Origin of the sequence: Mesorhizobium sp. M1334, from assembly GCF_040317995.1 — a bacterium.
GTDB lineage: Bacteria > Pseudomonadota > Alphaproteobacteria > Rhizobiales > Rhizobiaceae > Mesorhizobium.
Map to the genome: position 1 here is coordinate 278977 of NZ_JAMYLM010000003.1, position 115343 is coordinate 394319.

General features: G+C 63.1%; 102 protein-coding genes, 2 other RNA genes and 2 pseudogenes (1 of these 106 running past the window's edge). 37 read left to right on the forward strand and 69 right to left on the reverse strand.

Annotated features, from left to right (window positions below):
- The 3 genes from modA to NKH17_RS08440 all read right to left on the reverse strand — a co-directional run.
- Positions 1–65, reverse strand: the 5' portion of a protein-coding gene (gene modA / locus NKH17_RS08430) for a molybdate ABC transporter substrate-binding protein (RefSeq protein ID WP_502895632.1). The gene continues 727 nt to the left of window position 1, outside the view; only the first 65 of its 792 coding nucleotides appear in the window; the start codon lies at positions 63–65; its stop codon lies off the left edge, out of view.
- Positions 66–346: 281 nt separating this feature from the next.
- Positions 347–1141 (reverse strand): thymidylate synthase, encoded by a 795-nt coding sequence (locus NKH17_RS08435; RefSeq protein WP_352898700.1) that lies wholly within the window; start codon positions 1139–1141, stop codon positions 347–349.
- 113 nt (positions 1142–1254) lie between these two features.
- Entirely contained in the window at positions 1255–1566 is a 312-nt protein-coding gene (locus tag NKH17_RS08440; RefSeq protein ID WP_254818940.1) for a DUF2853 family protein, read from the reverse strand.
- A gap of 161 nt (positions 1567–1727) precedes the next feature.
- Between NKH17_RS08440 and ssrA the strand changes: the two genes are divergently transcribed.
- Both ssrA and NKH17_RS08450 read left to right on the forward strand, forming a co-directional pair.
- Positions 1728–2083, forward strand: a transfer-messenger RNA (tmRNA) gene (gene ssrA / locus NKH17_RS08445).
- A gap of 309 nt (positions 2084–2392) precedes the next feature.
- Positions 2393–3133 carry an SDR family oxidoreductase gene (locus NKH17_RS08450; RefSeq protein ID WP_352808232.1) on the forward strand — a complete coding sequence of 247 codons (741 nt, stop codon included), beginning with the start codon at positions 2393–2395 and terminating at the stop codon, positions 3131–3133.
- 72 nt (positions 3134–3205) lie between these two features.
- Here NKH17_RS08450 and NKH17_RS08455 read toward each other — a convergent pair.
- A pseudogene (locus NKH17_RS08455) lies at positions 3206–4090 on the reverse strand (LysR family transcriptional regulator); the annotation flags it as partial.
- 31 nt (positions 4091–4121) lie between these two features.
- Positions 4122–5327, reverse strand: a complete 1206-nt coding sequence (locus tag NKH17_RS08460; protein ID WP_023676705.1) for a multidrug effflux MFS transporter — start codon at positions 5325–5327, stop codon at positions 4122–4124.
- 167 nt (positions 5328–5494) lie between these two features.
- On the opposite strand from NKH17_RS08460, the gene NKH17_RS08465 reads away from it, so the two are divergent.
- The 4 genes from NKH17_RS08465 to NKH17_RS08480 all read left to right on the forward strand — a co-directional run bounded on the left by NKH17_RS08465 (position 5495) and on the right by NKH17_RS08480 (position 7312).
- Entirely contained in the window at positions 5495–6178 is a 684-nt protein-coding gene (locus tag NKH17_RS08465; protein ID WP_352898698.1) for a TetR/AcrR family transcriptional regulator, read from the forward strand.
- A gap of 134 nt (positions 6179–6312) precedes the next feature.
- Positions 6313–6849, forward strand: a complete 537-nt coding sequence (locus NKH17_RS08470; protein WP_352875993.1) for an SspB family protein — start codon at positions 6313–6315, stop codon at positions 6847–6849.
- Positions 6850–6867: 18 nt separating this feature from the next.
- Positions 6868–7071 (forward strand): DUF4169 family protein, encoded by a 204-nt coding sequence (locus NKH17_RS08475; protein ID WP_352739953.1) that lies wholly within the window; start codon positions 6868–6870, stop codon positions 7069–7071.
- 19 nt (positions 7072–7090) lie between these two features.
- Positions 7091–7312, forward strand: a complete 222-nt coding sequence (locus tag NKH17_RS08480; protein ID WP_254818946.1) for a ribbon-helix-helix domain-containing protein — start codon at positions 7091–7093, stop codon at positions 7310–7312.
- 3 nt (positions 7313–7315) lie between these two features.
- On the opposite strand, the gene NKH17_RS08485 is transcribed toward NKH17_RS08480, so the two are convergent.
- Positions 7316–9109, reverse strand: coding sequence for a chloride channel protein (locus tag NKH17_RS08485; protein WP_352898695.1), 1794 nt, complete (start codon positions 9107–9109; stop codon positions 7316–7318).
- Positions 9110–9263: 154 nt separating this feature from the next.
- Between NKH17_RS08485 and NKH17_RS08490 the strand changes: the two genes are divergently transcribed.
- Positions 9264–9701, forward strand: a complete 438-nt coding sequence (locus tag NKH17_RS08490) for a MarR family winged helix-turn-helix transcriptional regulator (protein WP_352898692.1) — start codon at positions 9264–9266, stop codon at positions 9699–9701.
- A gap of 11 nt (positions 9702–9712) precedes the next feature.
- Here the strand turns inward: NKH17_RS08490 and NKH17_RS08495 are convergent, their stop codons facing one another.
- Entirely contained in the window at positions 9713–13759 is a 4047-nt protein-coding gene (locus NKH17_RS08495) for an AsmA family protein (RefSeq protein ID WP_352898689.1), read from the reverse strand.
- Positions 13760–13855: 96 nt separating this feature from the next.
- Positions 13856–15271: an FAD-binding oxidoreductase gene (locus NKH17_RS08500; protein ID WP_352898687.1), complete on the reverse strand. Its 1416-nt coding sequence runs from the start codon at positions 15269–15271 to the stop codon at positions 13856–13858.
- 119 nt (positions 15272–15390) lie between these two features.
- On the opposite strand from NKH17_RS08500, the gene NKH17_RS08505 reads away from it, so the two are divergent.
- Both NKH17_RS08505 and NKH17_RS08510 read left to right on the forward strand, forming a co-directional pair.
- Complete coding sequence (locus NKH17_RS08505) at positions 15391–15876, forward strand: thioesterase family protein (protein ID WP_352898685.1); 486 nt, start codon at positions 15391–15393, stop codon at positions 15874–15876.
- A gap of 164 nt (positions 15877–16040) precedes the next feature.
- Positions 16041–16238: a hypothetical protein gene (locus NKH17_RS08510; protein ID WP_352466944.1), complete on the forward strand. Its 198-nt coding sequence runs from the start codon at positions 16041–16043 to the stop codon at positions 16236–16238.
- 260 nt (positions 16239–16498) lie between these two features.
- Here NKH17_RS08510 and NKH17_RS08515 read toward each other — a convergent pair whose 3' ends face one another.
- Positions 16499–16978, reverse strand: a complete 480-nt coding sequence (locus NKH17_RS08515) for an Lrp/AsnC family transcriptional regulator (protein ID WP_352898756.1) — start codon at positions 16976–16978, stop codon at positions 16499–16501.
- Positions 16979–17068: 90 nt separating this feature from the next.
- Between NKH17_RS08515 and NKH17_RS08520 the strand changes: the two genes are divergently transcribed.
- Complete coding sequence (locus NKH17_RS08520) at positions 17069–17977, forward strand: EamA family transporter (RefSeq protein WP_352898682.1); 909 nt, start codon at positions 17069–17071, stop codon at positions 17975–17977.
- Here the strand turns inward: NKH17_RS08520 and NKH17_RS08525 are convergent, their stop codons facing one another.
- Entirely contained in the window at positions 17978–18877 is a 900-nt protein-coding gene (locus NKH17_RS08525; protein ID WP_352898680.1) for a dienelactone hydrolase family protein, read from the reverse strand.
- Between the two features lie 272 nt (positions 18878–19149).
- Here NKH17_RS08525 and NKH17_RS08530 point away from each other — a divergent pair, with 272 nt between their 5' ends.
- Positions 19150–19299: a hypothetical protein gene (locus NKH17_RS08530; protein WP_352898678.1), complete on the forward strand. Its 150-nt coding sequence runs from the start codon at positions 19150–19152 to the stop codon at positions 19297–19299.
- Positions 19300–19308: 9 nt separating this feature from the next.
- On the forward strand, positions 19309–19740 hold the full coding sequence (locus tag NKH17_RS08535) for a hypothetical protein (RefSeq protein WP_254818955.1): 432 nt from the start codon (positions 19309–19311) through the stop codon (positions 19738–19740).
- A gap of 10 nt (positions 19741–19750) precedes the next feature.
- On the opposite strand, the gene NKH17_RS08540 is transcribed toward NKH17_RS08535, so the two are convergent.
- Positions 19751–22063, reverse strand: a complete 2313-nt coding sequence (locus tag NKH17_RS08540; protein WP_352898675.1) for a glucose/quinate/shikimate family membrane-bound PQQ-dependent dehydrogenase — start codon at positions 22061–22063, stop codon at positions 19751–19753.
- A gap of 253 nt (positions 22064–22316) precedes the next feature.
- On the opposite strand from NKH17_RS08540, the gene NKH17_RS08545 reads away from it, so the two are divergent.
- The gene (locus tag NKH17_RS08545; RefSeq protein ID WP_352898673.1) at positions 22317–25019 is read left to right on the forward strand and encodes an ATP-dependent helicase; all 2703 of its coding nucleotides are present in this window, start codon (positions 22317–22319) and stop codon (positions 25017–25019) included.
- A gap of 9 nt (positions 25020–25028) precedes the next feature.
- On the opposite strand, the gene NKH17_RS08550 is transcribed toward NKH17_RS08545, so the two are convergent.
- From NKH17_RS08550 to NKH17_RS08570, 5 genes and pseudogenes are all read right to left on the reverse strand, one after another.
- Positions 25029–26078 (reverse strand): ABC transporter permease, encoded by a 1050-nt coding sequence (locus tag NKH17_RS08550; protein ID WP_352475345.1) that lies wholly within the window; start codon positions 26076–26078, stop codon positions 25029–25031.
- Complete coding sequence (locus tag NKH17_RS08555; RefSeq protein WP_352475346.1) at positions 26075–26872, reverse strand: ATP-binding cassette domain-containing protein; 798 nt, start codon at positions 26870–26872, stop codon at positions 26075–26077. The genes NKH17_RS08550 and NKH17_RS08555 overlap by 4 nt, the downstream gene beginning before the upstream one ends.
- An 86-nt stretch (positions 26873–26958) precedes the next feature.
- Positions 26959–27972, reverse strand: coding sequence for a substrate-binding domain-containing protein (locus tag NKH17_RS08560; protein ID WP_352475347.1), 1014 nt, complete (start codon positions 27970–27972; stop codon positions 26959–26961).
- Between the two features lie 105 nt (positions 27973–28077).
- A pseudogene (locus tag NKH17_RS08565) lies at positions 28078–28982 on the reverse strand (sugar phosphate isomerase/epimerase family protein).
- The gene (locus tag NKH17_RS08570) at positions 28982–30016 is read right to left on the reverse strand and encodes a Gfo/Idh/MocA family protein (protein WP_352475349.1); all 1035 of its coding nucleotides are present in this window, start codon (positions 30014–30016) and stop codon (positions 28982–28984) included. The pseudogene NKH17_RS08565 and the gene NKH17_RS08570 overlap by 1 nt, the downstream one beginning before the upstream one ends.
- A 194-nt stretch (positions 30017–30210) precedes the next feature.
- Here NKH17_RS08570 and NKH17_RS08575 point away from each other — a divergent pair, with 194 nt between their 5' ends.
- Both NKH17_RS08575 and NKH17_RS08580 read left to right on the forward strand, forming a co-directional pair.
- Complete coding sequence (locus tag NKH17_RS08575) at positions 30211–31236, forward strand: LacI family DNA-binding transcriptional regulator (protein WP_352475350.1); 1026 nt, start codon at positions 30211–30213, stop codon at positions 31234–31236.
- Positions 31237–31545: 309 nt separating this feature from the next.
- Positions 31546–33024 carry an esterase-like activity of phytase family protein gene (locus NKH17_RS08580; RefSeq protein ID WP_352898669.1) on the forward strand — a complete coding sequence of 493 codons (1479 nt, stop codon included), beginning with the start codon at positions 31546–31548 and terminating at the stop codon, positions 33022–33024.
- Positions 33025–33171: 147 nt separating this feature from the next.
- Here NKH17_RS08580 and NKH17_RS08585 read toward each other — a convergent pair whose 3' ends face one another.
- Positions 33172–33960 (reverse strand): L,D-transpeptidase, encoded by a 789-nt coding sequence (locus NKH17_RS08585; RefSeq protein WP_352481524.1) that lies wholly within the window; start codon positions 33958–33960, stop codon positions 33172–33174.
- A gap of 199 nt (positions 33961–34159) precedes the next feature.
- On the opposite strand from NKH17_RS08585, the gene NKH17_RS08590 reads away from it, so the two are divergent.
- Positions 34160–35632 carry an MATE family efflux transporter gene (locus NKH17_RS08590; protein ID WP_352740973.1) on the forward strand — a complete coding sequence of 491 codons (1473 nt, stop codon included), beginning with the start codon at positions 34160–34162 and terminating at the stop codon, positions 35630–35632.
- Positions 35633–35641: 9 nt separating this feature from the next.
- Here NKH17_RS08590 and NKH17_RS08595 read toward each other — a convergent pair whose 3' ends face one another.
- Complete coding sequence (locus tag NKH17_RS08595; protein WP_352970568.1) at positions 35642–36850, reverse strand: MFS transporter; 1209 nt, start codon at positions 36848–36850, stop codon at positions 35642–35644.
- 155 nt (positions 36851–37005) lie between these two features.
- Here NKH17_RS08595 and NKH17_RS08600 point away from each other — a divergent pair, with 155 nt between their 5' ends.
- On the forward strand, positions 37006–37581 hold the full coding sequence (locus tag NKH17_RS08600) for a TMEM175 family protein (protein ID WP_352475354.1): 576 nt from the start codon (positions 37006–37008) through the stop codon (positions 37579–37581).
- Between the two features lie 114 nt (positions 37582–37695).
- Here the strand turns inward: NKH17_RS08600 and NKH17_RS08605 are convergent, their stop codons facing one another.
- Positions 37696–37977 (reverse strand): hypothetical protein, encoded by a 282-nt coding sequence (locus NKH17_RS08605; protein WP_023721174.1) that lies wholly within the window; start codon positions 37975–37977, stop codon positions 37696–37698.
- 128 nt (positions 37978–38105) lie between these two features.
- On the opposite strand from NKH17_RS08605, the gene NKH17_RS08610 reads away from it, so the two are divergent.
- Positions 38106–38969 carry an SDR family NAD(P)-dependent oxidoreductase gene (locus NKH17_RS08610; RefSeq protein ID WP_352475355.1) on the forward strand — a complete coding sequence of 288 codons (864 nt, stop codon included), beginning with the start codon at positions 38106–38108 and terminating at the stop codon, positions 38967–38969.
- 41 nt (positions 38970–39010) lie between these two features.
- On the opposite strand, the gene NKH17_RS08615 is transcribed toward NKH17_RS08610, so the two are convergent.
- The 3 genes from NKH17_RS08615 to NKH17_RS08625 all read right to left on the reverse strand — a co-directional run bounded on the left by NKH17_RS08615 (position 39011) and on the right by NKH17_RS08625 (position 40755).
- A complete protein-coding gene (locus NKH17_RS08615; protein ID WP_254819100.1) occupies positions 39011–39442 on the reverse strand; it encodes a low affinity iron permease family protein in 432 nt (143 codons plus the stop codon).
- An 87-nt stretch (positions 39443–39529) separates the two neighbouring features.
- Positions 39530–40171, reverse strand: a complete 642-nt coding sequence (locus NKH17_RS08620) for a DapH/DapD/GlmU-related protein (RefSeq protein WP_352970571.1) — start codon at positions 40169–40171, stop codon at positions 39530–39532.
- A 95-nt stretch (positions 40172–40266) separates the two neighbouring features.
- Positions 40267–40755: a CreA family protein gene (locus NKH17_RS08625; RefSeq protein ID WP_254818969.1), complete on the reverse strand. Its 489-nt coding sequence runs from the start codon at positions 40753–40755 to the stop codon at positions 40267–40269.
- Between the two features lie 204 nt (positions 40756–40959).
- Between NKH17_RS08625 and NKH17_RS08630 the strand changes: the two genes are divergently transcribed.
- Both NKH17_RS08630 and NKH17_RS08635 read left to right on the forward strand, forming a co-directional pair.
- Complete coding sequence (locus NKH17_RS08630) at positions 40960–41538, forward strand: SCO family protein (RefSeq protein WP_352475357.1); 579 nt, start codon at positions 40960–40962, stop codon at positions 41536–41538.
- Between the two features lie 11 nt (positions 41539–41549).
- Positions 41550–42422: a 50S ribosomal protein L11 methyltransferase gene (locus NKH17_RS08635; protein ID WP_352475358.1), complete on the forward strand. Its 873-nt coding sequence runs from the start codon at positions 41550–41552 to the stop codon at positions 42420–42422.
- Positions 42423–42461: 39 nt separating this feature from the next.
- On the opposite strand, the gene NKH17_RS08640 is transcribed toward NKH17_RS08635, so the two are convergent.
- Entirely contained in the window at positions 42462–42806 is a 345-nt protein-coding gene (locus NKH17_RS08640; protein WP_352475359.1) for a hypothetical protein, read from the reverse strand.
- A gap of 36 nt (positions 42807–42842) precedes the next feature.
- On the opposite strand from NKH17_RS08640, the gene NKH17_RS08645 reads away from it, so the two are divergent.
- Positions 42843–44687, forward strand: coding sequence for an aminopeptidase P family protein (locus NKH17_RS08645; RefSeq protein ID WP_352898660.1), 1845 nt, complete (start codon positions 42843–42845; stop codon positions 44685–44687).
- A 138-nt stretch (positions 44688–44825) separates the two neighbouring features.
- Here NKH17_RS08645 and NKH17_RS08650 read toward each other — a convergent pair whose 3' ends face one another.
- The 3 genes from NKH17_RS08650 to NKH17_RS08660 all read right to left on the reverse strand — a co-directional run bounded on the left by NKH17_RS08650 (position 44826) and on the right by NKH17_RS08660 (position 46905).
- Positions 44826–45566, reverse strand: a complete 741-nt coding sequence (locus tag NKH17_RS08650; protein ID WP_352898657.1) for a LysR substrate-binding domain-containing protein — start codon at positions 45564–45566, stop codon at positions 44826–44828.
- 317 nt (positions 45567–45883) lie between these two features.
- Complete coding sequence (locus NKH17_RS08655; RefSeq protein WP_352898655.1) at positions 45884–46180, reverse strand: AzlD family protein; 297 nt, start codon at positions 46178–46180, stop codon at positions 45884–45886.
- Positions 46177–46905 (reverse strand): AzlC family ABC transporter permease, encoded by a 729-nt coding sequence (locus NKH17_RS08660; protein ID WP_352475362.1) that lies wholly within the window; start codon positions 46903–46905, stop codon positions 46177–46179. The genes NKH17_RS08655 and NKH17_RS08660 overlap by 4 nt, the downstream gene beginning before the upstream one ends.
- A gap of 232 nt (positions 46906–47137) precedes the next feature.
- Between NKH17_RS08660 and NKH17_RS08665 the strand changes: the two genes are divergently transcribed.
- Positions 47138–47935 carry a class I SAM-dependent methyltransferase gene (locus NKH17_RS08665; protein ID WP_254818977.1) on the forward strand — a complete coding sequence of 266 codons (798 nt, stop codon included), beginning with the start codon at positions 47138–47140 and terminating at the stop codon, positions 47933–47935.
- Between the two features lie 16 nt (positions 47936–47951).
- Here NKH17_RS08665 and NKH17_RS08670 read toward each other — a convergent pair whose 3' ends face one another.
- From NKH17_RS08670 to mraZ, 21 genes are all read right to left on the reverse strand, one after another.
- The gene (locus NKH17_RS08670; protein ID WP_352898651.1) at positions 47952–48644 is read right to left on the reverse strand and encodes a DUF2461 domain-containing protein; all 693 of its coding nucleotides are present in this window, start codon (positions 48642–48644) and stop codon (positions 47952–47954) included.
- Positions 48644–50851, reverse strand: a complete 2208-nt coding sequence (gene ligA / locus NKH17_RS08675; protein ID WP_352898648.1) for an NAD-dependent DNA ligase LigA — start codon at positions 50849–50851, stop codon at positions 48644–48646. Before ligA ends, NKH17_RS08670 begins: the two co-directional genes overlap by 1 nt.
- 255 nt (positions 50852–51106) lie before the next feature.
- Positions 51107–52780 (reverse strand): DNA repair protein RecN, encoded by a 1674-nt coding sequence (gene recN / locus NKH17_RS08680; protein WP_352703490.1) that lies wholly within the window; start codon positions 52778–52780, stop codon positions 51107–51109.
- Between the two features lie 13 nt (positions 52781–52793).
- Positions 52794–53663, reverse strand: a complete 870-nt coding sequence (locus NKH17_RS08685) for an outer membrane protein assembly factor BamD (protein ID WP_254818981.1) — start codon at positions 53661–53663, stop codon at positions 52794–52796.
- A gap of 204 nt (positions 53664–53867) precedes the next feature.
- Positions 53868–54815, reverse strand: coding sequence for a UDP-3-O-acyl-N-acetylglucosamine deacetylase (gene lpxC / locus NKH17_RS08690; RefSeq protein WP_352644706.1), 948 nt, complete (start codon positions 54813–54815; stop codon positions 53868–53870).
- 279 nt (positions 54816–55094) lie between these two features.
- Positions 55095–56765: a cell division protein FtsZ gene (gene ftsZ, locus NKH17_RS08695; RefSeq protein WP_254818983.1), complete on the reverse strand. Its 1671-nt coding sequence runs from the start codon at positions 56763–56765 to the stop codon at positions 55095–55097.
- 67 nt (positions 56766–56832) lie between these two features.
- Positions 56833–58140 (reverse strand): cell division protein FtsA, encoded by a 1308-nt coding sequence (gene ftsA / locus NKH17_RS08700; protein WP_254818984.1) that lies wholly within the window; start codon positions 58138–58140, stop codon positions 56833–56835.
- On the reverse strand, positions 58137–59078 hold the full coding sequence (locus tag NKH17_RS08705; RefSeq protein ID WP_352898643.1) for a cell division protein FtsQ/DivIB: 942 nt from the start codon (positions 59076–59078) through the stop codon (positions 58137–58139). Before NKH17_RS08705 ends, ftsA begins: the two co-directional genes overlap by 4 nt.
- Positions 59066–59992 (reverse strand): D-alanine--D-alanine ligase, encoded by a 927-nt coding sequence (locus NKH17_RS08710; RefSeq protein WP_254818986.1) that lies wholly within the window; start codon positions 59990–59992, stop codon positions 59066–59068. Before NKH17_RS08710 ends, NKH17_RS08705 begins: the two co-directional genes overlap by 13 nt.
- Positions 59993–60304: 312 nt before the next feature.
- On the reverse strand, positions 60305–61270 hold the full coding sequence (gene murB / locus NKH17_RS08715) for a UDP-N-acetylmuramate dehydrogenase (RefSeq protein ID WP_352505601.1): 966 nt from the start codon (positions 61268–61270) through the stop codon (positions 60305–60307).
- Complete coding sequence (murC, locus tag NKH17_RS08720; protein ID WP_352505600.1) at positions 61267–62673, reverse strand: UDP-N-acetylmuramate--L-alanine ligase; 1407 nt, start codon at positions 62671–62673, stop codon at positions 61267–61269. Before murC ends, murB begins: the two co-directional genes overlap by 4 nt.
- Positions 62670–63797, reverse strand: a complete 1128-nt coding sequence (gene murG, locus NKH17_RS08725) for an undecaprenyldiphospho-muramoylpentapeptide beta-N-acetylglucosaminyltransferase (protein ID WP_352898639.1) — start codon at positions 63795–63797, stop codon at positions 62670–62672. Before murG ends, murC begins: the two co-directional genes overlap by 4 nt.
- Before the next feature lies 1 nt (position 63798).
- Positions 63799–64950, reverse strand: coding sequence for a putative lipid II flippase FtsW (ftsW, locus tag NKH17_RS08730; RefSeq protein ID WP_023676765.1), 1152 nt, complete (start codon positions 64948–64950; stop codon positions 63799–63801).
- Complete coding sequence (gene murD / locus NKH17_RS08735) at positions 64950–66350, reverse strand: UDP-N-acetylmuramoyl-L-alanine--D-glutamate ligase (protein ID WP_352799506.1); 1401 nt, start codon at positions 66348–66350, stop codon at positions 64950–64952. The genes ftsW and murD overlap by 1 nt, the downstream gene beginning before the upstream one ends.
- Positions 66351–66358: 8 nt before the next feature.
- Positions 66359–67441, reverse strand: coding sequence for a phospho-N-acetylmuramoyl-pentapeptide-transferase (gene mraY, locus NKH17_RS08740; protein ID WP_254818991.1), 1083 nt, complete (start codon positions 67439–67441; stop codon positions 66359–66361).
- A 24-nt stretch (positions 67442–67465) separates the two neighbouring features.
- Positions 67466–68899 (reverse strand): UDP-N-acetylmuramoylalanyl-D-glutamyl-2,6-diaminopimelate--D-alanyl-D-alanine ligase, encoded by a 1434-nt coding sequence (locus tag NKH17_RS08745; protein ID WP_352897362.1) that lies wholly within the window; start codon positions 68897–68899, stop codon positions 67466–67468.
- Positions 68896–70350 carry a UDP-N-acetylmuramoyl-L-alanyl-D-glutamate--2,6-diaminopimelate ligase gene (locus NKH17_RS08750; protein WP_352898634.1) on the reverse strand — a complete coding sequence of 485 codons (1455 nt, stop codon included), beginning with the start codon at positions 70348–70350 and terminating at the stop codon, positions 68896–68898. Before NKH17_RS08750 ends, NKH17_RS08745 begins: the two co-directional genes overlap by 4 nt.
- Before the next feature lie 54 nt (positions 70351–70404).
- Positions 70405–72150 (reverse strand): peptidoglycan D,D-transpeptidase FtsI family protein, encoded by a 1746-nt coding sequence (locus tag NKH17_RS08755; RefSeq protein ID WP_254818994.1) that lies wholly within the window; start codon positions 72148–72150, stop codon positions 70405–70407.
- Positions 72147–72524 (reverse strand): cell division protein FtsL, encoded by a 378-nt coding sequence (gene ftsL / locus NKH17_RS08760; protein ID WP_254818995.1) that lies wholly within the window; start codon positions 72522–72524, stop codon positions 72147–72149. Before ftsL ends, NKH17_RS08755 begins: the two co-directional genes overlap by 4 nt.
- A gap of 4 nt (positions 72525–72528) precedes the next feature.
- Positions 72529–73560: a 16S rRNA (cytosine(1402)-N(4))-methyltransferase RsmH gene (gene rsmH, locus NKH17_RS08765; RefSeq protein WP_352898630.1), complete on the reverse strand. Its 1032-nt coding sequence runs from the start codon at positions 73558–73560 to the stop codon at positions 72529–72531.
- Complete coding sequence (gene mraZ, locus NKH17_RS08770; RefSeq protein WP_254818997.1) at positions 73557–74015, reverse strand: division/cell wall cluster transcriptional repressor MraZ; 459 nt, start codon at positions 74013–74015, stop codon at positions 73557–73559. Before mraZ ends, rsmH begins: the two co-directional genes overlap by 4 nt.
- Before the next feature lie 404 nt (positions 74016–74419).
- Here mraZ and NKH17_RS08775 point away from each other — a divergent pair, with 404 nt between their 5' ends.
- The gene (locus tag NKH17_RS08775) at positions 74420–75535 is read left to right on the forward strand and encodes a cystathionine gamma-lyase (RefSeq protein ID WP_352898627.1); all 1116 of its coding nucleotides are present in this window, start codon (positions 74420–74422) and stop codon (positions 75533–75535) included.
- Positions 75536–75767: 232 nt separating this feature from the next.
- Here the strand turns inward: NKH17_RS08775 and rnpB are convergent.
- The 5 genes from rnpB to NKH17_RS08800 form a co-directional block, all read right to left on the reverse strand.
- Positions 75768–76166: RNase P RNA component class A (gene rnpB / locus NKH17_RS08780), an RNA gene on the reverse strand.
- Positions 76167–76225: 59 nt separating this feature from the next.
- Positions 76226–76969 (reverse strand): lytic transglycosylase domain-containing protein, encoded by a 744-nt coding sequence (locus NKH17_RS08785; RefSeq protein WP_352898624.1) that lies wholly within the window; start codon positions 76967–76969, stop codon positions 76226–76228.
- Between the two features lie 185 nt (positions 76970–77154).
- Positions 77155–77922, reverse strand: a complete 768-nt coding sequence (locus NKH17_RS08790; RefSeq protein WP_352475381.1) for an N-acetylmuramoyl-L-alanine amidase — start codon at positions 77920–77922, stop codon at positions 77155–77157.
- Positions 77919–78638 (reverse strand): TerB family tellurite resistance protein, encoded by a 720-nt coding sequence (locus NKH17_RS08795; protein WP_352475382.1) that lies wholly within the window; start codon positions 78636–78638, stop codon positions 77919–77921. The genes NKH17_RS08790 and NKH17_RS08795 overlap by 4 nt, the downstream gene beginning before the upstream one ends.
- 237 nt (positions 78639–78875) lie before the next feature.
- On the reverse strand, positions 78876–79082 hold the full coding sequence (locus NKH17_RS08800; RefSeq protein WP_254819002.1) for a hypothetical protein: 207 nt from the start codon (positions 79080–79082) through the stop codon (positions 78876–78878).
- Between the two features lie 174 nt (positions 79083–79256).
- Here NKH17_RS08800 and NKH17_RS08805 point away from each other — a divergent pair, with 174 nt between their 5' ends.
- From NKH17_RS08805 to NKH17_RS08815, 3 genes are all read left to right on the forward strand, one after another.
- On the forward strand, positions 79257–83195 hold the full coding sequence (locus NKH17_RS08805) for a hydantoinase B/oxoprolinase family protein (protein WP_352475724.1): 3939 nt from the start codon (positions 79257–79259) through the stop codon (positions 83193–83195).
- 81 nt (positions 83196–83276) lie between these two features.
- The gene (locus NKH17_RS08810; RefSeq protein ID WP_352900018.1) at positions 83277–84524 is read left to right on the forward strand and encodes a BtaA family protein; all 1248 of its coding nucleotides are present in this window, start codon (positions 83277–83279) and stop codon (positions 84522–84524) included.
- Complete coding sequence (locus NKH17_RS08815) at positions 84521–85186, forward strand: class I SAM-dependent methyltransferase (protein ID WP_352900015.1); 666 nt, start codon at positions 84521–84523, stop codon at positions 85184–85186. The genes NKH17_RS08810 and NKH17_RS08815 overlap by 4 nt, the downstream gene beginning before the upstream one ends.
- 211 nt (positions 85187–85397) lie before the next feature.
- Here the strand turns inward: NKH17_RS08815 and NKH17_RS08820 are convergent, their stop codons facing one another.
- On the reverse strand, positions 85398–86777 hold the full coding sequence (locus NKH17_RS08820) for a serine hydrolase domain-containing protein (RefSeq protein ID WP_254819005.1): 1380 nt from the start codon (positions 86775–86777) through the stop codon (positions 85398–85400).
- Between the two features lie 406 nt (positions 86778–87183).
- On the opposite strand from NKH17_RS08820, the gene NKH17_RS08825 reads away from it, so the two are divergent.
- Entirely contained in the window at positions 87184–87975 is a 792-nt protein-coding gene (locus tag NKH17_RS08825) for a glycoside hydrolase family 25 protein (RefSeq protein ID WP_352475386.1), read from the forward strand.
- Positions 87976–88055: 80 nt separating this feature from the next.
- Positions 88056–89228: a lytic murein transglycosylase gene (locus tag NKH17_RS08830; RefSeq protein ID WP_352475387.1), complete on the forward strand. Its 1173-nt coding sequence runs from the start codon at positions 88056–88058 to the stop codon at positions 89226–89228.
- A 73-nt stretch (positions 89229–89301) separates the two neighbouring features.
- Here NKH17_RS08830 and NKH17_RS08835 read toward each other — a convergent pair whose 3' ends face one another.
- Positions 89302–90195: a LysR family transcriptional regulator gene (locus tag NKH17_RS08835; protein WP_352475388.1), complete on the reverse strand. Its 894-nt coding sequence runs from the start codon at positions 90193–90195 to the stop codon at positions 89302–89304.
- A 123-nt stretch (positions 90196–90318) separates the two neighbouring features.
- Here NKH17_RS08835 and NKH17_RS08840 point away from each other — a divergent pair, with 123 nt between their 5' ends.
- Entirely contained in the window at positions 90319–91050 is a 732-nt protein-coding gene (locus NKH17_RS08840) for an SDR family oxidoreductase (RefSeq protein ID WP_352475389.1), read from the forward strand.
- A 92-nt stretch (positions 91051–91142) separates the two neighbouring features.
- On the opposite strand, the gene NKH17_RS08845 is transcribed toward NKH17_RS08840, so the two are convergent.
- Positions 91143–92363, reverse strand: a complete 1221-nt coding sequence (locus tag NKH17_RS08845) for an alanine racemase (protein ID WP_254819010.1) — start codon at positions 92361–92363, stop codon at positions 91143–91145.
- A gap of 226 nt (positions 92364–92589) precedes the next feature.
- Here NKH17_RS08845 and NKH17_RS08850 point away from each other — a divergent pair, with 226 nt between their 5' ends.
- Positions 92590–93507 carry a DMT family transporter gene (locus tag NKH17_RS08850; protein WP_352900010.1) on the forward strand — a complete coding sequence of 306 codons (918 nt, stop codon included), beginning with the start codon at positions 92590–92592 and terminating at the stop codon, positions 93505–93507.
- 460 nt (positions 93508–93967) lie between these two features.
- On the opposite strand, the gene metF is transcribed toward NKH17_RS08850, so the two are convergent.
- A complete protein-coding gene (gene metF, locus NKH17_RS08855) occupies positions 93968–94885 on the reverse strand; it encodes a methylenetetrahydrofolate reductase [NAD(P)H] (RefSeq protein WP_254819012.1) in 918 nt (305 codons plus the stop codon).
- Positions 94885–95907, reverse strand: a complete 1023-nt coding sequence (locus NKH17_RS08860; protein ID WP_352475391.1) for an ArsR/SmtB family transcription factor — start codon at positions 95905–95907, stop codon at positions 94885–94887. Before NKH17_RS08860 ends, metF begins: the two co-directional genes overlap by 1 nt.
- A gap of 139 nt (positions 95908–96046) precedes the next feature.
- Between NKH17_RS08860 and tsaA the strand changes: the two genes are divergently transcribed.
- Together tsaA and NKH17_RS08870 are read left to right on the forward strand one after the other, a co-directional pair.
- Positions 96047–96571, forward strand: a complete 525-nt coding sequence (gene tsaA, locus NKH17_RS08865) for a tRNA (N6-threonylcarbamoyladenosine(37)-N6)-methyltransferase TrmO (RefSeq protein ID WP_352475392.1) — start codon at positions 96047–96049, stop codon at positions 96569–96571.
- The gene (locus NKH17_RS08870) at positions 96568–96879 is read left to right on the forward strand and encodes a DUF2293 domain-containing protein (RefSeq protein WP_352475393.1); all 312 of its coding nucleotides are present in this window, start codon (positions 96568–96570) and stop codon (positions 96877–96879) included. Before tsaA ends, NKH17_RS08870 begins: the two co-directional genes overlap by 4 nt.
- A 233-nt stretch (positions 96880–97112) precedes the next feature.
- Here NKH17_RS08870 and NKH17_RS08875 read toward each other — a convergent pair whose 3' ends face one another.
- The 3 genes from NKH17_RS08875 to tam form a co-directional block, all read right to left on the reverse strand.
- Positions 97113–97730, reverse strand: a complete 618-nt coding sequence (locus NKH17_RS08875; protein ID WP_352475394.1) for an MOSC domain-containing protein — start codon at positions 97728–97730, stop codon at positions 97113–97115.
- 139 nt (positions 97731–97869) lie between these two features.
- Positions 97870–98991, reverse strand: a complete 1122-nt coding sequence (locus NKH17_RS08880) for a beta-ketoacyl-ACP synthase III (RefSeq protein ID WP_352900005.1) — start codon at positions 98989–98991, stop codon at positions 97870–97872.
- A gap of 128 nt (positions 98992–99119) precedes the next feature.
- Positions 99120–99938, reverse strand: a complete 819-nt coding sequence (gene tam, locus NKH17_RS08885; protein ID WP_352900002.1) for a trans-aconitate 2-methyltransferase — start codon at positions 99936–99938, stop codon at positions 99120–99122.
- 58 nt (positions 99939–99996) lie between these two features.
- On the opposite strand from tam, the gene NKH17_RS08890 reads away from it, so the two are divergent.
- On the forward strand, positions 99997–100764 hold the full coding sequence (locus NKH17_RS08890; RefSeq protein ID WP_352808118.1) for a DpnI domain-containing protein: 768 nt from the start codon (positions 99997–99999) through the stop codon (positions 100762–100764).
- A 341-nt stretch (positions 100765–101105) separates the two neighbouring features.
- On the opposite strand, the gene ettA is transcribed toward NKH17_RS08890, so the two are convergent.
- Positions 101106–102755: an energy-dependent translational throttle protein EttA gene (gene ettA / locus NKH17_RS08895; protein ID WP_254819019.1), complete on the reverse strand. Its 1650-nt coding sequence runs from the start codon at positions 102753–102755 to the stop codon at positions 101106–101108.
- A gap of 241 nt (positions 102756–102996) precedes the next feature.
- Here ettA and NKH17_RS08900 point away from each other — a divergent pair, with 241 nt between their 5' ends.
- Positions 102997–104292 (forward strand): GGDEF domain-containing protein, encoded by a 1296-nt coding sequence (locus tag NKH17_RS08900; protein WP_352475397.1) that lies wholly within the window; start codon positions 102997–102999, stop codon positions 104290–104292.
- Positions 104293–104319: 27 nt separating this feature from the next.
- On the opposite strand, the gene NKH17_RS08905 is transcribed toward NKH17_RS08900, so the two are convergent.
- The 4 genes from NKH17_RS08905 to NKH17_RS08920 all read right to left on the reverse strand — a co-directional run bounded on the left by NKH17_RS08905 (position 104320) and on the right by NKH17_RS08920 (position 107373).
- Positions 104320–104934, reverse strand: coding sequence for a hypothetical protein (locus NKH17_RS08905; protein ID WP_352475746.1), 615 nt, complete (start codon positions 104932–104934; stop codon positions 104320–104322).
- Positions 104935–105008: 74 nt separating this feature from the next.
- A complete protein-coding gene (locus NKH17_RS08910; RefSeq protein WP_352799477.1) occupies positions 105009–106022 on the reverse strand; it encodes a ribonuclease T2 in 1014 nt (337 codons plus the stop codon).
- Positions 106023–106141: 119 nt separating this feature from the next.
- On the reverse strand, positions 106142–106591 hold the full coding sequence (locus tag NKH17_RS08915; RefSeq protein WP_352808117.1) for a MarR family winged helix-turn-helix transcriptional regulator: 450 nt from the start codon (positions 106589–106591) through the stop codon (positions 106142–106144).
- A complete protein-coding gene (locus tag NKH17_RS08920) occupies positions 106588–107373 on the reverse strand; it encodes an alpha/beta fold hydrolase (protein ID WP_352475398.1) in 786 nt (261 codons plus the stop codon). Before NKH17_RS08920 ends, NKH17_RS08915 begins: the two co-directional genes overlap by 4 nt.
- A 266-nt stretch (positions 107374–107639) precedes the next feature.
- Here NKH17_RS08920 and NKH17_RS08925 point away from each other — a divergent pair, with 266 nt between their 5' ends.
- The 3 genes from NKH17_RS08925 to NKH17_RS08935 all read left to right on the forward strand — a co-directional run bounded on the left by NKH17_RS08925 (position 107640) and on the right by NKH17_RS08935 (position 111475).
- Entirely contained in the window at positions 107640–108575 is a 936-nt protein-coding gene (locus NKH17_RS08925) for an alpha/beta fold hydrolase (RefSeq protein ID WP_352475399.1), read from the forward strand.
- A 78-nt stretch (positions 108576–108653) separates the two neighbouring features.
- Positions 108654–109829, forward strand: coding sequence for a CaiB/BaiF CoA transferase family protein (locus NKH17_RS08930; protein WP_352475400.1), 1176 nt, complete (start codon positions 108654–108656; stop codon positions 109827–109829).
- Positions 109826–111475 (forward strand): thiamine pyrophosphate-binding protein, encoded by a 1650-nt coding sequence (locus NKH17_RS08935; RefSeq protein WP_352475401.1) that lies wholly within the window; start codon positions 109826–109828, stop codon positions 111473–111475. Before NKH17_RS08930 ends, NKH17_RS08935 begins: the two co-directional genes overlap by 4 nt.
- A gap of 67 nt (positions 111476–111542) precedes the next feature.
- Here the strand turns inward: NKH17_RS08935 and NKH17_RS08940 are convergent, their stop codons facing one another.
- The 4 genes from NKH17_RS08940 to NKH17_RS08955 form a co-directional block, all read right to left on the reverse strand.
- Positions 111543–111995: a CHRD domain-containing protein gene (locus NKH17_RS08940; protein WP_352475402.1), complete on the reverse strand. Its 453-nt coding sequence runs from the start codon at positions 111993–111995 to the stop codon at positions 111543–111545.
- Between the two features lie 147 nt (positions 111996–112142).
- A complete protein-coding gene (locus NKH17_RS08945; protein ID WP_352899992.1) occupies positions 112143–113114 on the reverse strand; it encodes an ABC transporter substrate-binding protein in 972 nt (323 codons plus the stop codon).
- A gap of 40 nt (positions 113115–113154) precedes the next feature.
- A complete protein-coding gene (locus tag NKH17_RS08950) occupies positions 113155–114291 on the reverse strand; it encodes an ABC transporter permease (protein WP_352899989.1) in 1137 nt (378 codons plus the stop codon).
- On the reverse strand, positions 114288–115166 hold the full coding sequence (locus NKH17_RS08955; RefSeq protein ID WP_352899986.1) for an ABC transporter permease: 879 nt from the start codon (positions 115164–115166) through the stop codon (positions 114288–114290). The genes NKH17_RS08950 and NKH17_RS08955 overlap by 4 nt, the downstream gene beginning before the upstream one ends.
- Positions 115167–115343 lie beyond the last annotated feature (177 nt).

Consider the following 115343-nt stretch of genomic DNA (forward strand, 5'->3'; position numbering starts at 1 on the left):
ACGACCATCAGCATGGCGGCGAGACCGACTTTGGCAATCGTCGTCGAACCCTTGCGCGTCAGCATGAAACTCTCCTCGTCCCGGATCGCCCGAAGCCGCTATCGATATATCCATGTGAACATAACAATGAAAGGCTCTTTACCGGCGACGGTCTTCTGGGCTGAGGTTTTCCTGGCCTGCGATAATCTTCGTTGGATACAGCGGTATCGAGGCCGAAGGAAATATTGCATAAAAACAGCGACCAGGGATTGCGTCAGGTCGACGTCGGCCGATCAAGTTGAATGCTGACAACGCCCAAGAGCGGAGCCGCAGTAGGCAATTTCGATATGGACGGTCAGCTATGGTGCTAGACCGCGATCGGTGCCTTGATCGTCGCGTCGGCGAAATAGTTGTCGAGCCGGAAATCCTCGAAGCGGAAAGCAAAGAGATCCTTCACCTCGGGGTTTATCCATAGCGTCGGCAACGCCTTGGGTGTGCGCCGCAATTGCTCGCGCGCCTGCTCGAAATGGTTCGAGTAAAGATGCGCATCGCCGAGCGTGTGGATGAAATCGCCGGGTTGCAATCCGGTCACCTGCGCCACCATCAGCGTCAGCAACGCATAGGAAGCGATGTTGAACGGCACACCGAGAAAAATATCACCCGAACGCTGATAGAGCTGGCAGGAAAGCTTGCCTTCCGAAACATAGAACTGGAACAGGCAGTGGCAGGGCGGCAACGCCATGGCCTCCACCTCGGCCGGGTTCCACGCCGAAACGATCAGCCGCCGCGAATTAGGATTTTTGCGTATCTCCTTCAGAAGATTCGCAATCTGGTCGATGGAGCCGCCATGGCCGTCCGGCCACGACCGCCACTGTTTGCCATAGACCGGGCCAAGATCGCCGTTCTCGTCGGCCCACTCATCCCAGATCGAGACGCCGTGATCGTTGAGATATTTGATGTTGGTGTCGCCGGCCAGGAACCACAAAAGCTCGTGGACAATCGACTTCAGGTGCAGCTTCTTGGTGGTGGTGACCGGAAAGCCGCGGGCCAGGTCGAAGCGCATCTGGTAGCCGAATACCGAGCGCGTTCCGGTGCCGGTACGGTCGCCGCGATCAGCGCCGTTTTCCAGCACATGCTTCAGAAGGTCGAGATACTGGCGCATCGGCTCCGGTCCGATTCGGGTTGCCAGCCATCATAGCCGAATGACCGTCGGCCGAACACAGCAAAGCGAGACGATTCCAGCAGAAGGCTCACCAGCATCAGCGGCGAGGTTGCTCAGAGCGAGCCGAGCATGCCCAGATCCCTGGCGACAAGGTAGTAGAACGTCACCCGGCTCTTGCTGTTGTCGGCCGCCATCGCCTTGCAGGCCTTTTCGATAGCCGCATCTGCCTTGGCGCCGTCGGTGACGCCGAGCTTGCCGGCGACCCAGCTGTTCCTGACGCGCTTCAGTTCCTCCGGGTCGGTGCAGGACACCAGCGAGGAATCGCGGTTCCTGAGCGCGATGCCCAGATGTTTGACGATCTTGGCGACCGCGTCGGCATCCGCCGCCGCATCATATTTCTTTACGTCTGCAAGATAATCGGCCATCGAATTTCCCCTCGTCGGCGCCACGGGATCCGGTTGATGAGGATTGTGGCGCGCTGCCGCAAGTATGCGCTAGGTCTCCTCACCGCCACAAAGCTTCGGTTGAGACCGGCTGCAAGTCAACCCTTCATGATCCACTTTGGTACGGACGAAAGTGGCATTCCGGCCTTTCATTTTCCACCGCCAGTCCCTATATTCGCTTCGTCGGCTCGACCGACTATGGCGATAAACAGGCGATGAAATAAGCCGTTCGGACCCGGGGGCGGTACCCGGCGCCTCCACCAAAAACCGCTGCTCAGGAGCGGCTTTTGCTGGGGGCGAAATAGGATCGACGAAGGTGTAAAGATCGTACTTTTGCCCGGCATTGTACCACCGTTATCGGGCTAAACTTATAGTTGCCAACGACAACTATGCGGAAGCACGTCTCGCCGCGTAAGCGGTGCGATAGCTTCAATTCAAGCCCTAGTGGTTCGCACTTCTAGGCGGGGTTCGGAGGTACCTGGCAACAGAAACCTCCATTTCTCCCTTTTTTGATATGCGCAGCTGCAGCTTGGCCGGCGGCTTTTTTATGCGCCCTGACAGACCCAAGGCGCCGCGGCCTTTATACCAATCCCTGGCTGACCGCATCGATCGCACCGGCGAATGTTTCATCAACGTCTCGGGCTGAGCGTCTCAGGCTGAGGCGAAAGCCCAAGGGCTTTCCATGATCGGAACCTCCGATGGCAGCATTCGTATCTTCCCGTTTCCCTTCTCTCATGCCTTTGCGGGACAAGGCCTCAGTTTCTCGCCGCGTGTGGTCATGCCCGGCGAGCTACCTGATGGAGACAAGATGAACCAGGAAACCACACCAAAACACGAACGCATCCTGATCGTTGGCGGCAGCTCCGGCATGGGGCTTTCGCTGGCCGAACAGGGGCTTGCCGCCGGCGCTAAGGTTACGATCGTCGGCCGCTCCCAGGACCGGTTGTCGGCCGCACGGCGGCGCTTGCCTCACCCGGAAAGGCTGAGGACGATCGCAGCCGACGTCACAAGTGAGGACGAGGTCCGACGCCTGTTCCAGGATGTCGGTACGCTCGACCACATCGTCTCGACCGCCGCCGACGTCACCGGCGTCTATGTAGTGCTTCCCGACATGGACATCTCGTTGGCGCGGAAAGTGATGGATTCCAAGGTCGTCGGACCGCTTCTTCTTGCCAAACATGGCGCGCCTCGTCTGACGCCCAGGGGATCGATCACGCTGACCTCGGGCATCGCCGCCTATCGTCCGGCGGCGAAAGGCTCGGTGGTGGCAGCCGTTAATGGGGCCCTCGGCTCACTCGCCTACGCTCTTGCCGTCGAACTGGCGCCGATCCGCATCAACGTCGTCTCGCCGGGCTGGGTCGACACGCCGATTTGGGATGCCGTCGCCGGCAGCGGAAAGACGGCTGCGCTGGACGGCATGGCAAAGCGCCTGCTCGTCGGCCGGATCGGGCAGGCAGCCGACATTGCCCAGGCCATCACGTCCCTGATGCATAACGGCTTCATCACCGGAACGGTGCTTCATGTCGATGGTGGCCAGCGGCTGGTCTAGCCATGGCCAAATTTCGCGAACCATTGCGAGGAACAGCCGCAGCACCGGCGCTTGAATGCGCCGGTGGCGCCATACCATGGTGACCGGCGTCACCGGGCTGCTTCCGACCCAAGGCAACACGACGATATTGGCGTCGGCCGCGGAAGCCACGAGACGCGGAACCAGCGCGCATCCAAGACCGGCTGCAACAAGGCCCCGTATCGCACCCATGCTGGCGAACTCGCCGACGAGTTTTGGACAGTCAGGCAATGTTGCGGCAAACGTTTCGTCGAACATCCGCCTATAGACGCAACCGGGCTGGGTGACGAGGAAGGCCTCGTCAGCCAGGTCGTCGGACCTTATGGCAGAATATCCGGCCAACCGGTGATTTGCCGGCATTATGACGACGAGCTCTTCCTCGGCTATCTGTTCGCTTCGCAGCTCCGGCGCCGCCGCCGGGACGGCTCCGAAATGGAACGATACGTCCAGCGCGCCGCTTGTCACGCCGGCACGCAACCCACTGCTATCGTTCGCCCTGAGGTCCAGTTCCACATCGGGATGACGCCGATGGAATTCCCCCAGCAAAGCCGGCAAGCGTGTCGAGCAAAGCGTCTCCAGGCCGCCGACCGTCAGACGACCGGCAACCGTACCGCTCGCGTCGGCGACAGCGGAACGGGCTTCGTCCGCAAGGTCGAGGAGATCGTTTGCGTAGTCCAGCAGGCGCTGTCCTGCCGCCGTCAGCTTCAAGCCACGCCGTGACCTGTCGAACAGCGACGTGCCCAGATCGGCTTCCAGCGCCTGGATCTGTTCGGTCACGCTCGATTGGGCAAGATGAACCCGCTCGGAGGCGCGCGTGATGTTCAGGGTGGTGGCGACCGCCACGAAGGTCTTGAGATGTCGAAGCTGCATGTCTTGACCCGTCATATAGGCATAGGCTGCTTTGAACCGGGACCGCAAATGTGAAAAAGCCGGGAACATCGCCCGGCCTTTTTGTCTCGACAGGTGAAGCTTACTCCGCTGGCGCTTCCGCAACGTCCCGGCTGCGGCCGAGCGTTATCTTGGCCAGTGTGAAGGAGATCGCCGCGCACAGCGTGATGCCCGCCACCATCGGCAGCGGCGTGCCGTCGAAAAACACGCCGGCGACGCCCATGGCGACCGCGCCGATGGCGAAGTGCAGCGTGCCCATCAGCGCCGAAGCGGTGCCGGCGATCTCGCCATGCTCTTCCATGGCCAGCACCGACGTTGTCGGGATGACCAGGCCGAGAAAGCCGTAGCCTATGAACAGCAGCGCCGCCATTACGTCGAGCCGGTCGACACCCGATGCCATCACCGCAAACAGCACCACCATCGTCGTCGCATAGCCGGTCACCGCGACGCGCACCACGCGCTGCAGCCCGAACCGCTCCGACAGCAACCCGGTCAGCTGCGACATGCCGATGAAGGCAACCGCATTGATCGAGAAGAACACGCTGTAAACCGAAGGCGACAGGCCATAATGGTCGATCAGGATGAAGGACGAGCTCGACAGATAGACGAAGAAGCTCGCAATGCCGAAGCCGGCGATGGCCGTCAGGCCAAGGAAGTTGCGGTCGCCCATCAGGAAGCGGTAGCCGGAAAGTGCCGTCCCGAAGGACGAACCGGCGCGCTCTTCGACCGGCCGCGTCTCCTTGAGAGAGGTCGCCAGCAGGATGGTCGCGAGCACGGCCGCGCCCGTCACCGTCCAGAACACGGCGCGCCAGCCGAAGTTCTCGATGATCTGGCTACCGGTCAGCGGCGCCAGGATCGGCGACACCGAAAACACCAGCATCAGCAGCGACATCAACTTGGCGGCCTCGGTGCCGGTATGCAGGTCGCGAACGATCGCGCGCGGCACTGCCATGCCGGCGCTGGCGCCGAGCCCTTGCAGGAAACGGAAGGCGATCAGCCATTCGATCGAGGGAGCCAGCGCCGAGCCGACGCCGCCGACCATGAACAGCGCCAGGCCGCCGTAGAGCGGCAGCTTGCGGCCGACCATGTCGGAGATCGGTCCGACGACGATCTGGCCGAAGCCCATGGAAAGAAAGAAGATCAGCAGGCTCATCTGCACCGCGGCAGTGCCGGCATGCAGATCCTCGCCTATTGACGGCAGGGCCGGAAGATACATGTCGATGGCAAACGGGCCGATCGCGGACAATAGGCCGAGCACGACCGCAATGCGGAGGAATTTGGCGTTCATGATAGCAGGCTCTTTCGAATTCTGGTTGCCGCCGAGGACCGGCGCGTAACCTTAGGACGTTCCATCCCATGGAGTTCCGACTCTTCTGCGGAACGAAACTCCCTTCGTGCAGTCCACAAATTTAGACAGGCTTGTCTAATTCGTCAACCACCTCTATATAGTTTTGCATGAAGGCCAACGTTTCTCCTGACATTTTCCCGCCACGGGGCCATGAGGCCAAGCGGATGTCGATTGTCGATGCCGCCACCTCGGTCTTCTGCCGCGAAAGCTTCGCCGGTGCCAATATCGACATGATTGCCGCCGAGGCCGGCGTCTCCCGCCAGACCATCTACAATCATCACGGCGACAAGGAAAAACTCTTCGTTGCCATCGTCCGCGACCTCACCGAACGTTGCAACGCCGGCATCTTTGCCACGATTTCCACTTTTCCCGATCAGCCGAAGAATCTCGAGGCCGACCTCATCGCTTTTGCTGTGCGGATGAATCACAACTGCATCTGCAACCGCGACGGCAAATTCCTGCGCAAGCTGATCCAGACCGAGGGCGGGCGCTATCCCGAGTTGTTCGCCGAATGGCGCGAAGAAGGACCGGGCAGGACATGGCCGGCGATCGCCGCCCGCTTCGCCCGCCTCGCTCATGCCGGCTTCCTTGATATCGATGATCCCGACGTCGCAGCGCGCCAGTTCATGGCGCTTGCCAATGCCGAGTTGCAGACGACGTTCATGCTCGGCGGCACACCGACCGAGGACGAGGTGGTGCAGTCGGCGACAAATGGCGTGCGCACCTTCCTGCGCGCCTTCGGCAAGCGGCGGCCTGTGGCTGGTAAACAGGGCGCGCTCGCCAGCGCTTGACGATCAAAGCCGTTTGACGATCAAATCGTCGCCGATGGGCTTCGCTTCCGCACGCAGGCGATCTATATCCGGTTTACGCCGCGCTCAAGCTTGATTACAGCTATCAGGACGATTCAACGGAACCCGACAGCCACATGGCCGACGACCACATCCGCTACGACATTCTGGCCCAGGAGGCGTTGCGCGGCGTCATGCGCAAGGTCCTGGCCGAGGTCGCGCGCACCGGTCTCCCGGGCAACCATCACTTCTTCATCACCTTTCTCACCGGCGCTCCGGGCGTGCGCGTGTCGTCACGGTTGCGCGAGCGCTATCCCGAACAGATGACCATCGTCATCCAGTTCCAGTATTGGGACCTGAAGGTGAGCGACACCGGCTTCGAAGTCGGGCTGTCGTTTTCCGACGTGCCGGAGAAACTGGAAATCCCGTTCTCGGCAGTGCGCGGCTTTTACGATCCATCCGTCAACTTCGAGCTCGAATTCGACGTCAAGACCGATACCCCGGCGGAACAGGAGACAAAGACCAAGCCTGCTCCCGAGCCGCTGGCCATCGTCGCCGAGAAAAAGCCTGAGACGAAGAAGAAAAACGCTGAGGTGGAAAAGAAGCCTGCCGCGGCGGACGCCGGTGCCAAGGGCGCCGACGTGGTGTCGCTCGACGCCTTCCGCAAGAAATGACCCGACGGGCGGCGTGACATGGCCGAGATCGTCAATCTCCGTCAGGCACGCAAGCAGAAGGCGCGAACCGAGAAGGAGCGCCTGGCCGAGCAAAACCGGGCGCTGCATGGCCGTTCCAAAACCAGCCGGGATCGCGACCGCCTGATCGCCGACAAGGCCGATAAATTCGTCGCCGGCCATCGCCGCGAAAAATCGGGCGATTCGGACAAATCCGATGCTTGAATGTGAATAGGATCGTCGCGTGAGCCCGGTCGAAAAGCGCTCGGTCACGATTCGCGGCCACCGCACCAGCTATTCGCTCGAAAAGCCTTTTTACGACGACCTGATCGCTATTGCGGCCGTGCGAAAACTGACGCTCGCCGCGCTTGTCGCCGAAATCGACGAGAGCCGCCCGCGCGATGCGAACCTCTCCTCGGCGCTCAGGCTCTATGTGCTGGATTGGGCCAAGCGCGGCAAGTTTTAGCCTTCAGGCAACGCTATCCTGTTTCCTGCGCCGGATACGGAAGCCCAGCAAAGCCGAGCGGTCGCGTTCTTCGGCCTGTTTCTTCGATCTGACGCGCATCAGGTCCTTCCAGCCGACATAGCCCACCAGCCGGGCATTTTCTCGCGTGACGACCGGCAAATGGGACACGTTCGCCATCAGCAGCTTGTCGGAGAGGCCCTCGAGATACTCATCCGGATAGGCCAGCGTGACCTTGCTGCCGGCCAGCAGTTCGCCAAGCGTCGTCGTGCGGTGCTTGCCGGCGCGTCTCCAGCGCAGGATCGCCGGCGGGTCGATGACGCCGAGCACGTGGCCTTCTTCATCGACGACCGGAAAGCTCGGATGCCGTGTCTCGGGCGCCGTCAGGAACGCGGCCGCGCCGTGTAGCGTCATTGTCGCCGGCACACTCTCGACCTCGCTGGTCATCACCTCGCGCACCCTGGTCAGGGCGAACGGATCGACACGGTATTCGCGAACCATGTGATGCCCTCGCCGTGCGATTTTTTCGGTGAGGATCGAACGCTTCATCAACAGCACGGTCACCGCATGCGCAGTGGCAGTTGCCGCGATCAGCGGCACCAGGACATGGGTGTTGCCGGTCAGTTCGACCGCAAAGAAGGTGGCGGTCAGCGGCGCGCGCATGGTGCCGCCCATCGTCGCCGCCATCGCCAGCAGCGCCCAGAAGCCCGGATCGGCGGCCGGCAGGAAGCCGGCGAGGACCGCGCCCATCGCCCCGCCCATGATCAGCAGCGGCGCCAGCACACCTCCCGACGTTCCCGAGCCGAGTGCGACCGACCAGATGATCGCCTTCACCACCAGCAGGGTGAGCGCAGCGGTCGCTATGGTGCGGCCATCCAGCATGTCGGCGATATTGTCATAGCCGACGCCGAGCGCCTGCGGCTCGATCAGCCCGCCAATGCCGACCACCAGGCCGCCGAGCATCGGCCACCACATCCAGTGGATGGGCAGCTTCTGGAAACCGTCCTCGCAGGCATAGACCATCTGGGTTAGCAACCCCGATAGCAGCCCGGCTGCCATGCCGACCAGCACCCAGCCGGCAAGGCCTGGAAATGAAACCTCCATGCCGCCCTGAAACGGGAAGATCGGCCCCGGCAGATGCAGCATGGTGCGCTCGACCTCGGCAATAACCGCGGCGACCGCTACGGGAATGAAGCTGCGCGGCGTCCATTCGAAGAGCAGCAATTCCACCGCAAGCATGATGGCAGCGATCGGTGTTCCGAACACGGTGGTCATGCCGGCCGCCGCACCCGCCACCAGCAGCGTCTTGCGTTCATTGTCGCTGACCGGCAGCATCTGCGCGATCAGCGAGCCGATGGCGCCGCCGGTCATGATGATAGGCCCTTCCGCGCCGAATGGCCCACCGGTGCCGATCGAGACTGCCGACGACAACGGCTTCAGGATCGCCACCTTGGCGTCGAGCCGCGAGCGTCCGAGCAGGATCGCCTCGATGGCTTCGGGAATGCCATGGCCGCGAATCTTTTCGCTTCCGAAGCGAGCCATCACACCGATGATCAATGCCCCGATCACCGGAACAAATACCGAGGCATAGCCAAACGGCGTATCCTGCAGTTTCAGGTCGGCGAGCGTGAACTGGCCAAAATAGGCGATGTTCGTGGCAAGCCGGATCAGCTTCAAAAGGGCAATGCCGGCAAACAACCCCGCCGTTGCCACCACCACCGCTATGCCGGCAATGAGCAGCACCCGGGCATCGGTGGTAAAATCGCGCAGATGCCCGGGGTTGGCGTGATCGGACTTCATTTGCAAACCTTGCTTTCTGGCGGCGTGCCGACTTGCGGATGGGTCGCTGGCCGTGCCACCGATGATGGCGGGCACGAGCCATGTTGGTGCGCTCTGTATCGTAACACGATATAAATGTTCAAGGCCCGTTTGCGGCTTTGTCGGAAAGGATTCGATGGCAGACACTTCGAAGCCACAAAAGCGCGGCGCAACGATCGGGCCGGCCGATTACCAGAGGCTGTCCGAATTTCGTTACCTGATCCGCCGCTTTCTCGAATTCAGCCAGATCCAGGCGCAGGAAGCCGGCCTGACACCACGCCAGCATCAGGCCCTGCTTGCAATCAAAGGGTTTCCCGGCGGAGGGCCGGTGACCATTGGCGACCTCGCGGAGCGCCTGCGCATCCGCCATCACAGCGCAGTGGAATTGGTCAACCGTCTTTGCGAAGCCGGGCTCGTCGCGAGGGACCACGACGAGGAGGACCACCGCCGCGTGCTGCTGCGGCTGACCGAGCGCGCCGACGACAGTCTCGCCGATCTGTCAGCCGCTCATCTCGACGAACTCGGGCGGATCGAGCCGATGCTGAAGCGCTTGCTTGCTCGACGCGACATATAAAGGATGCGCCGTCACCCGCCATTCAGCGATTTTAGCAGATCGTCGATCGACGAGGGATCGAACTTGAGCTTTGGCGGGGGCTGCACTGGCGGTGGCACGTTATTTGTGGCCGGTGGCGCCCGTTCCGCTCGCTCCGCCGCGGCCTTGCGTTCGGCGTCGAGCCTTGCCTTCTCTTCCGAGGCGATCCGCAACGCCTCTTCCGCCCTCTGGCGTTGCTGTTCTTCGGCCTGCGCTGCTTCCTCGGCAGCCTGTTGCGCCGCCTTGGCTTTGGCTTCGGCATCCGCTTTGGCCTTTGCAGCCGCCTCGGCTTTCGCCCTCGCCTCGGCTTCGGCCTTCGCCGCTGCATCCGCCTTCGCCTTGGCTTCGGCCTCCGCTTCGGCTTGGGCCTGCGCCTCAGCTTCGGCCTTTGCCCTGGCGTCCGCTTCAGCCTTCGCCTTGGCTTCAGCCTGCGCCCTCGCCTCCGCTTCGGCTTGGGCCTGAGCCTCGGCTTCGGCCTTTGCCCTGGCGTCGGCCTCAGCCTTCAGCCGCGCCGCTTCCTCCTCCTGCTTGCGCCGTTCCGCCGCCGCTCTTTCACGCTCGGTTTGCAGGGCAGCGTAGTAACGCACCTCACGCCGCAGCCTTTGTTTCTCGAGCAGTGCGGCTTGCATGGCTTCGACTCGCTGCTGCTCCTTTTCCAGCGCACGCTGGGTCAGGAACTGGGCCAGCGGCTCGCTGTCGAACTGCCGTTTGGTGGCGCCGAACGGACCGTCGACGCTGAAATTCAAAATCGGTTCGGAGCCGACCAGCGCCTCATCGCCGGGTCGATAGGCGATCTCGCCCTTGGCATCGACGGTGCTGGTGTTCAGATCGGCGGTGATGTCGGCGGACAGCGTCGCGCCCGGGCTTTCCAATTTGACCGGCGGCGCCCTCAGCGTGCCGCCGGCGATGGTGAAGGCAATATCGGTGTCCGGCGCCGGAAAACTGCCCGCCGCGGCGATCTGCGGCACAAAACCGGCAGTCTTCGACGCGTCGATATCGCGCCCGATCGCGTCGGCCTTGGCAATAAATGCGCCAAAGGCATCGGGATTAAAGCCGGCAATAGTCATACCCTTCAGCGTCGCCGTGCCGGAACCGGACAGCGCCGCGACCATCGCGTCGACCGATTTGCCGCTGGTCGAAAGCGCCGTCGAGAAATCGCCGCTTCCGCTGATGCCGGCCTCCGGCAGCACGGCTGTCAAATCGGAGCCGGCGAGTTTCATCTGACCGGAGAAAAGCCCGGTGCCGTCATTGTTCTTGAGCTCGAACAGGCCACTCAACTCGCCCCCGAGGAATTTTGCCTTGAGGTCGGAAACACGGATGCCCTCCTGGTCGAGCTGCAGCGAAAGCGCAGCGTCATAGGCGGTGGCAAGCGGGCCGGCGGCAAGCGACGCCGCCGTCAGATCGAGATCGGCGGTAAATGGCAGACTGGATTTCTGGCTGAACGGTGCCGTCGGCCAGGTCCTGTCATTGACAAGGAAAGCGTGGTCGCCGAACAGCATCACCGCCATCGGATCGAGGTCCAGCTCGTCCAGCGACAGCGCGCCGGCAAGATGCGGCAGCCCCTCTTTGATGTCGATATTTACGTCACCGGAAACCGCCGCTTCGTTGACGGCGCCGCTGAGCCCGCTCAGCACCAGGAGACCATTGCCGTAGTCGGCATCGGCAGCAAGCGACGTCGACATGCCGGTCTCCATGCCGGGCAGGCCGACGCCGGTCGTCATCAGCCATGGCGAGATGTCGGCCGTTTCAAGGCTGACCTTGCCCTTGGCGGCCGCGCCCTGAGGCGTGTCGGCAATTGTCCCGTCGAAACCAGCTTTGAAGTCATTGCCGGCCAGGCTGAATCGTGTCGCCAGGCCGCCGCCAAGCGTGCCTTTGGCCGAGACGTCGGTGGTCGCCTCGCCGAGCATGCCGAGCGGCAGCGCCGGCAGACCGTAAAGCGCCAGAAGCGCGGTGGCGTCGGCGTTCCTTGCGTTGAAGGTCAGCGTCACCGGCGCTTCGAGAGGCCGGTCGAGCGCCCCTTTGCCGGACAACGACGCCGAAAAGGCCGAGCCACCGGCCTTGCCCTGTGCGCTCATGGCCAGTCCGGTCGTACCATCGCCATTGTCTGCGGCACTCGTGACCGCGTCGATACGCGCATCCTGGAACAGCTCGGGATAGGCAGCAGCGCGCTCCGCCAGCCACTTCAGCACCGCATTGTCTGGATAATGCTGGACGGCGACGTCGATCAGCGGCTTGAGGTCGACGGCGACCACCGAGGCGTCGAGCTTGCCGGTCGGGCTCGCCGGGAAATCCTTGATCCGGCCGGTGGCACTGATCGAGGCGCCGGCAAGTCCGCCGACCGACAGGCGGTCGATCTCAAGCAGCCCCTCACGCAATCTAAGTGAAGTATCGACGCTATCGGCGGTCAAGCCGCCGGCGCTGACCGGCCCGGCCTTGATCTGGAAATCGAGGTCGCGATCGGAAAAGCGGTTGGCGCCCTTGTCGCTGACGAAGATCGAGGCGAAGGCAGCGAGCCCATCGACGTCGAGTTCGCCACCTTCGAGTTGCATCAGCACCGATGGACGGGTTTCGTCGGGCTGGTTGGAATCGATGCGGCCGGAGAACTTCGCCTTGCCGAGGATGAGTTCGAGATCGCTGAAGGCCTGGTGTCTTTCGCTCAAATCCACCTTGGCCTTGAAGCCGGCGGCCGGCAAACGGCGGATCGCCTCGTCGACGTCCTTCGACAGCCAGGCGGCAAAGCCGGAGGGCTGCGCCACCGCCAGAAGCAGCGATCCGGTGAAACCGAAATGGTCCTCGACGCTGACCATGCCATTGGCTTCCAGCTTGGCGCGGCCGGGCAGCGTGGCGGCCAGCGATTTTACCGCCCAGCCGCCTTCGGCCGGCTCGGCGGACAGATGCACGTCGCGAACCGTCGTGTCGCCTACGACCACCGCCGGCAGTTTCACCTCGACCGTGCCCGGTATTGTCGGCTTCGGCAGATCGAGCAGCGCCTGCTCGAGCGCCGCCACCCGTTCGGACAGCGTCAATCCGGCCCCGGCCGCCGCCCCGACGGCCTCGTCGAACTGCACCTGCGCGCCATTGGCCTCGATAGAGAAATGCGGCTTCAGCCCAAGGTCGACCGCAGCCTTGCCGTCGGCCGTGTAGGGATTGTCGAGCGGCCCGGTCTCGAAGCGGAATTCGTCGACGCCGAGCTTCTGGTGGTCGAGCGAAAACTTGCCGTTCAGCCTGAAGCCCGGGTCCGGTTTGCCGGCGCTGACCTTCAGCGCCTCGCCGCCGGTGCCGCGCGGCCGCGCCGCGGTCCGGTCTGCGCCCGATATCTTGAACTGGCCCGAATAGACGGCGGCGCCCTCGACGAGGCCCACATTGCCGTCGGTCTCGATGACCAGCGGATAGGCATCCGGATCGGCCTTGAGCCGGAGCCGCATTTGCCCGTCCGGTTCGGCTTTGCCGGTGGAAGCGGCGATCGTGGTCCGCAACCCGTCCAGCAACAGTGAGCCGTCCAGCCGCCAGGGGCCGGCCAGCGACTTGGCCGAGATCGTTGAGTTGATCTCGGAAATAAGATGGCTGCGCCCGCCCGCGGCGTGGCTGAGCGCGATCTGTCCTTCCGTCACCGTCAGCTTCTCGATGGAGATCTGGCCGGGATCGAAGGGCGAGGATGGCCGTATCGTCCAGTCGACCGTGCCGTCGGCGGCGATGTCGATCGTCGCCTTCGGCCGCACCAGCCGCATGTCGAAGATCAGCACCTCGCCGCGCAGGAATGGCGCGAGTTCTGCATCCATCGAAAAGGTTTCGACGGTCATTGCCGGCTGTCCGTTGGGGCCACCGGCAACGGCGACATTCGAGAACGTCACCGAGGGAAACGGCAGCAGCCTTGCCGTCGCATCGCCTTGCACGGTCACCTTGCGGCCGAGGACGGCACTCGCCTCGCGCTCGAAATCTGCACGGTAACCAGTCCAGTCGACAAAGTACGGCACCACCAGCGCCGCACACAGCACCAGCACAAGAAGCCCACCGAAGATCACGAACAGGCGTGCGAGCATTAGCTCCTGGATAGTTTTGGTTGAAAGTCAGTGGCACTCTACCCGCATCAGCGTGTCGATAAAGAGGCAAATGGAGGCACGGCAGCGGCCTGAAGATCAGTCCTTTCCAGGCAATATCTTGCCGGGGTTCATGATATTCAGCGGGTCGAGCGCCTTCTTGATCGTGCGCATGATGTCGACGCCATGGCCAAGCTCGTGCCGCAGGAAGCCGATCTTGCCTTGCCCTATGCCATGCTCGCCGGTGCAGGTGCCGTCCATGGCGATGGCGCGCATGTTGAGCCGCGCCACGAATTTTTCCGCCAGCGCGATCTCCTTCGGATCGTCCACGTCCATCAGCACCAGCACATGGAAATTGCCGTCGCCGGCATGGCCGACGATCGGCGCGATCAGGCCCATCTCGGTGATATCCGCCTCGGTCTCGGTGACACATTCGGCAAAGCGTGAGATCGGCACGCAGACATCGGTCGAGAGGCCCTTGGCACCCGGCCGCAGCGTCAGCGACGACCAGTAGGCATCGTGCCTGGCCTTCCACAATTTCGTCCGCTCTTCGGCGACGCTGGTCCATAGGAACGGACCGCCGCCATTTTCCTCGGCGATCATGCCGAAGGTTTCGGCCTGCTCGGCGACGCCGGCATCGCTGCCGTGGAACTCGACGAACAGGCACGGGCTCTCGGGATAATCAAGCTTCGAATAGGTCTTCATCGCCCGCATCTGCAGCGCGTTGACCAATTCGATGCGCGCCACCGGAATGCCCATCTGGATGGTCGCGATCACCGCATTGCACGCCGCCTCGACACTGGGGAACGGGCAGACGCCGCCCGAAATCGCCTGCGGAATGCCCTGCAGCTTCAACGTCAGCTGGGTGATGATGCCGAGCGTGCCTTCCGAGCCGATCAGCAGCCGTGTCAGATCGTAGCCGGCCGAGCTTTTCTTGGCGCGCTTGCCGGTCGTCACTGCCTCGCCGTCGGCCATCACCGCAGTCAGCGACAGCACGTTTTCGCGCATCGTGCCGTAGCGCACGGCGTTGGTGCCCGACGCCCGCGTCGCCGCCATGCCGCCGAGCGAAGCGTTGGCACCCGGGTCGATCGGAAAGAACAGGCCGGTGTCGCGCAGATGCCGGTTGAGGTCCTCGCGCGTCACGCCGGGCTCGACGGTGCAATCGAGGTCCTGCGGATTGACTGCAATGATGCGGCTCATGCGTGACGTATCGAGCGAGATGCCGCCGCCCGGCGCATTGGTGTGGCCTTCCAGCGAAGAGCCTACGCCGAAGGCGATCACCGGCACGCGATGGGCCGCGCAGGCGCGCACGATCTCCTGCACCTCCTCCGTCGTCTCGGCAAAGGCGACGCCGTCCGGCGCCTGCGTCGGAATATAGGTCGTGGTGTGCGCGTGCTGGGCGCGGATCGCCTGGCCGGTCTGGAATCGCTCGCCGAGCCGCTGTTTGAGGATGCCGAGCACCGCGGCGATACCTTCTTCGTTGCGCTCGACCGGATTGAGGTCGCTTAGAGCCATCGATTCCTCCGCGAATGGACCAGCGTCCACCCTTGTTCTGCATCTACGGATGCGTAGTCTCACCAACCACGCTCTGTCCAGTCCACGCTCATCCCGGCATGACGAGAAGGAAGTTTCCGATGCCCATCCCCGCCCCTTTCGTCTCTCGCGCCATGGACATCGAGGAGGCCTGGATCGACTACAACGGCCATCTCAACATGGCCTATTACAACGTGCTGTTCGACCGGTGCTCCGACGAAGCCTTCGAGGTGATGGGGATGGGGCCGGACTATGTAAGGGAACGGCGGCTGACCATCTACACCGCGGAAGTCCATGTCTGCTACGTCCAGGAATTGCACCTCGACCACAAGGTCACAGTCTCGTTCCAGTTGCTGGACCATGACGAGAAGCGGCTGAGGGCCTACCAGGAAATCCGCCATCTCGACGGCTGGCTCGCCGCCACCTCCGAAACGCTGTCGCTGCATGTCGACATGGCTGGCCCGAAGGTCGCGCCCTTCCCCGCTGACGTCCTGGCCAGGGTGGAAGCGATGCGCGCCGCCCATGCCGCCCTGCCGATGCCGGAGCGCGCCGGCCGCTCGATCGGTATTCGTCGTAAGCCGGCTTGAACCAAGAGAGCGCTTGAACCACGGGCCAACCGCCGTTAACCTTACCGAGGTTTTAACGTGAACAAGCCGAATTGAGACGTTGAACGACTCAGCGCGGCGTTGGAAAACCATCCGCATCGAATTGCGATACGGGCGGCGGAGCAGCAGCGGTTCGGGGAACGTGCATGAAAACCGACATCAAGGTCGAGGCGGACAGGCTGGCGGCTGATCCACGTATCACCGACTATGATTTCTGGCGCTCGCTGAAGAACCTCAACAACGAGATCTTCCACATCGCCAACAACAACGAGCCGATTCCCTTCGCCATGATCCGCTGGCGCGCCATCCTGAAGCAGGCGCGGATCAAACGCGGCCACGCCTGAACGGTGCGGGAAAAAAACAGACCGGCCGTCCGGTTTGCATTTCTGGAACGTTTGCGCTGCCCCTCATCCGGCTGCCGCCACCGTCTCCGCGTATAGTGACGGGGAAAAGGGGCTGGCCGCAGCCTCGGCGCTCTTTCAGCAACGCTGGCAATTGGCGAAACCATTGGTGACAACGTCCGAGAAGTGCCCGGCAGGGCGATGAAGGGGCGACGCGACGTTTCGAGTTAAGCGGACGACGTGCTGACGAACGACCCCAAGCATCAAGGCTGGCGCTTCACCGCCCCCAGCGGCGAGCGCGGCACCACCGGCGACGACTGGATGATCGCCGTGTTGGTCATCGCATGGGGAATGATCCGGTCGATCACTCGCTCGAGCTCGGCCACCGAGGCGACATGCGCCAGCGCGATGAAGCAGTCCTCACCAGTGACCCGGTCGCATTGGGCGATTTCCGGCAGGTCGCGGATGATTTCGGTCACGACGGCGAGTTGCCCCGGCACCGGCCTGATGCGCAGCCATGCCGACAGCTTCATGCCGAGCGCGGCCGGATTGATACGCACTGTGTAGGCGTCGATCACACCGCTTTCCTGCAGCCGCTTGATGCGCTCGGCCACGCTCGGCGCCGACAGGCCGACCGATCGCGCCAGTTCGGCGGTGCTGGTGCGCGCGTCCTTTTCCAGCAGGCGCAGGATTTTCAGATCCGCCGGGTCCAGATCGGTATTTTCATTTCGAAGGCGTTTCAGCGGACAACTCCTTGCTTTCCGAAAGCAAATAGCCGCAATGACCGGCCATCATCCATATCAATGGCAAAAATCGCCTGCGATACTGATCCTATGCAAGATCGGACGCAAGCCCCGGCAGCAAGTCCGGCACTCGCCGGCCCCGCCTTTACCTTGGCAAACGCGGTCCCGCCGCATCTCTGGTTCGGCGTCAGCGCCGTGTTCCACTATCTCGGACCGGCCTTGGCAGTGCTGCTGTTCCCGCACGTCGGCGTGCTCGGCATGGCTTGGCTGCGCATCGCCACCGCGGCACTCGTCTTTGCCCCATTGACCCGGCCATGGGCGGTCTTCGCCCGCGCCGATCGCTCGACGCGGTTGTTGCTTGTGGCTTTCGGCGTCTGCCTTGGCGTGATGAATTGCTCGTTTTACCTGGCGCTCGACCGGCTGCCGATCTCGCTGGTGGCGGCGATCGAATTCGTCGGCACCATCGGCGTTGCGCTTGTTGGCCTCAGAAGCTCGCGCAATCTCGCCGCCCTCGCAATCGCCGTCGCCGGCACCCTGTTGCTGATCGACGTCAAATGGTCGAGCGATCCCGTCGGCCTGTTCTGGGCCTTCCTCAACGGCACGCTGTTCGTTGGCTACATCGTGCTCGGCCACCGCGTCGCGCGCGGCGGCGCCGGCGATGGCATCGCCGGGCTGGGTGCCGCCATGGCGGTCGCCCTTCTCGTCGTTCTGCCGATCGGTTTCGCCGATGCCCTGCCGGCTTTCTCGGCGCCGCCGCTGCTGCTTGCGGCGGTCGGCGTCGGTATCTGCTCGTCGGTCATTCCCTATATTTGCGACCAGCTTGCCATGTCGCGGCTGCCGCGCTCCAGCTTCGCGCTGATGCTGTCTTTGCTGCCGGTCACCGCGACGTTGATCGGCGTCATCGTGCTGCGGCAGGTGCCGAGCCTCACCGACTGCATTGGCATCGCGCTGGTGGTGGCCGGCGTCGCCCTTCACAAACCAGCGCCGGCGCCCACCTGATCAGGCCAGCTTCTCCTTGAGGAAAGCGATCGTCCGGCCCCAGGCGAGGTCAGCCGCCTTCTTGTCGTAGCGGGCCGCCGACGTATCGTTGTTGAAGGCATGGTTGGCGCCTTCATAGACATAGACCGAGTATTCGACATGAGCCGCGTCGAGTGCCTTCTTGAAGACATCGATGCCGGCATTGGTGCGGGTGTCGAGGCCGGCATAATGCAGCATGAGCGCGGCCTTGATCTTCGGCACGTCCTCGGCCTTTGGCTGCATGCCGTAATAGGCGACGGCGGCGGCGAGGTCCGGCGCGTTGACGGCCAGCATGTTCACCGTGCGGCCGCCCCAGCAGAAGCCGATGGCGCCGACCTTGCCGTTGCCGTCCTTGTAGCCTTTGAGGTAGTCGACCGTTGCCACGGCATTGGCGGCGACCTGTGCTGGATCGAGCTGGGAAAACAGGTCACGTGCCCTGTTTTCGTCGTCCGGCGTGCCGCCGAGCGGTGTCATGAAGTCCGGCGCAAGCGCCACGAACCCTTCCAGCGCAACGCGCCGCGCCACGTCGCGAATATGCGGGTTGAGACCCCTGTTCTCATGCACGACGATGACGGTACCAAGCTTGCCGGTCTGGTCCGCCGGCCTGACCAGAGAGCCCTTCATCTCGCCGCCGCTGCCGGGATAGCTGATGTCCTCGCCTTTCACACGCGGATCGTCTTCCGCCACGATTGCCGCCTGGGCCGAGTTCGCCGCCAGCAGCGGCGCGATCGCGGCAGCTGCCGCACCCGATCCGGCAAGCCTGGTCAATTGCTCCATGAAGCGCCGCCGGTCGAGCGTCAGATGCGTGTATTCGTCATAGGCATCGATCATCGCCTGGGTAATGACAGGCTTGGCGGCAGTGGGTCCGGCAGGTGTTGTCATGGCGCGCTCCTCGTGAGCCCCCGCGGCAACATAGAGCCGAAGCTTGCCTGGTCCAGTCACGGCTGAGTGAGGCTGCCAAAAGTCCCTGCACGACGACCGTGACGCCCGGCGCCGCACTGTCGTTAAATTTTGGTCCTTTGTGGCAATGCTAAATGCACGCACCACAATGTAAAAAGAAGTTACCGGGCTATGCCTCATTCGGGCCATCTGGCGAACGAGAATGGCCATTTGGCGGGAAAAGAATGCGTGATTGAGACGAAGGAATACGCCCCATGACCTTTCCCTCCCCGCTTCTGGCAAGTGGGTTCGCCCTCGCCGCTATGGCTTTGCTGGCGCTGCGGTTCACTGCCTTCCCCGCCTTCAAACGATCGTTGATCAAGATCCGCGTCAACCGGCACCCGCCCGCAAACACCAAGGTCTGAGGAAAGATCATGGACGTTCAGGACATCATCAACACCGTCTCCCAGAAATCCGGTCTCAACCAGGCTTTGACGGAAAAGATCGCCGGCACGATTTTCTCGGTGCTTGAACACGAGGCGGAAGGCACGACCCTGTCCAGCTTCTTTGCCAAAATCCCGGGAGCCGACGCCCTGGCCAAGCAATATGATGTCATGGCTCCCGGCGCGGCTTCCGGTGGTGGCCTCCTGTCCTCGCTGGAGGGCGCGCTCGGCGGCGCTCTCGGCGAAAAGACCGGCGCGCTGATCAACGGCGTCGCCATACTCAAGGCATCAGGCCTTACGCTCGCACAAATCAGTCAGGCCGGCACGATGCTGGTCCAGCAGGCCGAGGCAGCAGCCGGCCCGCAGCTAACCAATGAGGTCCTTGCATCGGTACCCGACCTGAAAGGGCATCTCGGGCTCTGAAGGAACTTCTCTATTTCGGCAGCGTATAGGCCATTACATAATCGCCCGGCTTGGTGCCGACCGAGCCGTGGCCGCCGGCAACGATGACGACGAACTGGCGTCCGTCGGCTACCGTGTAAGTCATGGGTGTCGACTGCCCGCCGGCAGGCAGCCGCGCCTGCCAGAGCTGTTTGCCGGTCGTCAGGTCATAGGCGCGCACATAGTCGTCGACCGCCGCACCGAGGAAGGCGACGCCGCCGGCAGTGATCATCGGCCCGCCAATGCCGGGAACGCCGACCTTGAACGGCAGCGGCAACGGCGTCATGTCGTAAACGGTGCCGTTGCGATGCTTGTAGACGATCTTGCCGGTCCGAAGGTCGGCACCCGCCACATAGCCCCAGGGCGGCGCCTGGCAGGGAATGCCGAGCGGCGACAGGAACGGCTTCAATATCACCGCGTAAGGCGCACCCTCATTGCGGTTCAGGCCTTGTTCGCTGCCCTTGGTGTCACCGGGCGGCGGCACGTCGGCGCGCGGCACCAGTTTGGAGATGAACGCCAGGTATGTCGGCATGCCGAACATCACCTGCCGGACCGGATCGACTGCCACACCGCCCCAGTTGAAGGTGCCGAAATTGCCGGGGTAGATCAGCGAGCCCTGCAGCGACGGCGGCGTATAGCGGCCCTCATAGCGCAACTTCCGAAGCTCGATCCGGCAGGCCAGCTGGTCGAACATGGTAATGCCCCACATGTCGGCGCCGGTCAGCGGTTTCGGACTGAAGCTCAGGTCCGAGGTCGGCTGTGTCGGCGAGGTATGGTCGCCCTCGATCGCGCCGCCAGGTGCTGGCACTTCCTTGACCGGAACGATCGGTTCGCCACTGCGCCGGTCGAGAATATAGAGATCGCCCTGCTTGGTCGGCCCGACCAGCGCCGGCACCACGCCACTTTCCGTGGTGATGTCGACCAGCGTCGGCTGCGCCGGCACGTCCATGTCCCAGAGATCGTGATGCACGGTCTGCCGCACCCAGCGAAATTGTCCGCTGTTGAGATCGAGCGCGGTGATCGACGAGGAGAATTTCTCGTCATTGGCGCTGCGCCCAGCGCCGAGCTGGTCCGGCGTCTTGTTGCCGAGCGGCACATAGAGCAGCCCGAGCTTCTCGTCGGCGCTCGCCGTCGACCACATGTTGGGCGAGTTGTGGGTATAGGTCTGGGCCGGCGGCAGCGGCGTCGTCTGGTCTGGATTGCCGGAATCCCAGTTCCACAACAGCGCCCCTGTGTCGGCATCGTAGGCACGGATGACCCCGGACGGCTCCTGCGTCGAATAATTGTCGTTGACCGCGCCGCCGACGATGATCTTGTTGGCGACGATCAGCGGCGCCGAGGTCGAATAATAATAGCCGGGCTTCGGATATGGCATGTTGGCTAGCAGGTTCAGCGTGCCACCCTCGGCAAATGTGGGGCAGACCTGGCCATTCGCCGCATCGAGGGCGATCAGCCGAGCGTCGGACGTCGGCAGGTAGATGCGTGTGGCGCAGGGCTGGCCGGCGGCGATCTTGGCGTCGGCATAATAGGACACGCCGCGGCAGGTCTGGTGCTGGCGGTCCTTGTTGAGCTTGATCTGTGGATCGAAGCGCCATTTCTCCTTGCCGCTTGCGGCATCGATGGCGATGGCGAAATTATGCGGCGTGCAGATGTAGAGCGTGTCGGCAATCTTCAGCGGCGTCACCTGATAGGTCGTCTCGCCGATGTCGTCGGGCCCTTTCACGTCGCCGGTTTGATAGGTCCAGGCCGGCTGCAGATTGGCGACGTTTTCCGGGGTGATCTGGTCGAGCGGCGAATAGCGCTGGCCATAGGGCGTACGGCCGTAATAGTGCCATTCGCCGGGCGGCACATTGCCGCCGAGATCGGCCGTCGGCGTCACCTTGTCGGTGTTGAGTTGGCCGGCAATATCCTTCGGATCGGTCGTCATCGAATAGCCGGCGACGCCGAGCGATGCCAGCACGGCGAGGATAAGCGGCGCGCGTCCGTCGGGACCGGTAAGCCCGCGCCGCGCCCATGGCGTCAACAGCCATAGCGCGACAAGCACGATGATGCCGCCGCGCGGGCCGAGCTCCCACCAGTCGAAGCCGATCTCCCAGACCGCCCAGGCGAGCGTGCCGAGCACGATCGCCGCGTAGAGCCACAGCGCGGTGGATCTGCGCCTGTAGAGCAGCCAGGCCGCGACAAGGAAAGCTAGACCGGCGATGACGTAATACCAGCTGCCGCCCAGCGTCACGAGCCAGATACCGCCGCCGCCAAGCGCCAGGCCGATGAGGAAAAGGATCAGGGAGGTGATGACCACAGCCAAGACGGTGCTCCTTCGACTGGTGCGCTCCGCGACGCGTCCATGGGCAACCCGGCATTGCGCTCCTGCCCCGAGCACAACTTTCTCCGGCCCGCCTCCCCTGTCAAGCAAGCTCGGCGTTTTACGGCGCCGGCCCTCGGCAAGCCCGGCGTTTTGGTTAGCAGACCCATTCAGATTGTGAGTCTACCGACCGGACAGAGAACAAAACGGAGACGCTTCTGGCCTTTCGCTGCCGAATCACTACATTCGGGGAGAGATGTCCGGCTTTTCGGAAGACATGCCCTTTTTTGACGAACCGAACGCGCGGCCTGTGGCCCCGTCGGGCATTGCCGCGCGCGCCATGGCTGCCCGCAGCAACCAGAACAACGCGCCCGATTATCTCAACGGCCTCAACCCCGAGCAGCGGCTGGCGGTTGAGACCACCGAAGGCCCGGTTCTGGTGTTGGCCGGCGCCGGCACCGGCAAGACGCGGGTGCTCACCACCCGCATCGCCCACATCCTTGCCACCGGCAAAGCCTTCCCTTCGCAGATCCTCGCCGTCACCTTCACCAACAAAGCGGCGCGCGAGATGAAGCAGCGCATCGGCCTGTTGATCGGCGAAGGCAATGTCGAGGGCATGCCATGGCTCGGTACTTTCCACTCGATCGGAGTGAAGCTGCTGCGCAGACACGCCGAGCTGGCCGGGCTCAAATCCGACTTCACCATTCTCGACACCGACGATGTGGTGCGCCTGATCAAGCAGCTCATCCAGGCCGAAGGGCTGGACGACAAGCGCTGGCCGGCCAAGCAGTTCGCTCAGATGATCGACGGCTGGAAGAACAAGGGCCTCGGTCCCGCCGACATCCCCGAGGGCGATGCCCGTGCCTTCGCCAACGGCAAGGGCCGCGAGCTCTACACGGCCTATCAGGAACGGCTGCAAACGCTGAACGCTTGCGACTTCGGCGATCTATTGTGCCACCCGATCCGCATCTTCCGCGCCAATCCGGACGTGCTGAAGGAATACCACAAGCGCTTCCGCTACATCCTCGTTGACGAATATCAGGACACCAACACCGCGCAATACATGTGGCTGCGGCTGCTGGCGCAGCGGCCGCAATCCTCCCCCCTTGAGGGGGAGGTGCCCGCGAAGCGGGCGGAGGGGGTTGCCGCAGAAGGCACCGCCACGGGGTCGAGCACTGCCGCTCGGACCCCACCCGACCGGGCTTTGCCCGGCCACCCTCCCCTCAAGGGGGAGGGAAGCCCGCGCCTGTCCACCGTAAATATCTGCTGCGTCGGCGACGACGACCAGTCGATCTATGGCTGGCGCGGCGCCGAGGTCGACAATATCCTGCGCTTCGACAAGGATTTTCCCGGCGCCACCATCATCAGGCTGGAGCGCAACTACCGCTCGACCGCGCACATCCTCGGCACCGCCTCCCACCTCATCGCCCACAATGAGGGCCGTTTCGGCAAGACGCTGTTCACCGAAAAGATCGCCGAGGACGACGAGAAGGTGCATGTCCACGCCGCGTGGGATTCCGAGGAGGAGGCCCGCGCCGTCGGCGAGACGATCGAGGCCTACCAGCGCCAGAAGCACAATTTGAACGATATGGCGATTCTCGTCCGCGCCTCCTTCCAGATGCGGGAATTCGAGGACCGCTTCGTCACACTCGGCCTCAACTACCGCGTCATCGGCGGCCCGCGCTTTTATGAGCGGCTCGAGATCCGCGATGCGCTGGCCTTTTTCCGCGTCGTCGCGCAAGGCGCCGACGACCTCGCCTTCGAGCGCATCGTCAACGTGCCGAAACGCGGCTTGGGCGAGGCCACCATCCGCCAGATCCACGACACTGCACGCGCGCTGCGCATCCCGATGCTGGAGGCGGCGGCAAAACTTGCCGAGAGCGACGAGCTGAAGCCGAAGCCGCGCGCGGCACTGCGCGAGGTATCGGCCAATTTCGAGCGCTGGCAGAAGGCGCTGGAAACCACGCCGCACACCGAGCTCGCCGAGACCATACTGGAGGAGAGCGGCTACACCGACATGTGGAAGAACGACCGCTCGGTTGAAGCGCCCGGTCGGCTCGAGAACTTAAAAGAACTGATCCGCTCCATGGAGGAGTATGAATCGCTGCGCTCCTTCCTCGAACATGTCGCCTTGGTGATGGACGCCGAGCAGAACGCCGAGCTCGACGCAGTCAACATCATGACGCTGCATTCGGCCAAGGGCCTCGAATTCGAAACCGTGTTCCTGCCCGGCTGGGAGGAAGGCCTGTTCCCGCACCAGCGTTCCCTCGACGAGGGTGGCCGCTCCGGCCTGGAGGAGGAACGCCGCCTGGCCTATGTCGGCCTGACCCGCGCCAAGAAGAACCTGCATCTCTGGTTCGTCTCCAACCGCCGCATCCACGGCCTCTGGCAATCGACCATTCCCTCGCGCTTCCTCGAAGAACTGCCGGAAGCCCATATCGAAGTTTCCGAGGGCGGCAACTCCTATGGCGGCTACGGCAATGCCTATGGCGGCGGCTCGTTCGCCTCCGGTCGCGGTGGCCAAGGGGCAGGCAGGCAGAACCCCTATGGAGCATCGCGCTTCGATAACATCGGCGGCAACAACGGCGCCGAGAAATCCGGCGCTTTCTCCAGCACCTATGCGACGCCGGGCTGGCAGCGCGCCCAAGCCAACCGCACCGAGGCGACCGACCGCAATTGGGGCACGCGCTCCGGCCACCAGGTCGAGCGCATCGGCTATGGCGAAACCGACTCCGGCTACGGCGCCGGCCGCACCTCGATCAAGGGCCGCACCATCGACGGCGAGCTGGTCGCCAAATCCGTCGCCGACACGCCGTCCCCCTTCAATGTCGGCGACCGCGTCTTCCACCAGAAATTCGGCAACGGCAACATCTCGGCCATCGAAGGCAACAAGCTGACCATCGACTTCGACAAAGCCGGCCAGAAACGCGTGCTGGACGGGTTTGTCACGGGGGTGTGAGACCGCCGGTCACCGATACCGCGCCTGGTTCCACTTATGGCCGAGCAGCGACAGGATGATGATCAGGCCGTTGAAGAACTGGACGTAGAAGCCGCTGAGGCCTGCCGCCACCACGCCGGTCTGGATGAAGGAGACCGTGACCGCGCCGATCGCGCCGCCGACGACCGTGCCGATGCCACCCCAGGTCGGCGTGCCGCCGACGAACACCGATGCCAGCACCGGCAGCAGGTATCCGTCCCCCGCCGTCGGCCACCAGGTGAAGTTGATCATCACCGAAAACGTGCCGGCGATCGCAGCCCCGATGCCGACGAAGACGAACACTTTTACCCGCACGCGCTTGACGTCGATGCCCATCTGCTGGGCGCTATCGGGATTGTCGCCGACCACCTTGACCTGCGCGCCGAAGCGATGGCGGTTGTAGAGCAGCGCCGACAGCACGACGAAGCCGATGGCCCAGAAGATCTGCACCGGAATGCCGTAAAGCTGGCTGGAGAAGATCTTGTAGGCCCAGCTGTCGGCAAGGCCGGTCAGTGCCGTCGACCTGCCCTCGTTGATGATCTGGATCAGGCCGCGCAGCAGGAAATTCATGCCGAGCGTGGCGATCAGCGACGACAACCCGCCATAGACGACCAGGGAGCCGACCAGGAAGCCGAGCAGCATGCCGGTGACCATTGCGGCGGCGATGCCGAGGAACGGGTCGTAGCCGGCCTGCACGACCAGCGCGAACACCCATGAGGCAAAGCCCATTGTCGCCGGAAACGACAGGTCGATCTCGCCACAGGTGACGACGAAGACCAGCGGCACAACTACGAACAACGCCACCGGCAGCGTGGTCAGCACGGAACTGTAAAGATACCAGGTGGTGAAGACCGTCGGATTGGCGATCATGAACACCGCCATCATAACGATGAACACGGCCAACGTGCCGAGTGCGGCGCGGTTGTCGAGGATGAACCCGCGCAACCAATTGTCGGACGGGTGTCGCCACTCTTTCCCGGCGGCTTCGCCATGCGTGCCGCCGAGGGGGCTCTGCAGATCGGGTTCCATGGTCTTGCTCATCGTGCCGCCCTCCCCGCATCGGCCACGTCGTGCAACCCCGGCAATCCGCTGGGGTGGGCGACGTCTTCCATGAAGTTGATCAGGTCTTCGGCCGACTTGACCTCGCTGCGGTCGGCGGTGAGCGCGACCTTGCCGCGGTCGAGCACCACGAACCGGTCGGCGATGTCGAAGACGTGGTGAATATTGTGGCCGATGAACAGGATCGACCGCCCGCTCGCCCGCACCTGGCGCACGAAGTGGAAGACCTTGGCGGTCTCGGTCAGCGATAGCGCCGTCGTCGGTTCGTCGAGGACTATCAGCTCCGCCTTCTTATAGATGGCCCGCGCGATCGCCACGCCCTGGCGTTCGCCGCCCGAGAGCTGGCCGACGATCGACTGTGGCGTGAACACTTTCGAAGTGAAGCCGATCTCGCGCATCAGCCGGCTCGCCTCCGCGATCTCCTTGTTGACCTTCAGCCAGCCAAGCCAGCCGGTGAGTTCGCGGCCCATGAAGATATTGCGCACGATGGTCTGCTGCACGGCGAGGGCTCGGTCCTGGAACACGGTCTCGATGCCGGCGTCGCGCGAGCGCGCAGGACTCCATCCGGTCACCGGCTTGCCGCGGACGAGAATCTCGCCGCTGGTCGGTTTGACCACGCCGGACAGGATCTTGATCAGCGTCGACTTGCCGGCGCCATTGTCGCCGATCAGGCCGACCACCTCGCCGCGATCGACGCTGAGATTAACCCCGCCCAGCGCATAGACCTGGCCATAGGACTTGCTGATGTCGCGCAGTTCTATGATGCGTTCGGCCATGGCGATCCTCGCTTGATTTTCGCGTGCCGGTCTTTTCGCCGGCGGTCCCGCCGGCCGGGCTCGATCCCGGCCGACGGCTTGGGAGGTCAGCGCAGCGCCTGCTTGGCGAGCTCGGCGACGATCTCGTAATTCTGTGGCGTGACGAAGCCGGCGCCGGTGTCGACATTCATCGGCGCAAGGCCGAGCACCACCTGCTGGCAGAGGCTGAGGATCGGCAGATATCCCTGCAGGAACGGCTGCTGGTCGGCTGTCAGTTGCACCCAGCCGCCCTTGAAGCCCTCGACGATCTGCGGGCTGGTGTCGAAGCCGAAGTTGAAGATATCGCCAGGCTTCCTGCCCGCCGCCTGCATGTAAGTCGGTACGTTGCCCAGCATCTGCCCGCCGGGATAGCCGACCGCCTTGACGTCTGGATTGTTGAGCAGTGCCGCGGTGATCACCGGAATTGCCAGATTGGGGTCGGAAGCCCATTCGCCGCTTGGCGGCGAGGAGAGCTGTATGACCTCGACGCCCGCCTCTTTGAGCGCGGCGACTGTGCCGCGTTCGCGCGCGCCGCGGCTCTCGTTCTCGAACGGGCCGATCATGATCGCCTTGTCGCCGGCCTTGAGCCCGGCCAGCTTGACCGCCTCGGCGCCGAGCGCGCGGCCCTGCTGCTCCTGCTGGGCGCCGACATAGCCGCCGCCGAACGCCGCCGTGACCGTCGGCACCGGCACGTTCTGGTACATCATCTTGATACCGTCCTTGTGTGCCTGTTCGGCCAGCGGCATGATCGCGGCGTCGCCGGGGTGGCCCATCATGGCGATGCCTTGGGGCTTGACCGCGACAGCCTCGCGCAATTGCTGCACCATCTTCTCGACATCCCACTGGGAAAAGATGTAGTCGACCTTCGGCCCAAGATCGGCTGCCGCCTGCTTGGCACCATTATAGACGATCGTGCCGAAGGCATCTCCCTCTGCCCCGCCGACGAAGAAACGGATATGGACATCCTTGCACCACTGGGCATCGAGCGCCTGCGCCGGCAAGGTCGAGAGTGCGGCGGCGAGTGCCATCGCGGCCGCCGCGACGGTCGAGCGCAGAACTGTCCTTCTCATCGTAATGCTCATGCACTTATCCTCCCTTTGTTCCCTCGCTAGCCGAGGGGTTTTGACGATCGCTTCGGCAAGGCGCCGCAATCTTTCCCTGGCCGGCACCTCCCGCCGGCCGAGTTCTCACACCGGGTTCGGCAGGTAGCTCGCGCCTCCCCGGCATTGTTGGAGATAATCCAGCGCACGCGCCTGGCCGGTGATCTCGAGATCGCCGCGATAGACCGGGTCGTGCCAGCCCTCGATGTCGATGGCGCCTTTGTAGCCGGCCAGCCGCAGCTCGCTGATCACCCTTGTCCAGTCGCTGTCGCCGAAACCCGGCGTGCGCATCTGAACGAACGGCAGGCGGCCGAACACGCCATGTTCGCGGATCACGTCCCAGCGCACGGTCGCGTCCTTGCCATGGACGTGGAAGATGCGCGGCGCCCATTTGCGGATCTGCGGGATCGGATCGATCAGATAGACCAGCTGATGGCAGGGCTCCCACTCCAGGCCGAGATTGTCGTCCGGCAACTCGTTGAACATCAACTCCCAGGCGTCCGGATTGTGGGCGATGTTCCAGTCGCCGCTGGTCCAGTTGCCGTCCATGGCGCAGTTCTCGAACGCGATGCGCACGCCCTTGTCGGCGGCACGCCTGGCCAAGGGTCCCCAGACCTCGCGGAAACGCGGCAGGCTGTCGGGCAGCGGCTTGCCGCGAATGCGGCCGGTAAGCCGCTGACCATATTGGCGCCGAACAGATGCGCGTTGTCGATGATCGTTTCCCACGCCTGGAGCACGCCGCGATCGATCTCGCCGCTCTCCAGCGGATTGCCGAACACGCCGATCGACGAGACGACGACATCGGCGTCGCCGATCGCCTCGCGGATCTCGCCCGCCAGCCGCGGAATGTCCTTGCCGCCCAGCGTCTGCCAGAAGAACGGCTGGATGCTCTCGAAGCCGAGCGGCAGGATCTGCCTGACATAGGCGGCCGGGTCGTCGAGATTGGCCCGCACCATTGTGCCAATCCTGATGTCGAGCAGCGGGTTTGGCATCATGATCCTTCCTGTGCAGCGATGGCGACCCGGCGCCCGGTCTCGGCGCTCTCGATCGCAGCGAAAACCATGGCCAGGCTCTTGATGTTGTCGGCGCCGCGCGTCTCCGGCTCGGTGCCGGTCTCGACGGCGCGGACGAAATCCTGGATGATGCCGAGATGGCCGCCGACGCGATCGGCCGGGTCGAGCGGCGGCACGGCTATCGGTTCGGTGCGGTCGAACAGGCCTTCACGGACCGGCTGCACGATTTCCGCCTTCAGCCCGTCCTCGCCGTCCCACACAATGCTGCCGCGCTCTGCGACGATCCGCCATGTACTGTCCCAGCTGGTGCGGAAGCCGGCCGCGCACCAGCTGCCGGCATAGGTGAACAGCTTGCCGCCGCCGAGGTCGAAGCTTGCGGTCGCCGACGACCCTTGCCGATACCAGGAATTGGCCGGCTCCCACTCCTGGCAATAGACACCGGTCGGCTCGCCGGCCGCCATGTAGCGGGCGGCATCGAATGTGTGGATCGCCATGTCGAGCAGCAGCACATGACGCATCTCCTCGCGAAAGCCGCCGAAATGCGGCGCGACGAAGAACTCGGCATGGATGCTGGTTGGCGCACCAATGGCGCCGGAATCGAGAAAGCGCCGGATGCGCCTGACATTGGCGACATAGCGGCGGTTCTGGACGACGGCATGGATACGCCCGGCGCTGCGGGCGGCCTCGACGATGGCACGCGCATTGTCCGGGCTGTCGGCGAGTGGCTTTTCGGTCAGCAGGTGGCAATTATGGGCAAAGGCGGAAAGCGCGACCTCGCGGCGAGCGGCGGGAACCACCACGTCGAATACCGCGTCGGGCCTGGTCTGGTCGAGCACGGCGTCGAGGTCGGTTCCAATGATGGCGCTCGAAAGCTCGTATTCGCGCGCCCTCGCCCGCGCCCGTTCGACATCGATATCGACCAGGCCGACAATGGCGAGCCCGTCGATCTGCCTGGCTGCATCGAGCCATGCCTTGCTCATGGCGCCGCAGCCGACCAGGACGACATTGATCATCCAGTGCTCCTCCCTCTCGGCCCCTCCAGACCGATCGTCACGGCGTTCACGGCAGGGCCGTGAATGTTTTCCGTAAACGTTTACGAGAACACACCCGATGGCGTAGAATGTCAATCGGCCGATAGCGAAAAACGTGATGCCGGCTTGGCCTGAACAGCAGCCGGTGCTAGCCAAGCAAGGGGGAGAACTGTCCTTTGGCGTCCAGCATTCACGACCTTGCGCGTCACCTGAACATTTCGATCGGCACGGTGTCGCGCGCGCTCAACGGCCGCGCCGACGTCAACGCCGACACACGCCAGCGCGTGCTCGATGCGGCCAAGAAGCTGAATTATTCGCCGAACCAGTCCGGCCGCAGTTTGCGGCGCGGCGCCACCCATTCGATCGCCTTCATGCTGCAGCCGCATCCGGGCGATCAGGAATATGGCGAGCCGTTCTTCATTCCGTTCCTGACCGGGTTGCAGGCCAAGCTCGCCGAAAGCGGACTCGACCTGATCGTGGTGATGGGCGCGCCGGGCGACTATCAGCAGGAGCGCCTGCGCCGTGTCGTCGAGACCCGGCGGGCCGATGCGGTGGTGCTGGCCTGGACGCGGCGCGAGGACGAGCGCATCGACTATCTGACCCAGGCCGGTTTCCCGTTCGCGACGCTCGGCCGCAGCCGCTCCGGCGGCGATGCCTACCCCTCGCTCGACCTCGACTTCGAAAAAGCCGGTGCTGACGCGGTCGATCGTCTTGTCGCGCGCGGTCACCGCCGCATCGCGGCCATCCGCCCGTCGCTCGATCTCAATTTCGGCTATCTGTTCCTCGCCGGCTATCGCAAGGCGTTGCGGCGGCACGGCATCGAATTCGACCCCGAGTTGATCGCCGACGGCTTCATCAACGAGGCAGGCGGCTACGCGGTGACGCCGAAGGTCATGCGCTCCAAGGACCCGCCGACCGCCATCATCTTCAACAATGACGCGATGGCGCTTGGCGGCTGCAAGGCTTTGGCCGAGGCGGGCATCAAGCCCGGCCACGACATCGCGGTGATCGTCATCGTCGACACCCCGCTCTGCCGCTATTTTTCGCCGGCGCTGACCGGCTTCCGCCCGGCGCTGGAGCCGATGGGCGAGCGGCTGGCCGAAATGCTGCTGGCATCGATCCCGGCTTACGCCGGCGCCGAAGGCGCACGCATCATCCGTGAAGTCTGGCCGCTGCAGCTGATCGCGCGCGACAGCGACTGACCGTGGCACTTCCCTTCTCCCCTTGGGGAGAAGGTGGCCGAGCCCACGGGTCTTGCCTTCGGCAAGCCAGAGGACAGGCTCAGCTCGGTCGGATGAGGGTGCTCCAGCTCGGCACCGAGGCACTCCGTCCAGCACCCCTCTTCCGTCTCGGCGCTGCGCGCCGATCCACCTTCTCCCACAAGGGGATGAAGGAACAAGCGCCCTCTGTCACGCAAGTATCATGTTCGCGTCCTAGACCTTTTTCGGAAAGCGCTGGCGGCATGTCGATGCGACGCCCGCTTCGGTTGTTTTGTCACAAAGAGGATTTCCATGAAAAACCTGCACCGAAACGCGTCCCTCGCGGTCGCGCTGGCGATGTTCACCGCCTTGACTCCGGCCTTGGCTGAAAACGCAGCGACCGTCGGCGGCGTCAGCTTCGTCAACAAGGGCCTGGTCGGTGTCGGTCGCATCCCGGCCAGCCAAAGGGACAAGTTCGGCGAGACGTTTGGCTCCGGCTCGGGCATGGCGATCGACGCTGCCGGCTGGACGCATGGCGCCGATGGCTATAAGGGCTCGCTGTGGCTGCTGCCGGATCGTGGCTACAATGTCGTCGGCACCACCGATTACCGTCCGCGCATCAACACGATTGCCATCGAATTCGCCCCGATCGCACCGGGTGCGGCACCAGCCGCCGGCCAGGAACAGTCCGGCCTCAAGGCAACCCTTGCCGACACCATGCTTTTGACCGACGACAAGGGCGCCGACGCAACCGGCCTCGATCCGCTCAACGGCGTGCGCGCCGCGACCGACGACATGCCGATCCTGCCCGAAGCCAACGGCAAGCTCGCGCTCGATAACGAGGCGATCGTGCGGCTGCCCGACGGCACCATGTTCATCTCGGACGAATATGGTCCGAACATCTACCACTTCTCCGCCGATGGGCGTCTGATGTCGGCAACGCAGTCGCCGGCGGCGCTTGTCCCGATGCGTCATGGAACGCCGAACTTCGCGTCCAACAATCCGGGACCGGGCGCGGCAGACCCAGATCCGATGGATCCCGAAACCGGCCGTCAGAACAACCAGGGCCTCGAAGGCATGGCACTGACGCCGGACGGGAAGTTCCTGATCGCTGTGCTGCAATCGGCCCCCAGACAGGATGGCGGCGATTCCGCTTCGACGCGCCAGAACACGCGCGCGCTGGTCTACGATGCCTCGGATCCGGCCCAACTCAAGCTTGCGCATGAATATGTCGTGCCGCTGCCGGTGTTCACCGATGCCAAGGGCAAGACCAAGATTGCCGCGCAGAGCGAAATCGTGGCTCTGTCGGACAAGACCTTCCTGATGCTGGCGCGCGACAGCGGCAACGGCCAGGGGGTGAAGGGCGACACCTCGCTCTATCGCGAGATCAGCGTCGTCGATGTGTCGGCGGCAACCGACATCGCCGGCACCGAGTTCGACAAGGACAAGCCGGTTGCGCCCAAAGGTGAGCTCGATCCCTCGGTGACGCCGGCCAAGCTGACGCCGTTCATCGACATCAACGACAAGACCGAGCTCGGCCGCTTCGGGCTGCACAATGGCGCGCCCAATGACCGCAACAACCTTTCGGAGAAGTGGGAGGCGATGTCGGTGGTGAGCGTCCTCGATCCAACACGGCCCGACGACTATTTCCTGTTCGTCGCCAACGACAATGACTTTCTCACCCAGGACGGCTTCCAGGTCGGCGCGGCCTACAAGGCCGAAGATGGCGCCGATGTCGACACGATGTTCCTAGTCTATCAGGTCACGCTTCCAGGCCTCGCCGGGAAGTAGCGACACCCCCAGGCTGGGGGCCGCGCCGACCGCCGCCGCCTGCCTGGCACGATCGAACGGTCGGGCCCTTCAGTTGCGGCTCGCCGGCACAAGGATTGTGTTCTAGTGGGTTTGCAAAACCTAAGACTGATGATCCGTCGAAGGCACTTACCTCAACATCTCCGCGTCCTTTGGCACGCCCGCATCGATCGGCTCGGCCGTCCTGTCCGACACGGCGGCGATCTTCCCGGCGGCCGACAGATTCGGGCGCACGAAGACCGGCGCGACGCCGTCGACGCGGCTGTAGAGGTCGATAATGTCCTGATTCATGAAGCGCACACAGCCGGAGGAAGCGTTCTTCCCGATGGAATCCCACTCCGGCGTGCCGTGCAGCCGGTACATCGTGTCCTTGCCGTCGCGGAAGAGATATAGCGCGCGTGCGCCCAGCGGGCTGTGCGGGCCGGGCGGCATGCCGTCCTTGTATTTCGCCAGTTCCGGCCGGCGCTGGATCATCTCCGGCGGCGGCGTCCAGACCGGCCACTTCTTCCTCGCCTGAACCACGGCGCTGCCGGTCCATCCGAAACCGGCCTTGCCGAGGCTGACGCCATAGCGAATTGCCTTGCCGCCGTCGCGCACCAGATAGAGGAAGTGCTCGGAGGTATCGACGACGATCGTGCCGGGTTTTTCTCCGGTCGGATCGGACACGATTTGGCGCACGAATTTCGGATCGACCTTGGCTACCGGGATTGCCGGCAGTTGATAGCCCTCGTCGACGCGCGCCGCATACATACTTGCGGCATCGCCGAAAGCCGGATCGCTTGGCGCCGCGGTCACTGGCGGCGCCGCTACGTCCGTCGTGGTGCACGCCGAAAGAGCCACGGAGGCCGCGCCCAAAGCGGATGCACCAAGAAACGCACGCCGGTTCAGGCGCTCAAAAAACAGCGGAATATCGGACATGAACCCCCGGCTTGCCCATGAGATCTAGGAAAGATGCGGCCCCACGCGTGCAGGATCAATATACGATTCCGGAAGCTTTGAGAACATGATTGGATCAAGGCACGCCAGGCGGAATTCGCAACGCTGCGTCGACCTGTCTCGTTAAATCGGCAATCATTGCGGACCGGACTCAAGATAAGCCTTCGCCGAGTTGCCTGCCATGGACGACAAGATGCCCGCACGCCGGCGGACCAGCGACCTCACCAGTGGACCTATCCCGCGTACATTGCTGCTGTTCGCCCTGCCGGTGCTCGGCTCCAATGTTCTGCAGTCGCTCAACGGCTCAATCAATGCCGTCTGGGTCGGTCGTTTCCTCGGCGAAGCGGCGCTGACCGCCACGTCCAATGCCAACCTCGTGCTGTTTCTCATCCTCGGCACCGTCTTCGGCATCGGCATGGCGGCGACCATCCTGGTCGCGCAATCGGTCGGCGCCCGCGATCTGCCCGAAGCCCGCCGCATCGTCGGCACCAGTGCCACCTTCTTCTTCCTTGTCTCGGTGGTGTTCGCGGTCTGCGGCTGGATCTGGGTCGATACAATCCTCAATGCGCTCGGCACGCCGGCCGATGCGTTGCCGCTGGCGCGTTCCTATCTGCGTATCATTTTTCTCGCCGTACCGATGATGAACCTGCTGTCCTTCGTCATGACGGTGCTGCGCGGCGCCGGCGATTCGCGCACGCCTTTCCTATTCATGGCGCTGGCCGTCGTGCTCGACGTCATTTTGAACCCGTTGCTTATTCTCGGCATCGGCCCGTTCCCCGAACTCGGCATCGCCGGCTCGGCCACCTCGACGCTGATCGGCCAGACGGTAAGCGTGCTTGCCATCCTGATCGTGCTTTATGCGCGCAAGCACCCGCTGCGGCTGGCCGGCGCCAATCTTGCTCTGCTGCGGCCGGACCCGGCGCTGCTGCGCATTGTCGTCTTCAAGGGCGTGCCGATGGGCCTGCAGATGATCGTCGTCTCGTCCGCGGCGCTGACTGTGATGGGCATGGTCAATGCCTACGGCTCGCAGGTCGCGGCTGCCTACGGCATAGCCGCCCAGCTCTGGACCTATATCCAGATGCCGGCGCTCGCCATCGGCGCCGCGGTCTCGTCCATGGCGGCGCAAAATGTCGGCGCCGGACGCTGGGACCGGATCGGCCGCATCGCCGCGTCCGGCGTCGGCTTCAACCTTGTGCTTACCGGCGTGCTTGTCGCGCTGCTGTTCGTATTCGATCGCGCGGTGCTCAGCCTCTTCCTCAGCAGCGACAGTGCAGCGATCGACATCGCCACTCACATCAACAAGGTCGCATCCTGGTCCTTCATCCTGTTCGGCATCACCATCGTGCTCTTCGCCACTGTGCGTGCCACGGGCGCGGTGATGCCGCCGCTGATCATCCTGGTGATCTCGGTACTTCTGGTGCGCACCAGCTTCGCCTATTTCTTTCGAAGTGCGATCGGTGAGGAAGCGTTGTGGTGGAGCTTTCCGGCCGGCTCGATAACCTCGCTCGTGCTGGCCACGGCCTATTATCGCTTCGGCCGTTGGCGCAGCGTGCACATGATCGAAAGCCGGCCGGCTGCCGGCGAACCGCCGGATACCGGCCTCGGCGTACCGCGCCAGCGCGCGCACCTTTCGCCCGAGACACCGACCGGCTGAAAGATCGGTTCAGTGCGCGTATTTCGCGCCGAACCCGAGCGCCACTAGGGAAAAGATAACGATCATGCCGGCAAAGGCCCCGCTTGCCACGGTCGCGCTTGTCATGGTCGACAGGACGCCGATGCCGATCACCGGCAGCGCGTTGCCGCAAAAACAGCAGATGAAGAAGGCCGAGACGACTTCGGCGCGCCGGTCCGCCGGCGCGATCTCGTTCACCACTTGCAAGCCGCCGCGATAACCGAGCGCTGCCGCCACGCCGCACAAGGCGGTCCCGGCAATCATTGTGGCCATCGATGCGAAGACCTGCGCCGCAACAATCAGCGCGACGGTTGGAATCATCAGCGCAAGCGCCGCGAACATCGCGGCCCGGCTCGAAAGACGCGTCGTCGCCACAATGGTGGCGGCCGCCACGATCGACAATTCAAAGAACAGAGCGCCGGCTACCGCATGGTTGGCTACCTGCAGTTGCTGCGCCAGGATGCTCGGCGCGAGTGCCGCATAAAAGCCGACGAGCGCCATCGCGCCAAAGCCTGTCACCGCCGGCGCAACGAAACTTGCGCGGATGGCATCGGGCACGGAAAGGCGCGGCCGCATCGAAACGTCAGCCAGTTTCCCCGGCCGCGAAACGGTTTCCTGCGTGCGCCAGACCAGCAGGGTTACAGTCGCGAGCATCGCCAGGTAGACGACGAATGTCAGCCTGAGCGGCCAAGGCGCGTATTCGGCGAGCAACCCGGCCCCCAGCGCACCAAGGCCGAGACCGAGGAAATTGGTGCTGGTGGCAATCGTCGCCGCCTGTGACTTGTCGTCGGTCGGGAGCAATTCGGCGAGCCAGGCGGTGCCGGTACCCGCGCCGACGCCGATTCCCAATCCGCTCAGAATTCGGGCGACGTCGAGCCAGGCGACATTTTCGGCGAACAGGAAAACCACCGCGCTAACGACGGCCACCGCCATTCCGGCCAACGCCATCGGACGGCGCCCGATGACATCTGACACACGCCCCAACATCAGCAGCGCCGCCAGATTGCCGATGACATAGACGGCGTAGACCAGCGTCAAAGTGATCTGCGAGAAGCCGAAGACCTGCTTGTAGATGATGTAAAGCGGCGTCAGCGCCGTGCTGCCGGCGAAAAGAGCCGCGATCATGGCGGCCACGGCGGCCGTTGCAGCGCGCCCGCCGAGTTCGTAATCGCGCGTCATGACTTGAGCGTGAGCAGTCATTTTTCGGACCTTTTTGCTGTTCGGGATCTGACACCTAACGCCTTTTTTTCGTCAGCCGTTCCCCCTCTCCGACTTGCTCCTGACAATTTTGGCAGCTTTGCGATGGCGCTGAGCGAGATCCTCTTTTAACTTCAGCGGATTGTCAGGGGAGATTGATGGGCAAGGGACGAGTCGAGGCATTCACCGATGGCGTGGTCGCCATCATCATCACCATCATGGTGCTGGAATTGAAGGTGCCGCATGGCGAGGATTTTTCCGCGCTGGCGCCACTCTGGCCGGTATTCCTCAGCTATGTGCTGTCCTTCATCAATGTCGGCATCTACTGGAACAATTTGCACAACATGTTCCATACCGTGCAGCGGGTCGACGGCCGCGTGCTGTGGGCGAACCTCAACCTGCTGTTCTGGCTATCGCTGATGCCGGCGACGACAGCCTTCATGGGTGAGAACCATTTCGCGCCGGTGCCGGTCGCCGTTTATGGCGTCGACCTGGCGCTCTGCGCCATCGGCTTCAACATCCTCACCATAGCCCTGCATCGGCTGCACGGCAGCGAAACCCTCTTCGCCAGGGCGTTGGGCAATGACCTCAAGGGAAAAATCTCGCTGGCCCTCTATATCGCCGCCGTCGCGCTGACCTTCGTCAATCACTGGATCGGTGTCTCGATCTATGTCCTGGTGGCGATGGTCTGGTTAGTGCCGGACAGGCGCTTCGAGCGGCTAATCGAGAAATAGGCAGACCATGATCCCGAACCGAAGGACCGCGTCAGCGAAAAGTTGGATGCCGGTTTTCGGACAAGATCATGAGAAGATAGAGCCCATACCGAATTTTATCGAATGGAACGGGCTCTAGCCCCGCATTTCTTTGAGCTTTTCCGCTACCGAAGCGGCAAGGTCGGCGTAGCGCTCCTCCAGCCGCTCGGCGGCTTTGATCACTGAAAAATCATGGCCGAATTTTTCCAGCGCCATGCGCAGCTTTTCGACGAATTCAGCCTGTTTTTCGAGCGCCGAAAACAGCGTTTTCACTTGCGCTTCGCTGATGTCGGGGTTGGCAAGCATTTGCGGCACTTCGCGGCTCATCTGGTCGCCGGTTGCGGTCTGTTCTTTCAGGATCTCGATCCAGTCGGTCAATCGTCAGTCTCCTTTTTCAATATCAGCATGCGCAGCGCCCGCCGACGCGGTCAACCCGAAGATGTCGCACCGGCTTGCGCGAGCCTCTTTCCGCGCTAAGTTCGCCGCGGCCAGAACAGGAGAAAATCATGACCACCGACGCCGAGATCCAGACCGCCCTGCCCGCACTTGCCTCCGGTAATGTCGCCGTCATCACCGGCGCGGCCAGCGGCATCGGCCTCGCCGCGGCAAAACGGCTGGCGGCGATGGGCATGAAGATCGTGCTGGCCGATATCGGCGCCGCACGCCTCGATGAGGCGCGACATGCCGTCGCTACCTTCGCCGGCGAGAGCGCCGTGCTTGCCGTCGCCACTGACGTCTCGAAAGCCGACGACCTCGAACGGCTGGCCGAAAGGACATTCGACACCTTCGGCGACGTCTCGCTTCTGATGAACAATGCCGGCGTCGGCAACAACCCCGGCAAGCCGTGGGAGAACCGTGACGCCTGGAAGCGACTGCTGGACATCAATTTCTGGGGTGTCGTCCATGGCGTCGAGGCCTTCGCGCCGCGCATGCTGGCGGCGGGAAAGCCCGGCCTGATCGTCAACACCGGCTCCAAGCAAGGCATTACCACGCCGCCCGGCAACCTCGCCTACAACGTCTCCAAGGCTGGCGTGAAGACCTATACCGAGGGCCTTGCACACGCGCTGCGCAACGAGCCCGGCGCCAATGTCGCGGCGCATCTGCTCATTCCCGGGTTCACTTTTACCGGCCTGACCGAAGGCGCCACCGAAAAGCCGGCCGGCGCCTGGACCGGCGAGCAGGTTATCGACTTCATGCTGGCCTCGCTGCTGCGTGGCGACTTCTACATCCTGTGTCCCGATAACGAGGCGACCCGGTCCATGGACGAAAAACGCATGGCCTGGGCGATTGGCGACATCATCGAGAACCGCCCTGCCCTGTCGCGCTGGCACCCGGACTACAAGGAAGCCTTTTCGGCATTCATGGAATGATCCCGCGACCGTCCGCGCAGGAACCCGGACAACAAGCTCGCTCACGCCGCCGCGTGCTTCTTCGCGTTGCGCTTTTTAGCCACCGCCTTGGCTGCGGCCATGTCGGCGATCTGTTCGTCGTGCCGCTTCGCCGCGCGTTCACATTTGGCGCGGATTTCTTCGAGCTCGGATTCGGTCAGGTGCTCGATGCCGATAAAGGTATTCTTGGCTTTGCTGACGCGGATCAGCTCGTCAAGCTTGGCCTGGATCGCCGCGCTGTCGCGGTTCTGGGTGTTCTGGATGAGAAACACCATCAGGAAGGTGACGATCGTGGTGCCGGTATTGATGACGAGTTGCCAGGTATCGGAAAAGCCGAAGACCGGACCGCTTACCGCCCAGACCACAATGATCAGGAAACAGACGGCAAACGTCGGCGGCAGACCGGCAAGATGGGCGATATAGTTGGCGATCCTGGTGAACAGCTTTTCGATCATGGCAGGGAGAAACAATCGGCAACTGCTTCGAGTTCCCTGCGAGGAGGAATTCACGGTCAAACCGTGCACACGCCGCGCTCGCAACGATCAGGTAGCGTCGTTTTCCCAGCGGTCGAGGAAAGCCTCGATGCGCAAGGCCTGCATGTCGGGGACTGCCCTGGCCAGTTTCTCGACCGGCCAGTCCCACCAGGCAAGACGTTCGATCCGGGCCGCAGTTCCCGCGCTGAAGCGCTGCCGCAATGGCCTGGCCGGAACGCCGGCGACAATTGCATAGGCCGGCACGTCTCGCGTCACTACCGCGTTGGCACCGACGATCGCGCCGTTGCCGATCACTATGCCAGGCATGATCACGGCGCCATGGCCAATCCAGACATCATGGCCGATGCTGACGGGTCTCGCCCGCCGCCGGTCGCGGAATGCCTGATCGACACCCAGCCAGCGGAAGTACTCGTTGGGCCGATAGCTGATTTTGTGCTGCGTCAGCCGCTCGACCGGATGCTCCAGCGCATTGATGCGGCTGTTGGCGGCAATCGAGCAGAATTTGCCGATCGTCGTATAGATCGCCTCGGCATGCCGCTCGAAGTAGGAAAAGTCGCCGACCATCACATCGCGCAGGATGACTCGCTCGCCGATCGATGCGCAGCGTCCAAGCTTGCAGGCCTTCAGTTCCGCCGTCGGATGGATGCGCGGCTCGGGATCTTTCAGGACAAGGTGTTCGGGACGGTCCATGCGGGCGCTTTACGCCCGCGCGCATAGTCTCGCAAGCCGAGTGCAGCGCCGCGCATCCGTTTGGACGCGCCAAGGACCTAGAGCACCTTCAGTCTCTATTTCGGCTTGCCGCTGGTCCACACCACATTCTGGCCGTAGAGCGGCACGGTGGTGACCGACATTTTTGCCGAGCCATCCTGCACCTGGCGCGAATGCGAGAGGTAGATCAGCGTCTCGTTGGCCTTGTCGTAGATGCGGTTCACCACCTGCTTTTTCCAGATCAGGCTGATGCCTTGCTTGAACACCTCCTCGCCGGCCTCGCTCATGTCGATGTCGCCAATGGTGATCGGCCCGGTCTGGCGGCAGGAGATCGAGGAATCGGACGGGTCCTCGAACCAGTTGCCTTTCTGCAGGCGGTCAATCATGCCACGGTCGAAATAGGAGACGTGGCAAGTCACTCCCTCGACCTTCGGATCCTTGATCGCCTCGACGATGATGTCGTTGCCGAGCCAATCGACACCGACCTTGCCGACTTCCTCGGCGGCGGCGGCGCCAGCGCCAATGACAAGGCATGCGGCCAACGCGCCGCCAATCAGTTTTCGCAAAGAGGCCTCCTGCGGTTCGAATTTTGCCGACCTCAGGTGGGACGAACGGCCGCGCTTTGCAAGCAGATCTCCTCCCACAGCATTGCCGGTTGCGGCAACGCGACATCTTTGCGTCGGCGCGACCGAACCGCTAAGAGTGTTCGCCAAGCCAGGGCTTCATGGCGCCAATCCGGCGCCCGATGGAAATGACGACGGACTTCACTGATGATGCGTTCAATTCTGGTCGGTATTCTCGTCCTGATGGCCGCTGGCATCGGCTGGCTAACGTTCGACTGGTACCGCGGACATTATGGCGGCGAGCCGTTCGGAGCTCCGTTCACGCTGGTCGACCAGAAGGGCGCACCGGTCACCGAAGCCGCCTTTCGCGGCCACCCCAGCGTCGTCTTTTTCGGCTTCACGCATTGTCCGGAAGTCTGCCCGACCACGCTTTTCGAGTTGGCCGGCTGGCTGAAGACGATGGGCGACGACGGCAAGAACCTGCGCGCCTATTTCGTTACGGTCGACCCGGAGCGCGATACGCCCGAAATCATGAACGCCTATATCAGCAATTTCTCCGATCGCATCCTCGGCATCACCGGCGATCCGGACAAGGTCCACGCCATGGCCAAGTCCTTCGGCATCTACTGGAAGAAAGTCGAAACGAACGACGGCGACTACACGATGGACCACACCGCTTCGGTGCTGCTGCTCAATGCCAAGGGCGATTTCGCCGGCACCATTGCCTATGGCGAAAGCCCGGACGCCGCCATCGCCAAGCTCAAGCGGCTGGCGGCGGAAGGTTGACGTATCAAGAAATGACGCAGACGCGTTTGTATTTCACCGCGGGCAAGATCGAGGCTGATCGCATCTTCGCGGCGCTCGGTGCGGCGTTCGACGATGAGGGCCTGCCGGTTGCGGTGCTCGAGGTCGACGAGGACCGCGATATCCACGAAGTATCGCTCTATGCCGACGACGACGTCGATGCGGTCGAGGCCCGGCTTAGGGACATCCTGGCCGGACTGTCGCTGTCGAAACCGATAGAACGAGAAGCGCTGCCCGACATCGACTGGGTGGCGCGCTCGCTGGAGGGATTGAAGCCGGTACGGGCCGGGCGCTTCTTCGTCCATGGCGCGCATGACCGCAGGAAGCGCCACAGCGGCGAACTCGCCATCGAGATCGAGGCCGGCCTTGCCTTCGGCACCGGCCATCACGGCACCACCGCCGGCTGCCTCGAAATGCTGGAGCAGGTCATACAGCGCGAGCATCCGCGCAACGCGCTCGACCTTGGCACTGGCAGCGCGGTGCTCGCCATCGCGGTGGCCAAGCTCGCGCATGTTCCGGTGCTGGCAACGGACATCGACCCGGTCGCCGTCAAGGTGGCCGCTGCCAATGCGCGGCTGAACCAGGTCAAGGGGCTCATTGAAACGGTAGCGGCGCCCGGTTTTCATCATCCGATCTTTGCCGCGCGTGCGCCCTTCGACCTGATCGTCGCAAACATATTGGCGCGGCCGCTGATGCGTCTGGCACCGCAAATGGCCGGGCATATCGCGCTCGGTGGCTCGATTGTTTTGTCGGGCATCCTCGAGCGCCAGCGCGATGCGGTAATCGCGGCCTATGTCGGCCAGAAATTCCGGCACGTCCGCACCTTGCATCGCGAGGGCTGGGTGACGATTCACCTCAAGCGCTGAGGCGCGACGCTTTCAACGCAAGCCGGAATCCGCTCGGACCTAGCGCGAGTTCGCCGCTTTCTTCAGCTGTTCGCGATCGTAGCCGTGAGCTTTCAGCGTTTCGTCATCAAAGCCAAGCAGAACGCCGCTCACATACCGGCTCGCTTCGCGCTGGCGAGCTTCGATCAGCGCTTTCACAGCGTTTCTGAAAAATCCGCGTCTGGCTGAAATCGTGGACATGACGGTCTCCTTTGCAGGGCAACAGGACTTTTCCTCCACGTTAAGAAGGTAAGCTCTGCTGACGCTTTTTGAAATCGCCGATTCTGCATGGCATCCATGCACAAAAAGACACTGCGGCGACCAGGGATGATCGTTCCGAAAATCGATTCCGATTTTCGAAGTCATGCGCTACGGTCGCGCCATCATTCGAGGAGAGCCGACATGTTCCAGTCCTTCGATTCCGCCGGCGATCCGGCCGTTGGCAAGCCGCGCGTGGCAATGCTGCGCCAATGGTTGGCGTCGAACGGGCTGGATGGCTTCATCGTGCCCCGTGCCGACGAGCACCAGGGCGAATATGTCGCCGACCGCTCGGCACGGCTGAAATGGCTGACCGGCTTCAGCGGCTCGGCCGGTGTCGCCATTGTACTTGGCGAGCGCGCCGTCATGTTTGTCGACGGGCGCTACACGCTGCAGGTGCGCCAGGAGGTCGATCTCGACATCTTTTCGATCGAGAGCCTTGTCGACAACCCGCCGGCCAACTGGATCAAGGACAATCTCGGCAAGGGCGTGCGATTGGGCTTCGATCCGTGGCTGCATACGATCAGCGACGTCAAGGCGCTGAAAGCCTCGGCCGAGAAATCCGGCGCGACACTGGTGCCGCTCGAAGAGAATCCGATCGACGCGATCTGGCAGGACCAGCCTGGACCGCCACTGGCGCCGGTCGAGATCCACCCGATCGGCTTTGCCGGCGAACTGGCTAAGGACAAGCTGGTGCGGCTGGCAGCGGCCATCGAGAAGGATGGCGCCACCCATGCCGTGCTGACCGACCCCTCCTCGATTGCCTGGGCCTTCGACATCCGTGGCGGTGACGTACCGCACACACCGCTGGCGCTCGGCTTTGCCGTGCTGGCCGCCGACGGCTCGCATCTGCTTTTCATGGACCAGCGCAAGTTTTCGCGCACCGTTGCGGCCTACCTGACGCAGCTCGCCGAATTGCACGAACCAGGTGAATTCGAATCGGCAATCGTCACCCGGGCCAAGGGCGGCGCAAAAATCGCGCTGGACCCGGTTCTCGCGGCGGACAAGCTCAGAATGCTGGTCGAGGATAATGGCGGCACCGTCATTGCCACGGCCGATCCGGCCCGCATTCCACGCGCAACAAAGAACAAAGCTGAGATCGCCGGCGCCCGCGCCGCACATCGCCGCGACGGCGCCGCGGTCGCCAAGCTGCTGTGCTGGCTCGACCGCCAGAAGCCCGGCACGCTCGACGAAATCGCCGTTGTCACCAGGCTTGAGGAGACGCGCCGTCAGACCGGCGAAGAAACGCAGATGCCGCTGCGCGACGTATCGTTCGACACCATCTCCGGCGCCGGCCCTAACGGCGCCATCATGCACTACCGCGTCTCCCGCGCCACCAATCGCAAGCTGGGGGATGGCGAGCTGTTCCTGCTCGATTCCGGCGGGCAGTACCAGGACGGCACCACCGACATCACCCGCACCGTGCCGATCGGCGCGCCGACCGAAGAGATGCGCGAACGCTTCACGCTGGTGCTGAAAGGCATGATCGGCATCTCCATGCTGCGCTTTCCCCAGGGCACGCGCGGCTCCGAAATCGATGCGGTGGCGCGCCTGGCGCTATGGAGACACGGCTGCGATTTCGCCCATGGTACCGGGCACGGTGTCGGGTCCTATCTTGCCGTGCATGAGGGCCCGCAACGTATCGCCAAGACCGGCACCGAAAAGCTGCTAGCCGGCATGATCCTCTCCAACGAGCCCGGCTATTACAAGGAAGGTTCCTTCGGCATCCGCATCGAGAACTTGATTCTGGTGACACCGGCCGAGGCAATCGAGGGCGGCGACATCGCCATGCACGGCTTCGAGACACTGACGCTGGCGCCGATCGACAAGCGGCTGGTCCGATCGGACCTTTTAACCCGCGACGAGTTGCATTGGCTTGACGAATACCATGCGCGCGTACTGGCCGAGATTGGACCGATGCTCGACGGCGAAACGCTGGCCTGGCTGGAAAAAGCAACCGCCCCTCTGCCGCACGACTTCAAGCAATAGCCGCGGCCGCAACGCCGAGTGACAGACTTTGCTCCGCAAGCAGTCCCTGCAAAGCCGTGACGTTGGGAGAATCGGCTCCCTTGCGCCAAAACAACACCGTGACGGCGTTGTCTTCGTCAGCGGGCAGTTCGTGCAGCTTTAGCCAGTGGCTCTCTGGAAACCCGAAAGCACACTTTTCGGCATCAGCGCTATGCCCATGCCAGCCACCACGCAACCAAGGATGGCATGGTATGAACCAAGCTCGATGGTTTTCTCGGCCATGAACCCTCTTCGCGCATACCATTGTTCCAGCCGCCGCCGGTGCGGGCAGCCGTGCTCGAAGGCTATCATTGTTTTGGGCATGTCCAGGCGGTCGTCGATCGAAACGCGCGATGCCGCCGAGACAATGACCAGCTGCTCGTGAAATGCGGGCAGCTTTTCGAACGGAGCGTCGGCGATCGGCTCGGCGGCGAACGCTGCATCGAGGTCGCCGGCAAGCATGGCCGTCGCGAGAACCTGCGGATTGCCGGTGCGCAACTGGATTTCCACGTCGGGATGACGTGCGTGATATTCGGCGAGCAGACTTGGAAGCCGTGCCGCGGCGGTGCTCTCCATGGCACCTAGGCGAAGCGTGCCGCGCGGGCGTGGATCGAGCATCGCCGTTCGCGCCTCCTCTGCAAGCGCCAGCAACCGATCCGCATACCCGACCAATTTGTGACCGGCGGGGGATACGTGCAGGCGCTTGCCCTCCCGGATAAACAGCTGCACGCCGAGATCCTCTTCGAGCTGCCGGATGCGTGTGGTCACGTTCGATTGCACGCGAAACAGTTTTTCCGCCGCCTTGGTGATTCCGCCCTCGCGCACCACCGTGCGGAAGATGCGCAGATCGGCCAAGTCCATACATCTCTCCTGGAGAACATAACGATCTTAATTATTCATTTTAGCTGATTATGCCTTTCCCGTAAATCGCCGGTGGTAGCTGCCGATGAACACGGCAAACCTGGGGAGATGGAAATGTCGCGTGAGCCCTTCGGCATCCAGCCGACCGATCTAAGCGCATTGACGCCGAAGCAGCGCGAAGCGCTCTATAGCGACGCCGTGCGTCGCGCCCACCAGGAAAGATCGGAGGCGATCCGGCTGAGCCTGTCGCGGGTCGGCGCGGCAACAGTCGCTGCGGTAAAGCGCATGTGTGCTCTCGCCGCCAAGGTAAAAATCGATCAGCCGACGACCTGCCGCGCGAGGATCAGCACGGCAGCACCCACCAGGAACATCGCCATAAGGCCGCCGCGCAGCGACACCAGGCCGGCGACGACCAACGCCCCCCATTCCGCAGGTCCGGCGCTCAGCGCTGCCGGCGCCACCAGCGTGGTCAGCACCGCCGCCGGCACGGCGTTCAGCCCGGCCTCAACACGCGGATGGATATGGTCGAAGCGTGAGATCACCAGATGACCGCCAATGCGTGTCAAATAGGTCGCGATCGAAGCGGCGACGATGATCCACAAGGTCGTGCTCATGGCCGTGCCTCCACGCCGCTGTGGCGGGGCGGCAGGATGACGGCGAGCAGCACGCCGGCCAGCGCGCCGATGGAGACATGCCAGGGCGAGCCGACCGTCTTGTAGGCAATGATGGAGGCGGCAGCGCTTGCGACGACCACCGGCAGCCACAGCGGCCGCTTGCGGAAGCTCATGACCAGGCCGAGAAAATAGATCGGCAGCAGGAAGTCGATGCCCAGCGCGTGGGTGTCGGGAATAAGTTTGCCGAACACCGCCCCGAGCGCGCTTTCGATGACCCAGAACACGTAGACCGGCAGCCCGAGCCCCATATACCAGGCAAAGCCGACGGTCTCGCCGGCCTCCGCCTTGCGCTCGGCCACCGCGAACTGCGGATCGGTGAGCACGAAATAGCCTATCGCCTGCTGCGCTAGGGGCCAATGCGCGATTCGCCGGCCGATACCGGCCGAATAGAGCACATGGCGAAAATTCACGGCGAAGATCGACAGCACGATCAGCCACGGCGCGACATGCTGCCCGAACAGCTCGATGCCGACCATCTGGCTGGCGCCGCCGAACACCGTTGCGCTCATCAAGAACGCCTCGATCACGGAAAAGCCGTTGTCGACGGCGAGCGCCCCGAACAGCAACGCAAACGGCGCCGACGCCACCACGACGGGCATGCTGAGCCGCACGCCGTCCCAGAAATCGCTTTTCGCACCGTTTTCGGAGATTGCTTCCGCCGACATCGACCGCTCCTTGGGAGGGCCGTATGTAGAGAGGGCGGTCCGGCTTGTCACACCAATTCGCTTGAGGCAAACGATCAGCGGAAATGATAGCTGAAGCATCGCGGCAAGCTCGCTTCCAGACTTGTGGACAAAATCAGAGGCTTGGTACCTGAGCGCATATTCGTTGGCGACGATCGGTCCTTGCCGAAGCGACGGCCATAGACCAACCTGCTGGGCCGGACAGGTGGTTCCAATGAGCGAATTTTTCATCGATCCAAAATTCGGCCGCCTGGCCTTCGGCGCCGATCCCGGCAGCTATCACGCGACGCGACCTGGCTATCCTGATTGGGTATTCGAAATTCTATGTGAGCGGTGCCGTCTCGCGCATGGCACGGCGACGTTCGAGATTGGCGCAGGTACAGGAACTGCAACGCGCCGCTTACTCGAACTGGGCGCGAGCCCGTTGCTCGCCATTGAGCCGGATTCCCGCCTCGCGACTTTCCTTTGCGAGACTATTCAGGACAAGGCGCTCTCGGTGAGCGTCTCTGCGTTTGAGGATGCCGTCCTTGAGAAGGCCGGTTTTGATCTCGGTGTCAGCGCCACTGCCTTTCATTGGCTGGATGAGGACACGGCGCTGATCAAGGTCGCAGAGCTGCTTCGGCCGGGCGGCTGGTGGGCAATGGTCTGGAATGTATTCGGCGACGACAGTCGCCCCGATCCCTTTCATGATGCGACCAAGGTGCTGCTTGATGGGCCTTCGAGCCCGTCGGCGGGCTCAAATGGTATTCCGTTCGCCCTTGATGCCGAGGCCCGCGTGGCGGCACTGGAGCGAACCGGCGCGTTCGATGCCATCGAACATCGGACAAGTGTCTGGTCGCTCGTCCTCGATCCTGACCAGACAGTCGCCCTCTATGCCACTTTTTCCAATATCAACATCCGCAGTGACCGCGAAGCAATCCTGGCGGAGCTGGGTCGCATCGTCCGCGACGAGTTCCAAGGCTCCATAACCCGCAATATGACCACCAGCCTCTACACTGCGCGGCGCAGCTGACCGTCTGACTTTTCCGCTAGCGCTGCGAAGCCTTGCCTTCGATCGCCCTGCCCCAGTCGAGCAGCGGTTTTGCCCGCATGACGAAGTCGACGAGTTCGTCGACCAATCCAGCTCCGTAGATATCCGCCGGCTCGATTGCGTGCCGGACGGCGAAATGCCGGTTGCGGATGGCGGCCACGAGATCGGGCTCGATAACGTGCTCGAAGCCGCGCGGCGTGCGCTTCATACAGCCGTCCGGGTCGAGCTCGAGACCATTCTTCTTCAGCGCCGCGACGAGCGTGCGGAACTCAGCCGGCCGCTTTGCGATGGCGTTGCGCAGCGCCAGCAATAGCTCCGGTCCGGGCTGCCACCAGGCAACAGCGGCAAAGCAGCGCTCGAGCCCGATGTGAATGTAAAACACGCCCTGTTCCATCTTGGTGCCGTCGGGCGAAAGGATCGCCGACAGATGCCGGTTGTAAGGCCGTTTGTCCTTGGCGAAACGCACGTCGCGATTAATCCGGAACAGCGACTTCTTGCGGTCGCCGCGCAGGCCGAGCCCTAATGCCGTGAAGCGCTCGGAGAGCGCCTCGACCAGATCGCCGAAGGGATTGCGCAGGTCCCGCTCGAAGAGCTCGCGGTTTTCCAAAAACCACTCCCGGCTCTGATGAAAATCCAGTGCCTTGAGGAAGGGAATGGCCTTGTCACCAAAACCATTGAATTCAGCCGGCATCACGAGCCCTTGCCGATCCGCTCGAGCCAGGCATCCTCATCGATGACTTCGATACCGTGTTCGGCAGCCAGCTTGAGCTTGGAGCCAGCACCGGGCCCGGCGACGACGAGGTCGGTCTTCGCGGAAACCGAGCCGGCGACCTTCGCGCCGAGACGTTCAGCCATCGCCTTCGCCTCGGGGCGCGTCATCTTTTCGAGCGTGCCTGTAAACACGATCGTCTTGCCGGCGACCGCACTATCGGCTGAGACGTTCACTATGTACGGCTTCGGGTGGACCTGCGTGAGCAGCGCTTCGAGCACGGCGTCGTTGCGTTCATTGCCGAAGAAATCGCGAAGAGCGCCTATCACCGTATCGCCGATGCCGTTGATCGAAGGAAAAACGCTGTGTGGATCGGCTGCCGCTGCTGTCTCCTTGCCAATGCGGATCAACTCCTCGATCGTCGAGAAGGTTCGGGCGAGCACAGCGGCCGTCGTTTCGCCGATATGGCGGATGCCCAGCGCAAAGATGAAGCGATCAAGTTCCGGTTCGCGGCGAGCGTCGATGGCAGCGAAGAGCTTGTCGAGACCTTCATAGTTGCGTTCCTCGACACTTCGCACGTTCTTGCGCGTCTTGCCCGAAGCAGCCTCACGCTGTCTTGCCTGCTCCTCCCGCCGCTCCGCCAATGCCTTGATGACGGCGGGACGGCGATCCCGGAGAGTGAAGATATCGGCTGCTGTCTTGATCAACCCGGCATTGAAGAACAGGTCAATGTTTTCAGCGCCCAGACCTTCGATATCCATGGCGCCGCGCGACACGAAGTGGCGTAATCCTTCCACGGCCTGCGCAGGGCAGATCAGCTCGCCGGTGCAACGTCGGCGGGAATCTTCCTTACCGGTCTTCTCGTTGATCTCGCGCGTTGCCGGCGAGCCGCAGATCGGACATTTATGCGGGAATTCGTAGGGCACGGCATCTGGCGGACGCTTGTCCACGAGGACGCTGACGATCTGCGGAATGACGTCCCCCGCCCGCTGGATGACCACCGTGTCGCCGATACGTATGTCGTTGCCGTCGCGGATCGGCTGGCCGTTGCTGTCCAGACCCTTGATGTAGTCTTCGTTGTGAAGCGTGACATTTTCGACCACGACGCCGCCGACCGTGACGGGCGCAAGCCGGGCAACGGGCGCCAGCGTACCGGTACGGCCGACCTGAATGTCGATCCTGCGCACGGTCGTCATCGCCTGTTCGGCCGGAAATTTGTGAGCGATGGCCCAGCGTGGTTCGCCGGTGACGAAGCCCCATCTGCGCTGCAGCTCCAATTGATCGACCTTGTAGACCACGCCGTCGATGTCGTAGCCAAGCGATGAGCGCTGGGCCTCGATGAGGTGATAATGCGCGATCAGTTCGTCGACCGACTTTGCCCGGACCATCAGCGGACTGACCTTGAACCCCCACTCCGCGAATTTTTGCACGGAATCGTATTGGGTCGGAGCTGGATCCTTCGAAGTATAGCCCCAGGCGTAGGCAAAGAATTTGAGGTTGCGGCTGGCGGTAACGGACGGGTCCTTCTGACGGAGCGACCCGGCCGCCGTATTTCGCGGATTGACGTAATCCTGGCCGCCGATCGCCGCCGAGCGTTGCTTCAGTGCCTCGAATTCCGCGTAGGTCATATAGACCTCACCGCGTATTTCGATGACCTCGGGCCAGCCCGATCCCTTCAAGGTCTTGGGAATGTCGGCGATGGTCTTGAGATTGGCTGTGATGTCCTCGCCGACGACGCCGTCGCCGCGCGTTGCCCCCTGCACGAACACACCGCTTTCATACCGCAGGGAAGCCGATAGCCCGTCGATCTTCGGCTCAGCCGTGAAGGCGATGTTCAGATCCTTGTCGCGATCAAAGAATCGCCGGCCCCGTTCTATGAAGTCCGCGACGTCCTGGTCGCTATAAGCCTTGGCCAGGCTGAGCATCGGCACCGCGTGCCGCACCTTGGCAAAACCTTCCGCCGGCGGCGCGCCGACCCTGCGCGAGGGCGAATCCTCGCGCACAAGATGCGGGAACCGCTGTTCGATGGCGAGGTTGCGCCGGGTCAGCGCGTCATATTCCGCATCCGTGATTATTGGCGCGTCCTCGCCGTGGTAGCGCCGGTCGTGCTCGGCGATCTCCTGCGCCAACCGCATCAACTCGCTTGCCGCCTCGCTTTCGCTGAGCGAACCGACTGGTTTTTCGTCCATGCACTGCTCCCTCCACGGTGGCGCGACACAATAGAACAGGATTTTCTCATGAGGGAGAGACCAGACATCGAAAATCATTCCTGAACAGCAGGATGGCGCCATACCCTGACTCAGGTCGCGAGCGCCGGAAACGAACTCGTCTGGAGCAATTCCAGGAAAACTGTGAAACGGTCTTCCGTCCGGAATTGCGCAAAACAAAGATGTAGAGCGGTTCGGCGTTTCCGTGAAACGATGAACCGCTCTAGGTGTTTGATCCTAGGCTGCCGCGGTGTTCTCCCGCAGCAGCCGCTCGGCCGCCGCGCGCGCCTCGTCTGTAATGGTGGCGCCGGCGAGCATGCGTGCGATCTCTTCCTGCCGTGCCGCCCGGTCCATCTCGGCGATGCCGGTCGAGACGCGGTCGGCACCGCCTGATTTGGAGATCAGGAAATGCGTCGCCGCGCGCGCCGCCACTTGCGGTGCATGCGTGACCGAAAGCACCTGCACGCGTTTTGCCAGCCGCGCCAGCCGCTGGCCGATGGCGTCGGCAACCGCGCCGCCGACGCCGGTGTCAATCTCATCAAAGACCAAAGTCGGCGCCGACCCGCGATCGGCCAGCGCGACCTTCAACGCCAGCAGGAAGCGCGAAAGCTCGCCGCCGGAAGCGACCTTCATCATTGGGCCGGGCCTGGTGCCGGGATTCGTGCGCACCCAGAACTCGACCTGGTCGATGCCTTCTTCCATGCGGCTCTCGGCATCGCTTGCGATCTCGACGATGAACTCGGCCCGTTCGAGCTTCAGCGCCGGCAGTTCGGCCATTACCGCCTTGGTCAGCCCGACGGCCGCCGCATGTCGAAGCGACGACAGCTGGGCCGCCGTAATGTCGTAGGCCTGGCGCGCCGCTGCAGCCTGTTTCTCCAGCGCATGCAGGCGCTCCTCGCCGGCGTCGAGATCGGCAAGGTCGGCAGCCATGGTGTCACGCAATTGCGCCAGGTCATCCACGGCGACGCTGTGCTTGCGCGAGGCGGCACGCAGCGAAAACAGCCGCTCCTCAGCCTTCTCCAGCCGCTGCGGATCATATTCGGTCGCGCGAAGTGCTGCTTCGACGCCCGACTGCGCCGCGTCGAGCGACAGCATCGCTTCGTCGAGCGATTTGACGACGTCCTCGAGCAGCCCGGGCGCTTCGGTCGCCTTTCGCTGCAGCCGCCTGAGCAGGCTGGCCAGTTGCGGCAAGGGCGAGGACGGGCCCGAGAGCACATCCTGCGCATCGTGGATTTCCGAGGCGATCTTTTCGGCACGCATCATCGAGGCGCGCAGTTCGGCCAGTTCGGTCTCTTCGCCCGGTTGCGGATCGAGTCTGGTCAATTCGGCGACCGCAGCACGCAGATAATCGGCCTCACGGGCAGCTGCCTCGACTTTGGCCCGGTGCCGTGAAAATTCCTGCTCGCAGGTACGCCAGTGCCGCCACGCCTCGCCGGTTGCCCGGGCAGCGCCGAGATGGCCGCCGAAACTGTCGAGCAACTCGCGATGAGCGCCGGGATCGACCAAAGCGCGCTCGTCATGCTGGCCGTGGATCTCGACCAGCGCACGGCCGATGTCGCGCATCAGCGTCACGCTGGACGGCTGGTCGTTGACGAACACGCGCGTGCGGCCGTCAGCCGTCTGGACGCGGCGCAGGATGATGTCGCCGTCGTCCTCGATGGCATTCTCGGCAAGCAGCATGCGAGCCGCGTGGTTGCGCGGCACGTCGAACACGGCGATGATCTGGCCTTGTGCCGCGCCATGCCGCACCAGTGAAGCGTCGCCGCGGGCGCCAAGCGCCAGCGACAACGCGTCGAGCAGGATAGATTTTCCGGCGCCGGTTTCGCCGGTAAGGACCGAAAGGCCGGACGAGAAGTCGATGTCCAGCTTCTCGATCAGAACGATATCGCGGATCGACAGTCTGGAGAGCATGGTGACGCGCCGCTCAGGCGCCGGTGATCAGCTTCCCGGCCTTGGAGATCCACGATCCGGCATTCTCGCGCGGCTCGAGCCCACCACTCTGCAGGAGCTTGTAGGAGTCCTTGTACCATTGGCTGTCGGGATAGTTGGTGCCGAGCACGGCCGCAGCGGTCTGCGCTTCCGACGTCAGTCCCATCGCATAGTAGCTCTCGGTAAGACGCGCCAGCGCTTCCTCGACATGACGTGTGTTGGAATAGTTCTCCACGACGTTGCGGAACCGTTTGACGGCCGCGATGTATTCGCGGCGCTCGAGATAGTAGCGGCCGATCTGCATCTCCTTGCCGGCGAGCTGATCGTTGGCGAAGCGGATCTTCTCCTTGGCATCGTCGACATATTCGGAAGTCGGCCAGCGCGTCACCAGGTCCTGCATCGTCTGCGCGGTAAGACGCGCTTCCTTCTGGTCCTGGGTGACGTCCTTGATCTGGCGGTAGTAGCTCAGCCCGATAATATATTGGGCATAGGCTGCATCGTCGGTCGACGGGTAGAGGGTCAGGTAGCGCTTGGCCGAACCGATTGCCTCATCGTAATTGCCCTGACGGTAGTCGGCAAAGGCACCCATCACCATCGATTTGCGGGCGAATTCGGAATATGGATGCTGGCGGTCGACGGCATCGAACTTGCGGCTTGCCTCCTGCAGTCGCCCGGCATTCAGATTGGCGAGACCCTGATTGTAAAGCACGTCGGCCGGCTCGGTCTGATCGACATAGGTCGAAAGGTCGACGTCCTTCTCGGACGACATGCAGGCCGACAGAAACAGCGATGGAACGACCACCGAAAGCGCCAGGAAAACAGCCCGCCGCAGCGCCTTCGATTGACCAACTCGCTTGAAAAACATGTTTGGATTCCGCCCTTTCGGCGTCATTTCAGTCGACGGCAGCAGCCATAAACCATAATTGCCTTGCCCGGCAACGCTATCCCCGGCCAATCGCACATTTTTGTGGCGGTTTGGCGCCACCTGGAAAGCTGTGTAATTTGGCCGGCCAGTGATGCATCCATGCAACACAGCCTGACCGCAACGTGGGCCGTAAGACCTTAAGAATCAGATCATCCAGGGCGCATAGAGGGGTGCGTTGACGGCGCTCATCTCCGCAGTACGCCCACGCTCGCGGCGCGTCGTCTCGACGATCTCGAAAGCCGAACGGTCCGACAAGAGACGGCGCAGCGCAGCGGCGTTCAGCCTGTGGCCACCACGATAGGAGCGGAAGCAGCCGATGAACCGGGCGCCGGCGAGCGCCAGATCGCCCATCGCATCCATCGTCTTGTGGCGCGCGAACTCGTTGGGATAGCGCAGGCCTCCCATGTTGATCACGCGGTTGTCGTCGCCGATCACCAGGGAGTTTTCCAACGAGGAGCCGAGCGCATAGCCGGCCGCCCACAGCCGCTCGACGTCCTTCATGAAACCGAAAGTGCGGGCCCGCGCGACGTCACGCCGGAAAATGTCGGCGTTCATGTCGGATGCAAAAAGCTGGCGCCCGATCGCCGGGCTTTCGAAATCGATCTCGATCTCGAAGCGCGTGCCGTCATAGGGCCGGAACTCCGCCCAGCAGGCGCCGTTCTCGATACGAACCGGCTTGACCACCCTGATGTAGCGACGCTTGACCGGCAGCGTTTCGATGCCTGCCTGGTCAATGGCCTCGACGAACATCACTGCGCTACCGTCGAGGATAGGCACCTCATGGCCATCGATTTCGATGACGAGATTGTCGATCCCAAGCCCGAAAAGCGTCGCCATCAGATGCTCGACCGTGGCGATGTGCTCGCCTTGCGGATCGCCGAGCATGGTGCAGAGGTCGGTGGCACCGACCTCGGAAACGAGCGCGCGAAATTCGTGGCTTCCGTTTGCATTCGAAAGCTGGAAGACGACACCCGTATCGGCGTCTGCCGGCAGGAAATGGACAGTGACCGGATTGCCACTGTGAACGCCGATGCCGGTCAGCGTCGCACGCGATTTAAGTGTCGTCTGATAGTCGTGCAAAACAATCCCCATAGCCCGTACTGCCTAGGTCCGCTTCATCTGCCCTGAGGGCGCGGCTCTTAATTGATCGGCAGGCAGGGCCACTTCCCCGAGACTCCCAGCAAACCGACTTTGGTCGGTGGCGAAGATAATGGTCCCGCAGGGAGACTCCAAATCACGGTTTCTTACTCGTTGTAACCGCGGCCCAGCGCGGGATTGCCGCATAAGTCTTTGTTTTAAAAGTGTTTTTAATATTAACAGGCGAACAGTTTCCTGCTCGCCTGTTAACAACTGTTACGAACCGTTAACAGATCAATTGGCCTGTCGGCGCAGGAAGGCGGGAATCTCCAACTGATCGTCTTCCTGGACAGCCCGGCTCTGCGGCGTCAGGCGGCCCTGCTCATCCAGCTGGCCGCGACGCGGTGCGTAAAGCTGCGGATCCTGGCTGGCTAGGCGGCGCACTTCCGCCGGCGCCTGGCGCAGTTTCGGTTCGCGAGGCTGCGCCGGCTGCAGTCTTGCAGGTTCCTCTTCGCGGCGGGTCAAGCCGTTGGTCAGGCGCTTGAGCAAGCCCATCGGGCCGCTGTTCTCGTGGTCGGCCGGGCGGGCCTTGGCTTCCACTTCGGCCTTCACCTGCGGCGGGAAATCCTCGACCCGCGGCATGCGCTGGGGTGCCGCGGCAACCGGCTGCGGCATTTCACGATGCGGAGCGGGCTGCATCGCTTGCTGAACCGCCGGCTGCATCATTGGCTGCGGCTGAGCGGGAGGCGCCTGGAAGATCTTGCTCTGCGGACGGAAGTCTTCCGCATGGGCGACCGGTGCCGGGCGGGCCTGCGCCATCGCTGCCGCATTCGCCTCGGCGAGCTGAATGGCCTCGGCGACCGGATCGGCAGCACGTGGTTCATAGATCGGTTGCTGGACAGGCGCCGGGCGCATTTCCGTGACCTGGGCCGCCGGGCGGCTGACCGGCTTCGGCGGAGCCGCGCGGATGGCGATCGGCGCGGCAGCGATTTCGGCCGCCGATTTGTCGATGCCGGTGGCGACCACCGACACGCGGATAACGCCTTCGAGTTCCTCGTCGAAGGTGGCGCCCAGAATGATGTTGGCGTCCTGATCGACCTCTTCGCGAATGCGGGTTGCGGCCTCATCGACTTCGAACAGGGTCAGGTCGCGGCCGCCGGTGATCGAGATCAGCAGGCCCTTGGCGCCCTTCATCGAGGTCTCGTCGAGCAGCGGGTTGGCGATGGCGGCTTCAGCCGCGGCCATTGCGCGGCCCTCGCCCGAAGCCTCGCCGGTTCCCATCATCGCCTTGCCCATTTCGCGCATGACCGAGCGGACGTCGGCGAAGTCGAGATTGATCAGGCCTTCCTTGACCATCAGGTCGGTAATGCAGGCAACGCCCGAATAGAGCACCTGGTCGGCCATGGCGAAGGCATCGGCGAAGGTGGTCTTGTCATTGGCCAGCCGGAACAGGTTCTGGTTGGGAATGACGATCAGGGTGTCGACGCATTTCTGTAGTTCCTCGATACCCATGTCGGCCGTCTTCATGCGGCGCTGGCCTTCGAAGTGGAACGGCTTGGTGACGACGCCGACGGTAAGGATACCCTTTTCGCGGGCAGCGCGGGCAACGACGGGAGCCGCCCCGGTGCCGGTGCCGCCGCCCATGCCGGCAGTGACGAAGCACATATGCGTGTTGGAGAGATGATCGATGATCTCGTCGATGCACTCTTCCGCCGCCGCGCGCCCGACTTCAGGCTGCGATCCGGCGCCGAGACCCTCGGTGACATGCGCGCCGAGCTGGATCAGCCGCTCGGCCTTCGACATCGTCAGTGCCTGTGCGTCGGTGTTGGCCACCACGAATTCGACGCCGCGCAAGCCGGCGGTGATCATGTTGTTGACGGCATTGCCGCCGCCGCCGCCGACACCGAACACGGTGATGCGCGGCTTGAGTTCGGTGATGTCCGGCTTCTGCAGATTGATGGTCATTGTCTTCGTCCTTTGCCTTTCCCGCCGCTTCGCCGCCGCGGCCGCCTATGGGGCTGTCCCCGTCAAATTAAAAACTGTCTCTCAACCACTGACTCATTCGATGCAGTTTTCCGCCTGTTCCGGTCATCCGAAGACCGGAAATTCCCTTCGCCGGGCGGCTCTCGAAGCTCGCCATCTGCGGGTAGATCAGAAGCCCGACGGGCGTCGAAAAAGCCGGCCCCTTGGCCGCCTCGGGCAGGCCTGCCACGCCAAGCGGGCGGCCAATGCGCACATTGCGGCCGAGAATGCGGCGTGCTGCTTCGGGCAGGCCGGCAAGCTGGCTGGCGCCGCCGGTCAGCACCACACGCTTGCCGACGGCATTGCCGTAGCCGGACTTGTTCAGGCGGTCGCGCAGCAATTCCAGCGTCTCGTCGATGCGGGCGCGGATGATGCGCGTCATCACCGAGCGCGGGATCTGCAACGGCACCTCGCCGTCCTCGCCGATCGGATGGATGGAAACCAGGTCGCGGTCGTCGGCACTGCCAGGCAGCGCCGAGCCATGCATCACTTTCAGCCTTTCGGCGGCATCGAGCGAGGTCGACAGGCCCTTGGCCATATCCAGCGTGACGTGGTTGCCGCCGATCGCGATGGCGTCGCCGTGGACGAACTTGCCTTCCGAAAATACCGAGATCGTCGTCGTGCCGCCGCCCATGTCGATGCAGGCCGCGCCCATTTCGAGCTCGTCGTCGACCAGCGCGGCAAGCCCGCTGGCATAAGGCGTCGCCACCATGCGCTCGACCGACAGATGCGAGCGGTTGATGCAGAGCTCAAGATTGCGCAAGGGCGCCGCGTCGCCTGTCAGCACGTGCATGTCGACGCCAAGCTGGTCGCCAACCATGCCGCGCGGATCGCGCACACCGCGCTCGGCATCCAGAGAAAAGGCTACGGGAAGCGAATGGATCACCTCGCGCTCGGCCCGCAGAGCCTGCTTGGCGCCGGCGGCAAGCACGCGCTTGATGTCGGCCTCGTCGGCCTCATGGCCGCCGAGATTGATGGTGGCCGAAAAAGCCTCGCTCTTCAACCGGCCGGCAGTCATGTTGACGATCAGCGAATCGACCGTCAGTCCCGCCATGCGTTCCGCGGCGTCGACGGCAAGACGGATGGCGTGCTCGGCGCGGTCGAGATCGATGACGACGCCCGATTTCACGCCTTGCGATTTCTGGTGGCCGATTCCGATCACCTGGACGCGATGCGAGCGTCCGCGCAGCAGCTTGCCATCCTCGCGCGGCTTGAGCTTGGCCACCACGCAGCAGACCTTGCTGGAGCCGACATCCAGCACCGTCAAGATGCCGGACCGGCGCGCCGAAGCATCGCTATTGCCGCCAAGCCAGCTCATATTTTCGTCTCCGGCTTGCGCTTCAGCATCTTGGGCTTTTCGTTGAGCGCGGCCTGGCGCTGTGTCGCCGCCTCCGGCGTCAGCTGGACGACCAGACGATCGGAAAGGCGCATGTCGACGGCAGCGATGTCGCGCGTCAAAAGCCCGTTCTCGTGGTCCATCCTGACCAGGTCGGCAATCGCCTGGTCCTCGCCGTCTTCGGGAAGTTTGATCGTGATGCCGTTTTCAAGCTTGAGATCCCAGCGCCGTTCGCCGATGCGGATATAGCCCTTGATCCGCGCGGCAAGCTCCGGATAGTTCTTGATCTTCGCCAGGAAATCCGGCGCTTTGGCCGGTGCGCCGGTGCCGATGATCAGCGGCAGCAATATCTGCTTGCCGCCGGAGAACGGCGCAATGACGGCGCCGGATTTCTCGATGACCGAAAGCGCGCTGCCTTGCTGCCACAGCGCGAACGGCTCGCGCTCCTCGACGCGCACTTCCAGCGTATGCGGGTAGACCTTGCGCACTGCCGCGGCTTCGACCCAGGGTAGCGTGGTGATGCGTTCGCGCGCGGTTTCGGCGTCGAAGCCGATCAGCGAGGTCCAGCCGTCGAGGTCCAGCCTGTCGAGAATATCGATCTCGGATGTTTCGCGGTTGCCCACAACCTTGACCTGGTCGACGGCAAAGCCGGTGCGGGCGGTGACACTCTGGACGATGGCGTCGGCATGCCCGCCGAGATAGGCGCCATAGGCACTGCTCGAAACAAGCAGTGCCGCCGACAGCATGGCAGCGCAATAGGGCGGCGCTTCGAAGTCGCCTTCGCCGAGGCGCGCCAGCACGCGCACCGGCCGGCGGAGCAGGCGCGGCAGCACGAAATGGTCGAACGACAACGGCATGCCGAACAGCGCCGGCCCGGCCGCGCCCTTCTCCCTGCCCTGTCCCCACTTCAACGCAGACACGAAGCGTCCTCCACCATCCAACTCAACAAATCGCCGAACGAGTGTCCCGCTTGCGCGGCGATTTCCGGCACCAAAGACGTCGGCGTCATGCCCGGCTGGGTGTTGACCTCGAGCCAGACAATTTCGCCGTTTTCGGAGTGACGATCGTCATAACGGAAGTCCGATCGGGAAACGCCCCGACAGCCGATAGCTTGATGAGCCTTGAGTGCCAGTGTCTGTATTTTTTGGTAAATATTCGGTGAAAGTTTTGCCGGGCATTCGTGTTTTGATCCTCCCGCGACGTATTTTGAATCATAGTCGTAGAAGGAATGGCCGGTCGGGATGATCTCGCAGACACCGAGCGCCACATCGCCCATCACCGCGCAGGTCAATTCCCGCCCGTGCACATAACGCTCGACCATGACCGTATCGCCGTATCTCCACTCGGACGAGCCGATGATCTGCGGCGGATGCGACTGGCCTTCATGCACGATGACGACACCGAAGCTCGACCCTTCGTTGACCGGCTTGACCACATAGGGCGGCTTCATCGGGTGCTTGTTCTGGATGGCGAAGCGATTGGCCACCTTCGATTCCGCCACCGGAATGCCGGCCGCCTTGGCGACCTTCTTGGCCTGTTCCTTGTTCATCGCGAGCGCCGAGGCAAGCACGCCCGAATGCGTGTACGGAATGGCGAGGTACTCGAGGATGCCCTGGATGGTGCCGTCCTCGCCGAAAGGGCCGTGCAGTGCGTTGAAGACGACGTCAGGCTTGAGCGCGCTGAGCACCGAGCCGATGTCGCGCGAGACGTCGACGCGGGTGACCTGGTAGCCCTCTCCCTCGAGCGCATCGGCGCAGGCTTTGCCCGACGACAGGGACACGGGCCGCTCGGACGAGAATCCTCCCAGAAGGACGGCCACGTGCTTGCTTGTCATTCCCCGTCATTTCCTCTCGCAGCAGGCCTGCACTATCGTGCATGACCCGAAAAGCATCGCGCACACTCATACGCGCCGAGCAACTTCGCTCCGTGTTTCCGCAACATTGAGTCCGAGTCTCCCGGCAGGTTGCCCCCCAGACGGAAACGCGAGCAACGCGTCGAAACGACTCAAATCAGGAAACGCTTCAGGGCAGAGAATCAGAGAGTTGATTCGCTGGCAAGTGCTTACGATTCCGATGGATTCACTTTCCGCAAAAACGGCAGCAAAATGTGAATTCATGAGTCCGAAAAGCAACGGCGGTCGACTTGCCTAAAGCAACTGCCCGAGAAATTCCTGGACCGCATGGCCCGGCCGAAAATTACCGATGCGCTTGATCTCCCACTGCAGCCGGATGCCCGATTTTTCGAGCACGCGCGCACGCACCGTCTCACCGAGATATTCAAGCTCGTAGCCGGTGGCGGTTCCGGTGTTGATCATGAAGTTGCAATGCATCGGCGACATCTGCGCCCCGCCGACCATCAGGCCGCGGCAGCCGGCCTTGTCGATTTCCTTCCAGGCCGAGGTGCCCTCGGGATTCTTGAAGGTCGAGCCCCCGGTTTTTTCGCGGATCGGCTGCACGGTCTCGCGATGGTTCTGGACAGCATCCATCGCGGCCTTGATCGCCGCCTTGTCCTCGGGAACGCCTTCGAGCAGCGCCGATGTGAAGATCAGCCCCGACGGCGCCGCTGAATGGCGATAGGCATAGCCCATGTCGGCATTGCTCAGCGTATGAACATTGCCCTTGCGGTCGAGTGCCCGCACCTCGACCACACGCTCGCGTGTCTCGACGCCATTGGCGCCGGCGTTCATCCTCAGCGCTCCGCCAATGGCGCCGGGAATGCCGTGGTAGAAGTGAAAGCCACCAATGCCGGCCTCGTAGGCAACGGCCGCAAGACGCTTGTCGGGCGTTGCGGCGCCCGCCTTGATCATGGTCGGCGCAATTACTTCGGTCTCGCCAAAGCCTTTGGCCGAAAGCCGGATGACGAAGCCCGCAATGCCGCCGTCACGGACAAGCAGGTTCGAGCCGACGCCGACGATGGTCAGTGGTATTTCCTCGGGCACCGCCTTCAGGAACGCGGCAAGATCGTCCTCGTCGGCCGGCTGGAACAATGCGTCCGCGAGCCCGCCGGCTCGAAACCAGGTGATCTTGTCCATCTCGGCATTGGGCGTGATGCGGCCGCGCAGTCCGGCAAGCCGGTCGCCAAGCTTCTCGATCAACGCCTGGCCGCGCATCATGAGATGGTCCCGCCGAGTTCCTTGGGCAGCGCATAGGCCCATTGAGTGATGTTGCCGGCGCCGAGGAAAACGACGAAATCGCCCGGCTTCGCCACCTCGCGAACGATCGGCCCGATCGCCGCCGGACCTTCGATGTAGCGTGCGTCGCGATGGCCGCCGGAGCGGATGCGCGACACCAGTGCGTCGGACGTAACGCCGTCGATCGGTTCCTCGCCGGCCGCATAGACGGGCGCCACCATTACCGTATCGGCGTCGTTGAAGCAGACGGAAAACTCGTCGAACAGATCGCGCAGCCGGGTGAAGCGGTGCGGTTGGGTAACGGCGATGATGCGGCCCTTGGTGGCGCTGCGCGCAGCCTTCAGTACCGCCGTGATCTCGACCGGATGATGACCGTAATCGTCGAACACATCGACACCGTTCCACGAACCGGTATGGGTGAAGCGCCGCTTGACGCCGGCGAAGGACGACAGGCCCTTCTTGATTGCCTCAGCCGGAAGGCCGAGCTCATGCGCGACGGCAATCGCCGCCGTCGCATTGGAGACATTGTGACGTCCGGGCATGGGTAGCCGCAGACCTGATATCGTTATCTGGCCGTGCGTCTTGCGATCGCGGATCACCACGTCGAATTCCGAGGTCGGGCCGTCCATGCGGTGATTGGTGAAGCGCACGTCGGCCTGCGCATTTTCGCCATAGGTGATGACGCGCCGGTCCTCGATGCGGGCGACCAGCGCCTGCACCTCGGGATGGTCGGTGCACATCACGCCGAAGCCGTAGAACGGCACATTCTCGACGAACTGACGAAACGCCTCGCGCACTTTGTCGAAGGAGCCGTAATGATCGAGATGCTCGGGGTCGATATTGGTGACGACGGCAATCTCGGCCGGCAGCCTGAGGAAGGTGCCGTCGCTCTCGTCGGCCTCGACCACCATCCATTCGCCGTCGCCCATGCGGGCATTGGTGCCATAGGCATTGATGATGCCGCCATTGATCACCGTCGGGTCGAGCCCGCCGGCTTCGAGTAGCGTCGCCACCATCGAAGTCGTCGTCGTCTTGCCATGCGTGCCGCCGATCGCGACCGCTTGGCGGAACCGCATCAACTCGGCTAGCATTTCGGCGCGCCGCACGATCGGCAGCAACTTTTCTCTCGCCGCCTTCAGTTCCGGATTGGATTTCTTGATTGCGGTGGAGACGACGACCACCTCGGCCTCGCCGAGGTTTTCGGCCTGGTGGCCGACGAAGCATTCGATCCCCTTGTCGCGCAGCCGCTGCACATTGGCGCTGTCGGCCTGGTCGGACCCTTGCACCTTGTAGCCGAGATTGTGCAGCACCTCGGCGATGCCGCTCATGCCGATGCCGCCAATGCCGATGAAATGCACGAGGCCGATCGTCTGTGGCATCTTCATTCGTGCGTCTCCTTCCTGAATTCCGAAACGGATTTCCTGGACGCAATAGCCTCTGTCAGATCGGCGAGCAACCGCGCGGCATCCGGTTTTCCGGACGATTTCGCCGCCGCGGCCATTGTCGCCGCCCTGCCCGGATCATCCATCAGGGCCCCGATCAACGCAGCAATGTGCTCGGGCGAAAGCGTGGATTGCGGATGCACCTCGGCGCCGCCCGCTGCCGCAAGGGCCGCCGCATTCGCCGCCTGGTCGTGGTCGAGCGCGTGCGGATAGGGCACCAGCAGCGCCGGCCGGCCGATCACCGCGATTTCCGATACGGTCGATGCGCCGGAGCGCGACATCACCAGATGCGCCGCCGCCAGCCGCTTTGCCATGTCGGTGAAGAACGGCGACACCTCGGCCTCAATGCCAAGTGCGGCATAGGCGGCTTTCACCCGCGCCACATCGTCGGCGCGCGCCTGCTGTGTGATCGCCAGCCGCCTGCGCTGTGCGTCGGAAAGCCGGGCGATTGCCGCCGGCACCGCGTCGGAAAAGAACTGCGCGCCTTGGCTTCCGCCAAACACCAGCAATCGGAACGGCTCTTCGCCGGCCGATGCGGCATAAGGTGTCTTGGCCGCCTCCAGTACTTGCGGTCTGACCGGATTGCCGGTGGTCACCGTCTTGGCGCCTGCGGCACTGCTGTCTTCAGGCAGGAACCCACCGGCAATGGCGTCGACGCGGCCGACAAGCGCGCGGTTGGCGCGGCCCATCACCGCATTCTGCTCGTGGATCAGCGTCGGCACCTTGCGCCGGGTCGCCGCGTAAAGCGGCGGCAGTGTCGGATAACCGCCGAAGCCGACCACGATGGCGGGCTTGATGCTGGCGATGACGGCCGATGCCTGCCGCACCCCGCGCCAGATTTTCCAAAACGCGGCGAGCACGGCAAAAGGATTTTTCGACCCCATCGTCGCCGACTGGATCGGATGGATAGCGGCTGCCGGGAACTGCCCGGTAAAGCGCTCGGCGCGCTCGTCCGTCGCCAGATGCACCGTCCAGCCGCGCCTGGTCAGTTCGTGCGCCAACGCCTCGGCCGGGAACAGATGTCCGCCCGTGCCGCCTGCCGCCAGCAGGATGACCCCCTTTGCCATCTCACTCCGCCGGCATCGCACGCGGCGACGGCATGAAGCCCAGCTGCTTGCGCTTTTCCGGGCGCTTGCGCGTCAGCGCCAGCACCATGCCCATCGAGATGGCGATCGCGATCTGCGAAGAGCCGCCGTAGGAGATGAACGGCAGTGTCATGCCCTTGGCCGGCATCAGCTGCAGATTGACGGCCATGTTGATGACCGACTGCAGTCCGAAGACCGTGACCAGACCGCCAACCGCGTAGCGGGTGAAATCGTCCTGCTCCTTGAGCGCCGTGTTGAGACCGCGCAGCACGATGAAGCCGAAGATGGACATGATGAAGAAACACATGATCAGCCCGAATTCCTCGCCGGCGACGGAGAAGACGAAGTCGGCGTGGCTGTCGGGGATGACCCGCTTGACGGTACCCTCGCCCGGCCCGACACCGAACCAGCCGCCATTGATCAGCGCCTCGCGGCCCATGTCGACCTGGAACGTGTCGCCCTCGCCGGTCATGAAGCGGTCGATGCGGCCGGCAACGTGCGGAAACACCGCATAGGCGGCGAACACGCCGCCGACGCCGGCAGCACCCAGCGCGACGATCCACAGCCACGGCAACCCGGCCATGAAGAACATCACCCCCCAGGTGCCGAGCACCAGCATGGTCTGCCCCAGGTCAGGCTGCGCCACCAGCAGCGAGATAACCAGTGCAAGCAGCAACATGGCGAACAGATTGCCGGGAATATCGGGCTGCCGCTTGTGCTCGGCGAACAGCCAGGCGCAGATGATGACGAAGGCCGGTTTCAGGAACTCGGACGGCTGGATCGACAGGCCGGCAAGCGACACCCAGCGCCGCGCGCCCTTCACCTCGACGCCGATATAGAGCACTGCCACCATCAGAAACAGCATGATGCACAGCATGACCAGCGCCATGCGCCGGATCTGCCTGGATTCAAGGAACGAGACAGCCAGCATCACCCCAAGTGCCGGAATGGTGAAGATGATCTGGCGCGTCGCGAAGTGGAAACTGTCTAGCCCGATGCGCTCGGCCACCGCCGGGCTTGCGGCGAAGGACAAAACGATGCCGAGCCCCATCAGCGACAGGAACGCCGCCAGGAACCAGCGATCGATCGTCCACCACCAGGTCGCAACCGGGCTTTTGTCGAGACGGCTTTGCATTATCGTGTCCCTCCGATGGGCATCACGCCATCAATGGCGGTTACGGCTTGCCTGAACGCCTCGCCGCGCACTTCGAAATTCTTGAACTGGTCGAAACTGGCGCAGGCCGGCGACAGCAGCACCACCGCTTCGCCGCTACCATCCCTGGCTGCATCACGGGCGGCGTGTTCGACTGCCGCGGCCAACGTGCCTGAGATCTCGTAAGGCACCGCCTCGCCCAGCGTCGCCGAAAAGGCCGGTGCAGCTTCGCCGATCAGATAGGCCTTGGCGATGCGCGGGAAGAAGCCGCGCAAGGGCTCGATGCCACCCTCCTTCGGCAGGCCGCCGGCAATCCAATGGATACGCGCAAAGCTCGACAGCGCCGGTGCAGCGGCATCGGCATTGGTCGCCTTGGAATCGTTGACGAACAGCACATGCCCTTTGCGGCCGACCTGCTCCATGCGGTGCGCCAGCCCCGGGAAACTCTCCAGTCCGGATTGGATTTCGCCGAGCTCGAGCCCGACCTTGAGGCAGGCGGCGGCGGCGGCCAGCGCATTCTGCGCATTGTGCTGGCCGCGCAACGAGCCGATGCCTTCGAGGAAGGCGACCCGGCTGTAGCGTCCGTGCACGGCTTCCATTAAATTCGTCCCGTCGGCAAAATAACCGTCGGTCAGTGGCAGGCGCTTGGAAATCCGAATGACCTGCCGGCCGGCCCGCTCCAGCCGGTCGGCGATCTGGGCGCACCAGGAATCGTCGACGCCGATGATTGCCGTCTCGCTGCCGGCCACCAGCCGCTCCTTGATCGAGGCGTAGTGTTGCATCGTGCCATGGCGGTCGAGATGGTCCGGCGTCAGATTGAGCAGGACGCCGGCCGTCGGATTGATCGAGGGGGCAAGGTCGATCTGGTAGGAAGAGCACTCAACCACATGGTGCCGCTCGGGCTGCGGCGGATCGAGCGTCATCACCGCACGGCCGATATTGCCGCCCATCTGCGTGTCGCGCCCGGCCGACTTGAGTATGTGCGCCGTCAATGCCGTGGTCGTCGACTTGCCGTTGGTACCGGTGATCGCAATGAAAGGTGCTTCCGGCGCCCGCGCCGTCCGCTCGCGGCAGAAAAGCTCGATATCGCCTATGATCTCGACGCCGGAGCCCCGCGCGAGCTCGACAGTCCAGTGCGGCTTCGGGTGCGTCAGCGGCACGCCGGGCGACAGCACGAAGGCGGAAAACCTCGCCCAGTCCGCGCCGCGCAGGTCTGCGGTTGCAATACCGACCGCGCCAGCCTTGGCGACGCTGTCGGGATTGTCGTCCCAGGCCAGCACATCTGCGCCGCCTTCGATCAGCGCGCGCGCCGTGGCGATCCCCGAGCCGCCGAGCCCGAAGAGCGAAACGCGCTTGCCTGAGAAAGATGCGGCGGGGATCAAGCGGCCTCCTATCTGAGCTTCAGGGTCGACAGGCCGACCAGCGCCAGGATGACGGCGATGATCCAGAAGCGGATCACCACCTGGCTTTCGGTCCAGCCGAGCTTTTCGAAATGATGGTGGATCGGCGCCATCAGGAAGACGCGCTTGCCGGTCATCTTGAAATAGCCGACCTGGATGATGACCGAGAATATCTCGACAACGAACAGGCCTCCGACGATGACCAGCACGATCTCGTGCTTGGTCGCCACCGCGACCGTGCCGATCAGCCCGCCCAGCGCCAGCGAGCCGGTATCGCCCATGAAGATGGCCGCCGGCGGCGCATTGAACCACAGGAAGCCGAGTCCGGCGCCGATCACCGCTCCAAGGACCACCGCCAGTTCGCCGGTACCGGGCACGAAATGGATCTGAAGATATTCGGCGAATACCGCGTTGCCGGAGAGATAGGCGATGACGCCGAAGGACGCCGCCGCGATCATGATCGGCACAATCGCCAGTCCGTCGAGGCCGTCGGTCAGGTTCACCGCATTGCCGGCGCCGACGATGACGAAGCACGAGAACGGGATGAAGAACCAGCCGAGATTGACGAGAAACTCCTTGGCGAAAGGGAATGTCAACGATGACGAGAACGGCGCCTGGCCGTTATGCATGATCACCCAGGCGGCGATGCCTGCGATGGCAAATTCGAGCCCCAGCCGCGCTTTGCCGGAAAAGCCGAGATGCGATTGCTTCGTCACCTTGAGGTAGTCGTCGTAAAAGCCGATCGAGCCGAACCCCAGCGTCACCAGCATCACCACCCAGACGTAGATGCTCGACAGGTTCGCCCAAAGCAGTGACGAACCGATGATGCCGGACAGGATCATCAGCCCGCCCATGGTCGGCGTTCCCGCCTTTTTGAAATGCGTCTGTGGCCCATCGGCGCGGATCGGCTGTCCCTTGCCTTGCCGCAGCCTCAGCGAATTGATGATGGTCGGTCCGAAGATGAACACGATCAGCGCCGCTGTGATCAGCGCCCCGCCGGTGCGGAAAGTTATGTAGCGGAAGACGTTGAAGACCGAGATCTTGTCCGCAAATTCGACGAGCAGTGTTAACATGCGCTTGCGTCCCCCGGACCGATCCTAGGTCTGTCTGCTGGTTGTGGCTTCCGCCGGAAATTTGCCGAGCAATGCCTCGACCAGCTTTGAGAAGCCTATGCCTTTCGACGATTTGATCATAACCACGTCGCCCGGCCTCAACTCCGACAGAAGCACCGGTTTCAGATCTTCCGCGCCGGCGCGGTACTCCGTCCTGATCTCGCCGGGCAAAACGTCGGCCAGCGCCCGCATTTCCGGGCCGCCGAGAAAAACTGTGCGCGTGTCGGTGCCGACGATCAGGTCGGCAAGGGCGGCATGCAATTTCGCCGAATGGCTGCCGAGCTCGAGCATATCGCCGAGCACGGCAATGCGCCTGCCCTCGCCCGACACCGGCGTCGTGTTAAGCAGCGCCATTGCAGCGCTCATCGACGCCGGATTAGCGTTGTAGCTCTCGTCGATCAGCGTGATCGGCCCTTTGGGGTGGCGCAACATATAGCGTTTGCCGCGTCCGCGTTCGGGCGAAAGATCGGCCAGCGCCTGCGCAACCCTGGTGACGTCGGCTCCGACAAGATGCGCTGCACCCAGCACCGCCAGCACATTCTGCACCATATGGCGGCCCGGCGCGCCGATCCTGGCGACGATCTCATGCCCGCCAATCTTGGCGGTTATCACGGAATGATCGGCATCGAGTTCGCATTTGATCAGTTTGAAGGTCGCCCGGGCATTCTCGCCGAATCCGTAAACATGCTCGACGCCGGCCTCTTTCGCCATCTTCTCCAGCAGCTTCCAGCGCGCATCGTCGCGGTTGAGAAGGGCGGCACCGCCGGGTTCCAGTCCCTCGAAAACCTCTGCCTTGGCCTTGGCGATCTCGTCCAGGTTGCGGAAGAAGCCGAGGTGAGCGGCCGCGATCAGCGTAATGATGGCGACATGCGGCCGGACCATCTTGACCAGAGGCCGGATCTCGTCCGGATGGTTCATGCCGATCTCGAAGACGGCAAAATCGCAATCCTGCGGCATGCGCGCCAGCGTCAGCGGCACACCCCAGTGATTGTTAAACGACTGGGCCGATGCATGCACGGTACCGACCGCGGAGAGAGCGTGGCGCAGGGCTTCCTTGGTGGTGGTCTTGCCCGCCGATCCGGTCACGGCAATCACCCTCGCCTTTGAGCGTGCGCGCGCCATAACGCCGAGCTTTTCCAGCGCGACGAGCACATCCTCCACGACGATCATCGGTGCCGTCAGCCGCCCCAGCGACGGCAGCTTGCCCTCGGCGACGACCAGCACGCCGGCGCCCGCCTTGATGGCGGCGGTGACGAAATCATGGCCGTCCATGGCCTCGCCCTTGATGGCGAAGAAGGCGTCTCCCGGCTGCAGGCTGCGGCTGTCGATGGAAATGCCGGCGATGCCTTCAGGCATCGAGCCGAGTGGCCGGCCATCCATGGCGGCAACCAGCGCCTCGGAGGTCCACAGATAGCTCACGCCGCTTGCTCCCGCAGCGCCGAGCGAACTTCCTCGTGATCGGAAAAATGCAGCGTCTCGGCACCGATGGTCTGGCCTTCCTCATGGCCCTTGCCGGCCACGATCAGCGTATCGCCGGCGTGAAGCATCCCGACTGCCTGGTGGATGGCCTTGCGCCGGTCGCCGATCTCGATCGCCCCCGGTGCAGCCGCCAGGATCGCGGCGCGGATCGTCTCGGGGACTTCCGAGCGGGGATTGTCGTCGGTGACGATGACGACATCGGCCAGCCTTGTGGCGATCTCGCCCATGATCGGCCGCTTGCCCCGGTCGCGGTCGCCACCGCAACCGAATACGAGGATGACGCGGCCGGTGGTAAAGGGGCGCACCGAAGCCAGCACGTTTTCCAGCGCATCCGGCTTATGAGCATAGTCGACATAGACGGGCGCGCCGTTGGCGGCCGTCCCGACAAGGTCGAGCCGTCCCGGCGCGCCCTTCAATTTCTCCAGCGCCATCAACGCTTTGGCAACAGATGTTCCAGTCGAAATGGCGAGGCCGGCCGACACCAGCGCATTTGCTATCTGGAAGTCGCCAGCCAGCGGCAAGTCGACTTCATGGAGAACGCCGTCCGCTTCGACCTCGGCGCGCTGGCGGTGGCGCTCGTGCTCGACCCGCTTCAGCCGCAGGAAATCGCCGTGGCGTCCGACCGTCAGCACGTTCAGTCCCGCTGCATGCGCCGCCTTGATCGTCGGCTCCGACCACGGGTCGTCGGCAAAGATAACGGCCGGCGCGCCCTTCGGCAGCAGCGCGTCGAACAGACGCAATTTGGCGCGATGATAGTCCTCGACCGTCGGATGATAGTCCATATGGTCGCGGCCGAGATTGGTGAAGCCGCCGGCCGCAAGCTTGACGCCGTCGAGCCGGCGCTGGTCGAGGCCATGGCTGGACGCTTCCATCGCGGCGTGGGTGACGCCGGCCTGCGCCAGCTCCTTGAGCAGCCTGTGCAGTGCCACCGGATCCGGTGTGGTCAGCGAGCCATATTCGTTGCGGCCCGGCGCCACCACGCCGGTCGTGCCGATCGAGGCGGCGGCGAAACCCGCCTGCTCCCATATCTGCCGGGTGAATGCGGCGACCGAGGTCTTGCCGCTGGTTCCGGTCACCGCGACCATGGTTTGCGGTTGCTTGCCGAAATAACGGGCCGCACTCTGCGCCAGCGCAAGGCGCGGATCGTCTACGACAAGAACCGGCACTGGCAGCCCGGCGACCGCACTGCCCTTGCCGACCACGATCGCTGCGGCGCCGCGGCTTGCGGCGTCGGCTGCATAGGCTGCGCCATCCGCCTTGGAGCCGGTGAGCGCGAAAAAGACGACGCCCTCTGTTACCTGGCGGGAATCCGACGAAATCCCTGTAACCTCCATGTCGAAGGGAGCTGTCCCATCGACAGGCAGGATACCGGCTAGATTTTTCAGCTTCATCGAACCCCGTTCATCGCAACAAAATAGCGCGCAGTTGCCGGCGCGCCCGAAGAATCACTGATAGGAAACCAGCGTTGCACCATTTTCATGGCTGAAATCTGGCTTCACGCCAAGCATGGAAGCCGCACGTCGGATGATGTTTGCAGCCATGATGCCCGCGTTCGAGGCGGCCGTAGCACCCATGCCGGGCTTTTCCGGCTTCGGTTCGTCGGCGATCGTAAGCACTATGTATTGCGGATCGTCCATCGGGAAAGCTGCAACGAAGGCGTTGAAATTCTTTTCCTTCGAGTAGCGGCCGTTGACGACCTTCTCCGCCGTTCCCGTCTTGCCGCCCACCCGGTATCCTGGCACCCGTGCATTGCGACCGGATCCCTTTTCGGCATTGAGCGCATAGAGATAGCGCATGCCCTCGACCGTCTTGTCGCTGACCACTTTCTTGGCCACCGCCATCGCCTGCTCCTGCGTGCGAGGCAGGAAGGTTGGGTCCATCAGATAGCCGCCATTCATCAGCGCGGCGCAGCCGACCGCTGTCTGTAGCGGAGTCGTCGACACGCCGTGGCCGAAGGCGATGGTGATCGAATTGACCTGCTTCCAGACCTTGGGCTCGGTCGGCCGAGCGACTTCCGGCAGTTCAGTCTGCATCTTCTCGAGGATTCCCAGGCGATGCAGGAATTCGCGGTGTCCGTCGATGCCAACCGCTTCGGCTTCCTTGGCAGAACCGATATTGGACGAGTAGATGAACACTTCCGGAACTGACAGTATCCGGCCCTTGGCATGGAAATCATGGATGGTTTGATGGCCGATCCTGATCGGGCGCGACGCGTCGAAGCGGCTTTGCAGCGTTATCTTGCCGGAATCGAGCGCCATGGCGGTGGTGAAGCTCTTGAAGGTCGACCCCATTTCGTAGAGGCCTGCGGACATTCGGTTGAGCCGGTCCTTGTCCTGCGCATTATAGGGGTTGTTCGGATCGAAATCCGGAACGGAGGCCATCGCCAGCACCTCGCCGGTCTTGACATTGAGCACGACGGCGCCCGCCGCGATCGCGTGGTACTTTTCCATGCCGGTGGCGACCTCGTCGCGCACGATATGCTGGACGCGCAGGTCGATCGAGAGCTGCACCGGTTTCAAATCCTTGGCCACCGCCAGGCCCGACGCCTGAAGGTCGCTCAAGCCTTGTTCGTCTATGTATTTCTCCATGCCGGAGATGCCCTGATTGTCGATGTTGGTGAGGCCGACAATGTAGGACGAGGTTTCGCCGGCCGGATAGAACCGGCGCTTTTCGGTGCGGAAGCCGAAGCCGGGGATGCCGAGCTGCATGATGTCGGCCTGCTGCTTCGGCGTCAGTTGCCGCTGCAGCCAGACGAAGCCGGCGCCGCTCTTCAGCTTGTTGTATGTCTGCTCGTAGTCGATCTCGGGAAGCACCGTCGACAGTTTTTCGATCGCCTCGTCGGCATCGACGATGCGGCGCGGCTCAGCAAACAGTGACGCCGTCTTGATGTCGGTCGCCAGCACTTCACCGTTACGGTCGACGATGTCGGGTCGCGATGCCGTCACTCGGCTCTGGGGGCCGCCCGACAGGTCGGGATTCTGGAAACCCAGATAGACCAGCCGCCCGGCAATGGTAGAATAGATACCGAAGAACACCGCCATCGTCATGACGATGCGGGTCCTGCCCTTGCCACCGGTCGCCTTGCGGGCGCCTTCGACGACGATCGATCCGCCCGCACCGGGCTTCGAACCGCGCTTCAGTAGCCTCCCAACCTTTGGAAATCTGGCGGCGATTGGAAATCCGCGGATCATTGGATGATGCCTCCGGTCACCACGGGATCCTTGCCGCCGACATCGGCCATGCCGCCCAGCCGCTGCGATGAAAGGTCCTCGATGTTGACGGGCTTCGCCGGCAGATCGTCCAGCCCGACGATCTGCCGCGCATTGACCGGCTCGAGTCCGAGTTGCGATTTGTAGATTTCGGTGAGCTTTTGCAGGCGGGACGGCTGGGTAAGCAGGCTCCAGTCCGCCTTGAGCAGGTCGATCGTGTCCTCTTCATAACGGATCTGCGCCTGGATCTTGTGCACTGCCGCCAGTTGCTCCTCGGCCTCGCGCTTGGTCTTGTAGGTCAGGGCAGCCGCCGAAACCATGACGGCGATCAGGACTATGTCGCTGGTACGAAACACGTGCTCACCTCTCTCCCGGTCGATCGGCGCCGGGAAGCTTTGGGCCAGGCAGTTTTGGCAGGCCGAAAATCGAAAAATCGCCGGCACGCGCCGGCGCCTCTGTACGGATCGCAGCGCGCAGCCTTGCCGAACGCGCCCGCGGATTTGCCGATATCTCGGCATCGCCAGGCGTCACGCCGCCGCCCTTCTTGGTGAAGGTGGCGGTGCGCGCCTGGGCCTCGGGCAGATGCCGCGATCCGGTCGCTGAATCGGCTCTGTCGGCGATGAAGCGCTTGACAATGCGGTCCTCCAGGGAATGGAAGGTCACCACGGCAAGCCGCCCGCCCGGTTTCAGCGCGCGCTCGGCGGCAAACAGTGCCTTGGCCAGTTCGCCGAGCTCGTCATTGACGAAGATGCGCAGCGCCTGGAAAACGCGGGTGGCCGGATGGATCTTGTCTTTTGGCGCGCGACCGATATGCGTCTCGATGGCATCGGCAAGGTCGAGCGTGCGCTCGAAGGGGCGTTTTTCGCGACGGCTCTCGATCATGCGGACGATGCGCCCGGCATGGCGTTCCTCGCCAAGAAAACCGAAGATGCGGGCGAGATCGCCCACCTTGAAGGTGTTGACGACGTCGGCGGCGCTCAGGCCCGCCTGCGCCATGCGCATGTCGAGCGGTCCATCGGCCCGGAACGAAAAGCCGCGCTCCGGCTGGTCGATCTGCATGGAGGAGATGCCGATGTCGAGCACGACGCCATCGGCACTTTCAACCTGCTCGTCGAGCGTCGAGAACGGTGCCTGGACAAGCCTGAGCTTGCCGCCGGACTGCTGTTCAAGGGCCCGCCCCGCCGCAATCGCATCCGGATCGCGGTCGATGGCGACGACCGAGGCTCCGCTTGCCAGGATGGCCTTGGTGTAGCCGCCGGCACCGAACGTGCCGTCGACGATCACCTCGCCTTTTGTCGGGGCCAGCGCCTCCAGAACTTCGGCAAGGAGGACCGGAATGTGGCGGGCTGGTCCGCCAGCGGCATGAACTTCATCGCCGTCGCCCGCCATCATTCCGGCCGCTCCCCGGGCTTCGTCCCCTGCCGAAGCTGCAAAAGCCGGGCGCGTGCTTCCGTCCCATAGGCGCTGAGCCGTCCGGGCTCCCAGATCTGAAAGAAATTGCCGCGGCCAACGAAGGCCACTTCCGCTGAAATGCCGGTATGCTCGCGAATGAAATCGCTCATCGTGATACGGCCGTCCTGGTCGAGCTTCAGAAACGTTCCATCGCCGTGGCAGAAGAACGACATGTCGTCCGCCGTCTGCAGGAACGGGTCTTCCTGGGCGATGCGCTGCTCGTAGCGATCGAGCAGGTCGAGCCCACCGACATCCATCGCCGGGCGATCCAGGCAGCGTAGCGCATAAAGTTCCGAATAGCCGCGTTTCTGCACAACGGCACGGAAATGCGCCGGCACGGACACCCGTCCCTTCGCATCGATCCTGTTCACCGCGTTCGACAGAAACCGGTCCATTGCGCGTTACGGCCGCTTGCGCCGCCGCACCCCTCTGCATCTTCCTGTCCGCGCCGCCCCAGCCCGGTCGGCGTCCAAAACCCACTTCGTTAGGACGGGCGAACGCAGGCAAACGCGCAGCCGCCGCGGCTGCCCGATTGGCGTACGCTTCACCCTGACACGGAACGAAGGCTTGAGTATCGGAATGGGATATCATGGGGTATTATGGGCGTCAACGGGAACAGTCTTCAAAACGCGCCTGCCACAACTGGGGACAGCAGCTTTGACGGCACTCCCGTCTTTATCGTCTATTAAGCCTAACGAAGCGTTTAGAGCCGTGTGGCCCACCGGAGCCGACTTGCTGCGGATCGCTGCCGCGCATAGCCTCGGCATCTCCTTTTCCGGTCAGTAACGAGGTTGAAATCATGTCCGAAACAGCCAAGTCACGCGCCGCAGCACTTCCTCATCTGCGCCGCGGCGGGCTGGCCAAGGGCGACCCGATCCCCTTGCCCCTGACCATGGCCGCCATCTTTCATGCGCCCGGCGACGCCACAGGCTTCGATCAATATGGCCGCTTCAGCAATCCGACCTGGGATGCGGTCGAGCACATGCTGGCGCATTTGGAAGACGCCCCATGCGTTGCCTTTCCCTCGGGAATGGCTGCCATCTCGGCGATATTTTTCGGCCTGCTCAAAGCCGGCGACCGTATCCTGCTGCCGTCCGACGGTTATCATACGACGCGAGCGCTGGCAGACCGTTTTCTGAAATCCTTCGGCGTTGCCTACGATGTCCGGCCGACGTCGAGCTTCCTCGACGGCGGCTTCGACGGCTATCGGCTTGCCTTCGTCGAAACACCCGCCAACCCAGGACTGGACATATGTGACATCGCAGCCGTCGCCGAAGCCGTGCATAGAGCGGGTGCGGTGCTTGTGGTCGACAACACGACGATGACACCTTTCGGCCAGCGCCCGCTCGATCTCGGCGCCGATATCGTAATTGCTGCCGACACCAAGGCGCCAAACGGCCATTCCGATGTGCTGTTCGGCCATGTCGCCAGCCGCGACGCGGACATTATCTCGAGGGTGACCGACTGGCGCGAGACGTCGGGCGCCATCCCCGGGCCGTTCGAGGCATGGCTGGTGCATCGCGGTCTCGAAACGCTGGACGTGCGCTTCGACCGCATGTGCACTTCCGCCGAAATGATAGCGCGACGGCTGAAAAACCATCGCGCGATCAGCGGCTTGCGCTTTCCGGGACTGGAGAGCGACCCATCGCACAATCTTGCCCGCGCCCAGATGGAGCGCTTCGGCTTTCTCATCTCGTTCGTGCTCGCCTCGGAGGACAAGGCCGAGGATTTCATCAACAACTGCGCGTTGATGCAGGCAGCGACATCGTTCGGCGGCGTGCACACGTCGGCCGAACGGCGATCAAAAAGAGGAGATGCCGTACCGCCCGGCTTCGTTCGCCTGTCGGTCGGCTGCGAGCCGGTGGAAGAGCTTTGGCAGGCGATCGAGGCGTCGCTGGACGCAATCGGTGGCTGAGCCGGCGTCGATCTTGCGCCGGCCGTGGAGGACGCGAACGATTTCGGTCGCCTCTTCGACGACACGATACAGGGTGAGGTATTCGCCGACGATCAGGTGACGGATGCCGGGCGCGATGTCTTCGCGCGCGCAGCTGAGAAGGGATAAGTGGCCACTTGCTGCCAGCGGGCTTCGATTTGATCGAGCAACCGATCGGCCGCAGCCTCGCTGTCTTGCGCGACATGGGTAGAAAACTGCCAGCTGGCCTGTAAGCCGGGTTCTGTATGGCCCTCGCCCCTTGCGGGGCGAGAACGCGGCGGCCATTCATCTTGGGCGCATGTTGCCATGCGCCTCACGCAACCTACCCGGACGGTGAGCCGGAAACAGCCCCCGAGGGTTTCCCCTCGCACCGTCCCTATTCGGTCTTGCTCCCGGTGGGGTTTACCGTGCCGCTCCTGTTGCCAGTCGCGCGGTGGGCTCTTACCCCACCCTTTCACCCTTGCCACGATTGGATCGTGGCGGTTTGCTTTCTGTGGCACTTTCCCTGGGGTCGCCCCCGCCGGCCATTAACCGGCACCGTGTCTCCATGGAGCCCGGACTTTCCTCACCCGCAGCCTTTCGGCTTCGCGGGTGCGGCCGCCCGGCCAGCTGGCAAGGCGTATAAAGGGGTTCGGGCCCGAAAACGCAAACGAAAAAGCAAGTTATCCCTTGTCAGGCGGGCGCTCCAAGCGCTGCCAGTTGCACCTTGACCTTGCCGCAATAGGCTGCGGACACCGGGTTCATCCGTGTGGCGGCGTGGCCGGCATTGTATTTCAGGATCGTGCCGCAGGTCGTGCCGCCGCCGAGATCCCGCGCCATGGCTAGGTACTTCATGCCGTATTTGATGTTGGTATCGGGATCGTAGAGACCCTGAACCGGACCGCTATAGCCCATCATTCTTGCCGTCGCCGGCTTGATCTGCATCAGGCCGATCTCGCCGGCGCTGCCGACCTGGTTCGGCTGGTAGTTGCTTTCGATCTTGATGACGGCATTGGCGAGCGACACCGGCACGCCATAGCTGGCGGCATAACGCGCAATGATCGCCGAATACTGTCCGCCGCCGTCGACAACCGCCACCTGGGGCGCTGGCCTGCTCTTCGGAGCGACTGACGCCGTTGCCATGCGGTCGATGCGTTTGCGGTTACGCTTCACATGCTGTTTGGCGATTGTCTTTGTCGCAGCGGTTGGCCTTTTCGCGGAGACTGGCTTTTTCGTCCTTACCGCGGCCGCTTTTTCCACTTTTGCGGTGGCAGTCTTCTCTACTTTTGCACCACCCTTCGGCATGGCGGTTTTGCCGGCTGCGGCACTGAAGCCCTGATCGGCCCGCTGGCTCAGCGGTGCGCTGTTTGCCGCACTGAAGGCAAAAGTCATTACGCCGGCAGCAATGGCTGCCGTTAAAACGGTCAATTTCTGCATGTGATCCTGTTCTGTTTGATCCGCACAAAGAACTTCGCGCAGATACCCTCAATCAACATCGGAACATCTGGGGGGATAGACGTCCGACAATCTGTACGGATCGCCTTTGACGACCGAATTGGCGCCAAAGAAGGCGACGCAAGTCACTTTGAGTAACAGATTGTAACTTTTAAGCTGGCAAAAGATTATTTGAGAGAAGCTATCCTTACGGAAGCAAGCAGCCTTTCCAGCGTGCGGATCGTCGATCCGTCAGCCACGCCGTCGACCAGGCGCTGCCGGAAATGCCGCTGAAATGCCTCGACCACGATTTCGGTCTGCCGGTCGAAAGCGCCGGTGATCTCGACGCCATAACCATAAAGCGCCAGCATCGACTGCAGTGCCTCAACATCGGCGCCGGTATCGCCTGGCCTCAGCACGGCGCCGCGCCGGATCGGTGCTGCCGGCACAACATGGCCGATGCCGGCGGCAAACAAGGCCTTCCATGGAAACTTCTCGCCCGGATCGACCTTGCGCCCCGGTGCCACGTCGGAATGGGCGAGCACCCGCTGCGCCGGAATGGAATGGCGCTTGACGATGCCGGCACACAGGCCGATCACCGCGTCGATCTGCGGTTTTGGAAAGTTGCGATAGCCGAGCGTATGCCCCGGATTGACGATCTCGATGCCGATCGAGCAGGAGTTGATGTCGCTCTGTCCGAACCACGAGCTCTTGCCGGCATGCCAGGCGCGGTCGCTTTCCCTCACCATCTGGACAATGCGGCCGTCCTCATGGACCAGATAGTGCGACGACACCTCGCTGGCCGGATCGCACAACCATGCCTCGGCACCGGCCCCGGTTGCCATGCCGGTGTAGTGCAGCACCATCATATCGGGTCCGGGCGTCCCGCGCCGTGGTCCGAAATTCGGCGATACCCTGACCTCGGCGCTCGGCTCGTCGGGCGGAAAGCCGCTCATGCGTGCCGCAGGCCTCGCTCGATCATTTCATAGGCCGCGTTGATCGCCGCCAGCCTGCTCGTCGCGATCTTGATGAATTCCTGCGGCAGGCCGCGTGCGATCAGCCGGTCCGGATGATTGTCGGAAACCAGCTTGCGGTAGCGCCTGCGGACCTCCTCGAACGGCTTCCCACGCTCGATGCCGAGCACGACATAGGGGTCAGCGGCACCCAGATCGACATGCCGCGCCAGGATGCTCTGGTAATGCGCCTCATCGATGCGGAAGATCTCGGCGATCCGGTGCAGGAATTCGCCCTCGCGCTCATGCACCAGCCCGTCGGCCTTGGCGATGTGGAACAGCCCGTCGAGTATGTCCTCCAGCATCAGGCAGTTGGTATGGCCCGAACCGCAAAGCTGCGCCATACGCTCGGCATAGGTTTCGAAACCGGCAATGTCGCGTTTGGCCAAATCGTAGAGCCGCGCCACATTGCGCCTCTGTTCCTTCGGCACCTCGAATATTTCCTGGAAGGCGCGCACCTCGTCTTGCGTGACGATTCCGTCTGCCTTGGCCATCTTGGCCGAAAGCGCGATCATCGCCACCGAGAAGGCGACACGCCGGCGCAAATCGGCATCGCCGGAGAAAACCGTACGCACGGCTTCGACCACTTCGGCGACGCCTGACGACGCTGAAGATGAAACGCGTGTGACGAAGTCGCCGAGGCGGTCCCAAATCGACATGGGGGCTTCATAGGACCAACCACCCATCGCTATCAAGCCAAGACAGTGCCGCAGGGCTGGCCCAATCGATTTGGCGGAATGCCTGAGACGGCTAGCGCTAGTGCTTGCCCATGGAAATCGGCAGACGGAAACCGCTGCACGCACACCCGCGTCGTCGCACTCGGCCACGATGCGCTGGTATCGTAAGCAACAGAAAGGCCGGCCTGTGAGGCCAGCCTTTCCTTGGTTGTCACTTAACTACTGCGCCGGGGCAGCCGGCGCAGGCGCCGGAGCCGGGGCCGGCTCGGCAGGCTTGTTTGCGTCAGGAGCAGCCGGCTTCATCGTCTGGTCGGATGCCGGCGGGTTGGTGCTCTGCGTCGTGGTGGTGTCGGTGCCGCTGTCGCTGCAGGCCGCAACGCCAAGCAAGGCAAGCGCCGAGACCGACGCAAGAATGAGTTTCTTCATGATATATCTCTCCTCTAATCACGCCACCGTTGCCGGCGACGATCGAGGGCACAATGCGTCAGATCATGATGAGTTTCGTAACGTTGCGTTTCCGCGTGTAACATCAAGCGCTTGGCCGTACAAAGCGTTGAGCACTAACAGGATGCCTAAATGAAAATGCCCGGAAGCGCTGCCATGACCGCAAAATGGGATTTCTGGATCGACCGCGGCGGTACCTTCACCGACGTCATCGGCCGGGACCCGCAAGGCGGGCTGCATCCAAGGAAACTCCTTTCGGAAAATCCCGAAGCCTATGCCGATGCAGCCATCCAGGGCATTCGCGAACTGCTCGGCGTCCAGCCCGGCGCCCCGATCCCCTCCGCGCTGATCGGCGATGTCAAGATGGGCACCACGGTCGCCACCAATGCGCTTCTCGAGCGCAAGGGCGACCGCGTGCTGCTGCTCATCACCAAAGGCTTCCGCGATGCGCTGAGGATCGCCTATCAGGCCAGGCCCGATATCTTTGCCAAGCAGATCATCCTTCCCGAACAACTCTATGAGCGTGTCGTCGAAATCGACGAACGGGTTCGCGCCGACGGCAGTGTCGAGCGCCTGCTCGACATTGCTTCCGTACGCCCGGCTATTGAGCAAGCCAAGGCGGACGGCATCGATGCGGTCGCGATCGTCTTCATGCATGCCTGGAAACACCCCGAGCACGAAAAGGCGGTCGCCAAGGTCTGTCGAAAGCTCGGATTCTCGCAGGTCTCGGTCAGTCACGAGGTCTCGCCGCTGATCAAGCTGGTCGGCCGCGGCGACACCACGGTGGTCGACGCCTACCTGTCGCCGATTCTGTCAAGATATGTGCAGAAGGTGGCGAAGGAGCTCGGCGTCCTCTCCCCCCTCGAGGGGGAAATGGCCGCGCAGCGGCCAGAGGGGGTCATCTCAGAAGGCACCGCCAGAACGTTGAGCACTGCCGCAACGACCCCACCCGGCGGCTTCGCCGCCACCCTCCCCTCGGGGGGGAGGGGAAGCCCTCGCCTCATGTTCATGATGTCGTCGGGCGGCCTCACCGCCGCCGATATGTTCCAGGGCAAGGATGCGCTGTTGTCCGGCCCAGCCGGCGGCGTCGTCGGCATGGTCGAGACGGCAAAACTCGCCGGTTTCGGCAAGGTCATCGGCTTCGACATGGGCGGCACCTCCACCGATGTCGCCCACTATGATGGCGACTACGAGCGCGCCTTCGACACCGAGGTCGCCGGTGTGCGCATCCGCGCGCCGATGATGCGCATCCACACCGTCGCCGCCGGCGGCGGCTCGATCCTGCATTACGAGGCCGGCCGCTTTCGCGCCGGGCCGGATTCGGCCGGCGCCAATCCCGGCCCGGCGGCCTATAGGCGCGGCGGCCCGCTGGCCGTCACTGACGCCAATGTCATGCTGGGCAAGCTGCAGCCCGAGTTCTTCCCGGCAATTTTTGGACCGGGGCAGGACGAACCGCTCGACGTGCAGACGGTTCGCGAAAAATTCACCGCGCTTGCCGCCGAGATCGGCGACGGCCGCTCGCCGGAAGCCGTCGCCGAGGGGTTCGTCACCGTCGCCGTCGAAAACATGGCCAACGCCATCAAGAAGATTTCCGTGCAGCGCGGCTACGACGTCACCGAATACCTCCTGAACTGTTTCGGCGGCGCCGGCGGCCAGCACGCTTGCCTGGTTGCCGATGCGCTGGGCATGGAGGCGGTGCTGATCCATCCGTTCTCCGGCCTGCTATCGGCATACGGCATCGGCCTGTCCTCCGTGTTTGCGTCACGCCAGCAGGCGCTGCTGAAGCCGCTGGTGGAGGACTCCGGGGCGGCGATCGATGAACTCATCGCAACGCTGCGCAAAGCCGTCATCGAAGAACTCGCCGCACAAGGCATCACCGAAGACGCGGTCGCCTCGAAGCCGGTGCTGCAGGTCCGCTATGACGGCACCGATACCGCGCTGCCTGTGAACTTTGGGCACAGCTCGATCGCGCAGGCCAAGGCGGACTTCGAATCGGCGCACAAGGCGCAGTTCGGCTTTGTCTACGACGACAAGCCGATGATCGTCGAATCGATCGGCGTCGAAGGTACCGATACCGGCGGCACCGGCCGCGACGAAAGCGATTCGGTAGTTGAAGACATGGCCGCAAGTCCTTCCGGGAACCGGAAAATCTTTGTCGACAGCGTCTGGCGCGACGCCGGCATCTTCCCTCGCGAAACGCTGGAGCCTGGTAACAAGATCGCCGGCCCTGCTTTGATCATCGAGCCGAACCAGACCATTGTCGTCGAGCCGGGCTGGCAGGCCGAGATCACCGCCAAGGACCACGTATTGATGCGGCGCGTCGAGAAGAAGCGCCGGCACGCCGCACTCGGCACCGAAGCCGATCCAGTGATGCTGGAGGTCTTCAACAACCTGTTCATGTCGATCGCCGAACAGATGGGCGTAACGCTGCAAAACACTGCCTATTCCGTCAACATCAAGGAGCGGCTTGATTTCTCCTGCGCCGTCTTCGACCGGAACGGCGCGCTGGTCGCCAATGCACCGCACATGCCGGTGCATCTCGGCTCCATGGATCGCTCGGTGGAGACCATCATCCGGCTCAATTCCGGCGACATTCACCCCGGCGACGTCTTTGCGCTGAACGCGCCTTACAATGGCGGCACGCATCTGCCTGATATCACCGTGGTGACGCCTGTTTTTTCCCTCCCCCTTGAGGGGAGGGTGGCCGCGGAGCGGCCCAGTGGGGTCGCTGGAGCAGCGCTCGACCTGATCTCCCCCCTTGAGGGGGAGATGGCCGCGAAGCGGCCAGAGGGGTCAGAAGGCACCCCAAGAGTGTCGAGCACTGCCGCGGCGACCCCCTCCGCCGCCTTCGGCGGCACCTCCCCCTCAAGGGGGGAGGAACCCCTCATCCTCTTCTACGTCGCCTCGCGTGGCCACCACGCCGACATCGGCGGCACCGCGCCCGGCTCGATGACGCCGCTTGCCACCACCGTCGACGAGGAAGGCGTGCTGTTTGACAATTTCCGCATCGTCGATCGCGGCCGGTTCCGCGAGAAGGACCTGGAGACGCTGCTCACCGACCACCCCTACCCGGCGCGCAATCCGCACCAGAACATCGCCGACCTCAAGGCGCAGATCGCCGCGAACGAAAAGGGCGTCGCCGAGCTGCGCAAGATGGTCGCGCATTTCGGCCTCGATGTGGTCAAAGCCTACATGGGCCATGTTCAGGACAATGCCGCCGAAAGCGTGCGCCGCGTGCTGGAGCGGCTGCCCGACAGTTCCGAATACGAATATCCGACCGACACCGGGCAAAAGATCAAAGTGAAGATCACTATCGACCGGCGGAAGCGCGAAGCCACCGTCGACTTCACCGGCACGTCGCCGGTCATGAAGAACAATTTCAACGCGCCAGAGCCGGTGGCCCGAGCCGCGGTGCTTTATGCCTTCCGCGTCATGGTCGAAGACAACATCCCGATGAATGCCGGATGTCTGCGGCCGATCAACATCATCATTCCCGACGGCTCGATGCTGAAGCCCACCTATCCCGCGGCAGTCGTGGCCGGTAATGTCGAGACCTCGCAACATGTCACCAACGCGCTGTTCGGCGCCATGAAGGCGATGGCCAATGCGCAAGGCACGATGAACAATCTCACCTTCGGCAACAAGCAGTACCAGTATTACGAGACGATCTGCTCGGGCTCGCCGGCCGGCCGGATGAACGACGGCCGCGGCTTTGCCGGCACCTCCGGCGTCCACACCCATATGACCAATTCGCGCCTGACCGATCCGGAAGTGCTGGAACTGCGTTTCCCGGTATTGCTCGAGGATTTTCATATCCGCGAAGGCTCCGGCGGCAAAGGCAAATGGAATGCCGGCGACGGCACCAAGCGCATCATTCGCTTCCTCGAAAAGATGGAATGCGCGATCCTGTCCTCGCACCGCAACCGCCCGCCGCGGGGGCTGGACGGCGGCGGTGATGGCGAGGCCGGTTCGACCAAGGTCCGCCGCAAGACCGGCGCGATCGAGACGCTGAAAGCCTGCGATCAAACGGTGCTCGACGCCGGCGAGGCAGTCATTGTGACGACACCCACCGCAGGCGGACTTGGCGAGGCCTGAACTCGCTTCAACAGGTTGTCACCGGCCTGTCATCCACCTGCGTTACCCGCTTGCGGCAAGCAAACGGGGAATCGCCTTGCCATGACGGACATTTCTGGGGAACTGGTTTTTCGCCGCGGCAAGGAAGTCGGCAAGGCCGTCTACCAGAACCGCCCGCTGTCGAAAGCTGGCATCTCCGAGCGCTTGTTCGCCTTCCTGTTCTCCGGCCTTGTCTACCCGCAGATCTGGGAAGACCCCGAAATCGACATGGACGCAATGCAACTCGGCAAGGGCCACCGCATCGTCACCATTGCCTCCGGCGGCTGTAACATCCTCGCCTATCTCACCCGGTCGCCAGAAAGGATCGATGCCGTCGACCTCAACGCCGCGCATATTGCGCTGAACCGCATGAAGCTCGCAGCGGTGCGTCACCTGCCGTCGCAGGGCGACCTGTTCCGTTTCTTCGGCGCGGCTGGGACCGGGCACAATTCGCAGGCCTACGATCGCTTCATCGCACCGCATCTCGACCCCGTCAGCCGCCATTATTGGGAGCGCCGCAACTGGCGTGGTCGTCGCCGCATCGCCGTCTTCGACCGCAATTTCTACCAGACCGGCCTGCTTGGCCTGTTCATCGCCATGGGCCACCGCACCGCAAAATTTTTCGGCGTCGACCCGGCCGGCATCATGGACGCCAAGAGCATCGCCGATCAGCGCCGCTTCTTCGACGAAGAGCTGGCGCCGGTCTTCGAAAAACCGCTGCTGAAATGGGCGACGTCGCGAAAAGCCTCGCTGTTCGGCCTCGGCATTCCGCCGGCCCAGTACGATTCGCTGCTCACCTCGGGTGACGGCACCATGGCCAGCGTGCTGAAGGCACGACTGGAAAAGCTCGCCTGCGATTTTCCGCTGAAGACCAATTATTTCGCCTGGCAGGCTTTCGCCCGCCGCTACCCTAATCCGGGCGAAGCCGCCCTGCCCGCCTACCTCGAAAAACGCAACTACAAGACGATCCGCAACAATGTCGATCGCGTTGCCATCCACCACGCCAATCTGATCGAGTTCCTTGCCGGCAAGGATGCCGGCTCGGTCGACCGCTTCGTGCTGCTCGATGCACAGGACTGGATGACCGACGGCCAGCTCAACGGGTTGTGGGCCGAGATCACCCGAACCGCCTCGACAGGCGCCCGCGTCATCTTCCGTACCGCGGCGGAACCCAGCCTGCTGCCCGGCCGCGTCTCGAATTCGCTGCTCGACCAGTGGCGCTACGAGAACGACGCCTCGCGCGAGTTTTCGGCCTGCGATCGCTCGGCCATCTATGGCGGCTTCCATCTCTATGTGAAGCGGTCCGCATGAGCACGACCGAATTGCCGGCCAGCCATGCCGAACTGATGGGCGGTGTCTACCGCTGGCAGCGTCACATCTACGACCTGACCCGCAAATATTATCTGCTCGGCCGCGACCGGCTTATCGCCGGACTGGATGTGCCGGCCGGCGGCACGGTGCTCGAGCTTGGCTGCGGCACCGGCCGCAACATTATCCTGGCTGCCCGCCGCTATCCCGGCGCGCGCTTCTTCGGCCTCGATATTTCGGCCGAGATGCTGGAGACGGCCGCTGCCGCCCTCGCGCGCGAAGGCCTCTCCGGCCGCGTCACACTGGCGCGCGGCGACGCCACTGATTTCGACGCAAAGGCGCTGTTCGGCGTCAAAAGTTTCGACCGCGTCTTTGTCTCGTATTCGCTGTCGATGATCCCCGGCTGGGAGAAGACGGTGTCTGCGGCACTTGCTGCCCTGTCACCGGGCGGCTCGCTGCACGTCGTCGATTTTGGCCAGCAGGAAGCCTTGCCCAGCTGGTTCCGCACGCTGTTGCGCGGCTGGCTGAAAAAATTCCACGTCGAGCCGCGTGAATCGTTGCGCGCGGTTCTGGATTCGGAATCTGCAAGAACCGGCGCAAGCTTCCGTTTCCAAACGCTTTGTCGCGGCTATGCGTGGCTCGCCGTAATCGGCCCAGGTCGATAGCCAGGATGTGTTGAGATTCAGGTCAGGCCGAGTCGAAAACGGTGGGGTTGCGAGAACCGGAGCGGAGCGTCCTTTAGGGTACGTGAGCACCGGCCTACGCCGGCCGTAGCCTTAACTGCCACGACCGCTCATGAGTGCTTTGGCCCGGCGAAGGCCGGAAGCGCAGGAAACCGCCGTTTGCAGGCCGGCATCACCTTAGTATCGATACAGCCTAATGCAGCGCCTTGACCAGCGCCGCCACCATCGCCTGCGGCCGGTAGCCGAGCCTGGCCGGCGTCAGGCCGAGCCGCACCACAACCAGCTGCTCCGAGGGGACGATGGCGACCGTTTGCCCGTCATGCCCCTCCATCCAATAGGTGTCCTTGGGCAGGCCTGCGGCAATGCCGGCGCCGGGGTTTTCTTCGTCGCCCGGTCCTTCGATCCATAATTGCCCCTTGCCGTAGACCTTCGAGGCAGTTGCCGGTTCCCGCATCCAGTCGACGAAGCCGGCGGGCAGTATCTCTTTGCCGTTCCAGACGCCGCCCTGCAGCAGGAACTGGCCGAAGCGCGCCCAATCGCGTGCCGTGGCATAGAGATAGGACGAGCCGACGAAGGTGCCGTGCTCGTCGGCTTCAAGCACCGCGCTGTGCATGCCGAGCGGATCGAACAGCGCGGCCCTCGGCCAGGCCAGCGCCTTGTCCTTGTCGCCGATCGCGTCCTGCCACAATCGGGACAGCATCACCGCCGTGCCGCTCGAATAGGAAAACACCTTGCCGACCTCGCCGGTCAGCGGCTTGGATCCGGCAAAGCCCGCCATGTCCGGTTCGAGATAGAGCATACGCGTCACATCGGCGACGTCGCCGTAATCCTCGTTGAATTCCAGCCCGCTCGACATCGCCATCATGTCGGCGAGGCTGATCATGGCGCGGCCATCTCCCTTCCAGGGACCGAACAGGCCCTGGTTGGTCATCGCCAGCTTGCCGCCCTTCACCAGCGTGCCGACGATCGCCGCATTCACCGTCTTGGTCATCGACCAGCCCAATAGTGGCGTCTTTTCGGAAAAGCCGTCGCCATAGCGCTCAGCGACGATGCGGCCGCTCTTGACCACCACCACCGCCCGCATCCCGGCGCCGGTCATTGCTGGATCGTCGAGGACCTTCACGACCTCGGGATCCTGCGAGGCACCGACATCGTCGCCTTCCGGCCACATCGCATCGGGCAGCGGCGCCGGCGTCGGTGGAGCGCCGGCGATAACCTTGGCGGCGGCAATATCCCCGTCGGGAACCGAGGCGCAGCCGAGCCCCTCGCGAGCGACCGCGACACTTTTGCCGAGCGCGCCGAACAGGCCCGCCGAAACCGTTCCCTTCTCCTTGTCCACCGACACTCTCATCAGCTTCAGCAGCGGATGACCCGGCGCCTGCACATCGACGGCGAGCACGTCGTTGGCGTCGCGCCCGGCGATGAAGACGTTCGAGCAGACGATCTTGGCCGCATAGCCGGAACCGACGCGGATCAGTTCCGGCGGCGCGAAATACAGCCAGCCGGCGAGTATCGCGGCGGCCAGCACAGCCAGGCCGAGCAGCCATTTGACGAACTTCAAAAGGATCTGCATTTTGAGTTCCCCCGACGCGCTCGATCTATGTCATCGATTTGCCGCCATTGTTTCGGCAAAATCGCGGCTCTTGTCGAGCGCCGTCAACCGAATATCAACCATGATCGGCGATCACAGGTGCATGTCGCCCAAAAGCGCGCAGCGGTTTTGGGACCACGACATGCACAGACGAAAGAGCCAAGCGCGTCGAAGCGACGCGCTTGGACAGACCGGGCGATCCTGTGGGGTGACCGTCCGGCGGGGCTTGAATGCATGCGTCCCAAAACTGCGCAACGGTTTGGGAAATGCATGAAACGAAGATCCAGGCGCGTCGCGTAAGTCGGTTTCAGACACGCTGCGCCCGGTCGAGGGGCCACCCGCGGAAAGACCCATCAGCGGCCGGCTGAAACCGGCTCGGGAAGTAGCGATGCGCCGTTTCGCGGTCCTCATCACGCTGATGCTGCTTGGTGCCTGCTCGACGGTCGAGGATCTGACGCCATCGTCGTCCAGTGCCGCGACGGTTGCGGTACGCGCGCCCCGTTTTGCCGATTCCGACCCGCATGAATGGGATAGCGGCGCACCGTGGAGCTATGCCGTCCACGGCACCGACGTCTCCAAATACCAGACCTCGATCGACTGGCCGGCGGCCAGGGCCAGCGGCATCTCCTTCGCTTTCATCAAGGCAACCGAGGGCGGAGACCGGTTCGATGAAGCTTTCAACGAGCATTGGAGCCGCACCAAGGCCTCGGGCATCCCCCGCGCCGCCTATCACTTCTTCTACTTTTGCACGCCGGCCGCGACCCAGGCGCGCTGGTTCATCCAGAACGTGCCCAAAGACAACTCGGCGATGCCGCCGGTCCTCGACATGGAATGGAACCCGAAATCGCCGACGTGCAAGCTGCGGCCCGATCCCGCCACGGTACGCAGCGAGATGAGCACGTTCCTCGAAATCGTCGAAAAACACTACGGCAAGAAGCCGATCATCTACACGTCGCTCGACTTCTTCGAAGATAATGGTTTGTCGGGTTTCCGCGGCTACCCCTATTGGCTGCGCTCTGTCGCCGGGCATCCGCGCCAGAAATACGGCAGCCATCCCTTCACCTTCTGGCAGTATACCGGAACGGGCGTCGTGCCGGGCATGGCCGGAAACGCCGACATCAACGTCTTCAACGGCTCCGAAGCCGCGTGGAAGAAGTGGTTGCGGCAGAACACCCGTTGACACCGGGCCTGCCGCCTGCTTTTCGACACAGCCAATAACGAATGCCTGCAACCGCTGGTAATCTTTTCGGAAGGATGGCGATGCGATTGCGCTTTGGACTTCTCGCGGCGCTGCTCCTGAGCGCCGTGCCGGCCGCGGCACAGCAATGCGGCGGCGATTTCGAGGCATGGAAGCAGGGCGTGGCGGCGGAGGCCAGGGCGGACGGCGTCGGCGCTGCCGGCCTTGATGCGCTGGAAAACGCCACCCTCGATGAGAAGGCGTTGGCACGCGACCGCGCCCAGGGCGTCTTCACCCAGACCTTCATCGAATTCTCGAACCGCATGATCTCGTCCCATCGGCTGAAGCAAGGTGCGGCCAATCTGCACAAATATGCCGAGGTCTTTGCCCGCGCGGATCGCGAATACGGCGTCCAGGCGCCGGTCATTGCCGCTTTCTGGGCCCTTGAAACCGATTTTGGCGCCGTGCAAGGCGATTTTCACACACTGAATGCGCTGGTGAGCCTCTCGTATGACTGCCGCCGCCCGCAGTTGTTCCGGCCGCAGATCGTTCCGCTGCTGATCTTGATCGATCGCGGCGTGGTGCCGGCCGACGTGACCGGTGCCTGGGCCGGCGAGATCGGCCAGACGCAGATGTTGCCTTCCGACTATCTCGGCCACGGCGTCGACGGCGACGGCGATGGCCTGGTCGACCTGCGCGGCAGCGCGCCGGACGTGATCATGAGCACGGCCAGCAAGATCCAGTCGCGCGGCTGGAAGCGCGACCAGCCCTGGATCGAGGAAGTCCGTGTGCCCGACAACTTGCCGTGGGAGCAGACAGGGCGCACCAACAAGCTGCCGTTGACGCAATGGAGCCAGTGGGGCGTTACCAGGCCCGACGGTACGCCGCTTCTCGACAACGGCCTGAAGGCCGGCCTGGCGCTACCCATGGGTCGCAAGGGGCCAGCCTTCCTGACCTACGACAATTTCGACGTCTATCTCGAGTGGAACCAGTCCTTTACCTATGCCCTGACAGCGGCAAATCTTGCCGCCCGGCTGGGGGGCGCTCCGCGATTCGATCCGCGCAACCCCGACCCGGGCCTCGACGGCGACCAGATGAAGGCGCTACAGACCAAGCTCGAGGCGAGAGGCTATGACGTCGGCACCGTCGACGGCATCCTCGGCACCAACACCCGCGAAGCGATCCGCAAGGAGCAGATGCGGCTGGGCTTGCCGGTCGACGGCTGGCCGACGCCGGAGCTGCTGGCCAGGCTGTGAGGGTGGTGAATGGTAAAAGAATAGCACCGGAGCCGCACTTGAGCACCAGAGCTACCACCATTCACTATTCACATCACCGCCTCGCAAGCAGGAAATCGATGAAGGCTCGCAGCGGCGTGGGAACCTGCCGGGAACTCGCGTGGTATAAATAAAAGCCCGGAAATCTCGGCGACCAGGCTTCGAGAAAGCGGATAAGCTTTCCCGCTTCGATCCACGGCCGGACCTGATATTCCAGCATGTACGCCACGCCGACCCCATCCAGAACCGCCCCCATCATCAGGTCCGTATCGTTTACCGTCAGGCCGCCGCTGACGGCCACTTCCAGGGCACGTTGGCCCTGGGCGAACTCCCAGCGGTAGAGATTGCCGCCGCTCGGCCACTGGAAATTGATGCACTGGTGCTGATGCAGGTCCGCGGGATGGCGGGGTATCGGGCGATGCTCCAGATAGCTCGGCGCCGCCACTGCGGCCATCTCGAGTTCCTCGCTGAGCTTCACCGCCACCATGTCCTTGTGCAGCCGCTCACCCAGTCTGATTCCGGCATCGAAGCGACCTTCGACGATGTCGGTGAGCATGTCGTCAACGATGATGGTGAGGGCGATATCGGGATAGGCGCGGCGGAAGTCACCGAGGATCGGCGCGATGAAACGCGTGGCGGCAATGCGCGGAACATTGATGCGCAGCGAGCCTGCCGGCCGGCCGCGTGATGCATGCGCGTCGGCGACGGCCCCTTCCAGTTCGCTGAACGCCGGCGCGATGCGGGCAAACAGCTTCTCGCCCTCAGCGGTCGGCGACATGCTGCGCGTGGTGCGGTTGAGCAGGCGGACACCGAGACGCTCTTCCAGCCCGCGTATCGTCTGGCTGAGTGCTGGAGGCGAAATTCTGAGCTTGGCCGCGGCGCGGACAAAGCTGCCCTCTTCGATGATTGTTGCAAATGCCGTGAGTTCGGAAAACTCGGTTCCGCGCATTATGTACCCCAGGCTTAATAAGTCAGTTACATAATAGGCTATTCTCTGAGCAATAGCATGCCCCTAGCTGTCGCTGGAACGCCGCTCGATCGGGGCGGCCGTATCCAGACGGAAGGAACAGCCATGCATCGTCCACTCGAAGGCAAAACCGCACTTGTGACCGGCAGTTCGCGCGGCATCGGACGCGCCATCGCGGAGGGGCTCGCAACCAAGGGTGCTGCCGTGGTCGTCAACTATGTCGGCAACGAGAAAGCCGCCAGGGAAGTCGTTGCCGCCATTGAAGGGAATGGCGGAAAAGCCGTCGCCATCCAGGCGGACGTCTCCAGCATCCCCGATATTCGCAGGCTGTTCGACGAAACCGAAAGGCAGATGGGGCCGATTGACATCGTCGTCGCCAATGTCGGCGTCGCCGTCATAAAGCCGCTCGTCGAGGCTACCGAAGCGGACTTCGATCATGTGTTCGGCACCAATGCCAAGGGCACCTTCTTCACGCTTCAGGAGGCGGCGCGCCGCGTTCGCGACGGTGGCCGCATCATTGCCGTCTCCACTGGTGGAACCAAGATGTTCTTCACGCAGACGGCGCTCTATTTCGGCAGCAAGGGAGCCGTCGAGCAGTTCGTCCGCGTCCTCTCGCGCGAACTCGGCCCGCGCGCCGTTACCGTGAATGCGCTGTCGCCAGGCTTCACCGACACCGACCTGCTTCCGGAGCGGGACCGGGCCGTGGCCGCAGGCATGTCGCCCTTCGGCCGGATCGGAGCACCGCGCGACGTCGCCGATGTCGCGGTTTTCCTGGCTTCGGACGAAGCTCGCTGGCTGACCGGCGAGAACATCCAGGCCGGCGGCGGAGTAGCCTGACTACTCGGGGGCGAAGGGTGAAGGGTGAAGGGTGAAGGGTGACGATTCACCGAAGCGGACGGAACGCAAGAACCGCTTCCATTCACCATCAACTAATCCGCCATCGTCTCCAGGCTGGCAAACCCCTGCGGTGCATCGCCTTCGTCGAATGGCGTCGCCACCTCGACGAAAGTATCGGGATAGAAGCCGTTGAACCGTGTCCGGAGCGACAGCGAATAGGCGCCGATATGGCCGATCTCGATCCAGTCACCGGTATCGACGGTTTCGGGCAGCCAGAACGGCCGCGACAGTATATCGACGGAATCGCAGGTCGCACCACAGACCTTGAACGGCACGATGGTCTTGTCCTCGCCATTGCGCGAGCGGATCGCCGGATCGGGGATGAAGCGTGCCGGCAGCGTGATCTTGCCGGTCCATGAATCCGACAGCGACGCCCAGATGCCGTCATTGATGTAGAGCCTTTTGCCCTTGCGCAGCAGCACGCGCACGATCAGCGACAGGCAGCGCGCCACGATCACCCGGCCGGGCTCGGCCACCAGCTGCATCTGGTCGAATTGGTACTCCTGGAGGTCGCCCGACAGCCGCGACATGATCTGGCCGAGCGACGGCATTTCCGGCTTGCGGCTGTTCGGATCATGACCGTATTCGGCGGGAAAGCCGCCGCCGACATCGAGCCCGGCAATATCGAAGCCGACGCGGTTGCGCACCCAGTCGGCGGAGGCCAGCGCCCGCTCGTAAGTGTCGGGATCCTCGATCTGGCTGCCGACGTGAAAGCACAGCCCGACCTTGTAGCCGGTCCGGTTCAGCCGTTCGGCCAGTTCGACCGCGTTGGCCGGTCCGGCGCCGAACTTCTTCGACAGTTCGTAGGCCGCCGAGCCTTTCGTCTGGATGCGCACGAACACGGTGATGGCGCCCGGATCGATGTCGAGAGCCCGCACCACCCTGGTCAGCTTGGTGATCTCGTCCTCATGGTCGAGCGAAATGACGCGAATGGCGTATTTTTCCAGCGCCAGCCTGATGTCCGACTGCGCCTTCACCGGGTGCATGTAGAGCATCTCGGCGTCCGGCGAGACGGCGCGCACGGCGGCGAATTCGCCGGGTGAGGCCACATCGAAGGCGCTGACGCCGGCCTCGACCAGCGCATTGAGCACGATCTGCTCGCCATTGGTCTTGACCGCATAGGCGGTCTTGCCGGGAAACATGCCCATGAACTGTTTGGCGTCCGCCTTCAGCACCTGCGGGCGGAAGCAATAGATCGGATCGTCCGGGCGAAGCGCCAGCGCTGCCTCGCGGGCATTTTCGAATCGCTGCATGGACGAATCCCTTGACTGAGGCTGCGCACAATTAATCCAAGCTAGCGGCTAATGAAAACAATTCTATGTCTCGCCGCCCCGGCTTCGCGGCGCTACGCCGTTCTGTGCGCCGGTTATGAGCGAGCTAGGCCATCACTCAGGTTTCGGGTGGCCCTTGCCGCCGGACCGGGTAGAGCGTGAACAGATGCCTGAAGAGAGCAAGGCATCTCGTCTGGGAGGACGACCAATGGCGATAGCTGCCACCACCACGATGCGCGGGCCGATGGTGCTCAAGGACTGGGCGCAACTTCTGCTGCTCGGCGCCATCTGGGGCGGTTCGTTCTTCTTTGCCCGGATTGCGGTGTCGGAACTTCCTCCGCTGGTGCTGGTGCTGTTTCGCGTCACCATCGCGGCGACCGCGTTGCAGCTCTACCTTGCGGTTCGCGGTCCATCCTTTCGCCTCGCCTTCCCACATGCCGGACTGTTCTTCCTGCTGGCGCTCGCCAACAATGTCATCCCTTTCTCGCTGATCTTTGCCGGCCAGACCGAGCTCGGCGCCGGTGTCGCCTCGGTGCTTAATTCGACCACGCCGTTCTGGACGCTGATCCTCGCCAACGCCCTGACCAGCGACGAAAAACTGTCATGGAACAAGCTTGCCGGCATCGCCCTCGGTATCGCGGGAACGGCGGTGATGATCGGTCCTGGACTGATTGCCGGGCTCGGCGGCCCGGTCTGGGCGAAATTCGCGCTCATCGGTGCCTCGGTCACCTATGCGGTTGCGCTGATGATTGCCCGCCGCTTCAAGGGTGTGCCGTCACCGGTCATTGCCGCCGGACAATTGACCTGCTCGACCATCATCATGATCCCGGTCGTTCTGTTCACCTATGACGCTGCCACTCTGTTTTCGGCTTCGCCGCCGGTATGGGCGGCGGTGCTGGCGCTGGCGCTGCTGTCGACCGCCTTCGCCTACATCCTCTATTTCAACCTCGTCGCCTCGGCCGGCGCCACCAACGCCTCGCTGGTCACGCTCATCGTGCCGGCCAGTGCGATCCTGCTCGGCTTGCTGTTCCTGGGCGAGCGGCTCGAACTGTTCGAATTGGGCGGCATGGCGCTGATTGCGCTCGGCCTCGTCACCATCGACGGTCGCTTGTTCGGGCGGCGTTAGAGCATGTTCCCCAACTCTCAGCTCGAAATCGATTCCGATTTCCGCTGCGGTAGCGCTGCCATTCTCGTTGTTGCCCCGGCTTCGCCACAAATTATTCACAGGTCCAACGCCGGCTTTTGACCAAGAGTTTCAATACCTAACGGCAAACGGCAGGTCGCAAATTCCACAATCTCGTCGCATTGCAGCAAAGTTTCTGCTTGCCTGTGGCACAAATGACCCTAGACTCTCGCCATAGCTCTTAAGAGGAGGCTATGACATGGGACTGACGAGGCCGATCAACGCATTGATGATTTGTGCTGCGTTTGCATTCATCGGCGCCCTCATTATGGGCGTCCTTCCATAAGGCCGCTGAGCGGGGGAAGACCAGCACCGAATATTACAAACCATTGAAAAGGCCGGGCATTTTGCCCGGCCTTTGCATTCCCCCGATCTTTGACATTTCAAAAAGGAGCTTGCCGCCTTACGCCGCGGCGGATCCCGCCGCCTCGACTTCGTGCGACCTGATGCCGATCATGTGGCAGATGGCGAAGACCAGATCGGCCCGGTTCATCGTATAGAAGTGGAAATCGCCGACGCCACGCTCGACCAGGTCCAGCACCTGCTCGGCGGCCACGGCAGATGCCACCAGCGCATGCGTTTGCGGATCGTTCTGCAGCCCATCGAAACGCTCGGCCAGCCATGCCGGCACCAAGGCGCCGCACCGCGCCGAGAAGTTGGCGACCTGGGTGAAATTGTGCACCGGCAATATGCCCGGCACGATTGGTATGTAGATGCCGGCCCGCCGTGCCCGCTCGACATAGCGCTCATAGAGATCGTTGTCGAAGAAGAACTGGGTGATCGCCCGCGTCGCCCCATTGTCGGCCTTGCGCTTCAGCATGTCGAAATCGGTGGCGAAATCCGGACTCTCCGGATGTTTTTCCGGATAGGCCGAGACCGATATGTCGAAATCGCCGGCGCCCTTCAGCGCATCGACCAATTCGGCGCCATTGGCATAGCCTTCCGGGTGCGGCCGGTAAGCCGCGCCGACCCCCTCGGCCGGATCGCCGCGCAGGGCGACGAAACGCTTGACGCCCATATCGGCGAACTCCCGGATCACCGCATCGACCTCGTGGCGTGCCGCGTCGACGCAGGTCATGTGCGCCGCCGGCGTCAGCGACGTTTCGTTGAGGATGCGCTTGACGGTGCGGGCCGTGCGCTCGCGGGTCGAACCACCGGCGCCATAAGTGACCGAGACGAATTTCGGCTTGAGCGGCTCCAGCCGGGTGACCGTGTCCCACAGCCTTGCTTCCATCTCGTCGTTTTTCGGCGGAAAGAACTCGAACGACACCCTGACCTTGTCGCCGATGTCGGGACGGCGGGAGAAGCGGAACTGGTTCATCAGGCGGTTTCCCCTATCGGATACGCATTGGCCGGTTGTCTGTCGTTGGAAGGCTCGGCAATCAGCATGCGCCGATCGCGGCCGAGCCAGAGTTTGACGGTGAGCTTGGCCTCGTTGCCACCGCGCGGTTCGAATTCCTGGCTGTCCTCGAGGTCGAGGCCGGCCTCGGAGAACCAGTCGGCGATTTGCCGGTCGGAAAAGCCGAGGCGCATATGCGCGTGCTCCTCGCGCAAGAACTCCAGCGTGTGCGGCGCGAAATCGACGATCACCAGCCGGCCGGCCGGGCGCAACAGACGCGCCGCCTCTCGGATGGCGCGGGCAGGATCGTCGAGATAGTGCAGCACCTGATGGATGGTAACGAGATCGAAGGCGTCGCGTTCGACCGGCGGCGCGAAAATGTCGCCCTGCCGCACCTGCGCATTCGAAACGCCGGCCTTGTCGAGATTGGCGCGCGCCACCGTCAGCATTTCGCGCGACATGTCGATGCCGATACCGCGCCGATAGAGCGGCGAAAAGATCTCGAGCAGTCGTCCGGTGCCGGTGCCGAGATCGAGCATCGACTGGAACGGCCGCTTGCCGACGAGCTTGATGAGAGCTGCTTCGACGGCGCGGTCCGGCACATGCAGCGAGCGGATATGGTCCCAGCTTGCGGCGTTGACCGAGAAATATTCGGCAGCCCGGTCCTGCCGTTTGCGCTTGACCGCGGCCAGCCGTTCGAGATCACGCTCGACCTGCGGATCGGCGCCGCGGATGCCGGAGACCAGCCTGAGCACAAAATCGCGCGACGTGTCGGAATCCGAAAGCCGGAAGAAAGCCCACGAGCCCTCCTGGTAGCGGCCGATCAGCCCTGCCTCCAGCAGCAATTTCAAATGGCGCGAGACGCGCGGCTGCGACTGGCCGAGGATTTCGGTGAGATCTGAAACGGTCAGATCGCCGCGCGACAGCAGCGCCAATATACGCAGCCGGCTGGATTCGGCAGCCGCCTTCAATGTATCTACCATCGTGTCGAGAGCGACATGCATGCGAGCATTCTCTTTGAAAAGATATAAACATATGTTTATGTCGGTTTTGATGGGTTTGCAAGCGCTATGTCGCTTCCGGACAAGAAAATGACGCATGCGCAGCGGATCGCGCAAAGCCGGATGCATCGAGGCGAGGCCCATGTTCGAAACGCGCAGCGGCGAAAAGCTCCTGGAAACCGACCCGGCAACGATGCCGCCGGATGGCCATGTCGTCTTCATCGGCCGCATCGCTTCGCCTTGGATCACGCGGGAGACTTGCCCCAAAAACATGGAGGCCGCGCGGGAGACGGGACAGCCGGCGCACTTGGTCATCGACCCGCTTTATCGTGATGGCCTGCTTGGGCTGGAACGCGCCAGCCACGTGATCGTCCTGTCCTGGCTGCACCATGCGCCGCGGCAACTGATTGTCCAGAAACCCCGCCATGCCACAGAGCCGAAAGGCGTCTTTTCGCTGCGCTCCCCTGCCCGGCCGAATCCTGTCGGACTGCATGTCGCCAGGCTGGTTGCCGTCGATATCGATACCGGCCGCATCGATCTCGATGCCATCGACGTGCTCGACGGCACGCCGGTCATCGACATCAAGCCCTACTTCGCCTCGACCGATGCCTTCGCCGAGGCGACCATGGCCGGGCGGGACGAGTCGTCCAGATCGGACGGGCAGTGAGCGCCCCGACCGGCCGCCGCCGCGCCATCGCCAAGGCACTGACAGCGCTCCTGCCGCTGGCGCCCTATGCCGACATGGAAAAGATCCGTTCCGATGCCGGCGCCGTGCACATGAAGACCTTGCCACCGAGCATTGCGGTGTGGCTGGCGACGATAGCGCATATTCGCCACGCCCATACCGACTACGAAAAGCTGCTGGCCGAAGGCTATGACCGCGATTCCGCGCGCTTCTTCGTCATCGAGCAAACCAACATCGTGCTAACCCGCTGGCGTGCCACCCGTCTGCTCGATGACGAGGACGAGGAATAGAGCGATGGCAGATACACGCGTCGAGTTCTACGGCGCCCCCCTCTGTCCTGCCGACGTCAGTCCGGCAACATCGGAACTTTCAAAGCCAGAAACAAAAAAACCGCCTCGGAGGGCGGATCGTTGGAGCCAATTAGCACCATGCCGAAATTAGTAGCATAGCTGCCGGAACAAAGCAAGAACAAAATACGCAGCGCGCGGCTTTGCCTGGCTTTGCCGCCTTGCCTAGAAAACAATCAGGCCCGGTAAATCCACTGCTCCGGCACGCGCACCGAAATCTCCTCGCCGGCAGTGATCGTGCCGGGCTTCTCGACCCAGGCGACGAGCCCGCGCAACCGCTTCGCTGCTTTCGGGAACAGCAGCGCGCCGGCCTCGACGTCGGCTATCCCGGCATGCTCGGCGACCGACCTGCCCGCGATCCGGCAAGGCCCGTTCTGCGCGTCGACCTTGACGGTTGCGCCGCCTTTGAAGAACAGCAGCGTGCCGGATGGCAACATCGAGAGGTGCGGCAGGCCTTCGATCACGAGATTGGCGCCGATCCATTCCGGCTTGATCTCGGCGATGCCCATCCGTTCGGCGACGATTGCCAGTTCGTCCGCCGCCACGATCGACAATTGCCGCTCGTTGCGCATCTCGGTGCCGCGCGGATACCAGGGCTCGCGCCCGCCGGAGCGCCGCGTCGTGCCGGCGTGGAAATCGCCATCGATGCCGTCGAAGCCGAGCTGCAACGTATCCACTGCCCGTGTCTCGAAATGATCGAACGGTGCGAGGTAAAGCGCTGCCACCCTGGCGGCGAGTTTTCGCGCGGGCACGATCTCGACCGGAGTTTCGGCTTCGGGAAAAAGATCCGGCATGGGTTCGTGCCTCGCGTGATACGCGCAATTAGCTGCGGTCAGCTCATCAGGTCCAGTCGAAAGCGCTGATGCTCCGATCAAGCGGACTGATGCGATTGCCAGGCGCGCTCCAATGCCTGTGCCGTCCGCGCCGAAATAGTCAGAGCATGCGCAACAGCGCACCGCCGATCGAGTAGCCGGCGCCGAACGCGCAGAGCAGGCCGTAGTCGCCGGCCTTCATGTCGGCATGGTTCTCCGACAGGGCGATGATGGCGCCGGCGGCGGCGGTGTTGCCGAGGCGCTCCAGCACCATCGGCGCGCGGTCATGGTCGACGTCATGGCCGAACGACAGTTTCAGGATCATGGCGTTCATCCGCGCATTGGCCTGATGCAGCCAGAAGCGCCGGATCGCTTGCGGCGTCAGCCCGTGCTCGGCCAGGAACTCGACGATGAATTTGTGGCCGGCAACGGTGACTTCCTTGAACACCTTGTTGCCGATCTGCTTGATCAGATTGCCTTCCAGATCGATCATATACGGATCGTCCTGGGTGGCGCGGGTATGATAACCGAGATTGGTGCGGATGCTGTTCGACATCTGCGTCCAGGTACGCGTATCCAGCACCTCGAATCGGCCCGGCCGCTTCTCGCCCTGGGCGAGCCCTTCGACGACCATCGACACGGAAGCGTCGCCAAAGATGAAATGCGTCTGCCGGTCGCGAAAATTGAGATGGCCGGTGATGATCTCCGGCGTCGTCACCAGCACGCGTTTGTGCGCCCCTGCCCGCACCAGGTTGACGGCGATGTGCAACGCGGCCGCCGCCGAAGAGCAGCCAAGCCCCATGTCGAAACCGGCGCCCTTCGTGCCCAGTGCCTGCTGCATTTCGATGGCGATCGCCGGATAGGGCCGCTGATGATGCGAGGCCGAGCAGATCACCAGGTCGATATCCCCTGGCTTTAGCCCGGCATGATCGAGCGCCTTGCTGGCCGAGGCGATGCCGAATTCGGCCTCCAGCGACAGCGCATCGTCGGGCCGCGCCGGGAAGCGCGGCGCCATGCGGGTCGGGTCGAGGATGCCCTCCCGTTCGATGACATGGCGGGTCTGGACGCCCGAGGCATGGACGATGAAGGCACTGTCCGATTTCTGCAGCAGCGGCTCGCCGGACACCTCGCGGCGGACGTTCTCCATGTCCACCCAGCTGTTGAAGCTGGCGACGAGTTCCTCATTGGTGATCGAAGCCCCGGGGATTTCAACGCCGATGCCGCTGATGATGACGCGATGCATTTTCAGTTCGTCCCGTGCGCAGGCGTTGCGGCTTCATGTCGCGCCGCAAAAAGCTCGGCGCAACCTCTTTTGCACCTAGCCAGTTTATGCCGGCTTAAATCAAGTCCCTGGAAAGGGTCTAAAAGTTCCTAAGCAGCGCGCCGCGCCACGATGAAGAGACGGGGAAAGCGCAGCAACACCTTGCCGCTTGCCGTTTTCGGATAGGCTTCGCTGATCCCGGCCGTGTAGCGCTTCAGGAAAAGCTGCCGCTCGTCTTCGTCGAGCGGATCGAGGAACGGCTTCAGCCCCGTCGACTTCACCCATTCGACGATCGCCTCGGCATCGGCCAGCGGATGGTTGTAAATCGTGTGCCAGATATCGAGCCGATCCGAGAACGGCGACAGAAGGTCGTAATAGAACGAGACCGGCGGCAGCGGCGCGCGAGCCGCGCGCTCGAGCTTTTCGGTGAACGGCATCTCGGCCGCGGTCTCGCGCATCAGCCGGTGCGAGGGCTCAGCCATGTTGTCCGGCATCTGCACGGCAAGCGCGCCGCCGGGAGCCAAGAATCCCATCAGCCGCTGGAAGACTGCCGGATGCTCCGGCAGCCACTGGAACACCGCGTTAGCGAAGATCACGTCGACGGGTTCGGTCGGCTGCCACGCCGCCGCATCCGCCAGCGCAAAGCTGACGCCGGGCAGGCGCGCCTTGGCCTTCTCGATCATGTCGGGCGAGGTATCGAAGCCGCTGATTTGCGCCTGCGGCCAGCGCTCGACCAGCAATTCGGTCAAATTGCCCGGTCCGCAGCCAATATCGACCACCAGGCGCGGTTCTGGCACCGGCACCTGTGCAACGAGATCGCGCGCCGGCCGCGTGCGCTCATCCTCGAATTTCAGGTAGAGGGCGGCGGACCAGTCTTTTCCTGTTTTGAAAGTTAACTTTCCGCCCCGTGAATCTTTCTGTGCCGTCATAACGACTCGCCGCCATGCGTTGATTGACGTTCACGCATATTGCGTAGACCCTTTGACCATGAAAATGGGATTCCAAGAGACTCAAGCAGCATACGACAGCGGTTCGCAAAGCGCGAGAATCTGGACGGAGCGGTGGGCGTCAGAATGGCTATACTGCCCCAACTGCGGGAATTCGCGCCTGACGCAGTTTCCGGCAAATCTCCCTGTTGCCGATTTTTACTGCGATAAGTGCGATGATCAATACGAACTAAAAAGCGCAAAGAAACCGTTCGGCAGAAAACTCGCCAATGGTGCGTATAGCAGAAAAATCGAGCGGCTGAATTCGTCAACGAACCCCAACTTTTTTCTACTCAAATACGATTTTAACCAGCGACTGGTGGAGTCCGTCTGCGTTATCCCAAAACATTTTTTCACGCCAGCAATCGTAGAACGCAGGACGCCGCTCTCCCAAGCAGCACGCCGCGCCGGCTGGATTGGTTCGAATATCCTTCTTAGCCGGGTCCCTGAAGCGGGAAGAATCCACCTTGTCAGAAACGGTGTGATCACCTCGAAAGAAGAGGTTTTGGCAGCTTGGAAGCGAACTGTGTTCCTACGCGATGCGCCCCACGACACCAGGGGATGGCTCGTTGAGGTCATGCGATGTATCGAGTCGATCGGCACAGACGAATTTGACATCGACCAGGCCTACGCATTTGAGCCACAGTTGGCTCTCCTTTACCCGAACAACCAGAATATTAGACCTAAAATCCGTCAACAACTTCAGTTTCTTCGCGACAAGGGATATCTTAGGTTCCTGTCCCGTGGTCGATATCAGGTAGCGCGATAACGCAGGTGATCTACGTCAGATCGTTTTTGGTCAGGTCTAAGAATGGCTTGGTATCTCAACAACTACAGATGTTATAAATGTCACAGGTATTGGGCTACTGATTGGTCCTGCGCCTGTGACGACGAGTGTCCATATTGCCAAGCGCGCAATGCGACAGCCATCGATAGCGTCGATCTGACCAACATTGTGGTTCAAGAGAACGACGCGTTTATAGTCCTTAACTCGCCACCGACGGCAGAACACCACCCCGACTACCGGGAAGTTGCGCGGTTCTCTTCAGCCAAACTCGCCGAGGACTTCATAGAGACACTCGACAGAGAATTCTAAACGAGGCGCACGGACTATCTTGTCAGCCGCTTATACGTCATGCGGTGCGGGTTGACCGCGTCCGGCCCGAGTCTACGGATCTTGTCCTGCTCGTAATCCTCGAAATTGCCTTCGAACCATTCGACATGGCTGTCGCCCTCGAAGGCGAGGATGTGCGTCGCCAGACGATCGAGGAACATGCGGTCGTGCGAGATGATGACGGCGCAGCCGGCGAAGTTTTCTAGCGCGTCTTCGAGTGCGGCCAGCGTTTCGGTATCGAGATCGTTGGTCGGTTCGTCGAGCAGCAGCACATTGCCGCCGGTCTTCAGCATCTTGGCCAGATGCACACGGTTGCGCTGGCCGCCGGACAGGTTGCCGACCTTTTGCTGCTGATCGCCGCCGCGAAAGTTGAACGACGCGCAATAGGCGCGCGTGTTGGCCTCGAACTTGCCGAGCTTGACCACTTCGGCGCCGCCCGAGATTTCTTCCCAGACGGTCTTGGTCGGGTCGAGCGCGTCGCGGCTCTGGTCGACATAACCGAGCTTGACCGTCTCGCCGACGCGAATGGTGCCGGCGTCCGGCTTTTCCTGGCCGGTGATCATGCGGAACAGCGTCGTCTTGCCGGCGCCGTTCGGGCCGATGACGCCGACGATGCCGCCCGGCGGCAGCTTGAATTCGAGGTCGTCGATCAAAAGCGTGTCGCCAAAGCCCTTCGACAGGCCCTCGACCTCGATCACTACATTGCCGAGCCGCTCGCCATGCGGAATGACGATCTGCGTGTCGCTCGGACGCCGCTTGTCGGCTGCATCCAGCAGATCCTGGAAGGCCTGGATACGGGCCTTCGACTTGGTCTGCCGGGCTTTCGGGCTGGACTGTATCCACTCGCGCTCGCGGCCGATCGCCCGCTGGCGGGCATCGTCCTCGCGGCCTTCCTGCTTGAGCCGCTTGGCCTTGGCTTCGAGATATTTGGTGTAGTTGCCTTCGTACGGGATACCGCGGCCGCGATCGAGCTCGAGGATCCAGCCGGTGACATTGTCGAGGAAGTAGCGGTCGTGGGTGATGATCATCACCGCGCCTGGATAGGCACGCAGATGCTTTTCCAGCCACGCCGTCGTCTCGGCGTCGAGATGGTTGGTCGGCTCGTCGAGCAGCAGCAAATCGGGCTGGCGCAGCAAGAGCTGGCAGAGCGCGACACGGCGGCGCTCGCCGCCCGACAGCTTGGTGACATCGGCCTCCTTGGGCGGACAGCCGAGCGCTTCCATCGCCATCTCGACCTGCTGTTCGAGATCCCAGAGGTTGAGCCGGTCCATCTCGTCCTGCAGCTTGGCCGACTCGTCCGCCGTCTCGTCGGAATAGTTCATCATCAATTCGTTGTAGCGCTCGATGATGGCGGTCTTGGCCGCGACGCCTTCCATGACGTTTTCGAACACGTTCTTGTTCGGATCGAGCGCCGGCTCCTGCGCCAGGTAACCGACGGTAGCACCCTCGGCCAGCCAGGCCTCGCCGCTCCACTCCTTGTCGATGCCGGCCATGATCTTGAGGATCGTCGACTTGCCGGCGCCGTTGGGGCCGAGGATGCCGATCTTGGCGTCCGGGTAGAAGGACAGATGGATGTTCTCGAGCACCTTCTTGGTGCCGTAGGCCTTGTTGAGGCCGGCCATGTGATAGATGAACTGGCGTGCCACGCGCGCTTTCCCTGAAAAGTCGACTGATGTCGGATTGAATGGAAGTTGGGGGCTATGTAAGCGATGCGGCCCCGAACGGCAAACAGTTTTGGCCCCAAGCGGATTTGGTCGCACCCACAAACGCTTAGCCGCTTCATTTCGTGCCGGCACCCAGGCGAAAGCTCCGGTTAACCATTCCGCGTCAAACAATGTTGGATAGGAAATCGCTGGCAGCCGCGATTTCGGGGAGAGAGATCGGGCCGTGTTGAACAGTTTCCTGCTTTTTGCCGAAGCGGTTCTCTATTTCGGCATCATGGTCACGCTTTTCCGGTTCAGGGGCCGCATCGGCCTCGGCGTCTTTGTTTGCGCCCTTGGCGTCATGCATTTCCTGGAAACCTATCTCGCCAGCGTCTTCTACGTCGCGCTGCCGTTCGGCATGGTATCGCCGGGTTCGGCCGTGCTCTTTTCCGGCAAGCTGGTCATGCTGCTCCTGCTCTACATCAAGGAGGACGCGGCAACTGTCCGCCAGCCGATCTACGGCCTGCTGCTCGGCAATGCCCTGATGATCGGGCTCGTGCTGATCCTGCGCCTGCACGACATCGCACCGCTGCCCGACGGCAAGCTTCCCGACATCGGCTTCATCGACGAGATGGGCTGGCTGATGGTGTGGGGCACGACGCTGCTGTTCGTCGACGCCATCCTGGTCATTCTGCTCTATGAAAAGCTCGGCAAATATCTGCGCAAGGCGCTTTTCACCCGCATCCTGGTCTGCGTCGCCTGCGTGCTCACCTTCGACCAGGCAGGTTTTTTCACGGCGCTGCATTTCGTCACCGGTGCGCCGGTCGCCGTGTTTTTCGGCGGCTGGTTCGCCAAGATGGCAGCGGCCGTGGTCTACAGCACCATGCTGGTCACCTATATCAGGTGGTTCGAGGCGCGGCAGGTGCCGGCGCCGCGCGGGCTTTCCGACATTTTCGACACGCTGACCTATCGCGAGCGCTATGAGGCGCTGGTCGAGCATGTCGGTCGCGACGGCCTCACCGGCCTCCTGCACAGGGGGCGCTTCGACAGCGACGGCGAGGCCGCCGTGGCCACCAGCCTGCGGACCGCCAGGCCGCTCAGCCTGCTGATCATCGATGTCGACCATTTCAAATCGATCAACGACCGCTTCGGCCATGCCGAGGGCGACAGGGTGCTGAAAGCCCTGGCAATTTTGCTTGGCGAACTTGTCGGGACCGACGATCAATTGTTCAGGATCGGCGGCGAGGAATTCGCCATCCTCGGCTGGCGTCCGCAGCCGCTCGCCAGACTGCTGGGCGAGACCGTCAGGCAAGCGGTCAAGACGTCCGCGAGCACCAGCCGGTTCGACATTACCGTCAGCGCCGGCATCTCGACGGTCAGCGAGACGACCCGTTGCCTTGCCGATCTCTTCGCGCTGGCCGACCAGCGTCTCTACAAGGCCAAATCCACGGGACGCGATCGCGTTGTCGGCGAACCGGGCGGCAACGAAGCAGACGGGCGCAACACATGGACCAGGCCGGAGCGCAGCGCCGGCGCGTAACGCTACCCTGGCCTGCGATTGGCTCAATCAGGGTTGTTTGCGCCGCTGCCATGCGCCGATCGCAACCGAAACCGCCATCAGCGCGATCGCCAGCCATTTCAACGCGGTAATAATCGGGCCGGCTTCGATGTCGTAGGCAATGAACAGAAGAATGCCCGGTACCAGCAGGCCGCAGAGCACGAGCGTGATCCGGTTGATCTGCCATGACACTTTTGCCGCAAGCGCCTGATCGCCGGGCACGGCGACAAGTGCGGCCCGCATTGCCTTCGGCGCCACCAGCGCGGTCGAAAGACGCAGCGAGATAGGCAGGCCGATGCCGATGATCAGCAAGGCGCATGCCGCTAGGAGCAGCGAAAACTTCTGCGCACTGGTTTCGGCCGGTAGCGGGAACAGCAGCGCCGCCAGCGGCAGGAAGATACAGAATATCCCGAACGCGGCGATGGCGATGAAGATCGCCGCGTTGACCAGCGTGAACAATTGGTACGTGCCGCCGTCGACGGGTTTGGCGAGCGTGGCCATGCGCGCCCACTCCACTTCGGTGTAGGAAAAGCCCGGCCACTCCATATGGCCGTCGCGGGTCGCCGTCATGCCCTTGGCCCAGAACGCCAACCGCGCCAGCGCGCCGCTCGTCACGCCACTCATCGCCACCCCCTGCGAATGATACCCCCCGGGATCATACCATCCCCGGTGCAAAGCGACAGTCGCGTACGGCCTGTTTACTGGAACCCGACGGCATCGACCGCGCCCTTCGGGCAGCCGGCCTTGGCTGTCGGCGCCGAGGCAAGCAGCAGGGCACCGAGCGAGGCGTTCGACGCAATCGGGCCGGTCAGGCCGAGCGTCAGCTCGCCGATCAGCCGCCTGCCGTTCGAGGGATCGACCACGCAGGAAACGCGGACCCGGTCGCCCGCGCCTTTGCCGAAGGTAACGTCGAAGGTGCTGCGGATCTGATCGGATGTCAGTTGCTTGCCGATGTTCTTGATGAAGAGATCGCGCACCGGCGAAGCATTCATCGCGCGCATCAGGTTCAAGGCGTCGGAGAAATACTCCTGCTGGCTCTTGCCGTAGCAGGTGCCGTGCTTGATCCATTCATGCCTTTCGAGGGCGGACGCGGTGCCGGGCATCACCTGGTCGAGTTCCGATCGCGTTTTCGGGTCGAGGGTGACCGGCGGCAAATCCCGCCAGTGTGCCGGATCGTCGTTCGCCTTGTCGCTTGCCGCGACCTGGCAATAGAAATTTCCGTTCGGCTGCGGCCACAATCCATGCAAGGTGAAGTGGGTCGCATCGAAACCGGCGGCGGTCTGCGCCCGGCATTCGGTCTTGCTGGATTTGGTCTCACAGAAAGCAGGCTGCCAGCTCAGCGCGAAGACATATTCCGGCTTTCCGGACGCCGATGGCTTGTTCGGCTCGGCAGGCGCCGGTGCAGCAGGCATCGTCGACGCGCTGTCGCCCGAAACGTGACCGCAGCTGATCTTGACCCAGCGGCGCTCCGGATCGGCGCCCGGCACGCGAATGAGATAGTGAGTAGGCGCGTCCTTGTTGCCGGCCAGCAGATCATAACTCTGACCAGCCGCGGTCGAGACATTGCCGGGATTCTTGCCGCTCTTGATCGCCTGCGTTGCCGGACAGGCGGCGTCGGCGACGAAAGAGCCGGTCATCTTCACATCGGCCCGCGCTGCGCTTGCGCCGCCAAACGCAAGAAACACCGCCCCCCATATCGCCCAAATCCGCATTCCGGCACTCCTCGTGAATCACGCCGCAAGCTAGAAACTTGCGACATGTCAGAATTACGATTTCTTTCGCCGGCCGTAAAAACAATCGCCAGCGCATTGAGAGGCTCCCGCGTGGTCGATCAGGATCCGCCCGCCTCCACCCGTTCCGTCAGGGTGCGCAGCACATCAAGCGAGGCTTTCAGCGCGTCGGCGTCCATACCCTCCGAAATGCGGTTCGCCCAAACATGCTGGCGTGTGCCGATATTCTTGACCGCTGCCCGGCCGGCATCGGTTATCGACAACAGCTTGGCGCGGCGATGCGCCGGGTTGTCGGCGTAGACGGCAAGCCCCTCCGCAGCCAGTATGTCGGCCAGCCGCTGTACACTCTGACGGGCGAGACCCATGTCGCGGGCGATGTCGGCCACAGATTTCGGCTCCTTCAAAACTGCACCCAAAACCTGCCAGCGCGCTGCCGTCAGCCCGGTTGGAGCGGCCAGCCGGTCGGCCGCGTCCAGAAAACTGCCGTTCATCCTGAACACGGCAAGCACCAGTTCGGTGAGCACATTTGCCGCTTCGGTCCTGGTCGTCATTTCTGGCCGGCCTCGATGGTCGCGACGAAATTATTAACGGCTTCGGCTACGACCTCGGGCTTGTCAAGCATCACCCAATGGCCGCTGCCCGCCACGATCTGGCGCGGAATGTCCGTGCGCAGCCGGTGGAGCGCGGCTGGAGTGTCACTGGCCTCGGTAGCCAAAACGAACATAGGCCCGCGATACGCATCGAGTGCCGGCTCCGGGTTCCATTCGGCCAGCGCCTTGCCGACACCTGCCCTCGCCGCCGGATCGACCACTGCCGCATCGGCCAGAACACGCTGGCGAACAGCCGCGTTAGGGCCGGCAATCGACGTGTAATAGGCGTTCAGGACATCACGGCCTTGCGGACCGGCCAGATCGCGGACAAAGCCGTCACGAATCGCCTGCGGCAGCGCACGAGGATCGGTCGCCGGGTCGACGAGCAAGACACCGGCGACCCGGTCGGCATGGCTGGCGGCATAAGCGAGCGCCACGCCACCGCCGCCGCTGTGCGCGACAATGAGAAACCGCTTCAGGCCAAACGCGTCGGCCACGGCACCGACATCCATTGCACGACCGTCATAACCGTAGTCACCGTCCTGCGCCGGCGCGGAGGCGCCATGACCGCGAAAATCGAAGGCTACCGCCTCGCGGCCTTCGACGGAGAGCTGCATCACGCGGTCCCAGTGGGAAGCGCGGCTGCAATCTCCATGCAGGAACATGATCGGCAGGCCATTGCCAGCGTTGATCCTGTAAGTGGCAAGCTGGCCTTGCGGGCCTGGAACAGTGGACGTCATCATGGTCATCTCCCTGGTTTCCTGACTGAACGCAGCAATCCCTGACAACAGGGTGGCCGTCGTGAAGGCGAAGCCCGCCAGCAAGATTGCACGCCGCGAAATGGCCCCGGTGGTTTTCACAGTCATACCCGCAATCTGCCGCTGACAATTTGACAGTATGCTGTCATGTAATCACATTGACAGTATACTGTCAATTGCCGTCGAATGGGTACCTACGTCTCTTGACGTCGATCGCCGCGTCGCCCAACAGTCGCCGACGGGAGCGAGACATGCCATTTGACAAGCAGAGGATGCTGGCATCGCCGACCGGCGCCGAGCTCAACCTTTATGTGAAACACGCCACCGGCCAACCGCGCGCCATTGTCCAGATCAATCACGGGCTGGCCGAGCACGCGGCGCGCTATGCCCGCTTCGCCGATTTCCTCGGCGAGCGCGGCTACCAGGTCTACGCGCACGATCACCGTGGCCACGGCGCCACCAAGGCGCCCGATGCGCCACCGGGCAGGTTCGCCGATGCGGATGGCGGTGCCAAGGTCATCGCCGATGTCGCCGCCGTCCATGATCTCATCGCCAGGGAACAACCTGGCCTGCCGGTCATCGTCTTCGGCCACTCCTTGGGCGCGTCGGTCGCGCTGAACTTTGTCCTCCACCACTCGGCGCGCATCCATGCCACCGCGATCTGGAACGGCAATTTCTCGGCCGGACGGCTCGGCCAAATCGCGCTGGGCGTGCTTGCCTGGGAAAGGTTCCGGCTTGGCTCAGACGTACCGTCGCGCATGCTGCCCCGGCTGACGTTCCGGGCCTGGGGCAAGGCAGTGCCCGATCGCCGGACGCCATTCGACTGGCTGTCGCGCGATGCCGCCGAAGTCGAGAAGTACATCGCCGACCCGCTCTGCGGCTGGGACGCATCGGTGTCGATGTGGCAGGACATCGTCAAGATGACGCTGCATTGCGGCAGCGACCGCAATTTCTCCGGCGTGCGGCGCGACCTGTTCGTCAATCTGGTCGGAGGCGAGCAAGATCCGGCCTCGCACGGCGGCAAGGCGGTCAGCCATCTTGCCGGCCGAATGCACATGATGGGCTTTTCGAATCTCGTTTCAAAGGTTTACGCCAAAACCCGCCACGAAAGCCTGAACGAGATCAACCGAGACGTCATCATGGACGATTTTGCCGCCTGGGCCGATCGCGTGCTGAGGGCACGGTGATACTGGCCCATTGCAAGGGCCGTGACAGCGGCGCGCGGGATTGATAGAGGCTGCACTTTCGATCAACCACGGTGATCCATGACTGAGCCTCCGCTCAAAGGCATCCGCGTCATCGAACTCGCACGCATCCTCGCCGGGCCATGGGCCGGACAGCTGCTTGCCGACCTCGGCGCCGACGTGATCAAGGTCGAGAGCCCGGACGGTGGCGACGACACCCGCAAATGGGGACCGCCCTTCGTCATCGGCCATGACGGCGAGAACCTTTCAGCCGCTTATTACCATTCCTGCAACCGCGGCAAGCGCTCCATCGCCATCGATTTCTCGACGCCCGAGGGCGCCGAGACGGTGCGCCGGCTGGTCGCGACATCGGATGTGCTGATCGAAAACTTCAAGGTCGGCGGACTGAAGAAATACGGCCTCGATTATGACAGCCTGAGGAAAATCAACCCACGGCTGATCTATTGCTCGATCACCGGTTTTGGCCAGTCGGGGCCGTATGCGCCGCGCGCCGGCTATGATTTCATCATCCAGGGCATGGCCGGCATGATGTCGATCACCGGCGAAGCCGGGCGCGAACCTCAAAAGGCGGGCGTCGCTATATCAGATGTTTTCACCGGGCTTTATTCGGTCATCGCCATCCAGGCGGCGCTTCGCCATGCCGAGAAGACCGGCGAAGGCCAGCATATCGACATGGCGCTCTACGACACCCAGATCTCGACGCTCGGCAACCAGAACCTCAACTACCTCGTCTCCGGACAGTCGCCGGTGCAGATGGGCAATGCGCATATGAACATCGCGCCCTACGAAGTGGTGCCGGTGAAAAATGGCCACATCATCCTGGCGGTCGGCAATGACGGCCAGTTCGCAAAGTTCTGCGCTGCCGTCGGCCTCGACGAGCTGGCGTCGAACCCTGACTTCGCTACCAATCCAGCCCGCGTCGCCAACCGGGCGAAGCTGCGCGAGCACATGATCGAGGCGCTGAAGGCCTTCGATCGCGATCCGCTGCTGGCCAGGCTCGAAGCCGCCGGCGTGCCGGCCAGCCCGATCAACAACATAGGCCAGATGTTTGCCGACCCGCAGACTATCGCGCGCGGCATGCGGCTCGACCTCAATGACGGCCATGGCAATCTCTTGCCCTCGGTGCGGGCGCCGATGGTCATGTCCGGCACGCCGCTGGTCTATGAACGTCCGTCACCGCGTCTCGGCGAACACACCGAAGAAATCCTTGCCGAACTGGAGAGGTCAGGAAAATGAAGACCGGCGGACAACTCATCGTCGATGCGCTCGAAACCAACGGAACGGACCGTATCTATTGCGTACCCGGCGAATCCTATCTGGCGGTGCTCGACGCGCTGCATGATTCACCGATCCGCACCATCGTCTGCCGCCAGGAGGGTGGTGCCGCGATGATGGCCGACTGCCACGGCCGCCTGACCGGCAGGCCCGGCATCTGCTTCGTCACCCGCGGCCCCGGCGCCACCAATGCCTCGGCCGGCATCCACATCGCGATGCAGGATTCGGTCCCCCTCATCCTGTTCATCGGCCAGGTCGCCAGCCACGCCAAGGGGCGCGAGGCCTTCCAGGAAGTCGACTACGTCAGGTTCTTCGGCGATATCGCCAAATGGGTGGTCGAGATCGACGACGCCGCACGCATCCCTGAATTCGTCACGCGGGCCTTTTCGGTGGCGACCTCCGGCCGGCCCGGCCCGGTCGTCATCTCGCTGCCCGAGGACATGCTGACCAGCCTCGCCGAGGCACCGGAAGCCCAGCATTACACCCCTGTCGAGACGCGGCCCGGCGAAGTCGAGCTCGACGCGCTGGAAGGGTTGCTCAACAAGGCAAAGCGGCCCTTCGTCATCCTCGGCGGTACGCGCTGGGACGCGCCGGCCGTTGCACGGATGCGGACGATAGCCGAAGCCTGGTCGCTGCCGGTCGGCTGCTCCTTCCGCCGCCAGATGCTGTTCGACCATCTCCACCCGAACTATGCCGGCGATGTCGGCATCGGGATCAACCCCAAGGTAGCAACCGCCATCAAGCAGGCCGACCTTGTGCTGCTCATCGGCGGCCGTATGGGCGAGATGCCGTCATCCGACTACACGCTGCTGAAGAGCCCCTACCCCGACCAGACACTGGTCCATGTCCATGCCGACGCCGGCGAGCTCGGCCGCGTCTATCGGCCGGCGCTGGCGATTAATGCCTCGCCTGCCGCTTTCGTCGAAGCCTTTGCCCGACGCAAGCCGGCCGCGGGGCCGGTGTGGGCGGCTGAGGCAGCGAAGCTGCACGCCGCTTATCTCGACTGGTCGACGCCTCCGGAGAGCGGCCCCGGCACCGTCCAGATGGGGCCGATCATGAATTATCTCGAAACGATGCTGCCTGACGACGCCATCCTCACCAACGGTGCCGGCAACTACGCCACCTGGGTGCATCGTTACCATCGCTTCCGGCGTTTCGGCACGCAGGCAGCACCCACATCCGGCTCGATGGGCTACGGCACGCCGGCGGCGGTCGCCGCCAAGCAGCTTTTCCCCGACCGCGACGTGATCGCCTTCGCCGGCGACGGCTGTTTCCTGATGAACGGCCAGGAATTCGCCACCGCCGTGCAATACGCACTGCCGATTATCGTCATTGTCGTCAACAACGGCATCTACGGCACGATCCGCATGCACCAGGAGCGCGAATATCCCGGCCGTGTCGTCGCCACGGATTTGAAGAATCCCGACTTCGCGGCGCTCGCGCGTGCCTATGGCGGTCATGGCGAAACAGTCGAGAGGACCGCCGACTTCGCGCCGGCCTTCGAACGCGCCCGCGCCAGCGGCAAACCGTCGATCGTCGAGATCAGGCTCGATCCCGAGGCAATCACGCCGACGCGGACCATGACCCAGATACGGGACAGGGCCTGAGCGCCAACGGGAAGGTCGAATCCCTTCCCAAACTTCAACAGGTTGATGCAGCGCTATGATCGCTGCGCTACATCGTCGACGGCGCCTTTTCGATCTGCCCGCGGATCTCGCCATCCGCGTGGGCCGCAGTGTGGATGTTGACGTAGTACTTGCCCGCCTCCAAATCGGTCGCCTGGGCATCGGTCAACGTCGCCGAGCCCTTGATCGGGCTCCTCAGCTTGCCTTCGAACGGTATCACCGGGTCGGCGTTTTCGCCCTTTGCCGCCGGGCCGTGAATGTGTGCGGCCTTCGCCGGCCCGCTGAGGCCGGAATATCTCACTGTCCAGCTGAGTTTCTTGGTTGTGGTGTTGAACCTGAGCGTGGCGGTGCCCTTGCCCTTCGTTGTGACGGGTGGGCTCTGCTGAGCACCATCGAGCGTCGCCGTCATCTTTATGATTTCGGCCAAGGCCGGTGAAGCAGAGAAGATGGCTGCAGAAATGGCCAGCGCCGAAAGCATCGGCGTGAAGGACTGGATGCGCATGGAAACCTCCGTTGTGACACCCTTGAGGCGGATGCACCGGCACAACGATTTTGCGAGCGGATGTTTCCGCCGGTAACGTTCATTTTACATCCCACTAAAAAGGGGCGGTCGCCCGCCCCTTTTCCGCTACAAGCCAGTTTGACAGCCCTATTTGATGGCCTTGTCGGTGATCGCCGTCGTGTAGGCGCCGGTAGGCTCCTTGCTGATGATCTTCTGGTCGAGCAGCGCCTTGGCGGTGCGCTCGTAGGTCGCCGGATCGAGCTTGCCATCGGCATTGTCGATCAGCTTGGCGACTTCGCCCATCATGCGTTTCTGGTGATTCTCGTCCTGGCCGCCATTGTCCATGACGATGCCAGCCGCTTCGTCGGAATTGTCGACGGCGTATTTCCAACCCTTCATCGAAGCGCGCACGAAACGCACCATCTTGTCCTCGAAGGCCGGATCCTTGAGCTTGTCCTCCAGGGCATAGAGCCCGTCTTCGAGCAGATCGTTGCCCATGGCGGAATAGTTGAAGACGGTCAGCTCTTCCGGCTTGTAGCCGGCGTCGATGAGCTGCCAGTACTCGTTATAGGTCATCACCGAAATGCAATCCGCCTGCTTCTGGATCAGCGGCTGCACGTCAAAGCTCTGCTTAAGCACGGTGACGCCGTCCGGCCCGCCATCGGTCTTGAGGCCAAGCTTGTTCATCCAGGCATAGAACGGATACTCGTTGCCGAAGAACCAGACGCCGAGCGTGTGGCCCTTGAAGTCGGCTTCTGTCTTGACCGGCCCGTCCTTCGGGCAGACCAACTCCATACCGGCTTTCTTGAACGGCTGGGCGATGTTGACCAGCGGCACGCCCTTTTCGCGGGCAGCTAGCGCGCCGCCCATCCAGTCGACGATGACGTCGGCGCCGCCGCCGGCGATGACCTGCTCCGGCGCAATATCGGGACCGCCGGGCTTGATCTCGACGTCCAGGCCTTCGGCCTCATAGAAGCCCTTGTCCTTGGCGACATAATAGCCGGCAAACTGGGCCTGCGTGACCCATTTCAGCTGCAGCGTCACCTTGTCCGCCGCCATGGCCTGATATGCAGCGAGCGACATTGCGCCGGCCAGCATCGAAACAACTAGTCTTTTCATGTTTTTACCCTCTGAAGTTAGCGCCCTAAACCCACCGCCCCTATCCACCACGGACAGAGGGATGCCAAAACGTGATTGCTCTCTCGAAAAAAGCGACCACGCCATAAAAGACCGAACCCGCAAGTGCTGCAACTGCGATTTCGGCCCACACCATGTCGATGTTCATCCGGCCGACTTCCGTCGAAATGCGAAACCCCATGCCGACCACCGGGGTGCCGAAGAACTCGGCGACGATGGCGCCGATCAGCGCCAGCGTCGAATTGATCTTCAACGCATTGAAGATGAAGGGCGCGGCCGCCGGCAGCCGCAGCTTGAACAGCGTCTGCCAATAGCTCGAGGCATAGGTGCGCATCAGGTCGCGCTCCATATGGCCGGAGGCGGCAAGCCCGGCGACGGTGTTCACCAGCATCGGGAAGAAGGTCATGATGATGACCACCGCTGCCTTCGACTGCCAGTCGAAGCCGAACCACATGACCATGATCGGCGCGACGCCGATGATCGGCAGCGCCGATACCATGTTGCCGATCGGCAAAAGCCCGCGCCGCAGGAACGGCACGCGGTCGGCGGCGATGGCAACGAGGAAGCCGGCGCTGCTGCCCACCACATAGCCGAAGATGACCGCCTTGAAGATGGTCTGCCTGACATCGGCCCCCAGCACCGGCAGCGAGCCGACGATGCGGGCACCGATGGCGCTTGGCGGCGGCAACAGGATGAAGGGAATGCCGGCACCACGCGTCACCGCTTCCCAGATGATCAAGATCCAGGCGCCGAAGATGGCCGGAATCATCAGGCGCAGGGCGGTTGACGCCCAGCGCGATATCGGGCGAAACGACGACAACACGGTTACGCAGCGCCAGGCCAAAAACCACGCCGCGGCGAGCAGCAGATAGAAGGATGCGCGAGCGCTGCCCTCATTGCCGGTTATGCCGGCGAGCAGCATCCACGCCGCGCCATGCGCGCCAAGGAACAGCAACACCACCCCGATCATCGGTGGAAAGTTGTCGGCCTCGATTGCCACGAGCAGCAGAATGAAAATCGAAACCGTAGTCGCTATGCCATAACCGGGCGTAGCACTGACGAGCGGCAAAACAAGCAGCGCGCCGACAAACAGGACAAGCGCGGCATACCCCTGCCAGGATCGAGGCGTGATTGAGGAAAGGCTCAGGATGGAGCTCATGCCGGCCTCCCGCCCATGGCGCGGTCGACAAGGCGCCCGGCAATGCCGACCAGCATAACCAGCAGCGCCGCCACCACCGACCCGGCAACCAGCGCCGACCAGATGTCGATGGTCTGGCTGTAATAGGCGCCGGCGAGCAGTTTGGCGCCGATGCCGGCGACGGCGCCGGTCGGCAGCTCGCCGACGATGGCGCCGACCAGGCTGGCGGCCACCGCCACCTTCATCGAGGTGAACAGGAACGGCACCGAGGCCGGCACCCGCAATTTCCAGAAGGTCTGCGAAGGACTGGCATTATAGGTGTGCATCAGGTCGAGATGGGTAAGCTCGGGCGAGCGAAGCCCCTTCACCATGCCGACCGCCACCGGGAAGAACGACAGATAGGTCGAGATCAGCGCCTTCGGGATCAGCCCGGTGATGCCGACAGCAGCCAGCACAACGATGATCATCGGTGCCACCGCCAGGATCGGAATGGTCTGCGAGGCGATGATCCACGGCATCAGGCTGCGGTCGAGCGTCGCCACATGCACGATGCCGACGGCGATGACGATGCCGAGCGCCGTGCCGAAGGCAAAGCCGAGCAGCGTCGACGACAGCGTCACCCAGGCATTGTAGACAAGGCTGCGGTTCGAGGTGATGCTGCGCAGAAAGGTGTTTTCGAAAAAATTCACTGCCACCTGATGCGGCGCCGGCAGCGTCGGCTTCGGCTGCGCCAGCGTCTTGCCGATGAACTCGACGACGCCGGGTGTCTGATTGGCGCGGCGGTCGAGATCGCGCTGGAACGGCGTGTTGAGGATGACAGCCATAACGTACCAGACGACGACAACGCCCAGGAGGATAGCGGTCACCGGAACGATCTTGTCGCGAAACGAGTCCATTCTAGCAGGCCTCGCCGGGTAAGCGCCCTCCTCTCCCCAACGGGGAGAGGGTGGCTGGAGCGAAGCGGAGGCCGGGTACTTTCGCCCCGGCAATCGTTTCTTTCGTCATCCTAGGGCGGAGCAGCCGCGAAGCGGCGTGCGTAAAGAGAGCGCCCAACCACGCCTTCGTCATCCTAG

Bases quoted from the DNA above. Each gene is read 5' to 3' on its own strand.
- NKH17_RS08660 (WP_352475362.1), bottom strand. From the start codon at position 46,905: ATGTCGGCGGAAGCAATCTCCGAAAACGGTGCGAAAAGCGATTTCTGG.
- NKH17_RS08890 (WP_352808118.1), top strand. From the start codon at position 99,997: ATGAAAATGGGATTCCAAGAGACTCAAGCAGCATACGACAGCGGTTCG.
- NKH17_RS08570 (WP_352475349.1), bottom strand. From the start codon at position 30,016: ATGATCAATGTCGTCCTGGTCGGCTGCGGCGCCATGAGCAAGGCATGG.
- NKH17_RS08620 (WP_352970571.1), bottom strand. From the start codon at position 40,171: ATGGACCGTCCCGAACACCTTGTCCTGAAAGATCCCGAGCCGCGCATC.
- ligA (WP_352898648.1), bottom strand. From the start codon at position 50,851: ATGGACGAAAAACCAGTCGGTTCGCTCAGCGAAAGCGAGGCGGCAAGC.
- NKH17_RS08880 (WP_352900005.1), bottom strand. From the start codon at position 98,991: ATGCATCGCGTCATCATCAGCGGCATCGGCGTTGAAATCCCCGGGGCT.
- NKH17_RS08610 (WP_352475355.1), top strand. From the start codon at position 38,106: ATGACCACCGACGCCGAGATCCAGACCGCCCTGCCCGCACTTGCCTCC.
- ftsZ (WP_254818983.1), bottom strand. From the start codon at position 56,765: ATGACCATCAATCTGCAGAAGCCGGACATCACCGAACTCAAGCCGCGC.
- NKH17_RS08805 (WP_352475724.1), top strand. From the start codon at position 79,257: ATGACCGCAAAATGGGATTTCTGGATCGACCGCGGCGGTACCTTCACC.
- recN (WP_352703490.1), bottom strand. From the start codon at position 52,780: ATGCTCTCCAGACTGTCGATCCGCGATATCGTTCTGATCGAGAAGCTG.
- NKH17_RS08915 (WP_352808117.1), bottom strand. From the start codon at position 106,591: ATGACGACCAGGACCGAAGCGGCAAATGTGCTCACCGAACTGGTGCTT.
- NKH17_RS08440 (WP_254818940.1), bottom strand. From the start codon at position 1,566: ATGGCCGATTATCTTGCAGACGTAAAGAAATATGATGCGGCGGCGGAT.
- NKH17_RS08535 (WP_254818955.1), top strand. From the start codon at position 19,309: ATGGACGTTCAGGACATCATCAACACCGTCTCCCAGAAATCCGGTCTC.
- rsmH (WP_352898630.1), bottom strand. From the start codon at position 73,560: ATGATGGCGGGCGACGGCGATGAAGTTCATGCCGCTGGCGGACCAGCC.
- NKH17_RS08825 (WP_352475386.1), top strand. From the start codon at position 87,184: ATGCGCCGTTTCGCGGTCCTCATCACGCTGATGCTGCTTGGTGCCTGC.
- NKH17_RS08475 (WP_352739953.1), top strand. From the start codon at position 6,868: ATGGCCGAGATCGTCAATCTCCGTCAGGCACGCAAGCAGAAGGCGCGA.
- NKH17_RS08840 (WP_352475389.1), top strand. From the start codon at position 90,319: ATGCATCGTCCACTCGAAGGCAAAACCGCACTTGTGACCGGCAGTTCG.
- NKH17_RS08860 (WP_352475391.1), bottom strand. From the start codon at position 95,907: ATGCATGTCGCTCTCGACACGATGGTAGATACATTGAAGGCGGCTGCC.
- NKH17_RS08655 (WP_352898655.1), bottom strand. From the start codon at position 46,180: ATGAGCACGACCTTGTGGATCATCGTCGCCGCTTCGATCGCGACCTAT.
- tsaA (WP_352475392.1), top strand. From the start codon at position 96,047: ATGTTCGAAACGCGCAGCGGCGAAAAGCTCCTGGAAACCGACCCGGCA.
- NKH17_RS08585 (WP_352481524.1), bottom strand. From the start codon at position 33,960: ATGTCCGATATTCCGCTGTTTTTTGAGCGCCTGAACCGGCGTGCGTTT.
- NKH17_RS08635 (WP_352475358.1), top strand. From the start codon at position 41,550: ATGACGCAGACGCGTTTGTATTTCACCGCGGGCAAGATCGAGGCTGAT.
- NKH17_RS08545 (WP_352898673.1), top strand. From the start codon at position 22,317: ATGTCCGGCTTTTCGGAAGACATGCCCTTTTTTGACGAACCGAACGCG.
- ftsW (WP_023676765.1), bottom strand. From the start codon at position 64,950: ATGCAAAGCCGTCTCGACAAAAGCCCGGTTGCGACCTGGTGGTGGACG.
- ftsA (WP_254818984.1), bottom strand. From the start codon at position 58,140: ATGAGCTGGCTTGGCGGCAATAGCGATGCTTCGGCGCGCCGGTCCGGC.
- NKH17_RS08490 (WP_352898692.1), top strand. From the start codon at position 9,264: ATGGCAGACACTTCGAAGCCACAAAAGCGCGGCGCAACGATCGGGCCG.
- NKH17_RS08945 (WP_352899992.1), bottom strand. From the start codon at position 113,114: ATGAAAAGACTAGTTGTTTCGATGCTGGCCGGCGCAATGTCGCTCGCT.
- NKH17_RS08530 (WP_352898678.1), top strand. From the start codon at position 19,150: ATGACCTTTCCCTCCCCGCTTCTGGCAAGTGGGTTCGCCCTCGCCGCT.
- NKH17_RS08925 (WP_352475399.1), top strand. From the start codon at position 107,640: ATGCCATTTGACAAGCAGAGGATGCTGGCATCGCCGACCGGCGCCGAG.
- NKH17_RS08580 (WP_352898669.1), top strand. From the start codon at position 31,546: ATGAAAAACCTGCACCGAAACGCGTCCCTCGCGGTCGCGCTGGCGATG.
- NKH17_RS08940 (WP_352475402.1), bottom strand. From the start codon at position 111,995: ATGCGCATCCAGTCCTTCACGCCGATGCTTTCGGCGCTGGCCATTTCT.
- NKH17_RS08670 (WP_352898651.1), bottom strand. From the start codon at position 48,644: ATGCCGGCTGAATTCAATGGTTTTGGTGACAAGGCCATTCCCTTCCTC.
- murC (WP_352505600.1), bottom strand. From the start codon at position 62,673: ATGAAGATGCCACAGACGATCGGCCTCGTGCATTTCATCGGCATTGGC.
- NKH17_RS08500 (WP_352898687.1), bottom strand. From the start codon at position 15,271: ATGGCTCTAAGCGACCTCAATCCGGTCGAGCGCAACGAAGAAGGTATC.
- NKH17_RS08910 (WP_352799477.1), bottom strand. From the start codon at position 106,022: ATGCGGATTTGGGCGATATGGGGGGCGGTGTTTCTTGCGTTTGGCGGC.
- NKH17_RS08510 (WP_352466944.1), top strand. From the start codon at position 16,041: ATGAAAACCGACATCAAGGTCGAGGCGGACAGGCTGGCGGCTGATCCA.
- NKH17_RS08525 (WP_352898680.1), bottom strand. From the start codon at position 18,877: ATGACAACACCTGCCGGACCCACTGCCGCCAAGCCTGTCATTACCCAG.
- NKH17_RS08630 (WP_352475357.1), top strand. From the start codon at position 40,960: ATGATGCGTTCAATTCTGGTCGGTATTCTCGTCCTGATGGCCGCTGGC.
- NKH17_RS08485 (WP_352898695.1), bottom strand. From the start codon at position 9,109: ATGAAGTCCGATCACGCCAACCCCGGGCATCTGCGCGATTTTACCACC.
- NKH17_RS08920 (WP_352475398.1), bottom strand. From the start codon at position 107,373: ATGATGACGTCCACTGTTCCAGGCCCGCAAGGCCAGCTTGCCACTTAC.
- NKH17_RS08520 (WP_352898682.1), top strand. From the start codon at position 17,069: ATGCAAGATCGGACGCAAGCCCCGGCAGCAAGTCCGGCACTCGCCGGC.
- NKH17_RS08905 (WP_352475746.1), bottom strand. From the start codon at position 104,934: ATGAGTGGCGTGACGAGCGGCGCGCTGGCGCGGTTGGCGTTCTGGGCC.
- NKH17_RS08645 (WP_352898660.1), top strand. From the start codon at position 42,843: ATGTTCCAGTCCTTCGATTCCGCCGGCGATCCGGCCGTTGGCAAGCCG.
- NKH17_RS08600 (WP_352475354.1), top strand. From the start codon at position 37,006: ATGGGCAAGGGACGAGTCGAGGCATTCACCGATGGCGTGGTCGCCATC.
- NKH17_RS08775 (WP_352898627.1), top strand. From the start codon at position 74,420: ATGTCCGAAACAGCCAAGTCACGCGCCGCAGCACTTCCTCATCTGCGC.
- NKH17_RS08835 (WP_352475388.1), bottom strand. From the start codon at position 90,195: ATGCGCGGAACCGAGTTTTCCGAACTCACGGCATTTGCAACAATCATC.
- murB (WP_352505601.1), bottom strand. From the start codon at position 61,270: ATGATGCGCGGCCAGGCGTTGATCGAGAAGCTTGGCGACCGGCTTGCC.
- murG (WP_352898639.1), bottom strand. From the start codon at position 63,797: ATGGCAAAGGGGGTCATCCTGCTGGCGGCAGGCGGCACGGGCGGACAT.
- tam (WP_352900002.1), bottom strand. From the start codon at position 99,938: ATGACGGCACAGAAAGATTCACGGGGCGGAAAGTTAACTTTCAAAACA.
- NKH17_RS08640 (WP_352475359.1), bottom strand. From the start codon at position 42,806: ATGACTTCGAAAATCGGAATCGATTTTCGGAACGATCATCCCTGGTCG.
- NKH17_RS08845 (WP_254819010.1), bottom strand. From the start codon at position 92,363: ATGCAGCGATTCGAAAATGCCCGCGAGGCAGCGCTGGCGCTTCGCCCG.
- NKH17_RS08650 (WP_352898657.1), bottom strand. From the start codon at position 45,566: ATGGACTTGGCCGATCTGCGCATCTTCCGCACGGTGGTGCGCGAGGGC.
- mraY (WP_254818991.1), bottom strand. From the start codon at position 67,441: ATGTTAACACTGCTCGTCGAATTTGCGGACAAGATCTCGGTCTTCAAC.
- NKH17_RS08785 (WP_352898624.1), bottom strand. From the start codon at position 76,969: ATGCAGAAATTGACCGTTTTAACGGCAGCCATTGCTGCCGGCGTAATG.
- NKH17_RS08435 (WP_352898700.1), bottom strand. From the start codon at position 1,141: ATGCGCCAGTATCTCGACCTTCTGAAGCATGTGCTGGAAAACGGCGCT.
- NKH17_RS08750 (WP_352898634.1), bottom strand. From the start codon at position 70,350: ATGAAGCTGAAAAATCTAGCCGGTATCCTGCCTGTCGATGGGACAGCT.
- NKH17_RS08450 (WP_352808232.1), top strand. From the start codon at position 2,393: ATGAACCAGGAAACCACACCAAAACACGAACGCATCCTGATCGTTGGC.
- NKH17_RS08710 (WP_254818986.1), bottom strand. From the start codon at position 59,992: ATGACAAGCAAGCACGTGGCCGTCCTTCTGGGAGGATTCTCGTCCGAG.
- NKH17_RS08935 (WP_352475401.1), top strand. From the start codon at position 109,826: ATGAAGACCGGCGGACAACTCATCGTCGATGCGCTCGAAACCAACGGA.
- mraZ (WP_254818997.1), bottom strand. From the start codon at position 74,015: ATGGACCGGTTTCTGTCGAACGCGGTGAACAGGATCGATGCGAAGGGA.
- NKH17_RS08615 (WP_254819100.1), bottom strand. From the start codon at position 39,442: ATGATCGAAAAGCTGTTCACCAGGATCGCCAACTATATCGCCCATCTT.
- metF (WP_254819012.1), bottom strand. From the start codon at position 94,885: ATGAACCAGTTCCGCTTCTCCCGCCGTCCCGACATCGGCGACAAGGTC.
- NKH17_RS08955 (WP_352899986.1), bottom strand. From the start codon at position 115,166: ATGGACTCGTTTCGCGACAAGATCGTTCCGGTGACCGCTATCCTCCTG.
- NKH17_RS08560 (WP_352475347.1), bottom strand. From the start codon at position 27,972: ATGAGCATTACGATGAGAAGGACAGTTCTGCGCTCGACCGTCGCGGCG.
- NKH17_RS08930 (WP_352475400.1), top strand. From the start codon at position 108,654: ATGACTGAGCCTCCGCTCAAAGGCATCCGCGTCATCGAACTCGCACGC.
- NKH17_RS08820 (WP_254819005.1), bottom strand. From the start codon at position 86,777: ATGCAGATCCTTTTGAAGTTCGTCAAATGGCTGCTCGGCCTGGCTGTG.
- NKH17_RS08815 (WP_352900015.1), top strand. From the start codon at position 84,521: ATGAGCACGACCGAATTGCCGGCCAGCCATGCCGAACTGATGGGCGGT.
- NKH17_RS08555 (WP_352475346.1), bottom strand. From the start codon at position 26,872: ATGGCCGAACGCATCATAGAACTGCGCGACATCAGCAAGTCCTATGGC.
- NKH17_RS08465 (WP_352898698.1), top strand. From the start codon at position 5,495: ATGAAGGCCAACGTTTCTCCTGACATTTTCCCGCCACGGGGCCATGAG.
- NKH17_RS08795 (WP_352475382.1), bottom strand. From the start codon at position 78,638: ATGTCGATTTGGGACCGCCTCGGCGACTTCGTCACACGCGTTTCATCT.
- NKH17_RS08800 (WP_254819002.1), bottom strand. From the start codon at position 79,082: ATGAAGAAACTCATTCTTGCGTCGGTCTCGGCGCTTGCCTTGCTTGGC.
- NKH17_RS08665 (WP_254818977.1), top strand. From the start codon at position 47,138: ATGAGCGAATTTTTCATCGATCCAAAATTCGGCCGCCTGGCCTTCGGC.
- NKH17_RS08755 (WP_254818994.1), bottom strand. From the start codon at position 72,150: ATGATCCGCGGATTTCCAATCGCCGCCAGATTTCCAAAGGTTGGGAGG.
- NKH17_RS08875 (WP_352475394.1), bottom strand. From the start codon at position 97,730: ATGCCGGATCTTTTTCCCGAAGCCGAAACTCCGGTCGAGATCGTGCCC.
- NKH17_RS08505 (WP_352898685.1), top strand. From the start codon at position 15,391: ATGCCCATCCCCGCCCCTTTCGTCTCTCGCGCCATGGACATCGAGGAG.
- NKH17_RS08830 (WP_352475387.1), top strand. From the start codon at position 88,056: ATGCGATTGCGCTTTGGACTTCTCGCGGCGCTGCTCCTGAGCGCCGTG.
- NKH17_RS08550 (WP_352475345.1), bottom strand. From the start codon at position 26,078: ATGAGCAAGACCATGGAACCCGATCTGCAGAGCCCCCTCGGCGGCACG.
- NKH17_RS08850 (WP_352900010.1), top strand. From the start codon at position 92,590: ATGGCGATAGCTGCCACCACCACGATGCGCGGGCCGATGGTGCTCAAG.
- NKH17_RS08460 (WP_023676705.1), bottom strand. From the start codon at position 5,327: ATGAACGCCAAATTCCTCCGCATTGCGGTCGTGCTCGGCCTATTGTCC.
- NKH17_RS08685 (WP_254818981.1), bottom strand. From the start codon at position 53,663: ATGTTTTTCAAGCGAGTTGGTCAATCGAAGGCGCTGCGGCGGGCTGTT.
- NKH17_RS08470 (WP_352875993.1), top strand. From the start codon at position 6,313: ATGGCCGACGACCACATCCGCTACGACATTCTGGCCCAGGAGGCGTTG.
- NKH17_RS08790 (WP_352475381.1), bottom strand. From the start codon at position 77,922: ATGAGCGGCTTTCCGCCCGACGAGCCGAGCGCCGAGGTCAGGGTATCG.
- NKH17_RS08495 (WP_352898689.1), bottom strand. From the start codon at position 13,759: ATGCTCGCACGCCTGTTCGTGATCTTCGGTGGGCTTCTTGTGCTGGTG.
- NKH17_RS08590 (WP_352740973.1), top strand. From the start codon at position 34,160: ATGGACGACAAGATGCCCGCACGCCGGCGGACCAGCGACCTCACCAGT.
- NKH17_RS08810 (WP_352900018.1), top strand. From the start codon at position 83,277: ATGACGGACATTTCTGGGGAACTGGTTTTTCGCCGCGGCAAGGAAGTC.
- NKH17_RS08595 (WP_352970568.1), bottom strand. From the start codon at position 36,850: ATGACTGCTCACGCTCAAGTCATGACGCGCGATTACGAACTCGGCGGG.
- lpxC (WP_352644706.1), bottom strand. From the start codon at position 54,815: ATGGGGATTGTTTTGCACGACTATCAGACGACACTTAAATCGCGTGCG.
- NKH17_RS08950 (WP_352899989.1), bottom strand. From the start codon at position 114,291: ATGAGCTCCATCCTGAGCCTTTCCTCAATCACGCCTCGATCCTGGCAG.